General features: G+C 61.1%; 70 protein-coding genes, 1 tRNA gene and 1 pseudogene. 48 read left to right on the top strand and 24 right to left on the bottom strand.

Going from position 1 to position 91,652, the window contains the following annotated elements; genetic code table 11:
- Positions 1 to 241: 241 nt before the first annotated feature.
- From DXA43_RS06130 to DXA43_RS06090, 9 genes are all read left to right on the top strand, one after another.
- Entirely contained in the window at positions 242 to 1,090 is an 849-nt protein-coding gene (locus tag DXA43_RS06130; protein WP_147344732.1) for a PRD domain-containing protein, read from the top strand.
- A 145-nt stretch (positions 1,091 to 1,235) separates the two neighbouring features.
- On the top strand, positions 1,236 to 2,597 hold the full coding sequence (locus tag DXA43_RS06125) for a PTS transporter subunit EIIC (protein ID WP_117806567.1): 1,362 nt from the start codon (positions 1,236 to 1,238) through the stop codon (positions 2,595 to 2,597).
- A 140-nt stretch (positions 2,598 to 2,737) separates the two neighbouring features.
- Positions 2,738 to 4,963 (top strand): beta-glucosidase BglX, encoded by a 2,226-nt coding sequence (bglX, locus tag DXA43_RS06120; protein ID WP_117806566.1) that lies wholly within the window; start codon positions 2,738 to 2,740, stop codon positions 4,961 to 4,963.
- Positions 4,964 to 5,067: 104 nt separating this feature from the next.
- On the top strand, positions 5,068 to 6,522 hold the full coding sequence (locus DXA43_RS06115; RefSeq protein WP_117806565.1) for a family 43 glycosylhydrolase: 1,455 nt from the start codon (positions 5,068 to 5,070) through the stop codon (positions 6,520 to 6,522).
- 122 nt (positions 6,523 to 6,644) lie between these two features.
- On the top strand, positions 6,645 to 8,243 hold the full coding sequence (locus tag DXA43_RS06110) for a beta-galactosidase (RefSeq protein ID WP_117806564.1): 1,599 nt from the start codon (positions 6,645 to 6,647) through the stop codon (positions 8,241 to 8,243).
- 247 nt (positions 8,244 to 8,490) lie between these two features.
- The gene (locus tag DXA43_RS06105; RefSeq protein WP_117806563.1) at positions 8,491 to 9,921 is read left to right on the top strand and encodes a 6-phospho-beta-glucosidase; all 1,431 of its coding nucleotides are present in this window, start codon (positions 8,491 to 8,493) and stop codon (positions 9,919 to 9,921) included.
- A 425-nt stretch (positions 9,922 to 10,346) separates the two neighbouring features.
- Positions 10,347 to 12,146, top strand: coding sequence for a histidine kinase N-terminal 7TM domain-containing protein (locus tag DXA43_RS06100; RefSeq protein WP_158564947.1), 1,800 nt, complete (start codon positions 10,347 to 10,349; stop codon positions 12,144 to 12,146).
- Positions 12,147 to 12,148: 2 nt separating this feature from the next.
- Complete coding sequence (locus DXA43_RS06095; RefSeq protein WP_117806561.1) at positions 12,149 to 13,642, top strand: sensor histidine kinase; 1,494 nt, start codon at positions 12,149 to 12,151, stop codon at positions 13,640 to 13,642.
- Positions 13,639 to 14,259 (top strand): response regulator transcription factor, encoded by a 621-nt coding sequence (locus tag DXA43_RS06090; RefSeq protein ID WP_099432493.1) that lies wholly within the window; start codon positions 13,639 to 13,641, stop codon positions 14,257 to 14,259. The genes DXA43_RS06095 and DXA43_RS06090 overlap by 4 nt, the downstream gene beginning before the upstream one ends.
- Positions 14,260 to 14,369: 110 nt before the next feature.
- Here the strand turns inward: DXA43_RS06090 and DXA43_RS06085 are convergent, their stop codons facing one another.
- From DXA43_RS06085 to DXA43_RS06060, 6 genes are all read right to left on the bottom strand, one after another.
- Entirely contained in the window at positions 14,370 to 15,212 is an 843-nt protein-coding gene (locus DXA43_RS06085) for a hypothetical protein (protein WP_117806560.1), read from the bottom strand.
- Positions 15,213 to 15,292: 80 nt separating this feature from the next.
- On the bottom strand, positions 15,293 to 16,534 hold the full coding sequence (locus DXA43_RS06080) for an SPFH domain-containing protein (protein WP_089573532.1): 1,242 nt from the start codon (positions 16,532 to 16,534) through the stop codon (positions 15,293 to 15,295).
- A 48-nt stretch (positions 16,535 to 16,582) separates the two neighbouring features.
- Positions 16,583 to 17,905: a hypothetical protein gene (locus DXA43_RS06075; protein ID WP_117806559.1), complete on the bottom strand. Its 1,323-nt coding sequence runs from the start codon at positions 17,903 to 17,905 to the stop codon at positions 16,583 to 16,585.
- A gap of 24 nt (positions 17,906 to 17,929) precedes the next feature.
- Positions 17,930 to 18,667 carry a DUF4428 domain-containing protein gene (locus tag DXA43_RS06070; protein WP_022094560.1) on the bottom strand — a complete coding sequence of 246 codons (738 nt, stop codon included), beginning with the start codon at positions 18,665 to 18,667 and terminating at the stop codon, positions 17,930 to 17,932.
- Positions 18,668 to 19,015: 348 nt separating this feature from the next.
- Positions 19,016 to 20,527: a nucleoside hydrolase-like domain-containing protein gene (locus tag DXA43_RS06065; RefSeq protein WP_117806558.1), complete on the bottom strand. Its 1,512-nt coding sequence runs from the start codon at positions 20,525 to 20,527 to the stop codon at positions 19,016 to 19,018.
- A gap of 262 nt (positions 20,528 to 20,789) precedes the next feature.
- Positions 20,790 to 22,127: a prolyl oligopeptidase family serine peptidase gene (locus DXA43_RS06060; RefSeq protein WP_117806557.1), complete on the bottom strand. Its 1,338-nt coding sequence runs from the start codon at positions 22,125 to 22,127 to the stop codon at positions 20,790 to 20,792.
- A 490-nt stretch (positions 22,128 to 22,617) separates the two neighbouring features.
- Between DXA43_RS06060 and DXA43_RS06055 the strand changes: the two genes are divergently transcribed.
- The 7 genes from DXA43_RS06055 to DXA43_RS06025 all read left to right on the top strand — a co-directional run bounded on the left by DXA43_RS06055 (position 22,618) and on the right by DXA43_RS06025 (position 31,162).
- Positions 22,618 to 24,045 (top strand): PTS transporter subunit EIIC, encoded by a 1,428-nt coding sequence (locus DXA43_RS06055; RefSeq protein WP_117736925.1) that lies wholly within the window; start codon positions 22,618 to 22,620, stop codon positions 24,043 to 24,045.
- A gap of 209 nt (positions 24,046 to 24,254) precedes the next feature.
- A complete protein-coding gene (locus DXA43_RS06050) occupies positions 24,255 to 25,568 on the top strand; it encodes a DUF4038 domain-containing protein (RefSeq protein ID WP_117806572.1) in 1,314 nt (437 codons plus the stop codon).
- 338 nt (positions 25,569 to 25,906) lie between these two features.
- A complete protein-coding gene (locus tag DXA43_RS06045; RefSeq protein ID WP_158564946.1) occupies positions 25,907 to 27,451 on the top strand; it encodes a helix-turn-helix transcriptional regulator in 1,545 nt (514 codons plus the stop codon).
- Between the two features lie 145 nt (positions 27,452 to 27,596).
- Entirely contained in the window at positions 27,597 to 28,046 is a 450-nt protein-coding gene (locus DXA43_RS06040) for a hypothetical protein (protein ID WP_117806556.1), read from the top strand.
- A gap of 20 nt (positions 28,047 to 28,066) precedes the next feature.
- The gene (locus DXA43_RS06035; RefSeq protein ID WP_147344730.1) at positions 28,067 to 29,626 is read left to right on the top strand and encodes a zinc ribbon domain-containing protein; all 1,560 of its coding nucleotides are present in this window, start codon (positions 28,067 to 28,069) and stop codon (positions 29,624 to 29,626) included.
- A 76-nt stretch (positions 29,627 to 29,702) separates the two neighbouring features.
- Positions 29,703 to 30,440, top strand: coding sequence for a hypothetical protein (locus tag DXA43_RS06030; protein ID WP_117806554.1), 738 nt, complete (start codon positions 29,703 to 29,705; stop codon positions 30,438 to 30,440).
- Between the two features lie 35 nt (positions 30,441 to 30,475).
- Complete coding sequence (locus DXA43_RS06025; RefSeq protein WP_117806553.1) at positions 30,476 to 31,162, top strand: hypothetical protein; 687 nt, start codon at positions 30,476 to 30,478, stop codon at positions 31,160 to 31,162.
- Between the two features lie 79 nt (positions 31,163 to 31,241).
- Here DXA43_RS06025 and mgtA read toward each other — a convergent pair whose 3' ends face one another.
- Positions 31,242 to 34,010 (bottom strand): magnesium-translocating P-type ATPase, encoded by a 2,769-nt coding sequence (gene mgtA / locus DXA43_RS06020; protein ID WP_117806552.1) that lies wholly within the window; start codon positions 34,008 to 34,010, stop codon positions 31,242 to 31,244.
- A gap of 436 nt (positions 34,011 to 34,446) precedes the next feature.
- Between mgtA and pyrE the strand changes: the two genes are divergently transcribed.
- Both pyrE and DXA43_RS06010 read left to right on the top strand, forming a co-directional pair.
- The gene (pyrE, locus tag DXA43_RS06015) at positions 34,447 to 35,127 is read left to right on the top strand and encodes an orotate phosphoribosyltransferase (RefSeq protein WP_117806551.1); all 681 of its coding nucleotides are present in this window, start codon (positions 34,447 to 34,449) and stop codon (positions 35,125 to 35,127) included.
- Positions 35,128 to 35,528: 401 nt separating this feature from the next.
- Positions 35,529 to 36,149, top strand: a complete 621-nt coding sequence (locus DXA43_RS06010; protein WP_055250846.1) for a helix-turn-helix domain-containing protein — start codon at positions 35,529 to 35,531, stop codon at positions 36,147 to 36,149.
- Positions 36,150 to 36,292: 143 nt separating this feature from the next.
- Here the strand turns inward: DXA43_RS06010 and DXA43_RS06005 are convergent, their stop codons facing one another.
- Positions 36,293 to 37,147 (bottom strand): MurR/RpiR family transcriptional regulator, encoded by an 855-nt coding sequence (locus DXA43_RS06005; protein WP_089573523.1) that lies wholly within the window; start codon positions 37,145 to 37,147, stop codon positions 36,293 to 36,295.
- Positions 37,148 to 37,313: 166 nt separating this feature from the next.
- The gene (locus DXA43_RS06000) at positions 37,314 to 39,905 is read right to left on the bottom strand and encodes a glycoside hydrolase family 2 (RefSeq protein ID WP_117806550.1); all 2,592 of its coding nucleotides are present in this window, start codon (positions 39,903 to 39,905) and stop codon (positions 37,314 to 37,316) included.
- A 114-nt stretch (positions 39,906 to 40,019) separates the two neighbouring features.
- Between DXA43_RS06000 and DXA43_RS05995 the strand changes: the two genes are divergently transcribed.
- From DXA43_RS05995 to DXA43_RS05980, 4 genes are all read left to right on the top strand, one after another.
- Positions 40,020 to 41,012 (top strand): helix-turn-helix domain-containing protein, encoded by a 993-nt coding sequence (locus tag DXA43_RS05995; RefSeq protein ID WP_117806549.1) that lies wholly within the window; start codon positions 40,020 to 40,022, stop codon positions 41,010 to 41,012.
- 170 nt (positions 41,013 to 41,182) lie between these two features.
- The gene (locus DXA43_RS05990) at positions 41,183 to 42,622 is read left to right on the top strand and encodes a glycoside hydrolase family 1 protein (protein ID WP_117773710.1); all 1,440 of its coding nucleotides are present in this window, start codon (positions 41,183 to 41,185) and stop codon (positions 42,620 to 42,622) included.
- A gap of 140 nt (positions 42,623 to 42,762) precedes the next feature.
- Positions 42,763 to 43,299 (top strand): PTS glucose transporter subunit IIA, encoded by a 537-nt coding sequence (locus DXA43_RS05985; protein WP_117806548.1) that lies wholly within the window; start codon positions 42,763 to 42,765, stop codon positions 43,297 to 43,299.
- Between the two features lie 235 nt (positions 43,300 to 43,534).
- Positions 43,535 to 44,092: a hypothetical protein gene (locus DXA43_RS05980; protein ID WP_117634513.1), complete on the top strand. Its 558-nt coding sequence runs from the start codon at positions 43,535 to 43,537 to the stop codon at positions 44,090 to 44,092.
- Positions 44,093 to 44,593: 501 nt separating this feature from the next.
- Here DXA43_RS05980 and DXA43_RS05975 read toward each other — a convergent pair.
- From DXA43_RS05975 to trxA, 8 genes are all read right to left on the bottom strand, one after another.
- On the bottom strand, positions 44,594 to 45,262 hold the full coding sequence (locus DXA43_RS05975) for an HAD family hydrolase (RefSeq protein WP_117806547.1): 669 nt from the start codon (positions 45,260 to 45,262) through the stop codon (positions 44,594 to 44,596).
- A 105-nt stretch (positions 45,263 to 45,367) separates the two neighbouring features.
- Complete coding sequence (gene hypE / locus DXA43_RS05970; protein WP_117806546.1) at positions 45,368 to 46,402, bottom strand: hydrogenase expression/formation protein HypE; 1,035 nt, start codon at positions 46,400 to 46,402, stop codon at positions 45,368 to 45,370.
- A 48-nt stretch (positions 46,403 to 46,450) separates the two neighbouring features.
- Positions 46,451 to 47,563, bottom strand: coding sequence for a hydrogenase formation protein HypD (gene hypD / locus DXA43_RS05965; protein ID WP_233540031.1), 1,113 nt, complete (start codon positions 47,561 to 47,563; stop codon positions 46,451 to 46,453).
- Positions 47,563 to 47,823 (bottom strand): HypC/HybG/HupF family hydrogenase formation chaperone, encoded by a 261-nt coding sequence (locus tag DXA43_RS05960; protein WP_117806545.1) that lies wholly within the window; start codon positions 47,821 to 47,823, stop codon positions 47,563 to 47,565. The genes hypD and DXA43_RS05960 overlap by 1 nt, the downstream gene beginning before the upstream one ends.
- Positions 47,824 to 47,956: 133 nt before the next feature.
- Entirely contained in the window at positions 47,957 to 50,407 is a 2,451-nt protein-coding gene (gene hypF / locus DXA43_RS05955) for a carbamoyltransferase HypF (protein ID WP_117806544.1), read from the bottom strand.
- Positions 50,408 to 50,524: 117 nt separating this feature from the next.
- Positions 50,525 to 51,034, bottom strand: a complete 510-nt coding sequence (gene nikR / locus DXA43_RS05950; RefSeq protein ID WP_199580536.1) for a nickel-responsive transcriptional regulator NikR — start codon at positions 51,032 to 51,034, stop codon at positions 50,525 to 50,527.
- Between the two features lies 1 nt (position 51,035).
- The gene (locus DXA43_RS05945) at positions 51,036 to 51,284 is read right to left on the bottom strand and encodes a hypothetical protein (protein WP_006235225.1); all 249 of its coding nucleotides are present in this window, start codon (positions 51,282 to 51,284) and stop codon (positions 51,036 to 51,038) included.
- A 231-nt stretch (positions 51,285 to 51,515) separates the two neighbouring features.
- Positions 51,516 to 51,836, bottom strand: a complete 321-nt coding sequence (gene trxA, locus DXA43_RS05940; RefSeq protein WP_117806570.1) for a thioredoxin — start codon at positions 51,834 to 51,836, stop codon at positions 51,516 to 51,518.
- A 136-nt stretch (positions 51,837 to 51,972) separates the two neighbouring features.
- Here trxA and DXA43_RS05935 point away from each other — a divergent pair, with 136 nt between their 5' ends.
- Complete coding sequence (locus DXA43_RS05935) at positions 51,973 to 52,548, top strand: hypothetical protein (RefSeq protein ID WP_117806543.1); 576 nt, start codon at positions 51,973 to 51,975, stop codon at positions 52,546 to 52,548.
- A gap of 18 nt (positions 52,549 to 52,566) precedes the next feature.
- Here the strand turns inward: DXA43_RS05935 and DXA43_RS05930 are convergent, their stop codons facing one another.
- Positions 52,567 to 53,094, bottom strand: a complete 528-nt coding sequence (locus DXA43_RS05930; RefSeq protein ID WP_117797306.1) for a GHKL domain-containing protein — start codon at positions 53,092 to 53,094, stop codon at positions 52,567 to 52,569.
- 187 nt (positions 53,095 to 53,281) lie between these two features.
- On the opposite strand from DXA43_RS05930, the gene DXA43_RS05925 reads away from it, so the two are divergent.
- From DXA43_RS05925 to DXA43_RS05895, 7 genes and pseudogenes are all read left to right on the top strand, one after another.
- On the top strand, positions 53,282 to 54,388 hold the full coding sequence (locus DXA43_RS05925) for a hypothetical protein (RefSeq protein WP_233540030.1): 1,107 nt from the start codon (positions 53,282 to 53,284) through the stop codon (positions 54,386 to 54,388).
- An 82-nt stretch (positions 54,389 to 54,470) separates the two neighbouring features.
- Positions 54,471 to 54,698: pseudogene (locus tag DXA43_RS10455) on the top strand (transposase); the annotation flags it as partial.
- Positions 54,599 to 55,651 carry an IS3 family transposase gene (locus DXA43_RS05920; protein ID WP_158564945.1) on the top strand — a complete coding sequence of 351 codons (1,053 nt, stop codon included), beginning with the start codon at positions 54,599 to 54,601 and terminating at the stop codon, positions 55,649 to 55,651. The pseudogene DXA43_RS10455 and the gene DXA43_RS05920, both read left to right, overlap by 100 nt.
- Positions 55,652 to 56,646: 995 nt before the next feature.
- Positions 56,647 to 57,672: a quinolinate synthase NadA gene (gene nadA / locus DXA43_RS05910; RefSeq protein ID WP_117806540.1), complete on the top strand. Its 1,026-nt coding sequence runs from the start codon at positions 56,647 to 56,649 to the stop codon at positions 57,670 to 57,672.
- A gap of 56 nt (positions 57,673 to 57,728) precedes the next feature.
- On the top strand, positions 57,729 to 59,105 hold the full coding sequence (locus DXA43_RS05905) for an FAD-binding protein (RefSeq protein WP_233540029.1): 1,377 nt from the start codon (positions 57,729 to 57,731) through the stop codon (positions 59,103 to 59,105).
- 3 nt (positions 59,106 to 59,108) lie between these two features.
- Complete coding sequence (gene nadC / locus DXA43_RS05900; RefSeq protein WP_117806539.1) at positions 59,109 to 59,969, top strand: carboxylating nicotinate-nucleotide diphosphorylase; 861 nt, start codon at positions 59,109 to 59,111, stop codon at positions 59,967 to 59,969.
- Positions 59,969 to 60,514: a transcription repressor NadR gene (locus DXA43_RS05895; protein ID WP_117806538.1), complete on the top strand. Its 546-nt coding sequence runs from the start codon at positions 59,969 to 59,971 to the stop codon at positions 60,512 to 60,514. The genes nadC and DXA43_RS05895 overlap by 1 nt, the downstream gene beginning before the upstream one ends.
- Positions 60,515 to 60,752: 238 nt before the next feature.
- On the opposite strand, the gene DXA43_RS05890 is transcribed toward DXA43_RS05895, so the two are convergent.
- Positions 60,753 to 60,938, bottom strand: a complete 186-nt coding sequence (locus DXA43_RS05890) for a DUF362 domain-containing protein (RefSeq protein ID WP_006235216.1) — start codon at positions 60,936 to 60,938, stop codon at positions 60,753 to 60,755.
- A gap of 658 nt (positions 60,939 to 61,596) precedes the next feature.
- On the opposite strand from DXA43_RS05890, the gene dnaK reads away from it, so the two are divergent.
- The 5 genes from dnaK to DXA43_RS05865 all read left to right on the top strand — a co-directional run bounded on the left by dnaK (position 61,597) and on the right by DXA43_RS05865 (position 68,523).
- Entirely contained in the window at positions 61,597 to 63,489 is a 1,893-nt protein-coding gene (gene dnaK, locus DXA43_RS05885) for a molecular chaperone DnaK (protein WP_055250813.1), read from the top strand.
- A 2-nt stretch (positions 63,490 to 63,491) separates the two neighbouring features.
- Positions 63,492 to 64,334, top strand: coding sequence for a nucleotide exchange factor GrpE (locus DXA43_RS05880; RefSeq protein WP_117776389.1), 843 nt, complete (start codon positions 63,492 to 63,494; stop codon positions 64,332 to 64,334).
- Positions 64,335 to 64,441: 107 nt separating this feature from the next.
- On the top strand, positions 64,442 to 65,401 hold the full coding sequence (locus tag DXA43_RS05875; RefSeq protein WP_117806537.1) for a DnaJ C-terminal domain-containing protein: 960 nt from the start codon (positions 64,442 to 64,444) through the stop codon (positions 65,399 to 65,401).
- Positions 65,402 to 65,473: 72 nt separating this feature from the next.
- Positions 65,474 to 65,890 carry a heat shock protein transcriptional repressor HspR gene (locus tag DXA43_RS05870; RefSeq protein ID WP_055250809.1) on the top strand — a complete coding sequence of 139 codons (417 nt, stop codon included), beginning with the start codon at positions 65,474 to 65,476 and terminating at the stop codon, positions 65,888 to 65,890.
- Positions 65,891 to 66,222: 332 nt separating this feature from the next.
- Complete coding sequence (locus DXA43_RS05865) at positions 66,223 to 68,523, top strand: hydratase (RefSeq protein ID WP_117806536.1); 2,301 nt, start codon at positions 66,223 to 66,225, stop codon at positions 68,521 to 68,523.
- Positions 68,524 to 68,794: 271 nt separating this feature from the next.
- Here the strand turns inward: DXA43_RS05865 and DXA43_RS05860 are convergent, their stop codons facing one another.
- The gene (locus DXA43_RS05860) at positions 68,795 to 69,463 is read right to left on the bottom strand and encodes a hypothetical protein (protein WP_117806535.1); all 669 of its coding nucleotides are present in this window, start codon (positions 69,461 to 69,463) and stop codon (positions 68,795 to 68,797) included.
- 234 nt (positions 69,464 to 69,697) lie between these two features.
- On the opposite strand from DXA43_RS05860, the gene DXA43_RS05855 reads away from it, so the two are divergent.
- From DXA43_RS05855 to DXA43_RS05840, 4 genes are all read left to right on the top strand, one after another.
- A complete protein-coding gene (locus tag DXA43_RS05855; protein WP_147344729.1) occupies positions 69,698 to 70,369 on the top strand; it encodes a hypothetical protein in 672 nt (223 codons plus the stop codon).
- A gap of 446 nt (positions 70,370 to 70,815) precedes the next feature.
- Positions 70,816 to 73,443, top strand: coding sequence for an ATP-dependent chaperone ClpB (gene clpB / locus DXA43_RS05850; RefSeq protein WP_117806533.1), 2,628 nt, complete (start codon positions 70,816 to 70,818; stop codon positions 73,441 to 73,443).
- 131 nt (positions 73,444 to 73,574) lie between these two features.
- Complete coding sequence (locus tag DXA43_RS05845) at positions 73,575 to 73,760, top strand: hypothetical protein (protein WP_233502909.1); 186 nt, start codon at positions 73,575 to 73,577, stop codon at positions 73,758 to 73,760.
- 158 nt (positions 73,761 to 73,918) lie between these two features.
- Positions 73,919 to 75,271, top strand: coding sequence for an ATP-binding protein (locus DXA43_RS05840; protein WP_117806532.1), 1,353 nt, complete (start codon positions 73,919 to 73,921; stop codon positions 75,269 to 75,271).
- Positions 75,272 to 75,315: 44 nt separating this feature from the next.
- Here DXA43_RS05840 and DXA43_RS05835 read toward each other — a convergent pair whose 3' ends face one another.
- The 3 genes from DXA43_RS05835 to DXA43_RS05825 form a co-directional block, all read right to left on the bottom strand.
- The gene (locus DXA43_RS05835; RefSeq protein ID WP_117806531.1) at positions 75,316 to 76,818 is read right to left on the bottom strand and encodes a hypothetical protein; all 1,503 of its coding nucleotides are present in this window, start codon (positions 76,816 to 76,818) and stop codon (positions 75,316 to 75,318) included.
- Between the two features lie 237 nt (positions 76,819 to 77,055).
- Complete coding sequence (locus tag DXA43_RS05830; RefSeq protein WP_117806530.1) at positions 77,056 to 78,063, bottom strand: DUF5692 family protein; 1,008 nt, start codon at positions 78,061 to 78,063, stop codon at positions 77,056 to 77,058.
- Positions 78,064 to 78,126: 63 nt separating this feature from the next.
- Positions 78,127 to 78,789, bottom strand: coding sequence for a TetR/AcrR family transcriptional regulator (locus tag DXA43_RS05825; protein ID WP_117806529.1), 663 nt, complete (start codon positions 78,787 to 78,789; stop codon positions 78,127 to 78,129).
- 190 nt (positions 78,790 to 78,979) lie between these two features.
- Between DXA43_RS05825 and DXA43_RS05820 the strand changes: the two genes are divergently transcribed.
- The 7 genes from DXA43_RS05820 to DXA43_RS05790 all read left to right on the top strand — a co-directional run bounded on the left by DXA43_RS05820 (position 78,980) and on the right by DXA43_RS05790 (position 86,323).
- On the top strand, positions 78,980 to 81,757 hold the full coding sequence (locus DXA43_RS05820) for an FAD-dependent oxidoreductase (RefSeq protein ID WP_199580535.1): 2,778 nt from the start codon (positions 78,980 to 78,982) through the stop codon (positions 81,755 to 81,757).
- Positions 81,758 to 81,853: 96 nt separating this feature from the next.
- Positions 81,854 to 82,282, top strand: coding sequence for a hydrogenase maturation nickel metallochaperone HypA (locus DXA43_RS05815; RefSeq protein WP_117637935.1), 429 nt, complete (start codon positions 81,854 to 81,856; stop codon positions 82,280 to 82,282).
- Between the two features lie 377 nt (positions 82,283 to 82,659).
- Positions 82,660 to 83,649, top strand: coding sequence for a PTS sugar transporter subunit IIB (locus DXA43_RS05810; RefSeq protein ID WP_117806528.1), 990 nt, complete (start codon positions 82,660 to 82,662; stop codon positions 83,647 to 83,649).
- A gap of 18 nt (positions 83,650 to 83,667) precedes the next feature.
- On the top strand, positions 83,668 to 84,486 hold the full coding sequence (locus tag DXA43_RS05805) for a PTS mannose/fructose/sorbose transporter subunit IIC (RefSeq protein WP_089573274.1): 819 nt from the start codon (positions 83,668 to 83,670) through the stop codon (positions 84,484 to 84,486).
- Positions 84,487 to 84,502: 16 nt separating this feature from the next.
- Positions 84,503 to 85,423, top strand: a complete 921-nt coding sequence (locus DXA43_RS05800; RefSeq protein WP_117564942.1) for a PTS system mannose/fructose/sorbose family transporter subunit IID — start codon at positions 84,503 to 84,505, stop codon at positions 85,421 to 85,423.
- Between the two features lie 120 nt (positions 85,424 to 85,543).
- Positions 85,544 to 85,942, top strand: coding sequence for a DUF956 family protein (locus DXA43_RS05795; RefSeq protein WP_006235193.1), 399 nt, complete (start codon positions 85,544 to 85,546; stop codon positions 85,940 to 85,942).
- A 305-nt stretch (positions 85,943 to 86,247) separates the two neighbouring features.
- Positions 86,248 to 86,323: transfer RNA gene (locus tag DXA43_RS05790), tRNA-Arg, on the top strand.
- Between the two features lie 445 nt (positions 86,324 to 86,768).
- Here DXA43_RS05790 and DXA43_RS05785 read toward each other — a convergent pair.
- A complete protein-coding gene (locus DXA43_RS05785; protein WP_233505692.1) occupies positions 86,769 to 86,969 on the bottom strand; it encodes a helix-turn-helix domain-containing protein in 201 nt (66 codons plus the stop codon).
- Positions 86,970 to 87,139: 170 nt separating this feature from the next.
- Here DXA43_RS05785 and DXA43_RS05780 point away from each other — a divergent pair, with 170 nt between their 5' ends.
- Positions 87,140 to 90,496: a hypothetical protein gene (locus DXA43_RS05780; protein WP_117806527.1), complete on the top strand. Its 3,357-nt coding sequence runs from the start codon at positions 87,140 to 87,142 to the stop codon at positions 90,494 to 90,496.
- Between the two features lie 65 nt (positions 90,497 to 90,561).
- Positions 90,562 to 91,212 carry a hypothetical protein gene (locus DXA43_RS05775; protein WP_233540028.1) on the top strand — a complete coding sequence of 217 codons (651 nt, stop codon included), beginning with the start codon at positions 90,562 to 90,564 and terminating at the stop codon, positions 91,210 to 91,212.
- Positions 91,213 to 91,652: the final 440 nt, after the last annotated feature.

The raw sequence follows: 91,652 nt of genomic DNA, 5'->3' as shown, positions 1-91,652 counted from the left end.
GCTCGCCATCGAAATTTATCGATGGCCTATTTCAGACTGTAATGGGTCAAGGGATGAACGGTGGAAAAACAGGGGCGAACGGTAACTTCTATAAAATCACTTTAATAACTCAGCAAAACCTCTATACTGGCAACTGCACCGCGTTACTCCTCGGGAGGCGCCACGAGCACATGTCATAGCAACCGCCGACTCGAGAGCCGGTGTGGTGAGATGTCCAAGTGGAGCCCAGGGGAGTTTTTTCATGCTGATAACCAAGGCAATAAACAACAACGTTGTCCTTGCGGAGGACGATGCCGGGCGCGAGCTCGTGTTGTTTGGCAAGGGCCTTGGCTTTCGCGGCGCCCCTTCCTATATTGAGGACGAAAGCTCCATCCAGCGGAGCTTCCGCGATATCAGCCCTGAGATGTACGATGCTGTCGCATCGCTTTCGGACGATGTCATCATTATCGCGTCGGGTATCGTGGATATCGCACGCAACGAGCTCAACTGCACGCTCGATCCCAATCTAGTCTTTACGCTCGCCGACCACCTTCAGTTTGCCATCGACCGCGCCCGCAAGGGAGCTTCGATCAAGAACCCGCTCTACGAGGAAGTCCGCCTCGTCTATCCGCGCGAGGCCGAGGTCGGTCGCCGCGGCGTCAAGCTCGTTATGGCTGTGGCCGAGGACGTTGATTTTCCTGAGACCGAGGCCGCTTCGATTGCGCTGCATATCGTCAACGCCGAGATGGTCGATGACGAGAACGCGGGCGCAAAGGGCAACATGGACTTGGTCGTAAAGAGTACCGAGGTCATCGATGCGGTTACCGGGATTATCGAGCGTACGCTTGGCGAGACCATCGACCGCTGCTCATATAGCTATGCGCGCTTTGTGACCCATATGCGCTTTCTTATCAGCCGCCTTATCAAGGGTGAGGACGAGGAGACGCGCAATAGCGATCTTTTCAAACGAGCGACCAGCGAGTTTTCAGACGCGTACGCCTGTGCACGCGCAATCGACGAATACATGAGGGCAACCTGCGGCTGGCACTGCACGGACGAAGAGCTGCTCTATCTGATGATGCATATCAACCGGCTCTGCCCGGGACATTGATACGGAGGCCGGGCACCCGTCTAACTGCCCAACTGGCCGGCTTTGCGTCGGCAGACATCGCGGCATCGCCGCGCAACCTGCTGTTAAGCTCCAAGGCGCCGGGGCTGCAGATATCTTTGTAACGAGTGAAACAAGGAGGTTTCACATGGCACGCGATTACGAGGCTCTCGCCCGTACCATCGTTGAACTCGTCGGTGGCGAGGACAACGTCAAGTCCGTCACCCACTGCATTACCCGTTTGCGCTTTACCCTCAACGACGAGAAGAAGGCCCAGACCGAGAAGCTCAACCAGACCGAGGGCGTTATCTCCGTTCTAGTGGCCGCCGGTCAGTACCAGATTGTTATCGGCAATCACGTTACCGACGTGTATGACGCCCTGCCCAAGGTTTCCAACATCCAGCTTGGCGGCGAGGTCGAGGACGAGGCCGGTGGCAGCATCGTCAACCGCGCCATCCAGCTCATCAGCGGCATCTTTATGCCGATGCTTCCCGCCATGTCCGCCGCCGGCCTTCTCAAGGCCTTTGTGATCATGGCCAACTCCTTTGGTTGGCTCGCGGCCGAGTCCACCACCTACCAGCTGCTTTACGCCATCGGCGACGGCGTGTTCTACTTCATGCCGGTCTTCCTTGCCCGCACTGCGGCCAAGAAGTTCAAGTGCAACGACTGGACGGCCATGGCCATCGCCGTTGCGCTGTGCTACCCCACGCTCTCCACGCTCTTTAGCGCCGGCGACCCGGTTGACCTCTTTGGCATCCCGGTAACGCTCATCAGCTACACGAGCTCGGTTATCCCCATCATCTTTGCCGTGTACGCGCAGTCCTGGATCGAGAAGGGCCTCAATAAGGTCGTCCCCGATATCCTCAAGGGCTTGATCGTTCCCGTCGTGACCCTCGTCGTGGCCACTGCGCTCACCCTCTACATCATCGGCCCCGTCACCGACTTCATCGGTGGTCTCATCGCTAACGGCCTGGTTTCCCTGCTTGAGGTTGCCCCGCTGCCCGCAGGCTTCCTCATCGGTCTGCTTTGGCCCTGCCTCATCATCTTTGGTATGCACTGGGCCTTTATCCCCATCATCCAGATGAACATCGGTATGCTCGGCTATGACGTCATCCTGCCCATTACCGTCGGCACCAACTTTGCCATGGGTTTCGCGGTCCTTGCCATCTTCCTCAAGACCAAGAACACCGAGCTCAAGGAGCTCGCCGGCGCTGCCGCCATCTCTGCGCTCCTCGCCGGCATCACCGAGCCCGCCATCTACGGCGCCGTCCTCAAGTACAAGCGCCCGTTTGTGATCGCAATCGTCTCTTGCGGCATCTGCGGTGCCATTGCTGCCACTTTTGGCCTGCACCAGCCCGCGCTCATGACCACCTCGCTCATCACCATCCCGGCCATCATCGGCTCGGTGGGTATGGAGGACGTCATCGCGCTCGCCGTCGCCTCCGTCCTCACCTTTGTGGGCACGCTGACCTTCGGCTTCAACGACGACATGATCCTCGAGAACAACTAGTTCTGGGAAACCGGCGTCTTTGGACGCCAGCACACGGGGCGCGGCGCCAGATGCGCCCCGTGTGCCCTTATGGGAGGGCGCTGACCCCTACACGAATCCGGCGTCCTCCCATAAGGGCACACAACAGAAACGAGGTAGCCATGAAGCAATCCGAGCTCGTTGACCTTTTGGGGCGTATGACCCTGCGCGAGAAGATCGGGCAGTTGGTGCAGCTTGACGGTGGGTGCTTTGGCACCGATGCCGTAGCGGTTGGTCCGCGTGCCAAGCTGGGCGTGACGCAAGAAGATGTTGACGTATGCGGCAGCGTGCTCAACGTGTTGGGCGCCGAGGAAGTGCATCGTATCCAAGATGCATATCTTGAGCGCAGCCGTCTTAAGATCCCGCTCGTCTTTATGGCCGATGTGATCTATGGCTATCAAACCTGCTATCCAATCCCCCTGGGCCTGGGAGCCACGTGGGACCCAGAGCTTATCCGCGAGGATTACAACCTTATTGCCGAAGAGGCCGTGGCCGATGGCTGCATGGTGACCTTTAGCCCGCCGGTGGACGTGGTGCGCGATGCCCGTTGGGGTCGCTGCCTGGAGATGCCGGGCGAGGATCCGTACCTAAGCAGCCGCTTCGCTCGCGCGATGGTCGAGGGCTTTAAGGGTGACGGTACGCCGCAGAAGAGCTTGGCCAGCTGCGTCAAACACTTTGCGGGCTATGGTGCGCCCGAGGCGGGTCGCGAGTACAACACAGTGGATATGAGCGAGTGGCGCCTGCGCAACGAGTACCTGCCTCCGTACCGTGCGGCGGTCGAGGCTGGTTGCGATTTGGTGATGACGAGCTTCAACACCATCGATGGCATCCCCGCCACGGCAAACCGCTGGCTCATGCACGACGTGTTGCGCGACGAGTGGGGCTTTGACGGTCCCATCATCACCGATTACGCGGCGATCGACGAGCTCAGGGCACACGGTGTGGCGGCAAACCGTCGCGAGGCGGCCAAGCTCGCCATGAATGCCACCGTGGACATCGACATGAAGACGCCCTGCTACGCACATGAGCTTGAGGCCCTCATCGAAACGGGTGAGGTTTCGCTCGAGCAGATCGATACCGCCTGCATGCGCGTGCTCGAGCTCAAGAACAGACTCGGTCTGTTTGAGGACCCGTATCGTACGTGCTCGCCCGAGCGCCGTACGGAGGTTACGTGCACGCCGGAGCGTCTTGAGAGCGCGCGTAAAACGTGCGACGAGGCCCTCGTGCTCCTTAAAAACGAAGGTGGGCTGCTACCGCTTACGACCGGGGGCAACGCTCCGCGCGTGGCGCTCATCGGTCCCTATGCCAACAGCCGAGACATCATCGGCATGTGGGCGATTCATGCCGATAAAACTCATTCCGTAACGCTTGCCGAGGCATTTGCCGAGGTAATGGGCGACGACGGCTTTGCGTGGGCCCAAGGCTGTCCCACGCTCGACGACTACAGCGAGCTTGGGGAGTTTGGCAAGATTCCCGCGTTCGGTGCGCCGACGGGCGAGGGCGCGGATCTAGAGACGATGGCTGCCGAGGCGCTCGAGCTGGCCGCATCGAGCGACGTGGTGGTCATGGCGCTCGGAGAACACATGCTGCAGAGCGGTGAGGGCGGAGCGCGTACGGACATTACCATACCGGCTCCGCAGAAGCGCCTGCTCAAGCGCGTGCGCGCGCTCGGCAAGCCTGTGGTGCTCGTGCTCTTTAACGGGCGTCCTCTTTCCCTCACTGACGTGATCGATGATTGCGATGCAATCGTAGAGGCGTGGTTCCCCGGTACGGCTGGTGGGCGTTCGGTAGCCGACGTGCTCTTTGGAACGGTCAATCCGAGCGGCAGGCTCACGGTGAGCTTCCCACATAACGTGGGCCAGGAGCCGCTCTACTATGCGCAGTTCTCCACCGGACGTCCCGCTAAGACATCAACGCATAGCGGTCGCTTTGTGAGCCGCTATATGGACTGCCCTAACGATGCGATGTTCCCCTTTGGCTACGGACTCTCGTATCATACGGCGCGCTACGATAACCTGCGCCTGAGTGCGGACGAGCTTACGGCGGACGGTGTCCTCGAGGTCTCAATCGACGTGACCAATGAGGGCGATATTGCTGGTACTGAGGTCGTGCAGCTCTATATCCACGACAAGGTGGCAACGCGCGTGCGCCCCATGCTCGAACTGCGTGACTTTGCGCGTGTTGAGCTTGCGCCGCGTGAGCGCCGCACGGTGACGTTTATCCTGCGCGAGGAGGCTCTGCGTTTTTGGACGCCCGAGCACGGCTGGGCAAGCGAGCCCGGCGCGTTTGAGGTCATGGCGGGGCCTAACAGCCGCGACCTGTTGGTGGGGGAGTTCGAGCTCGTCTAGCTGCATTTGCTTAACGAATGGTGCACGCGGTGCGCGGCAGGCGTTCGGTCTTGTCGCCGGCGTCCGTCCGGTACCGCGCCCGATATCGATAGGAGGGGTCTGACATGGCTCATATCGCAACCAATCCGTATCTGCCGGGATGGGAGTATATCCCCGATGGCGAACCGCATGTCTTTGGTGACCGAGTCTACGTGTATGGAAGCCATGACGCACCCGAGGGCACCGCATACTGCCCGGGTGACTACGTGTGCTGGTCAGCTCCGGTGGACGATCTGGGCTCCTGGACGTTTGAGGGGACCATCTGGCGCAAAGAGGATGACCCGGCCAATGTCGATCGAACCGGGTACGGCGCGCCCGATGTGTGCCGGGGTGCCGACGGGCGGTTCTATCTGTATTACTTCACGCTAAGCATGACGAGCGGTTGCATCATGTCGGTCGCCGTGTGCGATGAGCCGGCGGGACGCTACCGCTATCTGGGCCCTATTGCCAAGCCCGACGGCTCGCCGTTTGCGGGCGAGGAGGGCTGGGGTATGCCCTTTGACCCGGCAGTCCTTCCCTGCGGGGACGGGGGTTGCTGGCTCTACTATGGGTTTGGCGCCAAGAAGCCGAGCTCGCGCATGCCCGCATGTTCCATGGAGGGCGGCTACGTGGTGCGGCTCGGCGCCGATATGCGCACGATGGCTGCGGCACCCAAGCATCTGGCTCCGGCAGTGACGCAGGCGGCGGACACGGGTTTTGAAGGGCATGCCTTCTTTGAGGCCTCGAGCATCCGCGTGCTCGACGGGCGCTACTACTTTGTCTACTCGAGCGAAAACGGACATGAGCTCTGCTGGGCCACGATGCCAACGCCGGAAGGTCCGGTAACCTACGGCGGCGTGCTCGTTTCCAACGGCGATGTGGGCCTGCCCGGGCACGAGGCCGAGGACGCCGCTGTGATGGACCTGGGCAACAACCATGGCGGCATGGCGCGCATTGCCGGGCGCGACTACATCTTCTATCACCGTCATACGCACGGTGCGCAGCACGCGCGCCAGGGGTGCGCTGAGCCCATCGAGATTGCTTCCGATGGACATATCGAACAAGTAGAGATAACGAGCTGTGGGCTCAATGGCGGAGCGCTTCCTTGCGGGCGCGCGTACCCGGCGAGTATTTGCTGCTACTTGGTGGGGCCGGCCGGCGCGGTTCACTATTCCGGCAATCTGGAAATCGCCGATAACCATCCGGTGATTACCCAGGAAGTCGATGCGGGCTGTGTGACTTCGGCACGTACCCATGTGGCCAACCTCTGCGATGGAGCGGGCGTGGGCTACAAATACCTGGCGTTTTCCGGTGCGGAGCGCACGGTGGAGCTCGAGGTGCGCGGGGATCTTGCCGGTGTGGTGAGTGTACGCTTGGACGCGCCGGATGGCGCTGAGTTGACGCGCGTCGAGCTCGTGCCAGGCGAGGGCTGGTGCACGGTGGTCGCATCCCTGACGAAGACCGTTGCCGGTGACCATGCACTCTACCTGGCTATCGAGGGCGTCGGTTCGGTCGATCTCGCCTCGTTTGCCGTCCTTTAACCCATCTCCCATCGGAGGGGCGGGCTCGCACGGACGACAGGTAGGCCCTGGTCGCGCGTCCGGTGCTCTCAACACGGCTCGGCCCTCAGGGGGTTGAAACAAAACGGAAGAATGGAGTTGCCATGGCGGAGATTCCGCAGTTGTACACCTGTGCTGGCGGCGGGCAACGCCTGATGGTGGACGGCCGGCCCTATACGCTGTTTGCGGGCGAGTGCCATAACTCCGCCTCGGGTGGGCGCCGCGCTTTTGCGGATGCTCTCGATCGCGCGCGGGCGCTCGGTATGAATACCGTGCTCGCCCCGGTTACCTGGGAGCTTTTGGAGCCCGCAGAGGGCGAGTTTGACTTTGGCCAAGTGGACATGATGCTCGAGCTTGCCCGCGAGCGCGGGCTGCACCTGGGCGTGCTGTGGTTTGGCGCGTACAAAAATGCGCAGTGCTACTATGCGCCCGCGTGGGTCAAACGCGATATCGAGCGTTTTCGCCGTGCGCAGATGGTGCCCGGGCAGAACAAGGTTCGCTATGCCGAGTTCCATAACTTTGAGATCACGGCGCTTTCGCTCTATTGCGAGGAGGCGCGCGCGGCGGATGCCGGCGCCTACGCGGCTTTGATGGCGCACCTGCGCGAGGTGGATGCGCAAGATCATACGGTGATACTCGTGCAGGTAGAAAACGAGTGCGGCCAGATGGTCGCGGCACGTGAGCACTCGCCTTGGGCGGATGCCGCCTTTGCGGAGAGCGTGCCTACGGAGCTGATCGAGGCGCTTGCGGCCGATCCTACCTCCCTGGCGTCTGAGCTTGCGGAAGCCCTTGAAGCGGGCGCCGGCTCTGGTTCGTGGGAACAGGTTTTTGGCGAGCATGCCGAGGAGATGTTTACCACCTACCACATGGCTCGCTACGTGGAGACGGTCGCCGCAGCGGGCCGCGCCGAGCATCCGCTGCCCACGGCCTGCAATTGCTGGCTCGACAAGGGTCACAAGCCTGGGCGCTTTCCCACGGGCGGTCCCAACCTGCGCGTGATGGGCGTGTGGAAGCATGCCGCCCCGAGCATCGACATACTGGGCCCCGATATCTACATCCCGGCGTTTTGCAAGGTCTGCGACGGATATGCGTGCGAGGACAACCCGCTCTTTATCCCCGAGACCGCGACGCACGCCTACGCCGCCGCGCGCCAGGTCTGGGCGGTGGCCCATCACCATGCCCTGTGCTTCGCTCCTTTTGGCTACGAGGAGATGGGCGAGCCCTTTGGCGATTCGGCGGGTATTCTCTTTGGCATGGATACGAGCGACCCCGCTTTGCTCACGCCTCAGGACCGGGAGGAATATGCGGAGGTCACGCGTGGGCTGGCTCAGTTATTTGAACTTGCCGAGGACGATGCCGCGTACGCGACGCTCGATGCCGTGACGAGTGAGGTGGCAGCCGAGGGCCTGCTCGATATGGGTTCCATAGCAATTAAGGTGAGCTTTGATGAGGGTGCCCTGCCCGGTGCGTGTGCGGCCCTTCGCGCCGCCGACGGCGCCGTGTACCTGCTTGCGCTTCGTTGCGGCTTGGCGCTCGAGTCGCACGCGGCGGGTGAGCCGCATGTGGATGTGGCGTCGCTCGAGACGGGGACCGTTGAGAACGGCGCGTGGGTGCGCGACTGCCGTCTCAACGGCGACGAGGTCGCCATTATGCGCTATAGCTCTCCCGTGCTTCTTCGTTTGGAGGCCATCACGTACGCTTAGCCGCAGTCATTGCCGCCCGGCCCCTCACTTCCTTTCCTTCCCGGGGACGGGTTCCTGTGGAGGAAAAACTTCGAGAGGCGAACCTGTTGCCAGGGGAGGAAGCGAGGTATCAGGAAGTGTCAGTCGCTGCGGGCGGATGAGGCCGTTGGGGCGAAAAGAAGTGTCGGCCTGCGTCGTTGCCGTTGAGTAGCGCGCTGCTTACGGGGATACTGAAACCACGACAAACAGCGTGTGAAAGGATTGATGCATGGCTTTCCGTAAAGACTTCCTGTGGGGCGGCGCGACGGCTGCCAACCAGTGCGAGGGCGCCTACAACGTGGATGGCCGCGGCCTGGCCAACGTGGACGTGGCCCCGCACGGCCCCGAGCGCTATGCGGTGGTCTCCGGCCAGCGCAAGATGCTCGACTTTGAGGACGGCTATTACTATCCCGCGCAGACCGGCATCGATTTCTACCACCACTACAAGGAGGACATCGCCCTCTTTGCCGAGATGGGCTTTAAGACCTTCCGCATGAGCCTGGCCTGGACCCGTATCTTCCCCAACGGTGACGAGACCGAGCCCAACGAGGCCGGCCTGGCTTTTTACGAGGATGTGTTCCGCGAGTGTCAGGCGCACGGCATCGAGCCGCTCGTGACCATCACGCACTTCGACTGCCCGATTCACCTTATCAAGGAGTACGGCGGCTGGCGCAACCGCAAGCTCATCGACTTCTACAAGAACCTCGCGACCACGATCTTCACCCGCTACAAGGGCCTGGTGAAGTACTGGCTTACCTTCAACGAGATCAATATGATCTTGCACCTGCCGTTTATGGGTGCCGGTCTGGTCTTTGAGGAGGGCGAGAACAGGGAGGCCGTCGAGTACCTGGCCGCCCACAACGAGCTCGTCGCCAGCGCTTGGGCAACCAAGATCGCCCACGAGATCGACCCCGAGGTCAAGATCGGTTGCATGCTTGCCGCAGGTAGCTACTACCCCTACAGCTGCCGTCCGGGCGATGTGCGCCAGGCGCAGCTCGACAACCAGGATAACTACTTCTTCGTCGACGTCCAGAGCCGCGGCTACTACCCGGCCTATGCCGTCAAGAAGCTCGAGCGTCTGGGCATCGATGTGGACATGACGGATGAGGACCGCGAGATCATGGCCGCCAACACCGTCGACTTCATCAGCTTTAGCTATTACAGTACCCGTTGCTCCGCCGGTGCCGATAACCCCGATGTCGAGCGCACCCAGGGTAACGCCTTCGCCGGCGCCAAGAACCCCTACCTGCAGGAGAGCCAGTGGGGCTGGGCCATCGATCCGCTGGGTTTCCGCATCACCCTCAACGACCTGTACGATCGTTATCAGAAGCCGCTGTTTGTAGTCGAGAACGGTCTGGGCGCCAAGGATGTTGTCGAGGAGGACGGCTCCATCAACGACGACTACCGTATCGACTACCTGCGTCAGCACATTCAGACCATGCGCGACGCGGTGACCGAGGACGGCGTTAACCTGCTGGGCTACACCACCTGGGGTCCGATCGACCTGGTGTCTGCCGGCACGGGCGAGATGTCCAAGCGCTACGGCTTTATCTACGTCGACCGCGACGACGCCGGCAACGGCACCCTCAAGCGCTCCAAAAAGAAGAGCTTCGACTGGTACAAACACGTCATCGAGACGAATGGCGAGGACCTGGCCTAAGCTTTCCCAACAACTATAGCCTCCTAACCAAGGCGCCCGGCGAGCAGTTAATGCCCGCCAGGCGTTTTGTTAAAAGAAGTGAAAGCACTCATTGGGGACGTACTTAAATGAGTGCCCGCAGAATGAGAGTGGATAATCTCCCGTTTTTAGCCTGTTTGTGGGCTCAAAGTGGGAGATTATCCACTCTCGCCATTTGGGCGTCCAAAAATCCTCGCTCGTTTTGTCTTAGTCATTGGGGACGTTCTTAAACGACTAGTCGCTGGCGATGTCCCTCGCCGTCGGCGGATTTTGGGACATGTGGCCCGCTTTTTGAGCCTGCCTGTCGGTACACTAAAAGCACTATGGGTACCCGCGAGCGACATATCGGCCACGCGGCCGCCCGATCCGCGCCCGTAGCGGATCCTAGGGGCGGCAGGCTCTTCGCCATGCCGCGATTCCTGGTTGGTATAACACATCAGGTGTACCGTCACCGCGTCTTTGCTATCGCCGGCGCCATCACCGCGCTGTTCCTCATGCTTTTGGCAGTCTTGCCGGCGCTGTTTGCCTCCGACCCCAAGCTTTCCAACGCCGTGCCCGCCTATAGCGAGGTGTCCGAAGAGGTCGTGGATGCGCTCGTCCACTCGAGCTCTCTCCCGCTGCTTGTCGCCGCAATTATATTTTCGATCTGGGGCGTATCGGTTTATCTGCGCTGTTTGGACTATGTGTTGCGCCGCCGCCTTGTTGTCATCGCCACTATCTGCGCCCTCTGGATGATCGAGGTCATCCTCAAATACAAGTCGTTCACGCCGTTCTATGCCACCGTGCTGTGGTACCTGTACTACGTGCCCATGACGCTCATTCCGCTGCTCTACCAGCTGTGCGGCCTGCGCCTTGCGGGGCTGGAACAACACCGTGCGGGCCGTCGCTATCGCAGCATCCTGTGGGTCGTGGCCATCCTACTTATCGGTTTTGTGCTCACCAACGATTTCCACCGGCAGGTATTCCACTTTGACCGTGCTAGCGACACCTGGAGCAACGATTACACGTACGGCTGGGGTTATTTCGCTGTCCTCGTGTGGACGGCCTTTAACTTCGCGGCCTTTTTTATCCTGGTTGGTCGGTCCTCGTCCTTTCGCATCCAGCGTTTCTCGGGCACGGCGGCGCTCATACTGCTGGGTGGCGCATTCTTTGCCATCTCGTATGCTCTGCGCGTGCCCTGGGCATGGAGGCTCAACTTCTCGCTCGTCTATTGCGTCTTGTGCGTGGTGGCGATGGAAATCTGTCTCGATTGCGGTGTCATTCCGTCATATCACGACATCGCCGGCATCTTCGATACTTTGCCGCTCGACCTCAAAGTTCTAACGCGCGACCTGCAGGAAGTCTATGCCACGCCGGTGTCGAAGCCAATGCCGGCGGGCGTGTGCGAAGAGCTTCGGGCCCAGGAACACGGGCATGCCCATGCCTTTGCCGTGGCGTCCGATCCCGATGTAATGTATCGCGCCTTTCCACTGCTGGGCGGATCGGCCCTGCTTGCCCAAGACGTGTCGGAGCTCAACGAGCTTAACCGTGAACTGGCACATCGTCGCATGGAGCTGCAGCGCCAAAATGAGCTGCTCACGGCCGACTACGATCTTAAGACGCATCTGGCAGATCAAGAGGCCGAGACCTTGCTAGTCCAAGACGTGGACCAGGCGCTTGCCCGTGCGTTCGAAGAGATGTACGACCTGCTGAGCTCGCTGCCACCGTTGACCGACGAGGCGTCTTCGCACGTGCGTTACCGCATGCTGCAGCGCGCCAAGATGCTTGTCGCCTATTGCAAGCGCAAAGGGTCGCTCACGTTGGCACAGCACGGTGAGAGCGGTTTTGATCGCGACCGCATTCAGCTCATTGCCAACGAGCTCGCAAGCGACCTGCGCACCATCGATATCGATTGCGCCTCGATTATCGCCATACGGCGCCCGATGCACGCCAGTACGGTAAGCGCCCTGTACGACTGCGTGTATGACTTTGCGTTTTTTGCCTACACCACCGACCATCCGGCGCTTATGTATCACTTGGGCGACCATGACCGATGCAGTGTCGAGCTGCGCGCCACGCTTTTTTCCAACGATGATGAAGATCTTTCTCAGACGCCCGCTGCGCAAGAGCTCGAGAGCGCGCTGCAAGGGCGTAACGTGGCGTACCGTCTTGAGGGCGAACCCGGTCAGCTGCGCATGATCGTCTTGATGCCGCAGGCGGGTGAGTGACGATGCAGATTTCGTTCATCCTTCCCCAAATCGTTGCGCTCGATGTTGTCTTTGCCCTGGCTGCGTGTCTGCAGACGATCCACGTCCCGCTCATCGCATCGCGCCGCTCGTCCTATAACCGTAAGGTGATTTGTGCCTACGAGACGAGCCTTGTGCTTCACCTGATGATTTCGGCGCTCATCTTATTCGCGTCGTCTGGCTCGTATCTGGTGGCGCCGCTTGACGTTTGCGCCAGGGCAATGGGCGGAGTGCTGTGGCTCAATGCCGCGATCTTTGCCTATGGCGTGGTCCTTATGGTGCGCTATCGTCGCCCTGTCATGCTGGCCGAGCTGCTGCTTGTTGGCGCCGTGACACCGCCGGTGGTTTTTGCCATGGGCTCGGTGTGGGCCGTTGTCCTTATCGCAGAGGGAGCGTTTTTCCTGTTCCGTTCCGTCGCGGCGCTCTTGATGGACGTCCGTAACCGCCAAGAGGATATCACCGCGTTCTCGACGATCGAAACCATCAACGTGATTCCCGTGGGCATCCTGTATCTGGACTCGAGGGGCCGTCCACTGCTCATGAACCGCTGCATGCGCAAAAAACTGGTGGAGCTTCATATGCCCACCGACCTAGGCGATATGAGCGGTACATGGAACGACCTGCGCAAGCTCAGCATGCAAATGCCCGAAAGCAGCCAGAGCCGCGTGCGCATCAATTTGGACCGCTTTGGTGAGGCGCGCGTTGTGGTCGAGGTTTCTCCCGCCGAGATTCGCCTGTTTGTGTGCGATGACGTTATGGTCTCGGGCCGTTCGTTCGAGCGCATAATCGGTCTGGACGTGACAGAGTACGCGCATGCTCACGATCGTTTGGCGCAAGCCAACCACCTGCTTGAGCTCGCGGGTCAAGAGCTCCAGGCCCAGATCGAGGAAGTCAAAAAAGTTGCCGACAATGCGGCCTATCTGCGTATGCGCGCTCGCGTGCACGACGTGATCGGGCAGCGCCTGTCCATCCTCCATCGCTATCTGGAGGAGGGGCGCCTGGATGACGAGTCACTCGAGCAGATCGACCCGCTGCTGCGCTCAATCGCTGCCGATCTGCGCAGCGGGGGCGACACCGAACCGGCAGAGCAACTGGGCGATATCGTCCATGCCTTTGGCCTGGTGAGCGTGCAGATCGATGTGGAGGGCGAGCTGCCAAGCGACGTGCGTGTCGCGGCAGCCTTTTTGCAGATTATCCGCGAAGCCTCGACCAATGCCACCAAGCATGCGCAGGCGCATCGGGTCCATGTGCGCTTGTGGCAGGAGGGGACGGATGCTGACGCCGTCGCGCACATGACGATTTCTAACGACGGGTCCCCGGCCCCCGTATCGTATCGCGAGGGAACGGGTATCCCAGGTATGAGGCATGTCGCGCAAGATCTGGGTGGCAGCCTAGAGGTCCACGCCACCCCGCCCTTTACGCTTACGGTATCCATTCCGCTTAACGCCAACGACACGTCCCAAAGGAGAAACTCATGATCCGCGTGTTAATTGTCGAAGATCAGGCCATCCTGCGCGAGAGCCTGGCGCGCTCCGTTGGCGACCAGCCCGATATGACCGTCGTTGCCGCGATCGCCGATGCCTCCGAGGCCTTGGGTGTCGCGCTCAAGGAGCGCCCGGACATGATACTGATGGACGTGTGCACCGAACACGATTCAAACGGCATCGTGGCGGCGGCACGCATCAAGGAGCAGCTGCCCGAGTGTCGCATCATTATCATGACAGGCATGCCCGAGATCACCTTTGTCGATCAGGCCCGCGAGGCGGGCGTCGATAGCTTTGTGTACAAGAACGTCGGTATCGACGAGCTGTTCGCCGTGATGCGCTCCACGCTGGCGGGTTACTGCACGTTTCCCAAGCCGCCCGAGAGCATCTTCTCGGGCACGGCGGCCCTCGACGATGTCGAGCTGTCGATCTTGCGCCTTGCCTGCGAGGGTAAAAGCCGCCGCGAGATTGCGGCCGAGCTGTTTATGAGCGAGGGCACCATCAAGCGCCGCATCTCGGAGATCCTGAGCAAGACCGGCTACGACAACATCATGCGTCTGGCCGTACATGCGGTGACCGAGGGCAGCATCGTTCCCAACATGGAGCGCTAACGATCGTTACGTATCGGCATACAAGCGACGGGGCCGCAGGATCATTTCCTGCGGCCCCGCCTGGTACCCGCGGATATGTCCGCCAATCCGCGGCTGTCGATGTCTGTCACCTACGCGATAGTTACGCTGTAGGAGGCGACGTCCTCGTAGGAATCGGTCAGATAGGCGTCGATGCCGATGGTCGTGTTGACCAGGTCGTCAAGGCTGTCGAGCTCGCCGCTCGAGAACGTGAATTCCTCGGTGGCGTTGGTGCCGGGCATCAGGTGAGCCGAGAACCAAGGTTCCTTCATGGTACCGTTGACGTTGGTCTTGCCGCTGGGGGCGTAGAAGGTCAGGTCCTTGTCGCTCTTGTTGGTGATGTTGACGACAAAGCCGATGTCGCCCCACTCGTCCTTGAACTTCTCGGTGACGGTGATGGTGCACAGGTCGTCATCGGCGACGGTGACGGCGGGGGAGATTTCAATGTTCTCGGTATCGTCGTCTTCGACGGCCTCATCGATCTCCTCTTCCTTCTCGGCGGCCTCGCGATCCTTCTTCACCGTGCCGGAGAGATCCTTATCGGACTTGGTAAAGATGAGCTTGTCCTCGCCTTCCTCAAGGATGAGCTTGCCGTCCTCGAGCTTCACGTCAGTCGTGTCCTTGCCAACGGTGATGCTTGCGGTGGTGGCGTCCTTGGCTTCCCACTTGAGGTCGTCGACTTCGGAGAACAAATCGAGGCTGCCCGTGCCGTCTTCGTTGAGGACCAGGATGATGTTGACGCCCCATTCCTTGAACATCTCCATGTACTCCTCGGTCAGCTCCTCGCCCTCCGAGGTTCCACCCGAGAGCTCCCAGCTGCCGACAAAGTTGGCCTTGGGGTCTTTGCCGCCGCCGCTGCAGCCCGTCAGGGCAAAGGCGAGCGCAAGGACGCATGTCAGAAATGCGAGTACGGACTTTTTGAACGTTGTCTTCATGGTGTCCTCCTTTATCGAACGAAACCCATAGAAGCAAATGCGGGGGTGGCGGATCCCCCGCCAATTACCAGATAGAGGGGCTAGGGCCTGGGCGTTCCGCAGTTGCTGCAGAACTTGCCGCCGTTTTCGCTGCCGCAGTTGGGGCAGAACCACTTGGCCGGTGCCGGGGCGGGTGCGGGACTGCCGCACTCGGAGCAGAACTTGCCGGTGTTGGTGGCGCCGCAGCTGCAGGTCCATGTGCCGGCCGCGGGAGCAGCGGCAGGAGCCGGTGCGGGAGCGGGTGCCGGAGCCGGCTGCGGGGCGGCCTGCTGCTGTGCCTGGCCGGCGGCGAACAGCTGGCTGGCGTTCATGCCGCCCATGCCACCTGCCATGCCCATGCCCATAAAGCCTGCCATCGCGCCGTTGGGATTGGCGGCTGCCGCGCGCATTGCGTCGCTCTGGGCGCTGGCAATGTTGGCTGCCGCCATGGTGGGATCGCGCATGACGGCGGCCTTCTGCAGGTCCTTGATCATCTGCTCGTCTTCTTGCGAGGCTGCGATGGAGTTGACGCCAAAACTCACGATCTCGACACCACGCAGGTCGCGCCAGTCGGCAGAGAGGACCTCGTTGAGCGCACGAGCGAGCTCGGTGGTGTGGCCGGGGATGGCGCTGTAGCGGATGCCCATCTCCGAGATCTTGGCGAAGGCGGGCTGCAGGGCGGTGAGCAGCTCGGACTTAAGCTGGCTGTCGATCTTGTCGCGCGTGTAGCTATCGGTCACGTTGCCGCATACGTTGGTGTAGAACAGCAGCGGGTTGGTGATGCGGTACGAATACTCGCCGTTGCAGCGCACGGAGATGTCGACGTCCAGGCCAATGTTGTTGTCGACCACGCGGAAGGGCACGGGCGAGGCGGTGCCGTACTTGTTGCCGATGATCTCCTTGGTGTTGATGAAGTAGACACGCTGGTCCTTGCCCGCGTCGCCGCCAAAGGTAAAGCGGCTGCCGATATTGGCGAAGGTCTCCTTGATGGAATCGCCCAGGTTGCCGCTAAAGACGCTCGGCTCGCTGCCGGTATCGAAGACGAACTCACCAGGCTCCAGCGCGACTTCGATGATCTTGCCGTTTTGCACCACGAGCATGCCCTGGCCGTCGTTGACGGCGATGACGGAGCCGTTGGAGATGACGTTGTCCTCGCCGCGCGTGTTGGAGCTGCGGCCACCGGTACGTTTGCTGCCCTTGCAGGCCAAGACGTCAGCAGGCATCGATTCGCAGTAGATAAATTCCTTCCACTGGTCGGCCATGACGCCGCCGGCAGCTCCCAATCCAGCTTTCAAGAGTCCCATGGTGATCTTCCTTTCTCGTCAAAGGCCGGGTGGTATTGGTTGGATTGCTTAGTCGTCCTTGTCGTCTTTCATGACAACGGTGGTCTCGGTGTGGCTGAAGGTGTCGTGCTTCTCGGTCAGGTCGAGCTCGCCGCAGTACTCGTCGGCGTGGGTGGCCTCGTTGGCCGTCTTGAGCTGGCCTACCAGTAGCACGTCTCCGATAATCACGATGATCAGCGGCGCGACGATGTTGATGAGGATGCCCTCGATATCAAAGGCGAGGTAATCCGGATCGAAGGCGTTCTCACCCATAAAGAGAATCTGGGAGAGGATAAATCCGATCACAAAGAACAGCACCGAGGCAATAGCGAGCTTGGGCTTGGAGCAGGGGAGCTCGCCGACCAAGCGGCCGGTCTGGCCGTTCATGGCAAACAGGTAGCTCTTGCCGTTCCACGAGGTGGAGAGCATCCAGACGGGGAACAGGGCGTAGTCGCTGTCTTCCCAGGTGTAGTCGAGCTGCTTGCTTTCGACCGTGGCATCGTCGTATTCGTCGACGACAGTCTCGCGCAGGGCCGAGATCGCGCTTTCTTCCATACGGCGCTCGGCGCGCGCCTTGCAGGTCTCGCAGTCCTCGTCGTAACGGTTGGCGATGTAGCCGGGCATATATGCGACCGAGAACGGACGCAGCGCGTCGTAGTCAAACGGCTCGATGGCGTCCATGTGGCCGTCGGGCATCTTGGACGATCCGTCGACGGGCACGCGCCTAAACGAGATATTGCCCTTGCGATAGGCATCGTAGTGGTCGGTGGTCGTGACGGTGCGGTCGGATTCCTCGGTCACGGTCTCGTTGGTCGCGTCAAAGTACACTTCGCCGTCAACGCGGGCACCGTAGAGCCAAAACGGCACGTAGACACCTTGGACCTCGTCGATGTGGTTGCCGGTGACAAAGCTCTTGGGCAGCAAGATTTTGTCCTTGTAGTGTTCCTTGAGTGCGGCCGTGACGTCGTCGCGCCCGAGCTTAAATGGAATCACCAGGTTGGGCGAGAAGTCGCCAGAGAGCTGGCCAGGCGCCACGGCGGAGTTGCCGCAGTACGGGCAGGTGGTGACGGCGACGGTGCCGTCGGACACGAGCTCGGCGCCGCACGACGAGCAGATGTAACCGGCGTTTTGGGCGAGCTCCTGCACGGCATCGTCGGCAGCAGGTTTGGGAGCTGCGGCTGCGGCATCGGCTTTGGCATCTGCCTTGTCCTGGCGCTCGCGATAGAGAGCCTCGACTTCTTCGACTTCAAAACGCGAATCGCAGTAGTCGCAGACGAGTTTTTGCTCGGCGCTTGCAAAATGCAGGGGGCCACCGCAGGCAGGGCACTGATAGTTGACGCTCTCGAAGGCCATGATCGGTCCTTTCCGTGCCGGAGGCTATGCGCCGATGGCGCCGCCGCAGTATTCGCAGCGCCCACTGGCATCGGGAATGGTGGTGGCTCCGCAGAAGGGGCAGGTCACCGCGGTCTTGGGGGCCTTGGCGGCCACGACGCTGTCGCGCGTCTCCTGGCGCAGCTGCACCAGCGCGTCGCGGACCTCGGTTGCCTGGCGCTTGGCCTCGCGGTATTCGATGGAGCCGCGCTGATCGATGGTGGAGTCGTTTACGCGCAGGTTGATCTCGGTAAAGTACGGCGTGTTGACGTGAATGGTCAGATTAAAGTCGTAATCCAGGTCGTAGCGCGGCGGGTTGTAGCTCTCGCGCTCGCCGTCCTTGGTCTCGCGATAGATTTCGGTGCGATGCTCGTCGATATCCATATCGCAGCCGAGTACCTGCGAGAACTCGATGATGTCGGGATTGGCGTCGCGCCAGCGGCTCTGCGAGGTGATGATCAGCAGGCCCGCGTCCTCATCGAGCATGATGTTGGTGCGCCCGGCAGAAAGCGTGCGCGTGGGGTTGAACGACGCCAGGCGCTCGGCATTGGCCTCGCGGTAGGCGAGCTGCTCGCGGATATCGTCCGCGGTGCTGGAGCGATAGCCGTGAAAGTAGGGGGAGAGCTTGCCGGCGCACTCTTTGCACAGGTAGCCTTCATTGATTTTTGTCTTACCTAGAAGTCCCAGCTCGGTACCGCAAATCGCGCACTCTTTCTTCTCGAACATCTTGTCAAAGAAGCCCATGGCTGCCTCCCATCAACTGGTAGCGTGTGTCACTTTTGATGATGGGGGAGTGCGCAGCCTTTCACGATACCCAGACGGCTCAACGAGTCTCCACAACTGGGACACATGGCCCATTTTTCCTACTCATTGGGGACGTACTTAAATGAGTGAAACTACTCATTTAAGTACGTCCCCAATGAGTGCTCGCAGAACGAGAGTGGATAATCTCCCATTTTTGGCCTGTGTGCAGGCTCAAAGTGGGAGATTGTCCACTCTCGTCATTTGGGTGTCCAAAAATCCCCGCTCGTTTGGCGCCTGGGGACACTCTTTGTCGAATGCGGCGGCTGCCGAATGTGGGCGCCGTTCTTGCTATGCCACGGTCACGGCGATCTGGGCGTAGCGGGTGCAGGGGCGCTCGGCGCGCGTCTGCACGGTAAGCGTGAGTACGAAGCGGTCACCGGGCTGCGCGTCGGCGGGCACGATGAAAGCGGTGTCCACCGTGCATTCTTGCCACATCGACAGATCCTGGACGCCTGCATAGCTCGATGGGTCTACGGCCACATCCCAATGTGCATCGAAGCCCTTGTCGTCGGGGTCGACGATGGTTGCCGCAAGGGCGACGCGCTCGCCGGCTGCGGCGCTGCGGTCGGCCGTGACCTCGACAACATGTGCCGGATGCGAGCAGATGGCCGGATCATGGGCGCACCATTGCGCGCGGGCGGCAAAGTTTTCCTGATAGGCACGCAGATAGGGATTGAGATTGTCGTCTGCGGGCGTGCCGATGGAGGCAAAACCGGCGGGCGCGCTCGCATCGGGGTGTCCATCAAGAAACATGCGGCCCAGCAGCGTATCGAAGTCGCGGTCGTCGATGCCGCGCAGGCCAAACGGCAGCAGTGGAATATAGGTCATGCTGTCGCCTTCGGCCATAAAGTCGCCGCGCTCAAACTGCACCGCGGGCATGCCTTCCAGGCCCCAATCCAGGCGGGCATGCTTGCCAAACTGAAAGCGCTCGGGTTCGTTTTCGTAGACCTTACCATCGCCATAGAGCATATAGCGTGCCATGAGGGGGCCGTTGCCCTGCGTGAGATTCTGCTCGGGCCAGGGAGCCTTAAACAGCGGCAGCGTATCGGGCTGAGCTGTTTTGGCGTCGAAATAGTTGCCATACATATAGGGCGTACGCCAAAAGATGAGCTCGGGAAAGAGCTCGCGCCCATGGTCGAGCCACGAGTTGTCCTGTCCCACGCCATCGGCAACGCCCATCACGCGCACCTTCTGATAGACCTGCTGCTGCACGGCGGGCCACTCGGGCGTGTCGTGATAACGCTCGGCAATACTCATGAGGGCGCGAACGATCGTATTCATACCACCCCAGCTGAGCAACCATAACGTACGCGGATCATCATCCAGAATCGCCTGCGCAATTACGCGAGACCCCTCAGTTTCCTCAGTCACATCACCCTCAAAGGCAACATTTCCCACAAACGTACGCTCGATCATCTGGGCAGGCGTGGGAAACGGCGGTTCACCGGCGGCGTCCGCATTTGCCTGCAACTGCGGCCAAGCCTGGGCATATTCATTACTCCAGAGACTCTCAATCCAATGCTCGGGAAACGGCCGATACTCACGAAGCTCGCCGGCTAGCGGATCGGGCTCATGAGGCACAACAGCCCACTCATAAGAGCGCCGCCCTTTGGTCCGCCAATGCGAATTCACCTCGCCGAGCGTATGAACCCCATCCCCAAGAAAGTGATACTGCGAAGCCGTATACACCACAGCCTGAACATCAAGCAAGTTGAGATACAGAGCCAAATGAACAAGCGAGTTCATATCGTCGACTTCCATATCGGTAGTAACAATCACCCGAGTCAACTTCTGGGACATAGGAACAGCTCCAATCAAAATCAATTCAGCCAGTTACGCGCAAGGCAAGACGGGACCCATGCCCCCATCGCCACCGACCCGGCGGCCCGCTAGAAGCGGCCGGCCAGGGTCACGGCAACGTCAACGCAGCGGGGACCGGGGTTTAGTCTTGCAAACATTCCGCAGGGGGCATGGGCAGGCGCAGCGCGAAGCGCAAAGCGCCAGCCCATGCATGCCCGAGGACGTTTGCAAGACTAAACCCCGGTCCCCGCGATGGGAGGGCTTAGCGGTCGACCCTGGCCGACCACTCCCAGCAGCCCACCGGCTCGCCGTCGATGAGTACGTTGCCCCCGTCGAAGTCTTGATAACACAGGTCGTTGAATTGGTGGATCCACACGCCGTGGTTGAACGTCTTCTTGGCCGAGCCGTCGGCCTCGCGATACACGCCGGTCAGGTCCTCGACATGGCTAAAGTAGGTGAGGTGCACGTTGGCGCCGGCATCGCGCAGGCGCGCCGTGAGCGGCAGCACGGTCTGTTGCGGTGACACAAGCTCGTCGCCCTTGGAGTGCGTAAACCACAGCGGCGTCTTGGCGAGCGCGGCTACGTCCTCGTCCGTGGCGTTGTACCACGGGGCGCAGCAGGGAAGGCCCGCGGCGAAGAAATCGGGGTAGTCGGCGCACAGGCGCAGGGTCATAAAGCCGCCGTTGGAAAGACCGGCGACCACGATGCGGTCGGTGTCGATGCGGTCGGCATGCTCGGCGACAAACTCATCGATAAGTGCCTTGAGCACGGGGGAGTAGATGCTCTGGTTGGAGTGACCAAGCTGCTCGACGCCGTTGTCCATCCAAAACGTGGGCGACTGCGGTACGAGCACCCAGGCAAAGCCGCCAAAGTAGCGCTGGATCTGCGCCTGGCTGATGGCCGTCACGCGGTTGCCGATATAGGCGCGCGTGGCGCCTTCGCCCTGCGTGGCGCCCTTGCCCTCGCCGGCGCCGTGCAGATACACCACGAGCGGTGCCTTTTGGGGCACGACCGTGGCCTCGGGCGCAAAGGGGTTGAAGCATGCCGAGTCCTCGGCCTTAAAGCTGGGCTCAAAGAAGCCGTATTCGAGCGCGATACCGTCGACGGCGGTCTTTTGCGTGTCGTTGCTCCAGCCTTTGAGCGCAGGGCAGATATCGCCACGGCAGGTGTCGAAGACCAGGCCGCAGGTGGGATCGTCGCCGTCGTTGCCGGGAAGAGCCGCGAGCTGCGTGATGTGCAACTGGTCATCGAGCATGCGCGAGCCCATGACGCCGCCTTCGATCTTTTTGGTCAGGCGCTGCTCGGCGACCTCGAGCGCCACATGGGTGCCCACGGCGAGCTTACGTCCGTTCTCGTCGCACGGATATGCGGCGAGAATGTCGATGTAACCCACGGAGGGCGCGGCATGGTCGGCGCCGCGTTCCTTGCGCATCAGAACATCGCCCGAGCGCTCGTGACGCTCTACATATATATGGAAGGTGTTCGCGTCGATGTCGTTGGCGCGCACGGTGCAGGGCAGGTCGAGTACGACCTTGCTGATCCAGGGGCCAAAGTCGCCCAAGGTGGTGACGGTTGCGTAGGTACACAATTTGAGTTCCATGAGCTGCCTCCCTTGCGCCGCGAATGCCTGGCATCTGCGGCAATACAAACTAAACATGTTTAGTGTAATCTAGAATTGAAGAATAACCAGATGAACTCGGTAAACGGCAAAATTGAACACGTCGTGAACTACTAAACGTATGTTTACTAGCTTCTAGCAGGGATTCTGTTGATGAGTTAACAGATCAGTGAGGTGTTCATCAAAATAAAATCCCACGTAAATGGCTATATATCAATAGAGGGTCAAAGAGACCATCTCCCGCCATTCAAATACGTTCACCCCCGATTTCCTACCGTTCACCGGACTGTAGACGGCAAAATTGCCATAAATTCGGCGCTCCGTGTAAACTAAAGCCCGTAAACGTTCAGTAAACACCTTGTTTACAAAAGCGTATCCAAGGGTCCGGCAACCGTAAGGGGTTATAGTCGCCGGGCCAAAGGCGTGCCTAAGCCCAAGGGGGCTGGCACACGAAGATATGGGGAGGGGTCCCATGGCAGTAGATAACAAGCAGATTGCCACCGATGTCCTCGAGCTCGTGGGCGGTGCGGAGAATGTTTCCGTTGCCACCAACTGCATGACGCGCCTGCGTCTGACGCTCAAGGATAACAGCAAGGCCGACGTGGAGAAGATCAAGAAGGTCAAGGGTGTTCTGGGTTGCCAGTTTGCCGGCAGCCAGCTCCAGGTCATCATCGGCCAGAACGTGCCCAAGGTGCTCGCCGAGTTCGTCGCCATCTCCGGTGTCAAGCAGGGTGAGGCCGTCAACGAGAACCTCGATGCTCCCAAGGAGAAGTTCGAGCTCAAGAACCTGCCCAATATCATCCTCGACTATCTGTCGGGCTCCATGACCCAGCTCATCCCGCTGCTCATGGCCGGCGGTCTGTTCCGTACCATCGCGGCCGTCCTCGGCCCCACCATGCTCGGTGTGCTCTCGGCCGACGACCCGACCTATACGTTCCTCTACACCACGCTGTACGAGGCCACGTTCACCTTTATCCCCATCTACCTGGGTTATGCCGCGGCTAAGAAGCTCGGCGCCAGCCCGGTGCTCGGCATGCTGCTCGGTGGCGCCCTCATGGCTCCTTCCGTGGTGAGCGTCGCCACCCAGGAGGGCGGCGGCATCATCTCCGTCTACGGCATCCAGATCGCTGCTGCCAACTATCAGCAGTCCGTCCTGCCGATCATCCTTTCGGTGCCTGTCCTCTACTTCGTCGAGAAGTTCTTTAAGAAGGTCATGCCCGACGTGCTCTCCACGGTCTTCACGCCGTTCTGCACCATGATCGTCACGATCCCCATTGCCTTCATCGTCCTCGCTCCGATCGGCAACGAGATCGGTACGCTGATCGCCAACGCCCTCTTCGGCCTTGCTGACCTTGGCGGCATCGGCATCCTGATCGTCATGGCCGTCCTCGGCGCCTTCTGGCAGCTCTTCGTGGTCTGCGGCATGCACATGCCCGTCATCCTGCTCGCCCAGGTTCAGATCATCGCTGCCGGTTACGATCCCTTCGTCTTCGTTTCCACCAACTGCGCTATGGCCGCTGTCTGGGGCTGCGCCTTCGGTGCCTTCCTCAAGATGAAGAACCCCGACGAGAAGTCTCTCGCCATCGGTTACGTCATCTCCGCCATCGCCGGCGGCGTCACCGAGCCCGCGCTCTTCGGCATCCTCATGCGCTTCCGTCGCACCATGTTTGGCATGTTCATCGGCGGTGCCATCGGCGCTGTGTTCTCCGGCCTCATGGGGGTTACCTACTACCTCGCAGGCGGTGCCTCCAACTTCCTGGTCTTCACCAACTACCTGCAGGGTGGCCAGATGAACACCGTCTGGGCTATCGTTGGTATGGCAATCTCCTTTGTCATCGCCGCTGCCGTCGTCTTTGTCTCCGGCTTCTCCAAGGAGGAGCTCGCCGAGATGGAGGCCTAAGGCCAAACCGTTCGGTCGCATAAGACCTCACCTACACGACAGGGCCCCGTCAGGCGTAAGCCCGGCGGGGCCCTTCTTGCAAGGTAGACTGATGGAGGCGGGTGAGATTCGCCCGCGAGGGTTTGCCAAGCGCCGGGGGCTTTCGCGCGGGGTTATCGCGAAAGCCCCCGGCGGTTCGCAAATCCTTTATCAAACGAAAGGACATGCAGATGAGTTTGGGAAAGCTGACCGCCAACGGTCGCCAGGACGGCTTTTTGTGCGAGGGCAAACCGTTCTTCTGGTTTGCCGATACGTGCTGGAGCGCATTTACGAGCATCGCCGAGAACGACTGGGATTACTACCTGACCCGCCGTGCCGAGCAGGGCATGAACGTGCTGCAGATCAACACGTTGCCGCAGTGGGATCGCTGCTGTCCCGACCTGGGCATTTGGCCCTATGCCAGCGAGGATGGCGTGCACTTTGATTGGTCCTGCCCCAACCAGGCGTATTGGGATCGTGCCGCCGCCATGTGCCGCGCGGCCGTCGAGCACGGCATTCGTCCGGCGCTCGTGCTCATGTGGTGCAACTACGTGCCCGGTACCTGGGGTGCCAAGATCGCCGAGCGTTGCGGTGCCGAGATTATGCCGCGTGAGGAGGTTCGCGCCCACGTTGCCCGCGTCGTCGAGAACCTGGGCGAGTTCGACCCCGTCTACGTGGTGGCGGGCGATACCGACTTTGCCGGCGACGAGGCGATCGCCTATTACGAGGACGCCCTCGACGAGGTCGTCAAGCGCGCGCCCGAGGCACTGCGCACCATGCATATCAACCGCGGTAACCGCACCATTCCGGCGCAGTATCTGGACCGTCTGGACTTTTATATGTTCCAGCCCGGCCACAACTACGAGGGCCAGCCCGAGGCATGGCGTCTGTCGCAGGACTTTATCGCCAACTATCCCAAAAAGCCGATGGTCAACTCCGAGCCTTGCTACGAGCAGATGGGTGCGTCGCGCAACGTCTACTGGCGTTTTACCGCGCAGGATTGCCGCGCGAGCGTATGGTCGTCGATTCTTGCCGGCGCCAGTGCCGGCGTGACCTATGGCGCACACGGCGTGTGGAACTGGCAAACATCGCGCAGCCAGGGTTCGGTCCTGGGCGAGGGCTTTGACATGCCCTTCCGCTGGCAAGAGTGCCTGCAGTTTGCGGGTGTGTGGGACTTTGGCGCGATCGAGCACGTGCTTGCCGCCCTAGGCGCTACGGCTGCCGACGATGCACTTGCCGTGGTTCCGGCGCAGGAGCTCCTCGACGACGCGCGCGAGTCCATCCGTGTGGCGCGCGTTGGCGATCGCATCGTCGCGTACCTGCCGCGCACCACGGCGCTCAAGTTTAAGCTCGACGGCGCGCGCGGCTGGACGGCGACGGCCCTCGACATGGAGGACAAGCACATCGCCAAGCTGCCTGTTCGCGACAACGGTAACGGCACCGTGCGTGTGGCTCAGCATCCCTTTGAGCACGACGCGCTGGTGATCCTGGCCCCCGGGCGCTAACGGCTCTTCTCCAACATTTACAACCCAGTCCCTTTCATTAGGCTGCGACGGAATGGTTCCTGCATGACGGCTTCAAGCTGCCAAGGGGAGCCATTCCGTCGCACCCTTTGCTTACTCATTGGGTACTCATTGGGGACGTACTTAAATGAGTGGCAGTTGGGGGATACTCCTTGCCGAGTTGGAGCTTGCGCGCGCCCCTTCTGGGTCATGCGGCTCAAAATCGCGGCGTCATGCGGACGGCTGGGGTCGAATTTGCAACATTTCGAACTTGGCTTCGATATTGAGATTGGTTCTTTATTAAAATGGTGTTCCGGACAACAAAGCGGGTGGGGGTTACCATGAGGGACCTGGGAGACACAACCGCATATTTGCGCCGGGGCATGCGGGAGATTCTGTGCCTAGCGCTGTTCTTCTTCACGTTTTTGGCGTGCGAGTATTTCTTTGATGCGCGCATGGCCGAGTTCGTGCCATCGAGTGAGGTCGTCATCTACGAGAGCATCGTTGTCGGCGCGAGCGTGATTGGCTTTTTCGTGCGCCCATTTCTGTACTATCGCCGTCCCCAGACGATCGATGCGACGAGCGATATTACGGGCGTGCTGTTGGTATCGGCGTTGCTGCTGATGATTATGGCAATGCGGTTTGAGGTAGTAATTGCCGGCGGCCTGGTGGCGTGCTGCGCCCTGGGCTATTGCGGATCGACCGCCCATGCCAATCTTGCGCGGCGTTTTGCGCAGACGCCCTGCCTGGCGCGCACCGTGGCGGTTTCCTATGCTGTGGGCATTTTGGTGCAGGTGCTCAACCATATGGTGATGCCTGCGGGCATTCCCCAGCAGTCTGTTCTCATTGCCTGTGCGATTGCGCTGGTGGGGCTGCTTCACGGTGTCCGCCGCGCTAAATTGCGTGATGAGCCTGCGCCCGAGTTCGAGGTCGAGATTGCCGAGCTATCGGTCGATGCGTCGGAGCGTGGCGCCAGGTGGCACGATGACCCCGAGGCAAAGGCGGCCTTTCAGGGTGCCGTGGTGCGTCTGACGGTGGCGACCGCTTGCCTCACCGGCGTGTTCGCGGCCCTCAATGCCGGCCTTACGACCTCGCATGCCGCTGGCGCTATCGATCTGGGCGACTGGCCGCGCTTGCTGCTGGTTGTGAGCGCCCTTGCCGCCGGCGTCCTGTATGACCTGCGTGGGCGTTCGTATATGAATATCATCATGACGTGCGCCGCCATGCTGTCCACGCTCTCGTTCTTTGTACTTATCACCGATGGCAACGGTGGCAACACGCTTGCCGCCACGATTATCTTTTACCTTGGCACGGGCTTTTTCGTGGTGTTCTTCACCGCGAAGTTCGCCGCGATTTCGATGTATGCCCGCTGGGCGTATCTGTGGCCGTGCATGGGCCGTGTTATCAACAACGTTTGCTCGATGCTCGTGACGGCTCCGGCAGTGGCGATTATCTCGAGTCAAAACGTGCTGGCGGCAGTGAGCGTCGTGCTCGTGCTGTTTGTCGGCATCGCGATTTCGCTGTTGGGACAGTTTGGACAAGACGGTGAGGGCGAGGCGACGCGCGGCAGGCTGGCGCTTGCCACCGACGATCTTGGCGTGAGCTGTGAGCCCGGCCAGGCCGACACGGTGCCCCTGGAGGCGCCGGAGCTTTCGTTTGACGATCGGCTCGATGGCTTCGTTGCCGCCTTTGGGCTCACCAAGCGCGAGCGCGATGTTCTGGAGGCACTGGTCGTTTCGGACGACAGCGTGCAGGACGTGGCGGCGGCACTCTTCCTTTCGCGTTCCACGCTCTATCGCCACATCGCTTCGATTAACAAAAAGACAGGTGCCTCCTCGCGCGTAGCCCTCATCAACTTCTTCTGGTCCTGGACACCCCAAGACTAGCTAACCACCACAAAGGGGACAGGCACCTTTGTGGTGGTTTTTTACCTGCAAAAATATGAATATGAGACATTTGTCACCTGCCGTTTTGGTGCTCAAAGGCATATGAATGTGATGCTGAGCAGAGCAGAACGGAGGGGGTGCACCTATGGCGTCTCGGGGTTGCGCGTCTAATAAAATTGCGGGCGCGCTTATCGCCGTGGTGGTCTTTGCCGCGGCGGTGACACTCATGCGAGTTTACGTTGCCGGCGACCATGGCGCTCAGGGAAAGACTGCCGCGCAAGTGTCGCTCAACGATTGCGCTGCCGTTCCGGTGGCGGTCAAGCTTATCGAGGACGGGGAGGCGCGGACGGCCTATGAGACCGACGATGCCGAACTGGTCGCATCGACTTTTGCCGCGCTCGATGGCTGCACCGTGGGGGATGCGGTGGATGAGCGGACGAGCGATGCCGGCCGAACGCTCGTCTTTGTCTATACGGATGGCTCGGAGCAATCGGTAGAACTTGAGGGCAAAAACATCGTGCTCGATAAGACGGCGTATCGACTTAACGGTGCCGATGAGTTATGGCGGCAGCTTGCCGCAATCAAAAACAGCTAACGAAATTAGGGATGTACGGGATGAGTGACTTGAGATTCTGCCCGGCGTGCGGGGCGCAGCTGCCTCGGGTCGCCGGCGTGCCGGTGCGATTTTGCCCGGGGTGCGGCGTCCGACTTGAGGGCGTTGTGGGCTACTCGGGCGCCGTGGGGGCTACAGATGGGGCGACTGCCGATGACGATGCGGACGAAGGCGGCGACCCGAGTGTGGACGCGCCGGCCGATGCGCCGGTGGAGACTGCCGGCGTCGCGTCGTCTCGTGACGCAGCCACGACGGATGCGCCTCACATCGGTGACCTTGAGCTTCATGCCGCATGCGATACCTCTGGCGGCCAGGCACTCGCGCAGGTGGTGCTGCCGCGGGGCTGGCATATCGAAGAAGCGCATCTTGAGCGCAGCGGCAGTTTCGACTGCCCGATTTCGGTTGGCGTGACGGCGGCGGGTCCGATGGGTGAGCGGATTATGTACCGCTCCGAGCTCTGCTACGTGGATGCGGGCGCCGTTGCCAAGCGTATCCCCACGCAAACCGAACGCAAGGTGTTTGTGCACGTGGAGGCAGCTTGCGACGAGCTGGCTCAGGCCTGTGCAGCACGGCTGGGCGCGCGGGCAGAGGTTGTTGCCGAGCAACCGTACCCATCGAGCGCGGCGGTCGATATCGAGCGCGAGCGTGCCCGCGTAAAGCGCGAGGCGGCAAACGACTTTGCAATCCAGGGCTTTTCGATGGAACCGAGTGATGTGGTCTATGAGTGCCGCATGCGTCGATATCGGCTCACGGGCGCTCCGGTGCCCACCGAGCTCGCAGTGGCGGCCAAAGTCGAGGGCTATATGTTTTCAATCGGAGGCGTCGCGGGTTCTATGGGCAAAGGTGTTGCCGCTGGGGCCGAGGCGCTGCTGGGCGCGAGCCTTTCGAGTGGGCTGATCGGCGGTGTTTTGGGCAAGCGCCTGCGCGAGCGCAAGGCGGCGGCAGCGGCGGGACAGGGCGTCGCGCAAGAACAGCCCACGGGTCGAGGCGGTTGCCCGGACGGAGCGTCGTTCGAGCTGGGTGCGGCCGACCTGCTGCAGTGGCGTATCAGGGACAGCTTCTGTTTGGCTGCGCCAGAAGGTCGCCTGGACGAGGCGGCCTCCACGGCGCTTGCATCAATGGCGTCGACTCTGCGGCTCAATCCAGCGATTGCACGCGAAGCGTCAGCTCAAAAGCAACAGATGGTGCTTGAGCAGCGCCAACGCACGCAGATGAACATTGCCCAGCAGCAACAGCAGTTTGCAGCCTGGCAACAGATGCATGCCTCGCAACAGGCGGCGTTCGACAGCTACCAGCAGGCGTGGTTCGATCGCAGCGACCGTCAGCACGCCGCGAATATGGCTGCCAGCGCCGCCAATTTTTCCAGCGCGGGCGTGGGGACGGGCACCGCTTCGTATTCCGATGCCATTCGCGGGGTCAACCATTACACCAGACCCGACGGCACCGATGTCGAGGTCTCGGTGATGGCCGACCAGGCCTGGGTCAACGGTTCGGGCGATGTGATCGGTACACGCGATGGTTTTGAACCCGGTTTTGGCTGGACGGAACTGCCTCGTCAATAGCGTGGGGTGGCTTATGTGTGAATCGATGCCGGGTGTGTTTCTCGGCATTGTGCTAAAGAACGGGAAAGGAACAATGATGAGGGAGACGGTACTTTCGCGCACGGCATTTGTCGCGGCGGCGGGAACGGCGCTGCTGACGCTTGTGGGGTGCGGCGGACAGCGGACGCAGGATGCGACGGGTTTTAACGACGACCGCCCGGTAAAGGACAAGATGGACGCGGGTGCGACGTCGGGCGATTCCGGCGACGCGGACAGCGGCTCGGCGGATGCGTTCGATACGTGGTCGGATGATTGCTGGGATGCGCACCGCAACATCAGCATCGCGGCGCTCCTCGAGCTTAAGGGCTGGCAGTTGCAGGAGTTTGCCTCGCAGCAGGGCTATACCTGGCAAGACGCGCTCGAGATGTACGAGGACGAGGCGGGACACGTGCTCAGCGTCTGCAATATCAGCAAGGACGGCGCGACCGAATGGCTCGGCGAGGACGAAATCGGAAAGCTCGACAAGGGCGGCACCGGAAGCACCGTGATGTTCACGCTACAACTTTCGGGCTATTCGAGCTGCGAGGATGTTATCGCGGGCTTTTCTGTGCCGGTCGAGGACCGGGCGCAGATTACTTCGGGCTCATGGATCGCGTGCGTATACGGTTCCAACATGGCGCGGCACGTCGCCATGACGAGCCCGATGGAAAACGGTGACTACCGCTTGGATCTCATTACCGAGGAGGCTATCAAGACCGGTAGGTTTACCCAGGGCGGCGGTGCTCCGACGATAGACGAATTTTGGCAGGAAAAGACTGGACGCGCGCTCGGCTAGGTGCGACGTGGCCAATACCATAGCGAGGAACGAACATGATGAATGAAGTGACGATGAACCGTGCGGCCTTTGTGGCAGGCGCGGGTGCGCTGGCTTGTGCGCTGGCTGGCTGCTCGGGCGGATTGGGCGGCGCGGGCGGTGCCAAGAAGGCGACCACGGCGGACGCCGCCTGTGTAGACGACAACGCCAACGTGACGGTCTATGCTGCGATCAACTTGGACGGCGTCGACCTGGTGCGCCTGCTCAAGCATCAAAACTATGAGTGGCAAGGCGAGAGCGTGGGCTACGGTGCCGCCGATGACGCGGGACTTTTCGCTTTTACCTTTTCTAAGATTTCGGATGACGTGGACGAACTTGCGAACAGCGCGATACCGCTTTCGGAGTCCGAGTACGAGGAACTTGAGCCGGGCGGCGGAGACGATAGCGTGGCGATTTTGCTCTCGGTGGGCGGCTATACGACGGGCAATCGTGCGCTCACCGGCGCAATCGGCGATGCGGCGATAGTGCAGGAGAAGTGCACAATCGACGATTCCGTGTATTGGCTGGTCAAGGCGCTCGACGGCAGCCGTTACGTGATTTCGGCCTACGACACCGAAGATGATGGCGACAGCGCGCATGACATCTATATCTATAGTGAGTCTTTTATTCACACCGGTTATCTGAGCGGCGGCGACCAAATCGATATTGACGAACTCTGGAGCCGCCTGACCAATGCCTCGTAGCGCACCAAAACCACCACAAAGGGGACAGTGAGGCGGGACTTTTTGACCGCCTGATGGGTCGAGCGTAACAACTCGTGCGTTACAGCAGCTCGCCGTGGCGGGCGATGTAGCGGCGCTTGGCCAGTTGGGTGAGCGCGATGTAGGCGGCGACAATGCCGATGAGCAGCGCGAAGAAGATTGGCGGCAGCGGCATGAGACCCAGCGCATCGGCGATGGGGCTTGCCGGCAGCCAGGTGACGAGTACCAGGCCCAGCACGGTGAGGAGGCACAGCGCGGGCGCGGCGTGGTCGCGCGGGCGTGGCAGGCGCGGGGAGCGCAGCATGTGGACCACGAGCGTCTGCGACCACATGGACTCGACAAACCAACCGCTCTGGAAGAGCGCCGTAAAGGCCGCCATGCCTGCGACGTCGCCTATAGCGGCAAGCTCTGCCCAGCTTGCGCCCACGGCGGCGGGGCACACCACAAAGAAGAGCGCGGCGAAAGTCACGATATCAAACAGTGAGCTCACGGGACCCAACTCGAGCATAAAGCCCTTAATGGACGCGGCATCCCAGGCGCGCGGACGGGCAGTCCAGGCGTCATCGACGGTGTCCCACGGCAGCGCGATGCACACGATCTCGTAGACCAGCGACAGCAGCACCAACTGCAGAGCGCTCATGGGCAAGAATGGCAAGAACAGGCTCGCGACGGTCACGGATAGCACGTTGCCAAAGTTGGAGCTCACCGTGGTCTTGAGGTACTTGAGCAGGTTGCCGTAGGTGCGGCGGCCTTCGATGATGCCGCGCTCGAGCACGCCCAGGTCTTTCTGGAGCAAGATGATGTCGGCGGATTCCTTGGCGATGTCGACGGCCGAATCGACCGAGATGCCGCAGTCGCTCGCACGCATGGCGGCGGCGTCGTTGATGCCGTCGCCCATAAAGCCCACAGTGTGGTCGAGCAGCTCGCGCATGACGCGCACCAGGCGCGCCTTCTGCAGTGGCGAGAGCTTGGCGAAGAGGTGGGTGTGCTCGGCGCGCTCGGCAAGCTCGGCATCGTCGAGCGCATCGATCTCGGAGCCCAGCAAGACGTTGCTCGCGTCGATACCGATCTGCTCGCAGATGGTGGCGGCGACACGGTCGTTATCGCCGGTCAGGACCTTAACGGCGACGCCCTTGGCCTCGAGGGTGGCGACGGCGCCCGTGGCACTTGCTTTGGGCGGATCGAGGAAGGCCAAAAAGCCCATCAGCACCATGTCGCACTCGTCGGCGATGCCAAATTCGCCCACGCAGCGCGGATTGGTCTTCTGCGCCACGGCAATCACGCGCAGGCCCTCGGCGTTGAGCCCGGCGACCTGCTTGCGAATCTGGGCGAGCTTATCTTCGGTGAACGGCTGGACGACGCCGTCGACCTCGACAAAGGAGCAGATCTCGAGCATTTCCTCGGCAGCCCCCTTGGTGACCATCTGGGTTTTGCCCTGGGCGTCGGCGACGACTACGCTCAGGCGACGGCGCGAGAAATCGAAGGGCACCTCGTCGACCTTGGTATAGCGGTCGCGCAGGCTCTGGCCCAGCATAGAATCGGGCACGACGGTCGAGGGCGTCACATCGGCACGGTCGATGACGGCCAGGTCGATAAGGTTTTTGAGGCCGGTCTGGAAGAAGCTGTTCAAAAACGCATGGCGCAGCACGCGCGCATCCTCGTTGCCGTCGGTGTTGAGGTAGCGCTCGAGCACGATACGGTCTTCGGTGAGGGTGCCGGTCTTGTCGCAGCACAGGACGTCCATCGCGCCGAGGTTTTGGATCGCCGGCAGCTCCTTGACGATAACCTGGCGGCGGGCGAGGTCCTTGGCGCCCTGCGACAGGCTCGTGGTCACGATGACGGGAAGCATCTGCGGCGTGATACCCACGGCCACGCTCGTGGCGAACAACAGCGCATCGATGACGTTGCCCTTGGTGGCGGCGTTGATGGCAAAGACCGCCGGCGCCATAACGAGCATGAGGCGCACGAGCAGCATGGAGACGCTCGAGACGCCGCGGTCAAACGCGCTCTTCTCGCCGCGCCCGTTGAGCATCTTGGCGATGCCGCCCAGGTGGGTGTCCGAGCCGGTGGCAACGACAAGCGCCATGGCGGTGCCGTTTTGCACGGAGGTGCCGGTAAAGACGATGTTCTTGCAGGCAGAGAGTGGTAGCGCGGAGCCGTCGGCACCCTCGACGACGGTGATGGCAGCGGTCTTCTCGACGGCCTCGCTCTCGCCGGTGAGTGCGGACTCGATCACAAACAGGTCGCGCGCGGTGATGATGCGGGCATCTGCCGGCACCATGTCGCCGGCAGAGAGGCGGATTACATCGCCGGGGACGAGCTCGTCGAAGGGGATCTCGACGCGCTCGCCGTCGCGCAGGGCACAGCAGGTGTTGGAGACCAGGTCCTTGAGGGCCTCGGCCGCATTGCCGCTGCGGGCTTCCTGGATAAACTTCATGCCGCCCGATACCAGCAGCATGATGCCGATGACGATGACCGTGGAGGGGTCGCGCTGCGGCTCGGGCACGGCGAGCACGTCGATATAGAGCGAGACCAGTGCGAGCGCGGCGAGGATGCCGGCGAAGGGATCGATGAATGCGTCGGCGATGCGGCGGGCGAGCGTCTTGGTCGGCGCCTCGATGGTGTTGGGGCCGACCGCGCTCAGGCGCTCGGCGGCGTGCTCGGCGGTGAGTCCGCCAGCCGTGGCGTCGAGCAGCACGAGGGCGTCCTCGGCGCTATGGGTGGCGGCGAATATGGTGTTCTTGGACAGGCCGGCGTGAGCGGCAGGGCGCGCCGTGCGGCGGCGCTTGGAGATAGCTTCGAGTACCGTGGCGGTTTTGAGCATCAGCATAGGGTCCTCCTTGTTGAAGGGAGTTAGCGTACGTGTCGTATGTGCTTCAAAAAACCTAGATGTCGCTCACGTCATGCTCGCGAGCTACCACAAAGGGGACGGGCACCTTTGTGGTGGTTTTGACGGTCGGCTGTTGGCGCTTATGCGTGTGCGGAATCCTCGCGGCGTGCCGAGGGCGACATGCAGGTTTTTCGACTATGACTGCCTTCCATGGCACACCTCCTTAAGGCCGGGCGCGATGCGCTTCAGGTATCACGTACCCGTTACAATCCGCCCGTATTCTTGATGAGGGGGTTTGTCGTGTCAACCCCTTTGTTTGGAAAACCATTGCCCCTGACAAAGCCTTTACAGAATGCCGAGGCCCCAAAGCGCGCCCGCAACGCGCCCTGCCTGCGCTAAACTGGAAGGCACGTACGCGATTACGAGAGGAGCCCGCATGGAGGCTTACAAGCAAGAGTTCATCAAGTTTATGGTTGAGTCCGACGTCCTTAAGTTCGGCAGCTTTACGCTCAAGAGCGGCCGTCAGTCCCCGTTCTTTATGAACGCCGGCGCTTACGTGACGGGCTATCAGCTCAAGAAGCTGGGCGAGTATTACGCCCAGGCCATTCACGATAACTTTGGCGACGACTTTGACGTGCTGTTTGGGCCGGCCTACAAGGGCATTCCCCTGGCCGTCGTGACCGCCATTGCCTACCACGAGCTGTACGGCAAGGAGGTCAAGTACTGCTGCGACCGCAAGGAGGCCAAGGATCACGGCGCCGACAAGGGCAACCTGCTGGGCTATGAGCCCCAGGACGGCGACCGCGTGATCATGGTCGAGGACGTCACCACCAGCGGCAAGTCCATCGACGAGACCTATCCCAAGGTCAAGGCGGCTGCCGATGTCGAGATCAAGGGCCTGATCGTGTCCCTCAATCGCATGGAGGTCGGCAAGGGCGGCGTGACCACCGCGCAGAAGGAGATCGAGGCCAAGTACGGTTTCCCCGTCGCGAGCATCGTCTCCATGGCTGAGGTTGTTGAGACCCTCTACAACCACGAGATCGACGGCAAGGTTGTCATCGACGACGAGCTCAAGACCGCCATCGACGCCTATTACGAGCAGTACGGCGTTCGTTAGTTACGGCGTTTTACCAAACGCCGTAACTGCTCGACGCTGCGCGCTGCCCAGGGCGACAATTTGTCATTCAAAAGGCAAGGCATGACCAGAAGGTCTATGCCTTGCCTTTTTCATGCCAACTTGTTCGCCCTGGGCGGCGCTCGCTGTCCGTCCTCTGCCTGCGGCGTCATCTTGCTCCGGATGTGGCACTTGGGGACGTTCCTTTTCTGCCGGCACCTGGGGACACTCCTGATGTGGTCGTTGGGGACGTTCTTAAATGACTACTCAGGATGAGCGTCCAAAAATCCGCGCTCGTTCGATTGGCGCATGTCTACGCAGCGTAGGTTGTCGAGCCTGGCCTTCAAATGGATACTGACTGTCGAACCGGTTCACTCCATTTCTTCAATTTGATTGGACAGCCCATGAACCAGACACGGCAAACCAATGCCTCCCATACTTTTTTGGCAGCGCATGCCATCAAGCAGCTGCGCGAAGAGCGCGGCCTCACCCAGCGCGCCCTGGCGGAAAGCCTTGGCGTGACCGATAAAGCCGTCAGCAAGTGGGAATCCGGCCGCGGCCTTCCCGACATTTCCCTCGTTGAGCCTTTGGCCCAGAGACTCGGCATAAGCGTGGCCGAGCTTTTGGCTGGTGACATTCGGGCCAACGCCAACCGTGCAGGCAATATGCTCAAAGGCGTCTTTTACGTTTGCCCTATCTGCGGAAACGTTGTGCACGCGCTCGGAGAAGGCAGCTTTAGCTGCTGTGGCTCCACGATGTTTCCCCAGGAGGCCGAAGAGCCGGACGCGGACCACGCCTTTTCCATCGAGCGCATCGAGGACGATTGGTACGTCACGCTCGATCATCCCATGACCAAGGATCACTACATTAGCTTTGTGGCATATGCGACTATGGACGGCATCTGCTTTAAGAAGCTCTATCCAGAGCAATCGGTGCAGCCGCGCTTCCATATTACCGGGCGCGGCAGGATATATCTTTACTGCAACCAACACGGACTCTTTACGTCGCTGACGCCTCGCAAATAACGGCTGTCTATCCGCCCTCCTCATGCGTTCCCGGGGGACCCAAAATGAGCGTGGATAATCTCCCGTTTTTGGGCCGCATGCAGGCTCAAAGTGGGAGATTATCCACGCTCGTTATCTGAGTGTCCAAAAATCCACGCTCGTCGCTACTTGAGTCCGGGCAGGCGGGTGTAGGGGAACGAGCGCTCTAAGAACTCGGAGCAGCGGGCGTAATCTTTGGCAAAGTAGCTGCTATAGAGCGAATCGAGTACGTATTGCACGGCGATATGGCTGGCGAACTGCGTGATGCGGTGCGTCATGCTCTCGTGGTCGCTTACCGTGAGATAGGCGGCAAAGCCGGGGTGAATGCGGGCACAGTACGGCGTGCCGATGACGATGACCGGGACATGTCGACTGCTAAGGATCGGCAAGATCTCCTTGAGGTTGGGGGCAAGGCCGCTGTAGGAGATGATGATTGCCACATGGTCGGGACCCGAGGCGAGCGCCGTGCGCACCTGCGCCTCGACGCTGTCGTGGCACGTCGCGCTTTTGCCGGCGGAAAGCAGGCGATCGCGGAACATTCCCGCTGGATATAGGTTATGCGAGCCCGTGTAGATGTCCACGGTGCCGGCGCGCATGATGAGCTTGGCGGCGTGGTCGAGCTGTGCAGGGTCGAGCAGCTCCTGCGTTTCGGCCAAGGTGGTCTGGTAGAGCCCCTCCATGCGCTCCATCACCTGCGCAGGGGTGGAAGTGGCATCGAAGGGAAAGTTGATGTCCACGTCGCGCCGGTTGCCCGCCTCGGTCGCCTGGCGGATGAGCTCGACCTTGAGGTCTTTGAATCCCTCGAGGCCGAGCTTTTTGCAAAAGCGGTGCACGCTCGCGACCGAAACGTTGGCGCACGCGGCAAATTCCTTAATGGAAAGCCCGCGCACATCCTCGCCCATGGCGAGGGCCGTTCGCCCAAGTTGTTGCTCGGTGGGGGTGAGGCTTTTGCCCTGCGTGATCTTTCGCCTGATATCCATATGGCTCCTATGCGTTTGCGTCGCGATAAACCAATCATAGCGATAAATAAAACGTTCGGCTTGGCTGGGAGTTTTGGTCCGCCGGTCTATGAACGACGGACCGCTCGACGCTGCGCGGGCTCAACATAGGGGCGCTGTCCTTGTTGGGCCGTTTGCGCCCGGGGCGTTACCCGAGCACGCGTACGGGCCCCAAGAGGCCGCTGGGATCGGAGGGCTCGGTCATGCCGAACATGTCGGGGACGGCGTGGTCGAGGGTGTTGATGATATCGATCGTAAGCGCGTGCTCGCCGGCTAAAAGTGCGGCGGCCTCAAAGCGGTAAGGCGGACAGATGCGGGTGCCGAGGGATTTGCCGTCGAGGGTGACGGTTGCGGTCTCAAAGACCTCGCCAAGGTCGATGACGGTGCGGGTGGCCGCTTCGCCCAGGACAAAGGAGGCCCGGTAGCGGAATGTGCCGGCCTTGCCGGGGAACTCGGCCGAGGAAAGGTCGTGCAGGTCTGCAAGCTCAACAGGCTCGCCAAAGGCATCGGTGCCAGGGGCAGAGAAGGCAACCGCCCAGGGCCCGTCGACGCATGTGGCTTCGTCTCCAGCAGTTGCCGCGCCGGCGGAACCTGTAGCCCCAAGGACCACGATGCAGCTCTCGTAGGGAGCCAGCTCGAGCGTGCCGTCAAAGGCGGCGGGATCGGTGCCGTTGAGCAGGTCGAGGCGCGCGCCTGCAACGGGTGTGCCGTCGGCAAGCGCAATCTGAGTGGAGATACCCTGCTTGGGATGCTCGTTGACGAGCATCAGATAGGTCTCGCCCGCCCGCTCGTAGCGCAGTGCGCGCAGCCAGGGCTGGGACTCGGCACAAACCACGGTCTGCATACCGGCGTCGGCAAGCGTGCCTGCGAGCTCGGCGGTTGCCAGGAGCTTGATGCCGGCGACCGCGGCTGCATCCACGGAGGCAAAGCCCTCGCGGGCTGCAATATCACCGTCGTAGCGCTTGCTCGGCAACTCATCCAGCGCGTACACGGCAACACCTGCGGCTGCGGCGCGCGCGGCAAAGTCGAGCACGGCTCCGCCGACAAACTCGGCTCCGGGCATCACCAGACAGCGGTATGCCTGGCCGTTCACGCTAAAGCCGCTACCGTCTGCGGCAATTTCAACGGCATAGCGCCCTGCGTCCTCAAATGCCTCTGCCGGCACGATGTCAAAGTCGACCTGCGCGCGCAAAAGCTCGGAGGCGGCATGCTGCATAAAGTTCGCCTCGCCTGCCCACTCGGCGTCCGCATGGTAGAGAAGCGCCACCGGGGTCGTTGCGCGCCCGCCGCTCAGCAGGCTCGCCGTACGGTTCATGTAGCTCATGAGCTGCCCAAAGTGTGCAAACTGGGGGTTTTGGCCATGCGCATAGAAATGCGGCGGGCAGTCCCAGTCGGGGAAGGCGGCCATGCTAAAGGCATGCGGCACAAACCAATTGACGCCGCGCACCAAAAAATGATCGGCGATCCACTTCATCTCGCGTAGGCCTTCGTGCCATCCAAATGCGCCAAAGACCTCGGCCATGCAGCGCCCCTGCTTTTTGGGATCGAGGTGTGCTGCCGAGGAGCCCAGCTTGGGCAGCACGTAGTTATAGAACTCGAGGTCCCACACGCCGCGTCCGTAGCTGTGAAGGCCGCGGTCCATGCCGGGTACCAGCTGGTTGATCACGATGTCGACGCCCGCCATGTCCTGACCGCCCACGGCGCGGAAGTAGTGCCCGGCGCCCACGCCCAGGCGCGCGTGGCAGTCCTTGTCCTCGATAACGTGGCCGATGTACTGCACGCCGCGCGCGCGGCACCAGTCTCCGAGCTGGTCGCAGAAGCACTCCTTATAGAGGGTGCTCGCGATGTCCATATAGACGTGGCGTACGTGCGCGCCGGCCGGCTCGCGGTCCCACAGGTGCGGGAGCTCGGCCAGGTAGCGCTCGCCCAGTGCCGCGCGTAGGCGACGCTCAAGCTCGGCCGACCAGGGTAGGGGCGCGGTGGCCTTGCCGATGAGCGTGTCCGAGATGCCATCGGGGCCCGTGGTGCCCTTCTCGTTGGCAAATCCGGGCTCATCGGAGAAAAAGCCCAGGATCGTCTTGCCAAACTCATCGCCCAGATGCTCAAAATGCGGCTCGTAGACAGCATCGATGAGCTGCGCCACCGAGGCGCGGTCGACCATATTGATGTAGTCCTCGTTGTAGGAGGTCTTGCCGCTCGTGAACATCACGCATGCCTGCGTGAGGCCCGCAGGTGCATCGAAGACCAGGCGGCTGGGGTTGCCGTCTGCATCGTCGATTACTCGGTAAGCGACGTCGATGGGGCTGCCGTCCTGCATAAATGTCACGCCGTGGAAGCGCTCCGTTTTGTCGAGCATGTTGGCGAGCGCGATGCTCGCGGCGGACGTGGGGCCCACGATGTCGAACGTGCGGTGCGTGAGCACGATCTTGCGGAGCTCGGGCACGGCCTCCTTGACGGCGCCGTTGGCAAAGCCCGTGGGGAAGTGCGCGTCGTCCAAGATCCAGAGCTTAAGGCCCAGCTGCCTGCACTCGTCAATGACAAAGCGCAAGTCGCGCCACCAGCCCTCGCCGCAAAAATCGGGGTGTGGGCGGCTTTCGAGACAGACCTCGTGGATGTCGGCGCCGGCGATCTTTTCCAGATACTCGGCAATGGTCTTATGGCTCTCGCCCTTCATCCACAAAAACGGAAGCATGTGGTTGTCGTATGTGCCCTCGAGCACCTGCTGATAGTACGCGGTCATGGATCCTCCTTGGCTCGATCGATCTGCTGCATAGCACAGATTATGGACGCGTCGGCGCGTTCTGCTAATATCTGAATCACGACGAATTATGACCAAATCAACGATTGGCAAGCCATGGAGATCGACGAGCTCGAGCGTAGGCTCAGCGAACTGAGCACCAGTGAGATCGCTTATAAAGACGGCATGGCATTTGATTGGTCGATTATGACCGAGCATGTCGAAATCGACGGATGCCCAGTGCGCAAGATTGGCCAGCCAGGGTTTGCCTATGCCCAGCCCGGCATGCCGCGTGGCCTGACGATAAGGAAAAACTCGCGCTTTAATGCAGTTCCCGAGCACGTGCATGATTACGTGGAGCTGAGCTATGTGTATCGCGGACGCTGCCCGCAGACGGTGGCGGGGGAGAGGCTCGAGCTGGGCCGCAACGAGGTGCTTTTGCTCGACGCCCTCTGCCCGCATGCCGTGGCGGCGCTTGGTGAGGACGACATCATGCTGAGCATGACCGTTTCACGCTCTTTTTTGTGCCGGAGTCTCGAGTCGAGCCTCTCGCGCGAGAGCGCGGTCTCGCGGTTTTTGTTCAACGCGCTCAACAGCGAGACGGACCATCGGGGCCATGTCCGTTTTCATTGCGGCGAGAGCCGTCGGATTCGGCGCTACATGCAGGAGATGCTCTGCGAGCTGTACGACCCGAGCCCCAACGGTCCCGAGATCGTCTTGCGTCTGTTTCAGCTGTTTTTGGCCGAGCTCATGGATTGCTACGAGCGCGAGCTGGTGCGCGGCGCGGCGGACGGCGCAGCGGGGCCCACTGCCCTGGTGACGGGAATGCTTGGCTATATCGATCGCGAATTCGCTGCATGCTCCCTCGAGGGGATGGCGGCGGAGTTTGGCTTGAGCCCTAATTATGCGACGGCGCTCCTCAAGCGGCATGTGGGCAAGACCTTTAGGCAGCTTGTGCAGGAGCGACGCCTGGTACGTGCGGCCGAGCTTCTGCGCGGCGGCGCCACGGCCGGGGCGGCTGCGCATGCGGTGGGCTATGAAAACATGAGCTTCTTCTACCGTAAGTTTCACGACAAGTATGGCTGCACCCCCGCGGCATACCGCCGGTAAGCGCGGGGCGGATTGTCTTCGCTCCTTCGGTGTCAAAAAGTTTCAGCTGCAGCGCTGTTGCAGCGCGCGTCTGCGAAAAGAAGTGTCCAAATCGGCGCCTTCGCCCTGGCCTGGAGCGACTCGGCGGCATACTCGTTTCATCAGCAACACGCATGAGCGAGGAGGCACTTATGGGATTCCCCGAGGGTTTCTATTGGGGCGGCGCCACGGCCGCCAATCAGTTTGAGGGCGCTTGGAACGTTGACGGCCGCGGTCCGTCGGTCGACGACCACTTCTTGGGTGGCAGCTACAAGGAGCCGCGCCAGATTACGATCGACATCGACCCTAACCGCTTCTACCCCAACCATGACGGCATCGATTTCTACCATCACTACGAGGAGGACATCGCGCTGTTCGCCGAGATGGGCTTCAACATGTTCCGCATGTCCATCTCTTGGAGCCGCATCTTCCCCAACGGCGACGACGCCGAGCCCAACGAGGCCGGCCTCGCCTTTTACGACCGCGTCTTCGACTGCCTGCGCGCTCACAATATCGAGCCGCTCGTGACCCTGTCGCACTACGAGATGCCTTATCACCTGGTCGAGAAATACAACGGCTGGGCGAGCCGCGAGCTCATCGGCTTCTTTGAGAAGTACTGCCAGACCGTCTTCGACCGCTATCAGGACAAGGTCAAGTTCTGGCTCACCTTCAACGAGATCAACTGCGGCACCCAGGACATGGGCAACCTCTTTGGGACCAGCATGATCCAGGGCTTTGAGGGCCCGGCTTCGGCGGTCCACACCACGCCGCAGGCCCGTATGCAGGCCCTGCATCACCAGTTTGTCGCCAGCGGCCGCGTCGTGCGCTATGCCCACGAGCACTATCCGCAGTTTAAGATGGGCAACATGGACTGCTTCATCCTCTCCTATGCCGCCACGTGCGATCCGGCCGACGTGTTCGCCACGCAGCAGGAGATGAATACCATGAACTGGTACTGCTCCGACGTGCAGGTGCGCGGCAAGTATCCGTTCTATGCCAAGCGCTTCTGGGCCGAGAACGATGTCGAGCTTGTGATGGAGGACGGTGACCTGCAGGATATCGCCGACGGCAAGGTCGATTTCTACACCTTTAGCTACTACATGTCCGGCACCGTGGGCACCCACAAGGATCACGAGATGACCGAGGGCAACATGACCTTTGGCGGCAAGAATCCCTATCTGGAGTCCACCGACTGGGGCTGGCAGATCGATCCGCTGGGTCTGCGCATCGCCCTCAACGAGATTTACGCCCGCTACGAGATTCCGCTGATGGTGGTCGAGAATGGCATGGGCGCCTACGATGAGGTCGAGGAGGACGGCTCCATCCACGACCCGTATCGTATCGCCTACTTGCAGAGCCACGTCAAGGCCATGGGCGAGGCCATTGCCGACGGCGTCGACCTGATCGCCTACACCTGGTGGGGCCCCATCGACCTGGTTTCCGCCGGCACCGGCGAGATGCGCAAGCGCTACGGCTTTATCCACGTCGATAAGTACGACGACGGCACCGGTACCTACGAGCGACGCCGCAAGGACAGCTTCTACGCCTACCAGAAGATCATCAAGTCCAACGGTGCCGAGGGCCTGGATTAATCGACAATATGAGTGCCACCGGGGAAAAGCGTTGGGATGGGCTCGCGATTCGAGTCCCCACCTTAGCATTTGAACCATTTGGCACTATAATCACCATAGGCATGCGCACAACGTTGCGCTTAATCAAGAGGAGAAAACGTATGGGTCTGTTTGACATGTTCAAGAAGAAGGCTGAGCCCGCGACTGCCGCTGCTCCGTCCTCCATCTCTGCTTCTGCCGGCGCCGACGTGCTGTGCTCGCCCGTCAAGGGCAAGGTCATCAAGATGGCCGACGTGCCCGATCCCGTCTTTGGTGGCGAGGTTCTGGGCAAGGGCTGCGCCGTGTGGCCCGAGGACGACCTGGTCTACGCTCCCTGCGACGGCAAGGTGACCGTCACCATGGGTCACGCCGTGGGCCTGCAGTCCGATAGCGGCATCGAGGTTCTGGTGCACGTTGGCGTCGATACCGTCAACATGAACGGCGATGGCTTCGAGGGCTTCGTCAAGGCCGATGACGTCGTAAAGGCTGGCCAGCCCATGCTCAAGATCGACCGCGCCAAGATCGCCGCTGCCGGCTACAAGGACTGCGTCGTCGTGGCCGTGTCCAACACCGCCGAGTTTGCCGATGTCGAACTCGCCGTCGAGGCCGACTCCGCTGTCGCCGCCGGTGACGCCATCGTTAAGGTCGTCCGCAAGTAAACTGCGACATCCAAAGGATGTGCAAAGGTGGTCGGGTTATCCGGCCGCCCTTTTTTATTACAATGCGGCGGAACGTTTTATTGCGCGTTGGGCGGACCGGTAAACCGTTCGGACGTTAAATCGAGCCGATTGCGCCTTTGCTTTGCCGGGGGTGTTCGTTATCGGCTAGTATGGCCTTATTGTTACGACGTGCACCGCGTCGGGAAGCGCGGTGCCGCTTGTTGGGAGGAATGTCATGAAGAAGAAGCTGCTGCTTGCGCCCCTGATGGCTGTTCTGGTCGCGTGCGTGGTTGTGCTTTCCGGCTGCGGAGGTCCTTCGGTTGAGGAGCTCATTACCGAGGATCTTACGACGCAGTTTGACGAGGTCAAGAACGGCGGCGACGACTTCCTCGCCGGCCTGGAAGAGGCCTCGGGCGACGAGTTCGAGCAGCTGGGCATCGATCCCAAGGAGTACGCCAAGAGCTATCTCGAGGGCTTTGACTACAAGATCGGCGACGTGACGGTCGACGAGGACAAGGGCACCGCAACTGCCGAGGTCACCATTACCTGCAAGTCCATGAACCAGATCGTTGAGGATTTTGCCACCCAGTACCAGGAGAAGGTCGCCGCGCTCGATTCGATGCCTTCCGATGACGAGCTGTACAAGATGGCCGGTCAGGTTATGGTCGATGTGACCAAGGCTGCTAAGACCAAGGACACCAAGGTCACCTTCAAGTATTCCTGCAATGACGACGGCGAGTGGTCTGCCGACGATTCCGCAACCAACGAGATGATGAATGCCATGATGAGCTAGGGGAGTTACACGGTAGTTCGTTACGGCGTTTTACCAAACGCCGTAACTGCCCGACGCTGCGCGGGCACCAGAGCGACAACTTGTCATTCAAAGAGGACGGCATGACCAGAAGGTCTATGCCGTCCTCTTTTCATGCCAATTTGTTCGCTCTGGTGCCCGCTCGCTGTCCGTCCTCTACCTGCGACGTTGCCATTGCTGGAGTAGTCATTGGGAAGGCGGCACTTGGGGACGTTCCTTTTCTGCCGGCAGTTGGGGACACCCCTTGTATCAACGCCGCATCAAATGCTCGGGAAAATGCGACCCGGTTTTTGGCCGAATTCCGGGTCGCGGTTTCCGGATGGGGTGGGTTGCGGAAACCGCGACCCGGAATATTGCTCTGAAACGGGATGCGGTTTTCCCGACGCGCCTCAAACGGAAAGCGCATCCCATTTCGGAGCCCCAAAACGGGATGCACTTTCCGCGTGGAAGAATTGTCGCAGCTGCGTTAAGCAGTGTCGCTCGTTACTCGCCCAGAATCAGCGCCGCGAGCTCGTCCTGGGTGTCCACCACGTAGTCGGCGCCGGCGGCTTCCAGCTCTGCGCGGCCGCGGAAGCCCCAGGTGACACCGGCGCTCTTGAGGCCGGCATTGTGACCGGTCAGGACGTCGACATTGGAATCGCCCACATAGAGCGTGGTTGCCGGGTCGGCGCCTAGCTCTTCCATCACATGCAGCGTAACAGGCGCCTCGGGCTTGGGAGGAAACGCATCGACGCGGCCCTGCACCAGCGCAAAGCGCTCGGAACCAAAGTATTTTTCGATAAGCGGAGCGGCCGAAACATGGTCCTTGTTGGTGAGCACGGCAAGCTGCACGCCCGCGGTGCGCAGGCGGTCGAGCATCTCGATCGTACCGGCGTACGGTGCGGTGTGGTCCTCCTTGTGCTCGCCGTAGTAAGCCCTAAACTCGGCAAGCGTCTGCTCAAACATGCGGCCGTCGCCCGCATACTCGGCGGGCATAAAGCGCTCGACCAGCTTGAGCATGCCGTTTCCCACCTTGTAGCGGTACTCGTCTACGGCAAACGTGGGCCAGCCGTGCATCTCGCAGGTATGGTTGCTGGCGGCCGCCAGGTCCTCGAGCGTGTTGAGAATGGTGCCGTCCAGGTCAAAGATCACATGGGAAAAAGCTGCTGCCATGGGTGCTCCTGCCGCTTGAGTTGTAAAACGCACCCCATGATACTGGGCATGCGTGCCGGGCATGTTTGGAATCTGAATATCTTTAATAGCCCTGAGCCTTTGTCGTTAGCAAATTCTCGGCAGCTGTTCTCCCACGAGCATGTCGAGAATGCGGGTCGAGCCCCAGCCGGTGCGCACGCGCACGGCGGGATGGGCGCCCTCGGCAAGTGGCAGCACGCGACCGATGATGGCGGCATTCTCGCCGTAGCGGGCGGCGCGCATGGCGCTCAGCGCGGCATCGGCTTGCTCGGCCGGCACGACGGCAACCATCTTGCCCTCGTTTGCCACCTGCAGCACATCGTAGCCGAGCATCTCACAGGCGGCCTGTACGTCGGGACGCACAGGCACGGCATCCTCGTTGACCTCGATGGCAACACCGCTGGCCTGGGCAAACTCGTTGAGTGTGGACGCCAGGCCACCGCGCGTGGGGTCGCGAAAGCAACGCGTGTTGGGCGCTGCGGCCAGAACGTCGGCAATCAGGTGGTTGAGCGGCGCGGCGTCGCTTTCGATCGTGCTCGAAAACGCCAAGCCCTCGCGTTGGCTCATGATGGCGATGCCGTGGTCGCCGAGTGTACCCGACACCAGGATGATATCGCCGGGCCGGCAGTTGGCGCCGCTGAGCGCCACGCCCGCGGGCACCTCGCCCACGCCGGCGGTATTGATGTAGACGCCGTCGGCCCCGCCGCGCTCGACCACCTTGGTGTCGCCCGTGATTATGGACACGCCCGCCTCGCGCGCCGTCTCGGCCATCGTCTGCACGATTTGACGCAGCTTGTCCATGGGATAGCCCTCTTCGAGGATAAAGCCGCACGATAGGTAGCGCACGTTGGCGCCCGAGGTCGCGACGTCGTTGACGGTTCCGCACACGGCGAGGCGGCCGATGTTGCCACCGGGGAAGAACTGCGGCGAGACTACAAAGCTGTCGGTCGACATGGCGATGCGCCCGCTCGCGGGCAGCGCGGCGACGCCGGCATCGTTGCCCTCGAGCAGCTCGGGCGACCCAAAGGCATCCAAAAAGACCTCGTCGATGATGCGTTTCATCATCTGGCCGCCGGAGCCGTGACCCAGCAGGACGGTGCTATCGGTAACGCTATGGGACATATCGAAAACTCCAATCGTGGGTGGTGCCAGTGTGCGGGTGCGTCCGGGCTAGTTACGGTATCTAAAGTACGCCGCGCAGCTGCCCTCCGAGCTCACCATGCAGGGGCCGACGGGGTGTTCGGGCGTACATGCGTGGCCGAACAGCGGACAGTCGCTCGGCGTGATGGCACCGCGCAGCACGTCGCCGCAGCGGCACCCACGCGGCTCGACCGTCGCCTCAACGGGCACGTCAAAGCGAGCGCGGGCATCAAAGCGCGAGAGCTCGGGGCGGATGGAAAGGCCCGAGTTGGCAATCGGCCCCAGCCCGCGCCACGTGGTGTCGCATGGCTCAAACACCTGCTCGACCAGCTGGCGCGCCACGGGGTTACCGTCTGCGTTGACGCCACGGCGGTAGGCGTTGTCGATCGCCGGCTTGTTCTCGACAACCATCTGGACCAGCATAAAGATGCCCTGCAAGATGTCGACCGGTTCAAATCCCGTTACCACGCCTGGGGTCTTAAACTCGTCGACCAAAAAGCCAAAGGGCGTCAAGCCCGTGATGGTGGCGACGTGCCCCGGAAGGATAAAGCCGTCGATAGTGGTCTCGGGATCGTTGGCGATGGCGCGCAGCGCCGGCGGCGTGGTCTTATGGGCGCAGTAGACCGAGAAGTTCTGCAGCCCGCGCGCGTCTGCCTCCAGGATGGCGGCGGCGATGGTGGGCGTTGTGGTCTCAAAGCCCACACCCATAAAGATGACCGGACGATTGGGGTTTTGCTCGGCGATATCGAGCGCGTCGAGCGGGGAGTAGACGATGCGAATGTCGCACCCTGCCGCCTTTTGCGCGGCGAGTGAGGTGGACGATCCAGGCACGCGCATCATGTCGCCAAAGGTGGTGATGATGGCGCCGTCTATGTTGGCGAGCGCGATTGCATGGTCGATATCGCGGTTGGCGGTAACGCAGACGGGGCAACCTGGGCCGCTCAGCAGCTTGAGTCCCGCCGGCATAATGGAGCGAAAGCCATAGCGACCGATGCTCACGGTGTGCGTGCCGCAGACTTCCATAAGGTTGATGGTGCGGTCGCCGACGAGTTCACGGATGCGTTCGATGAGCTCGCGGGCCAGCTTGGAATCGCGAAATGCCGAAAAGTCGATACCGGAGCGAGCCGGCTGTCCGGCCACCACTAGTACGCCTCGGCCGGGTTGCTGGCCAGTTGGTCTTCTTCGACCAGTTCGGTCATGGTGTTGACCAGATCGAGCGTATCCTGCGCCTCCTGCTCGTCGACGATCTGGATGCCAAATCCAGCGTGCACCAGAATATAGTCGCCTACCTGTGCCGTCGGCACGAGGCGCAGCGAAACGGGGCGCTCGATGCCCATCATGTCGACGGTCGCCTTAAGGTCGTCGTCGCGTTTGACCACTTTACCGGGAACGGCAAGGCACATAATGTTCCCCTTTTATACGCTTTGCGCTGGATAGGCGCTTGATAATCCATTGCTTGATGGTAGCGCTCGCGGGGTTCGCGGGCAAACGCGTTACGCCCGTGAGACAGTTGGCGCGGCGACGAGCGAGATCGGTCTACTGCGATGCGATCTGCGCGAGGTGGGCGCGCGCAATCGCCGCCTGACCGTAGGCGATGCAGCCGTCGTTGACGGGCACGGAGTGGGGAATCAAGACAGTAAGACCCATGCTGTTAAGCTCGCGGGTGAGGAGCTGGAGCAAAAGTCGGTTCATGAACACGCCGCCCGAGAGCACGACGGTGTCGAGGCCTTCACGGGCGCAGATCTCGTTTGCGATGCGGGCCGATGCGCGTGCGACGGCGACATGGAAGTCGAGCGCGAGCCTGCCGGCGGGCACGCCGGCCCCGATTCCCTCCAAAAGCGCCTCAAAAAGCGGTCTGGAGTTCAGAACATGGCAGTCGTCCGGACGGGACGATTCGGTTACGGAAAAGCTGGCCATATTGCCGGCGGGGCAGATACTTTCGCTGCCGAGCGCGCGCCAGGCGGCGGCCTCAAGCTCGATGGCAGGTTCACCCTCGTAGGTCGCCTGGCCGCAAATGCCCAGGATCGCGGCTGCGGCATCAAACAAGCGACCCATGCTGCTGGTGCGCGGGCTGTTGATGCCGCGCTCGATCATCGTTGCCGTCACGCTACGCGTTTGCTCGTCTAGGCCGCCCAAGAGCCGCTCAGCCCCCGGGTGTTCGAGCAGGCCGAGCTCACTGAGCAGAGCAAAGGCGTTGCGACGGGCGTCACGCACGGAGGCCGCCCCGCCGGGGAGCGCCCAGGTGCGCAAATGCGCGGCGCGCTCAAAGTCGCCAAGGCTGGCAACAAGAAACTCGCCGCCCCAAATGGTCCCATCGGTACCGGCGCCGGTGCCGTCAAAGGCGATGCCAAGGACGCGCGCGTCGGTTGTAAGCTGGCCCGCGGCGATAGCCTCGGCCATTACGCTCGCGATATGCGCATGATGGTGCTGCACCTCGACGAGCGGCAGATTGCATTTCCGCGCCTGCTCGCGCGCCCACTGGCTCGATAGATAGCTGGGGTGTACATCGCAGGCTAAGGCGGCGGGCGCCAAGTCAAAGAGATCTTCCAAGCGTGTGCGCGCGGCGTTCCAGGCATCGAAGGTCCCGCCGTTTTCAACATCGCCGATATGCTGTGACACAAAACAGGTTGCCTCGCCGTTCGTCCCTTCACGCGTGAGCGCAATCGTGGCCTTTTGTTGTGGCCCGCAGGCGAGCACGCAGGACGGAGCGCCGTCGAGCGCCGGCAACGGCAGCGGCTGGGGTGCATATCCGCGAGCGCGGCGAACGGGCATGACGGTGCCGTCGACCACGCGTACCACGGAGTCGTCGTAGCGCGACAGAATTGCGCGGTCGTTACCGAGCAGCGCGTCGGCGATGCCGACGGCAACGAGGTGTTCCCAGGCAAGGTCGTCGTCGGTCTCGATGGGTTCTTCGCTCAGGTTTCCGCTGGTCATGACGAGCGCGTGCATACCGCGGGCTACTGCCGCGGCAAGCAACAGATGCTGAAGCGGGGTGTAGGGGAGCATAACACCGAGCTCGGGAAGGTCGTGTGCGACGGACGGCGCGAGCGCGAGGGCGTTGGGGGAACCGCCGCTCTCGCAAACGGCACGTCGGCGCAGCAGCACAATGGGGCGAATGCTGCCGGCCAGCAAGCCGCGTTCAACGTCGTTGACATGGCACAGGCGTTCAGCGTCGGCAAGGTCACGTGCCATAACGGCAAGCGGTTTGTTGCTGCGGCGTTTGCGGCGGCGAAGCTCGGCTACCGCCTGCTCGTTGGAGGCGTCGCATGCCAAGTGAAATCCGCCCAGACCCTTGATGGCGACGATACTGCCACAGGCCAGCAGCTCAACACAGCGGTCGATAATGGCGTCGCTGGTCTCGCGCGTGGTGCCGACGGCCGGCGACGCGGCGTCTTCGCCCGCCTCGCGCCACGTAATATGCGGCCCGCAATCAAAGCAGGCATCGGGCTGCGCGTGAAAACGCCGGTCGAGTGGGTCGGCATACTCCGCGGCGCACTCGGGGCACATGGGAAAACAATTCATCGACGTGGCCGCTCGGTCATAAGGCAACGATCGGATGATGGTAAAGCGTGGGCCGCAGTTAGTGCAGTTGATAAAGGGGTAGTGATAGCGTCGGTCGGCGGGATCGAACAACTCGCGCAGGCAATCGTCGCAGGTGGCGATATCGGGCGAGACGAGCGTCGTGTGCGCGGTCTGGTCCTGCGATGCTACGATGCGAAAACCCTCTTCATTGACGGCATCCCAACCGTTGGCTGCCAGGTCCGCAACCTCGACATACTCTACGCGGGCTGCCGCGGGCGCATGCTCAGAAAGCGCGGCAACAAAAGCATCGAGCGCATCGGCCAGAGCATGCGCCTCGATGTGCACGCCGTCGCCCGCATTGAGCACCCAGCCGCAAATGCCATGCGCCATGGCCTCGCGATACACAAACGGTCGCATGCCAACGCCCTGCACAATGCCCGTTACATGAATATGCACATGCCGCATGCGACACCCCTCATCAAAGCCGACCAAAAAGGGACAGGTTTGTTTTGGTAGGTAAAACTTCTAAACCTGCCAAAACAAACCTGTCCCTTTTTGGCAGGTGCGCTGCGGGAAATCCCGCTATAGCCCCAGGCTTTGCCTGGTGGCGGCGCAGGTGAGCTCGCCGTGCTTAACGCCGCGCAGGCCCAGCAGTCGGTCGGCCAGTTCGTAAACGCGCTCGCCGCGACCCTTGAGCGCCAGAATCTCCAGACAGTTGTGGTGATCAAGATGTACGTGCATGGTCGATACGATCTCGTCGGTGTAGTCGTGCTGCACCTCGTCCAGGCGGCGCGTCAGATCGCCGGTGTGATGGTCGTAGATCATGGTGAGCGACCCGATAACGTGCTCATCGGGCGTGCGCATCTGCTCTTTGGCGATCGAGGCGCGAATCAAATCGCGCACTGCCTCGGAGCGGTTGGCCACGTCGCCACGGCGCGCGATCTGCTCGTCAAAGCGGCGCAGTAGGTCATCGGGCGCGGTGACCGAAAAACGGACCAGCTCGGAGCCGCCGCCGCAGCGGCAGCTCGTCTCATCGCCCGTGCCGTTATGGTGGTCGTGCCCGCAGCCGTGCTCGTGTTCGTGTTCGGACACCCTACACCAGCTTTACGGAGCCGACGGAGTTGTGGTCGGCCTCGATGGCTTCCTCGTAGCCCTCGAGCGCGTCATGCGCCTCGTGCAGTGCGGCCATGGCAGCTTCGAGCTTGGCGCCAATGCGCTCCATGTCAAAATTCTCGGTCGCATGCAGCAGCTGATGGCTCCACTCGTGGGCAAGCTCGATGGTGTCGTCGACCTGCTTGACGCTCATGGCAAGCTGGCTCATGTTCATTCCGACGTCATGCATGGGAAATCTCCTTATGCTCGGGGCAATCCAGTGGCTCAGATTCTACTACGCCCGCGCGGGGCGCTACCGCATAAGAAAACGGGTGCGAGTCTGTGTGACCCGCACCCGTTCACTGGGGGCTGTTTGTATTTACCATACTATCCGTGGTCGCACGCGGTGCACCCAGAAGTCCGGCGAGCGGTGCAAAAGCGCTCATGGACGGCGGCAGGACGCCAAAATGTAACCAGCGTATTACAGGTGCTTCTCCAGCAATGCCTGCAGCCTTGCCTTGGGCAGCGCGCCGACCGAGCGGTCGACCTCCTCGCCGTTCTTAAAGACAACCAGCGTGGGGATGCTCATGACGCCAAACTTCATGGCCAGGTCCTGATTGTCATCGACGTTGCACTTGGCAACGGCAAGCTTGCCGGCCAGCTCGTCGGCTACTTCGTCCACGATGGGCGAGAGCGATCGGCAGGGCCCGCACCACGGTGCCCAAAAATCAACCAGCACGGGAAGGCTGCCGTTAACGACGGAATCAAAGTTCTCGGGGGTAATCTGCTTAATGTCAGCCATGGTGACCTCCATAATGCGACGCGGCTCGGCCGCGTAAAACTCAGTACGACCGTGCTTATACCCAACGGCCCGCAAAGCAACCACTCGTGGGCGGCTCTTTTATATAATGGTGGGCACGCAAACGATTGGGGAGCACATGTCCACGTCACAAAGCCAGAAAAAAGAAGCCATCGCCCAGGCCGCCGAGCAGGAGCTCGCATCGCTTGTGGGCCGTGGCGTGCGCATCGCGGGCAACGCGTGCTCGCCGATCGTGCTGGTCAAAGGTGATTTGGATGATGCCGAGCGCTCGGGCGGCGAACTTGCCGCCGGCGCGGATGGTGCCGCATTGCGCAAGGCGCTCGGTGCCATCGGATATGCCCCCGAGGATTTTTGTGTGCTGGCAAGCGTCGCCGGCGCGGGCGACGGAGCGGTCGCGGCGGGCGAGGCCCTGACGTGCGACCTGTTCCGCGAGGCGCTGGAGACCTTGGACCCCGAGGCGGTGCTGCTGCTGGACAACAGTGCGGCCGATGTCATGCGCGAGACCTATGCCGATATGCTTGTGGCAATTGATGACTTTGACACCGCCATGCTCAAGCCCGGCCTGGTCGCCCATGTGCAGGGGCGCCGCGTGCTGGCGCTCGACGGTTTTGAGGCGGCGCTCACCGACAAGGCCGCCAAGCAGCGCATGTGGGCCTACATTAAGCAGCTGACCCCGGCGGCTGCACCGCTGTAGCGAGGTTGGCGGCAGCCCCTACATCACGGCGCGCAGCTCAAACCGGTCGCCGTTAATGCGGAACTGGCAGTTGCCGTTCATGCGCTCGACGGCAAGCATAATGCTCTTGGTGCCAAAGCCGTGCCCAGTGTGCTGAGTCACGGGCATGCCGTCGACCATGTGCGGCGCACGGCCAAACGTGTTGGAAACCAGCAATAGAAGCTGACCGTCTTCGTAGCGAAGGTCCAGGTCGACAAACCGCTTGCCTTCGGGGGCGGCGCTCGCCGCGGCGATGGCATTGTCCAGGGCGTTCGATACCACACTGAATAGATCGACATCGCCCACGTGGACGGTTTCGGGCACGGCGGCGTGCAGGTCGGCGGTGATGCCGTGCGCGTTGATGTCCGCGGAAAGCGACGAGAGCGCAATGTTGACCGTTTCGTTGGCGCAGTAGCGGCGCACGGCGGTGCGGTCGTTGGTCTCGCAGAGCGCGTCGATGCGCTCGAGTGCCTCATCGGTGTGACCCTCTTCGATCAGGGCCGCTAGACCGCGCAGGTAGTGGCGCATGTCGTATCACATTGAGACCAAGTCAAGAAGAATCGCTTCGGTCGAATCGCGTCTTTTGGGTGAGTTCTCAACGTCCGCTGCCGCTGGTTTCCACCGTATGCCGAAAACACCCGGACGATGCCGTGCAGATCGCTTCGCTCTGCTATAGTCTCCCAAATTCACGTTTTCTATTGGGATGGTGGTTAATATGGGCGACATACTCGAATCGTTCCTGCGCGTGGCGATGGTGGTGTTCATCGTCGGTCCGCTCACTGCATGGGTCGCCCGTCGCGGCGCGCGTGAGCGCAGTGAGGCGACGGACAGCCTCGATCGCTTCACGGTGCGCATGCCCGCTGCCATCCGCACGATCATCGCCTGCTGCGCGGTCGCGTTCGAGCTGCTCATGTTGGGTGTTTACGTCTGGCAGGGCGTTTCGCTGGGCGAGTGGGGCCACGAGCTTGTGTGGTTCGGCCACGCCATGGCACTTGCGGGCATGGCCATCTGGGCCCTGCTGAGCATCCCGCGCATCGACGTGGACGGTGAACGAATTCTCTCGCGTAACGCCTTCGGCATCCGCAAGGAGACGACGTTCGGCAACATCACCCATGCAACGCTTCACACGCAGATGATGAGGATCGACCTGTTCGAGGGCGATCGAAAGTTCTGCTCGATAAGCCTCGAGGGGGTGTGCTCGCTCAACCTCCTCGCCCGTCTGGAGGAAGAGGGCATCGAAGTCTCGGACGCCGTCGACGGTCCCATGACCAAGGCGGGCCTGTGTTGGTCTGCCGTCAAGCCGTTGACGATTGTTTTCAACGGCATGGCGCTCGTCTTCTCGCTCGTGATCGCCTTCATGGCTGTTTTCACCGATGCCGGAGCCCGCTTGCTCTTGCTCGTTCCGTTCCTCTTCCTGTTCATAGGGGGACTCCTGCCCCTGCTTATGCTCAGCATGCCCGCCCGTGGTATCTACGAGATCGGCAGGCAGGAGCGCGAACTCGGTTTCTCCTTCGCCGAGGAGATGGCAAGTCGAGGTGCCACGGGCACTTCGCTTGTCGACGACGATTGGTTCATCGAGATCAGCAATGCCCGCGTCGTGGCGTTCCGCCGCGATTACCTCAAGAAGGTCACGGCGCACGAGGACAGCGAGAGCGGCGACCGCTGCACGGTGACTACGAAGGGCGGTCGAAAAATCAAGGTGTATGCAGCGGGCAGCACGCTCGAGGACCTGCGCACGTGGTTCAAACAGGGTGCCAAGGCCAGAAGCACGCTCGACCGTGCAGAGGACGCGCTCGAGACGACGTCTGATTGGGTTGTCTGACCTGTATCGTCTTTTCGGACACGCATGCTAGAGGCCCAATCCTTTAGAATGCATTCATCGACGACCGAGAGGACGGTATGCTATGTCCAACCCAGCCGCCAAGTACACCGACGAGTTCAGGCGCGAGACCGCCGACTACATCATCTCGACGGGCAGGCCGATAACGGAATGCTGCGCAGAACTGGGCCTGAATTCCAAGACCGTGAACAAGTGGGTGCAGAACCGCCGGCGCGAGCTTGCCGGCGGGCCCGACCCCAAGGCCGAGGACCGCGAGCTTCGCGAGGCGAAAAGGCGCATACGCGAGCTCGAGATGGAGAACGCCTTCTTGAAAAAAGCCGCGGCCTTCTTCGCCAAAAGCCAGGCGTAGCCGCATGCTACCGGATGATGTTGGCGGAGAAGGCCGAATTCCCGGTGAAAATGATGGCCCGCGTGCTCGGCGTGAGCCGATCGGGCTTCTACTCGTGGCTCTCCAACGGCTGCCCGCGAGAAAACTGGTCGGCCGAGCGCGAGGCGGTCCGGCGCGTGTGGCTGGAGTCGGACCGCAGGTTCGGCTTCCGGTTCGTGAAATGCTTCCTGCCCGGCGAGTTCTCCGGATTGACCCTGTACAGGGTGCGCAAGCTGATGCACGAGCTGGGAATACGCGGCTGCACGCCCAACGCCAGGAAGCGCACCACCATCCCCGACCCGAAGGCCAGGCCCCGGCCCGACCTGGTGAGCCGCGACTTCACCAGTCCCGTTCCAACCTACAAGCTCGTGGGCGACATCACCTACCTGCGCACCGGCGAGGGATGGCTGTACCTGTCGACGGTCATCGACCTCAACACCCGCATGGTGGTGGGCTGGTCGCTCTCCGAGCGCATGACCGCCGACATCGTGGTTTCGGCGCTGGCGTCGGCCAAATCGCGCGGCTACGTGGCCGGCAACGCGATATTCCACGCCGACCGCGGCGCCCAGTACACCAGCAGGCTTCTGGCCGAATGGGCGCGCGACAACGACGTGCGGCTGTCCTGCAGCCGCACCGGCAACTGCCACGACAACGCGGTGGCCGAGTCGTTCCTCGCCACGCTGAAGAACGAGATGTACTACAGGCGCAGCTTCCCGACCAGGGATTCCGCCAAGCACGCGGTGGTCGAGTTCATCGAGGCGTACTACAACCGCCGAAGGCCCCGCTCGACGATCGGCTACAAGGTGCCGGCCGAGGCCATGGCGGCCTTCTTCGAGAGAACCGAGCCCAAGCCCGAGGCCATGCCTATGGCCGCTTGATTCCTCGAGCTTGCGTGTCCGAAATCTTGACACAGGTCAGAAGGCCTCGATGCCAGCGCTGCGCCGATATGGGGCAGCGGCCCCCCCGTTGGCCGCCATGGCCCTGACTTCCGAGCGTATGCTGGCGCCGCTCGTCTTAAGACGTCGACCTCCATCCGGAGCCTGCGGTTCTCGCGCTCGGGCTCCAGGATCCGGTTCTACTCGGGCGTGCGGTTGTCGGCGGCGCGCGGCGAGCCGGTCTCGTTTATCGACTTGACCCGCCTCTCCACGGTGCTCTTGTCGAGGTCGCACTCGTCCATGGCCTCGCGCCTGGGCTTTCCGGCGTTGTGGAGATCGACTATCTTCCTCTTGAACTCGTCGGTGAAATGCCTCGGTCTGGGGCCGGTCGAGGCCGAGCCCCCGGTCCGGCTGGGGTAGCATGTCGCTGCGGACCACTGTCTTTCCTCTCGTTGAATATCTAGGCGCTGACGATTCTAGGCGATGGCCCTCTCTTGCTTCTTACACCTCGATTGTGCTCGCTACCCCCAGCGGGTCCGGATCGAGCGATCCGGACCCGCTTTTGGGGTTTGCCGGAAACCCGGTGGTCAAAAAAGGCCAAATATGAGTACTGTTACCAGTTTGGTGGCAGCCAAATGGCCTCAAAAATCGGTGCCAGAGGCCAAAAGTGCATCGATTTTCGTTCTTCAGAGTCGCGATCGGGCTCCAAACAAGGCGATTTTGCTGCTCTGGACCGGAAAATCGATGCTACTAATTTGGTGACAGTACTCATATTTGGCCCTTTTTGACCACTGCCCCTTGGTCCAGGACAAAACGGGCTGCCCGAATCATGGGGCGGGTCCATTTTCGGCTGTCCTCAGCTTGCCAGTTCGAAAATGGACCTGCCGCATGATTGAATCTTTATTTCAACTTTACACCTAGGTTTACAGCTGTCTTGTCAGCTGTAAACCTAGGTGTCATACTAAAGCCCCAAGATTCGCCAAAAGAGAGGGGCCTTGATGGCACAGAGCGCGAACATGGATGCATCGGAGCTTGCACGCGATATCGCGGCCGGCCTAGCATCGGCAACGACGGCAACGGAGCGCGCGGCACTGGTGCCCGCAGAGCTCGTCGAGGCCATTCAGCAACTAAAAGCCCAACGTGACGCGGTAATCCTGGCGCACTACTATGTGGCGCCCGAGGTCCAAGCCGTTGCCGATTACGTCGGCGACAGTTTCTACCTGGCAAAACTCGCCAAGAGCCTGCCGCAGCAGACTATCGTGCTGTGCGGCGTGGAGTTTATGGGCGAGAGTGCCAAGCTGCTCAACCCCACCAAGACCGTGCTGCTGCCCGAGCCGGGCGCGGACTGCCCCATGGCTCACATGGTCAAGCGCGAGACGGTCGACGCGGCGCGCGCCGAGTACGGTGACGACCTTGCCGTGGTCTGCTACGTCAACTCCACGGTCGAGATCAAGAGCTGGAGCGACGTGTGCGTCACCAGCTCCAACGCCGTCAAGATCGTGTCCGAGCTGCCGCAGCAGCACGTCCTGTTCATCCCCGACCAAAACCTGGGCCGCTTCGTAGCCGAGCAGGTGCCGCAAAAGCACGTCATCCTCAACAACGGCTACTGCCCGCGCCATCACATCATCACCGTCGAGCAGATCGTCGACGCGACGGAGGCCCACCCCGACGCGCTCGTGCTGGCGCATCCTGAGTGCAAGGCCGACGTCCTGGCCGAGGCCGACTACATCGGCTCCACCGCCGGCATCATCAAGTATGCCGAGGAGTCCGACGCCAGCGAGTTCATTATCGTGACGGTCCGCGGCGTGCTCTACGAGCTCGAGCGCCGCTGCCAGGGCACCGGCAAGAAGTTCCACTTCCCCGCGGTGCAGCCCACCTGCGTCAACATGGACCTCATCACGCTCGAAAAGCTCGTGCGCTGCCTGGAGACGGGCGAGGGCGAGGTGCAGATCGGCGTCTCGGACGAGGCGGCAGACCAGGCCAAGCTCACGCTCGACCGTATGCTCGAGTACGCAGCGCGCTAGAACAATGTGACATGAGGGACAGTCCCGCATGTCACATTACAAGGGAGAGGATTCCTGTGGAAACCAAACAATACCCCGACATGGAGTGCGACGTCGTCATTGCCGGCTGTGGCGTGGCGGGCCTGTACGCGGCCCTCAATCTGCCGACGAGCACGCGCGTGATCATGCTCTCCAAGGGCGCTGTCGACGAGTGCGATTCGATGCTCGCGCAGGGCGGTATCTGCGTACTGCCCGAGGGCTCGGACTACGATGCCTTCTTTGAGGACACCATGCACGCCGGCCACTACGAGAATCGCCGCGAGAGCGTCGACATCATGATCCGTTCGAGCCGTTCGGTCATCAACGACCTGCTAGCGATGGGCGTGGATTTTGAGCGCAAGGCCGACGGCAGCCTCAACTTTACCCGCGAGGGCGCGCACAGCCGTCCGCGTATTGCCTTCCATGCCGACATTACGGGCAAGGAGATCACGACCAAGCTGCTCCAGGCCGTTCGCAAGCTGGATAACGTGCAGATTTTGGAGCACGTGGCCATGACCGACATCCTGACGGGCGAGCGTGACGGCGTCACGGTGTGTGTCGGTGTCGTCGCCGTTTCCGTGGACGAGGACAACTCGGTTCGTCCCGCCGACGAGCTGGCAAATGCCGCCGAGGGCGTGCATGCTGGCGAGCCGTTTAAGATTCATGCCCGCCGCACGCTGTGGGCGACAGGCGGTATCGGCGGCGTGTACGACCATTCGACTAACTACCCGCAGCTCACGGGCGATGCATGCTACATCGCTCAGGAGCATGGCATTAAGATGGAGCACCTGGACTACGTGCAGATTCACCCCACGGGGCTGTTCTCGCCGCAGCCGGGTCGCACCTTCCTGATCAGCGAGAGCTGCCGCGGCGAGGGCGCGATTTTGCTCAACGCCGCCGGCGAGCGCTTTACCGACGAGCTTCAGCCGCGCGATGTGGTCGCTGCCGCTATTCGCGAGCAGATGAAGCAGGACGGTACCGAGCACGAGTGGCTGAGTTTTGCCCCCGTCGAGCGCGATGTGGTGACCGGGCACTTTGCCAACATTCGCGCGCGCTGCCTGGAGGACGGCCGCGACATCTTGGACGAGCCCATCCCCGTTACGCCCACGCAGCACTACTTTATGGGTGGCGTATGGGTCGATAAGGACGGCCGCACCTCGATGCCCGAGCTCTACGCCGCGGGCGAGACGGCCTGCAACGGCGTTCACGGCAAGAATCGCCTGGCTTCCAACAGCCTGCTCGAGTCCCTGGTTTGGGGCCGCCGTGCCGCCTGGTGCATGCGCACCGGCGAGTCGCTCGCCGTGGAGCAGGCGGGCGAGCCCGCGCTTGACGGGCGTCATCGCGCCCTGGGCGCCGAGACCCTTGCAATCGATGATTTGGCCCGTGCGGCCGGCACGCAGGCCGTGGAGGAGTAGACCATGAATCCCATTACCATGAAGCTCGTCGTCGATGATCTGATTTTGCAGGCTCTGCGCGAGGACATCACGTTTGAGGACGTGAGTACGGCGAGCGTGTGCCCTACGGCGCGCCCCGCTACCGTTGAGCTCATCGCCAAGGCCGATGGCATCATCGCCGGCTTGGATGTGTTCGCTCGCACTTTTGAGCTGCTGGATCCGCAGAGCTCCGTGTTGTTCGATGTCGCGGACGGCGACGAGGTGCACGCCGGTGACCACGTGGGCCAGGTGCGCGGCGATGCGCGCGTATTGCTTTCGGGCGAGCGCGTGGCGCTCAACTACCTGCAGCGCATGAGCGGCATCGCTACTTACACGCATCGGATGGCGGCCGCGCTCGAGGGCACCAAGACCGTGCTTGTCGACACGCGCAAGACCACGCCGGGCATGCGCGTCTTCGAGAAGGCAGCAGTCGAGATCGGCGGTGGCAGCAACCATCGCTACAACCTGTCGACGGCCGTCATGCTCAAGGACAACCATATTGACGCCGCCGGTGGTGTGACGCGTGCGATTGAGATGGCACGCGCCCACGCATCGTTTACCACGACGGTCGAGATTGAGTGCGAGAACCTGGACATGGTACGCGAGGCCGTGGAGGCCGGTGCCGATATCATCATGCTCGACAACATGACCCACGACGACATGGCTGCAGCGATTGAGCTTATCGCCGGTCGTGCTAAGACCGAGTGCTCGGGCAACGTAGACGCCGACAACATTCGTGCCCTGGCCGACCTGGGTGTTGACTTTATCAGTTCGGGGGCGTTGACGCACTCTGCGCCGATTCTCGACCTCTCGCTCAAGCACCTGCGTCTGCTGGACGGTAAATAATGGACGCCCGCGAGCGTCGCCGTGCCATCATGGCCGTGCTCGAGGGGGCCAAAGATCCTGTCTCGGGCAGTGCGCTTGCCCGCGAGGTGGGCGTGAGCCGTCAGGTCGTGGTGCAGGACATCGCCCTGCTGCGCGCTGACGGGCACGATATCGTCGCCACCAATCGCGGCTATGTACTACAGGAGGCCCCCAGCAGCCCCGCCGTGCCCACGCGCTTGGTCAAGGTTCGCCACAGCGTGGAGCAGGCAGGCGATGAGCTCACGAGTATCGTCGACGCCGGTGGCGCCGTGCTCAACGTGATCGTCAATCACCGCGTGTACGGTAAGATCACGGCCGACTTGGACATTCGCAATCGTCGCGATGTTGAGCGCTACCTGCACGATATCGAGAGCGGCAAGAGCTTTCCACTACTAACGGTGACGAGCGGCTACCACTTCCATCGCATTGCGGCGGAGGACGAACAGACCCTCGACGAGATCGAGGCCATGCTCAAGGAGAAAGGCTATTTGGCAGACCTGATGCCCTACGAGGACGATCTGTCGTAGCCGATGCTGCAAACGTCCCTAAGCGGCAATCTGACGTTCAATCGTCGGTCGCGTACCAAAGTACGCTTCCCTCCTCTTTCACGTCACCTTGCTCGCTTAGGGACGTTTTCGCTGACGTGAGCTCAACCTGCGATGGTGCCTAATTGGTTATCCGCACAAAAAAGGAGGCCTCCGCGGCGATGCGGAGGCCTCCTTTTTTGTGCACGGTGTACTTTTGAGTGTGCAAGTGCGGGAGTTGTTACTCCTCGACGATCTCGGTGATCGCGCCAGCGGGGCAAGCGTCCTGGCAAGCGCCACAGGCGACGCAGGAGTCCTCGTCAGCGACGGTGGCGACGTCCTGGAGCTCCAGAACGCCAGCGGGGCAGGAGTCGACGCAAACGCCACAAGCGATGCACTCGTCGGCATCAATTACGGGATGAGCCATGGTAGTTTCCTCTCTGTTGACCGACGCTACAGGCGATGCGCGTCGGTTTGATTCGGGCAAAAACATACCACGGGAGCGACCGTTTGCAATACCCTCTGGCCGGCATCTTCATACCGTTCGCCGAGTATGCCAAGGTTTACTAAAAAACGCGCAGGTGGGGCCGTTGAGCTGCGAAAATGTTAGCTAAAGGTGACTTGAAATATTGAGCTATTGAGCGCGCCTGCGGAAAGGGCATCCCGTTATTTGGCCGAAAACCGGGGCGCAGTTTCCGGATGGACCGCCCGGCGGAAACTGCATCCCGGAATTTTCGCTCAGATTGGGATGTATTTTCCCGAAGGCTCTGGTTGCGGAAACTGCGACCCGGAATCCACGCTCAAACCGGGATGAGCTTGCCGCAAGACGGCCCCCAGGCACCCCCGGACGCAAACCTCAGCCATCTCTACATAGATCTCAATAGATTTGCCGAGAACTCATTCAGCGCATCTACCTGCGCATTTAAGAACCTAAACTCTCAACAATAAGAAATCTTATATGAATTGACTTAGATTTTGTATATTCCGGCCCATAAGGGGATACACTACATCCTGAAAGACAAGCCGAAGCGCCGCGCGACAGATCGTCGAGGCGGCGCGAACGCAAAAGAGAGAGGGAATTTCTAATGAGTAAGATTCTTGGTATCGACCTTGGTACTACTAACTCCGCAATGGCCGTCCTCGAGGGCGGTTCTCCGACCATTATCGTGAACGCCGAGGGCGACCGCACCACCCCGTCTGTCGTGGGCTTCCGTGCTGACGGCGACCGCGTCGTGGGTAAGGCCGCTAAGAACCAGGCGGTCACCAACCCCAAGAACACCGTGTTCTCCATCAAGCGCTTCATGGGCCGCAAGTACTCCGAGTGCACCTCCGAGATCAAGACCGTGCCGTATGAGGTCAAGGAGGGCCAGGGTGGCCGTGCCGTCGTCGATATCGAGGGCAAGGATTATACCGCCGAGCAGGTGAGCGCCATGACGCTCGCAAAGATGAAGGCCGACGCCGAGAAGTATCTGGGCGAGACCGTCACCGACGCCGTCATCACCGTCCCGGCCTACTTCAACGACGCCCAGCGTCAGGCCACCAAGGACGCCGGTAAGATTGCCGGCCTCAACGTCAAGCGTATCGTCAACGAGCCGACCGCTGCTGCTCTGGCCTATGGCCTGGACAAGCAGGGCACCGACCAGCGCATTCTGGTCTTCGACCTGGGCGGCGGCACCTTCGACGTCTCCATCCTCGACCTCGCCGACGGCGTGTTTGAGGTTCTGTCCACCTCGGGCGACAACCACCTGGGCGGCGACGACTGGGATCAGCGCGTCATCGACTGGATGGCCGACAAGTTCCAGCAGGAGAACGGCGTCGACCTGCGTCAGGACCCCATGGCCCTGCAGCGTCTGAAGGAGGCCGCCGAGAACGCCAAGAAGGAGCTCTCCGCCGCCCAGCAGACCACCATCAACCTGCCGTTCATTACCATGAACCAGTCCGGCCCGCTGCACCTCAACTACACGCTGACCCGCGCCGAGTTCGAGAAGATCACCCGCGACCTGCTCGAGCGCTGCAAGCAGCCTGTCACCAACGCCCTGCGTGACGCCAAGCTTAAGCTCTCCGATTTGACCGAGGTCATCCTCGTCGGCGGCTCCACCCGTATGCCCGCCGTCCAGGAGCTCGTCAAGACCATGACCGGCAAGCAGCCCAACATGTCCGTGAACCCCGACGAGGTCGTTGCCGACGGCGCTGCCGTCCAGGGCGGCGTGCTCACCGGCGACGTCGAGGGCATCCTGCTGCTCGACGTTACCCCGCTGTCGCTGGGCGTCGAGACCATGGGCGGCATCATGACCAAGATGATCGACCGCAACACCACGATCCCGACCTCCAAGACCGAGGTCTACTCCACCGCTGCCGACAACCAGACCAGCGTCGAGATCAACGTGCTCCAGGGCGAGCGCGAGCTTGCTCGCGACAACAAGTCGCTCGGTAAGTTCCAGCTGACCGGCATCCCGGCTGCCCGCCGCGGCGTGCCGCAGATCGAGGTCACCTTCGACATCGACGCCAACGGCATCGTCAAGGTCTCTGCTAAGGACAAGGGCACCGGCAAGGAGCAGCAGATCACCATCTCCGGCTCCACCGCTCTGTCCGACGACGAAGTCGATCGCATGGTCAAGGACGCCGAGGCCCATGCCGAGGAGGACAAGAAGCAGAAGGAGGAGGTCGAGGTCCGCAACCAGACCGATAGCCTGTGCTACTCCACCGAGCAGACCCTCAACGAGCTGGGCGACAAGGTTTCCGCCGATGTGAAGTCCAAGGCCGAGACCGCTATCGCCGACGCCAAGAAGGCGCTCGAGGGCTCTGACGTCGAGGCCATCAAGGCCGCTGGCGAGTCCCTGCAGTCCGTGGCCTACGAGCTGGCCCAGGTTGTCTACGCCGACGCTCAGCAGCAGACCGACGGTGCCGCCGGCGCCCAGCCTGCCGACGATGACGTGGTCGACGCCGACTACGAGGTTGTGGACGACGAGGACAAGTAATCATGTCCGCCCGTAAAGCTCGCACGGAGGCGGCTGCCGCTGGCGCCGCCCCCGTTGACTCTGAGGAGAAGGACGTGAAGATTCCCGTAGAGGCCGTCGACGATACCGAGGCCAACGAGGCCGAGGCCGCCGAGGCTGCCGAGAACCAGGTAGAGGATTCCAACAAGGAGGCGACGATGACCGAGGACGAGATGGTGGAAGCCGCTATCCGCGCCGGTGAGGAAGCCGCCGACAACGACTTTAAGCTCAAGTTCGAGCAGGCCCAAAAGGAGCTTGCCGACGTGCGCAGCGAGCTCGATGCTGCGGCAGAGGCTCAGAAGGCTGCCGAGGACAAGGCGAAGGACGCCACCGAGCGCACCGCCCGTTTGCAGGCCGACTGGGAGAACTTCCGTCGCCGCACCGCCAACGAGCGCATCGCCGAGCGCGACCGCGCGACTGAGAAGCTTGTCACCGCGCTGTTGCCGGTAATCGACGATATCGAGCGCGCGATCGACCATGCCCGCAGCCAAGAGCTTGCCGACGACTTTAAGCAGTTCGTCGATGGCGTTGATGCGGTGCATGCCAAGCTGCTCGATGTGTTTGCGCACGAGGGCGTTGAGCCCATCGACCCCAAGGGCGAGGCGTTCGATCCGCTCGAGCACCAGGCTGTGGGTCGCGTCGAGGACGCATCGCAGTACGACGAGACCGTCAACGACGTGTACCAGAAGGGCTACCGCATGGCGGATCGCATCCTGCGTTCCGCGATGGTGACGGTGACCTACGGTGGCGAGAAGCGCCCCGCACCGGAGCCCGAAGCGGCGCCCGAGGATGCTTCGGCCGATACGGCCGAGAGCACCGAGGAGTAATTGAGAAGGGCCCCGGGGCAACACCCGGGGCCCTTTCTGGCCTAGTGCCATATGAAAGCATGAGCCGCCGCCCGCTGGGCGGCGGATGAAACAGGAGAGGAGCTACGATGGCTGCAGGCAAAACCTTCTATGACATCCTGGGCGTATCCAAGAGCGCCTCCGACAAAGAGATCAAGAGCGCGTTTCGCAAGCTCGCGCAAAAATATCACCCCGATGCCGGCGGCGACGAGGCCAAGTTCAAGGAGATCAGCGAGGCCTACGAGACGCTTTCGGACGAGAAGAAGCGCAAAGAGTACGACCAGATGCTCATGTTTGGCGGCATGCCGGGCGCAGGCGGCGCGTATGGCGGCGGCTACGGTGCCGGCGCGGGCGCCAGCGGCTGGGGCGACATCTTCGACAGCATCTTTAGCGGCAACGGCGCCTGGGGCAGCGATTGGGGCTCGGGCTTTGCCGGGGCCGCGGGTAATGCCGGCGCGGGACGCAGCCGTGCTCGCAAGGGCAGCGACCTGTCGCTGACCGTCGATGTGACGGCTGAGGACGCGTTTCGCGGCGTGACGCACAAGGTTACCTACCGCATTCCCTCGACGGGCGAGCAGCAGACCATTACGGTCTCAGTGCCCGCGGGCGCGGTCGACGGCGGCAAGCTGCGCTACAAGCGTCGCGGAGAGTACGGCGTTGCCGGCGGCGAGCGCGGCGACCTGGTCGTGACCACGCACGTGGAGGAGCACCCGCTGTTTAAGCGCAAAGGCGCCGACGTGACCATGGAGGTACCGGTCTCGGTCTACGAGGCGGCGCTCGGCTGCACGGTGGACGTGCCCACGCCCGGCGGTGCAACGGTCCGTTTGAAAGTGCCCGCGGGCACCCAGACGGGCAAGAAGTTCCGCTTTAAGGAAATGGGGGCGCCCGACGTTAAGCACCGTGGCCGCACGGGCGCGCTGCTCGTCGAGATCAAGGTGCAGGTCCCCACAAACCTGTCTGATGACGAACGCGATGCCATGACCAAGCTGCGCGAGGTCGACACGCGCGACTATCGCGAGAAGGTCAACCGTTACAAGGCGACGTACTAGGGCGGTCGCGGCGCACGCCCACGCCCGCAGGCTTATGATGGACGATAACGAGACGGAAAGGGGTCAGGTAGCATGGCCGAGGACAATAGGAACAAACCGCTGTACATGATCAGCGTGGCGGCCGAGCTGACCGGCATGCATCCGCAGACTCTGCGCGTCTACGAGTCCAAGGGCCTGGTGAACCCCCAGCGCTCGGGCGGCAACACGCGCCTGTATTCGCGTGCCGATATCGAGCGCCTGGAGCTCATCAACCAACTGACCGACGAGGGTATCAACCTTGCCGGCGTGGTGCGCATCCTCGATATGAAGGAGCGTGCCGAGGAGCGCGAGCGCGAGAATGAAAAGCTCCGTGCTCGCGTGCGCCAGCTCGAGGACGAGCTGCACGAGTACAAGATGCAAAAGAAGATCACCGCCCTGGCCCCGCGCGACGGCTCGGTCAACCCCGAGCAAGTTATGCGCAAACTGCTAGGTACGGGTGGCGACCTATAGCTCCGCCGACGCTGCCGGGCACTCATTGGGGACAGACTTAAATGAGTGCCCACAGAATGAGAGTGGATAATTTCCCGTTTTTGGCCTATGTGCAGGCTCAAAGTGGGAGATTATCCACTCTCGTCATTTCGGCACTTGGGGACGTTCCTTTTGTGCCGGCACTTGGGGACACTCCTTGCGCCAAACCGGTCTTCCCGCCCCCGGCTCGCCTTATGCTTTACTGAGATAAAGTGAACGCAGAGATTCGTAACCCACTCGCAACCGTTCTATGGCACGATATTGAACGAATGTATGCTATGCGCCCAAATCTTTTGGGCAGAGTGGGAGACAGTATGGTCAAGCTGTACGAGGACGGCATCTACCTGCGCGGCGGCAGCGAGGTTGTGCCTGCGGCCGAGGCTGCCGAGCGCGGTATTACGCAGACACCCGAGGATGCCAAGCGCGGCACCATCGCGTATTCGATCCTCCAGGCACACAATACGTCGGGCGACCCCGAGGCACTCAAGATTCGCTTCGATGCCATGGCGAGCCACGACATCACCTTTGTCGGCATCATCCAGACGGCGTGCGCTTCGGGCATGGAGCAGTTCCCGCTGCCTTACGTGCTCACCAACTGCCATAACTCGCTGTGCGCCGTGGGCGGCACCATCAATGAGGACGACCACGTCTTTGGCCTTTCCGCAGCCAAGAAGTACGGCGGCATCTTCGTTCCGCCGCACATCGCCGTCATCCACTCCTTTATGCGCGAGAACTTCGCCGGTTGCGGCAAGATGATCCTGGGTTCCGACTCGCACACCCGCTATGGTGCCCTGGGTACCATAGCCGTGGGCGAGGGCGGCGGCGAGTTGGCAAAGCAGCTGCTGCGCGACACCTACGATGTCGCCTATCCCGGCGTCGTGGCCATCTACCTCACGGGCGCCCCGCGCCCCGGCGTCGGCCCGCACGACGTGGCGCTCGCCATCATTCGCGCCGTCTTTGCCAAGGGCTACGTCAAGAACAATGTCATGGAGTTTGTGGGCCCGGGCATCGCGAGCATGACGACCGACTACCGCAACGGCGTTGACGTCATGACCACCGAGACCACCTGCCTGTCGAGCATCTGGGCCACCGACGAGGACACGCACGCGTTTTTGACCATGCACGGCCGCGGCGACGACTATCGCGAGCTCAAGCCCGCCGATGTCGCCTACTACGACGGTTGCGTCGAGGTCGACCTGTCGAGCATCAAGCCCATGATCGCACTGCCGTTCCATCCTTCCAACGGCTTTGAGATCGACGAGCTCAACGAGAACCTCGAGGACATCCTGCACGAGGTGGAGCTCGAGGCCGCCAAGATCGGCGAGGGCAAGACGCACTTTAGCCTGCTCGACAAGATCGTCGACGGCAAGCTGCACGTGCAGCAGGGCGTTATCGCCGGCTGCTCGGGCGGCAACTATGACTCCGTGGTCCAGGCTGCCCGCGTGCTCAAGGGCGCCAATACCGGCTGCGGCGAGTTCTCGCTGTCGGTCTATCCCACGAGCCAGCCCGTGGCGCTCGAACTTACACGCCGCGGCTACATCTACGACCTCATGGAGGCCGGCGCAATCGTGCGCACGGCATTCTGCGGCCCGTGCTTCGGCGCCGGCGACACGCCCGCCAACAACGGCCTTTCGATCCGTCACACCACGCGCAACTTCCCCAACCGCGAGGGTTCCAAGCCGGGTAATGGCCAGCTGAGCGCCGTGGCCCTGATGGACGCCCGCTCCATTGCGGCAACGGCTGCCAACGGCGGCGTCCTGACGCCGGCGACCGACCTGCCCGAGGACACTTGGGACGAGGCCTGCGAGTACACCTTTGACGACGCGCCGTACAAGAAGCGCGTGTACTGGGGCTTTGGCAAGGCGGAGCCTGCCGACGAGCTGGTCGAAGGCCCCAACATCAAGCCGTGGCCCGCGATGGAGCCGCTCGGCGACGACATCCTGCTCAAGGTTTGCTCCAAGATCATGGACCCGGTCACCACGACCGACGAGCTCATTCCCTCGGGCGAGACGAGCTCCTTCCGCTCCAACCCGCTGGGCCTGGCTGAGTTTACGCTGAGCCGCCGCGACCCGGCCTACGTGGGTCGCTCCAAGGAGGTCGACGCTGTGGAGAAGCGTCGCGTTGCCGGCGAGTCCGCGGGCGACCTGGCGGCGTTCGATGCCGAGCTTGCCGGTGTGTTTGAGGCGCTGGCCGGCGCGGGTGTCGCGGCCGATGCCAAGGCGACCGAGTTCGGTTCCATGATTTACGCCAAGAAGCCTGGTGACGGCAGCGCCCGCGAGCAGGCCGCGAGCTGCCAGCGCGTAATTGGCGGCCTGGCCAACATCGTCCACGAGTACGCCACCAAGCGCTATCGCTCCAACGTGATGAATTGGGGCATGGTGCCCTTCCAGATGGAGGCCGAGCCCAACTTTGAGGTGGGCGATTACGTCTTTGTGCCGGGTATCCGTGCCGCGCTCGATGGCGACCTGAAGGACATCGCCGCCTACGTGGTGCACGCCGATGGTGCGGTCGAGCAGATTGAGCTCTACATTGCCGATATGACGGCCGAGGAGCGTGCCATCGTCAAGGCCGGCTGCCTGATCAACTACAACAAGTTCAAGGCCGCTGCCGAGTAACGCACTTAATTGTCCGCCCGGGGCTTACCCTTTCCCGCTCGCTCACGCGCTTCGCGAGGGTCGCGTTCGGGAAAGGGTAAGCCCCGGGCTACATTTCTGCGTTCTCGTTGGGTCTTGAGGGACGCCAAAAATAGACTTGCTTGATGCCGCCCCTGTTATCGGGGCGGCCTCTTTTTGTCGAAAACCACCACAAAGGTGCCTGTCCCCTTTGTGGGGGTGGGGACGAGCTCGATGTTGTTGTGATCGTTGAGCGGCATGTTAATGGGCGTCCCTACAGGATTTCATCCAAGCCGGGAGTCTTGGTTGTTTTGGGGATGCCGAGTTTGGATGACGCGAAATCGTCAACATTGTCCTTAATTCCGTCTTTGGTGTAGACAGTGACTATATAGGTGCTGTGCCCAAATTCGCTCTTGTCGCGTATCGCCCAGGCCTGCCAGTAGGCAGCTCCGCCTCGCTCTCTGATTTTTCCAATGCGGCGGAGTTCTGTTCGCTTTAATTTCTGGTCGCTGTCGACGGTTCGGCCGACCTCATCGGTGAGCCCGCACTGTTCAAGCAGTTTGTCGAGGACTTGGTTCATGTGCCGCTCATCGGTGTTTGGAGCATAGTCGTAAGCGAGGGTGATGGAGTCGAGTGGCTGGTCGTCGATCAAATAATTCATCGTCTGAGGTTCAAGGCTGAAATGGGGGAAGCATCCGTCAATCGTTCCGAGCAGCGGTAACATTGACCGCCAAATTCCGGTGGGAATTCCATCTTCGTAGAACACGCCGCGACAGATAAAGGAGAGCGAGGTGGCACGCGAGCCGGCGTCGACCATTCCGCATAAATCGAAGGGCGAGGCGATGCCAAGGGAAAAGGGCGTGGCGACGATAAGGAAGAGCATCACGATGGGTATGGCGAGAATGGCGATGACGTTGCGACCGGTGGAATGAGACGGCTTCATATGCGCTCCTCGAGACAAAGATCTGTTGAGGATAGGCAGAAATGGATATGTTCAGAGAACAATTCAAGTTTAATCTCATGGCGCGAGATGGTCGACCGTTAGCGTCGAAAACCACCACAAAGGTGCCTGTCCCCTTTGTGGTGGTGAGGAGCGCGCGGCTTCTTTTGGTAATAATGCTGGCTGGCGATATCATTAGTGCAGGTAGCGAAGGTTTGCGTTGTGGGGTGTTTTGCCGTGAGCCGTTCTGCCCGTATTGGATTGATTGTCTTGGCGCTTGCGATCGCTGTGGTTGGCGCGGGCGCTGTCGGTATGGCATTTCTACCTGCTGCGGTGACGGAGCCGGTGGTCAAGCCTGTGACTCAATCTGTCGAACTTCTGACCGGCGACGACAAGCCCGAGACCATTGCCGTTGATTTTGATGAGCAGCCGGCTGTGCTGGGTATTAGCAATTATCCGCGTATTCAGCTTGGGGCCATGCGCTATACCACGGATACAAGCCTGATCGATAGGGCGTCCGAGCTACTCAAGGGCAAAACATTTAAGCGTTGGTACGGATATGCGTCCTATCGGGCAAAAGCGAACGACATGGTTGGCGGATGCCACTCTTCCATCGAGCTGGACACTGCAAACGGCGCAAAGTTATGTGATGTCTCGTACGATCCGGGCTACGAGGGCAATGAGGGTCCGGGCATCTACATCATGGACGGCGATGTCGCCTATGTCATGGAGGGCGACCAGACCGAGCTCAACGATTTTATGGGTCAGTGTATCCAAGATGCCTATAAACAGACCTGCTTGCCTGACCCGCAGACTGCACGCGATAGTGGGTCTGCCCGTACATGGCTGTTCGAGGATGAGATGCCCTGGACCGTCGAATCGGGAAGTACGGGTTCGGCGAAGGAGTAGAAACCGCGACCACCACAAAGGTGCCTGTCCTCTTTGTGGTGGTTTTCGGTCTGTCTCGATCTGTAACATCTTGGCCGCTAAAAGTGGGCCTGGTGTTACAGATTTAGATTTTTGATCTGGGTGTTTTCTGTTCGTCTCGATTTGTAACAGATAGAGCTCTATTTGCTGACTAGATGTTACAGATTTAGATAAACGGGTGCGCTGGTCATTTCATCTCGATCTGTAACATCTAGAGCCATAAACAGCCGCTAGATGTTACAGATTGAGATAGTAAGGGGACGAGGCCGTAGCGGGTGAGCGCACCTGCTCCCTATCCATCAATCACTCAGAAAATCTTATATATAGAGACTTAGATTTGTGTATAAGATCGCGTAAAGCTGGCAACAATACTTCTCGAACAACGTGAAGCCGCCCCGTAGGGCGGCCGCCCCAAGAGAGGTGATTCCATGAGAATCGATAAGCTAGCAATGACGTCGCGCGAGGCGCTGCAGACCGCCATGAGCACGGCTGCCGATGCACAGGCCGGCGCGGTGGAGCCGATCCACCTGCTGTCTGCCCTGCTCGGTGCCGGCGAGCGCAATATCTCCGTGATCATCGAGCGCATCGGTGCCGACCCGGCTCAGCTCGCACGCTCCACACAAGATGCCATCGACCATGCGCCCAAGGTGTCGGGCGAGGGTCAGCAGATGGGCCTGTCCAACGAGCTCGTTCGCGTGATCGAGAAGGCCGAGAAAAAGGCCACCAAGATGGGCGACAGCTTTGTGGTGACCGAGCATCTGCTGATGGCACTTGCCGAGGACAAGGGTGAGGCGGGTCGCGTGCTGCGTGACGCCGGCGTGACCAAGGAGCGCATCGAGCAAGTCTACGAGGAACTGCGCGGCGATGACCGCGTGACGTCTGCCGAGGACAAGACGCAGTTTGAGGCGTTGGAGCAGTACGGTCGCAACATCTGCGATCTGGCTCGCGCCGGCAAGCTCGACCCGGTCATCGGCCGTACCGACGAGATCCGTCGTACTATTCAGGTTCTGTCCCGCCGCACCAAGAACAACCCCGTGCTTATCGGCGAGCCGGGCGTCGGCAAGACGGCCATCGTCGAGGGCATTGCTCAGCGAATCGTGGCCGGCGACGTACCGAGCACCCTGCGCGACCGCGACCTCATCGAGCTCGACATGAGCGCGCTGGTCGCCGGCGCCAAGTACCGCGGTGAGTTCGAGGACCGCTTGAAGGCCGTGCTCAAGGAGGTACAGAAGTCCGAGGGCAAGGTCATCCTGTTCATCGATGAGCTCCACACCATCGTGGGCGCGGGTGCCACCGAGGGCTCCATGGACGCCGGCAACATCCTGAAGCCGGCGCTCGCTCGTGGCGACCTGCATGCGATCGGCGCGACTACGCTTGACGAATACCGCAAGTACATCGAGAAGGACGCGGCGCTCGCCCGTCGTTTCCAGACCGTGATGGTCTCCGAGCCTACCGTCGAGGACACCATCTCGATCCTGCGTGGCCTCAAGGAGAAGTACGAGATCTTCCACGGCGTGCATATCACCGATAGTGCGCTCGTGGCAGCTGCCGACCTCTCCGATCGCTACATCGCCGACCGCTTCCTGCCCGACAAGGCCATCGACCTGGTCGACGAGGCCGCAAGCCGCCTGCGCATGGAGCTCGACAGCATGCCGGTCGAGATCGACGCCACCACGCGTCAGCTTACCCAGCTGCAGATCGAGGAGCAGGCGCTCATGAAGGAGACCGATGACGCCTCCAAGGAGCGCCTGGAGGCCCTGCGCCAAGAGATCGCCGAGGTCCAGGAAAAGCTCAACGTGCAAAAGGCCGGCTGGCTCAACCAAAAGAACGCCATCGACCACGTGCAGGAGCTTAAGGGCCAGCTTGACGAGGCCAAGAGCGAAGAGGAGCGCGCGACTCGCAACGGCGACCTGGGCCGTGCGTCCGAGCTGCGCTACTCCGTGATTCCGGGCCTGCAACAGCAGATTCAGGATTCCGAGGCTGCGCTCGAGGCGCAAAAGCAGCAGGACGGCGAGGGTCTCAACGAGCAGGTGACTTCCGATGAGATCGCCGAGGTCGTGAGTGCCTGGACCGGCGTGCCCGTGTCCAAGATGATGCAGGGCGAGCTCGACAAGCTGAAGGGCTTGGAGGGCGAGCTGCATAAGCGCGTCATCGGCCAGGACGAGGCCGTCTCCGCTGTCGCCGCAGCCGTGCGCCGCAGCCGTGCGGGCCTCTCCGATCCGGACAAGCCCATCGGCAGCTTTTTCTTCCTGGGCCCCACCGGCGTAGGCAAGACCGAGCTCGCCAAGGCGCTGGCCGAGTGCCTGTTCGATGATGAGCGCGCGCTCGTGCGTATCGACATGTCCGAGTATATGGAGAAGTTCAGCGTTCAGCGTCTGATCGGTGCGCCTCCGGGATACGTGGGCTACGACGAGGGCGGCCAGCTCACCGAGGCCGTGCGCCGTCGTCCGTACTCCGTAATCTTGCTCGACGAGATGGAGAAGGCTCATCCGGATGTCTTCAACGTGCTGTTGCAGGTGCTTGATGACGGCCGTCTGACCGATGGCCAGGGTCGCCAGGTGTCCTTCAAGAACACGATTATCATCATGACGTCCAACGTGGGCTCCAAGCCCATCGCCGATCTGTCCGGTAAGGACGAGGAGGAGATGCGCCATCAGGTCGACGCCGCCATGGCTCAGACCTTCCGCCCCGAGTTCCTCAACCGTATCGACGATATCGTGGTGTTCCATCCGCTCGGCATGGCGCAGATCGAAAAGATCGTTGATATTCAGCTCGCCGACGTCCGCGCACGTCTGGCCAAGGAGCGCATGACGCTTGCCATCACCCCGGCGGCCAAGCAGATGCTCGCCGTGGGTGGCTTGGACCCCGTGTTCGGTGCCCGTCCGCTCAAGCGCCTGGTCCAGCGCGAGGTCGTGGACGCCATCGCCGCCGCCATCATCGACGGCACGGTGCGCGAGGGAGATCAGGTGACGGTCGATGTCGACAAGGACGGTGCTTTTACCGTCGTGTGCGACAACACGCCGGCGGCCACTTACGAGGTCCCCGACGCCGAGTAGGCTTTTGGGCATGCCTTAAAATCTACCAGCCGTCTCTAAACGCCAAGGGCGGCGGATCCAATGGGGTCCGCCGCCCTTTTTCGTGCGACAATCGATGATGCTGAACGGATGCGATGCAAGGAGCTATGCAGATGAAAGACGAGATCAAGACAAGCGCGCCGGCGACCGATGCCGCACCCAAGCCTGCGCCTAAGCCGGCACCCAAGCCGCGCGATCCCTACATCCGCGCCGAGAACGAGGACGACGACGGCTACGATCCCTACAGCGATCGCCGCCCCGAGCGCGAGCCAATGTTCGAAGCTGACCCCTGGCGTTAAGTAGCTAATTTGGGTGTCGCGGGCTGCTAGTCTTGGACCTTGATGCTCGGTAACAGCAAAACTTGATTTTCTATTAATCAAGTTGCACGTAATCTTGCTCTCTAGCTAATCAAGAATCGGTATAATTTTGATTAGCTAGAGAGCAAGATTGGAGAATCATGGCATTCAACGACTTGATCGCCCAGAAAATAAAGGACTTTGAACAGCAGGGGGTTCCACAGGTCTTTGAGCGAGACCTTGATCTGGGAAACCCACAGGAGCCAAAGCGCGACAACATCGTAAATGTGGTTGTGGGGGCCCGCCGTTGTGGAAAGACGTATCGCCTGTATCAGGAGATGCAGCGGCTTCGGGGCCGGGGCGTCGAGCTTGACCGGATGCTTTACTTTAATTTTGAGGACGAGCGCTTGCGCCCGTATGAGCCATCGCTGCTGGCGGACGTGCTCGACACGTTCTATGCGCTGCATCCTGCTGCTCGAACCGAGGGCGCTTACATTTTCTTTGACGAGATCCAGGAAATTCCCGAATGGGGTGCGTTTCTGCGGCGTGTAGTCGATACGGAGAAAGCGACCGTCTATGTGACGGGATCTTCTTCTAAGATGCTGTCCTCAGAACTTAAGAGCGAGTTCAGGGGTCGTTCTCTTATACGAGAGCTTTTTCCGTTGAGTTTTTCGGAATACGTTCGATATAAGACGGGGAGCGTTTTCGAGCCAGATGCGACCTTTTCCCCAAGCGATGCAGCGCTGCTTCGACATCATCTGATCGGATATCTTGAACGAGGGGGATTCATCGCGACGCTTGAGCAGACGCCCGCAGACGCGATTCAGCTGCTACAGGAATATGCTTCGCGAACGGTCGCTATGGACGTCGTTGAGCGTTACGACGTCAAGAACCCTCGCCTGGCATCGCTGTTCCTAACGCGGTGTATGGCATCTTCGGGACGAGAGCTGTCGGTGAACAAAGTGTACAACGAGTTCAAGAGCAGGCAGATACCCGTCAGTCGTAATTCGCTCAGCGACTTACTTGAGTATTATGAGGATGCCTACCTGCTGTTCTCCGTGCCGGAGTTCACGCGTTCACTGGCAAATAACATGCGGTCTGCGTCTAAGGTCTACGCTGTCGATCCCGCGATGTTTGGAGCATTCTCTCCCGCATCGGCATTGGACCAGGGCCAGAGGCTCGAGACCGCAGTGTTCAACGCGCTAAGAAGAAGGACTCCCGCGGTGAGGATCGGATCGGTCTGCCGCCTGCTGATCAAAGAGAAGAGCAAGAGCCATGAGGTGGACTTTGTGGCTGGGGATGCACTGCTCATGCAGGCTTACGGCCTGATTCAGGTAAGTGTGGATATGACAAGCGAGAAAACGCGCGAGCGCGAAATTGCCGCGCTCGATGCCGCGATGGCCCAGTTTGATCTTGGCGAGTCGGCAATCGTTACCATGGATGAGCAGGCCGATATTCCATGCAAACACGGCGTGGTACATGCTGTGCCCGCATGGAAGTGGCTCCTTTCCTAATCGTCTATGGATTTGCGAGGCCAGGACTCAGGTGTCATGGTCCGCTAGTCCTGGGCTTTGATGCTCGGCATCAGAATCTGGGCGAGGTAGTCGGTCTCGAGTTTGGTCGCGGCGTCGGCTTTGCCCTCTTTGCCGACCAGTACGTTCTTGATCTGGCTATAGGTGTAGCGGTTGCCGGTCGTAAGCTCGACAAGCTCAATGGCCGTGTCCATGGGGTAGGTTGACACGGGATTCTGCGTCCGTCCGTTGATGGTCTGGGGCACCACGTACGGATAGACGGGGCCGCTGGCGTAGACGGTATAACCGTTGCCTAGGTTGGCCGCACCCAAAACCGTATCGCCCTCATCGGGCGTAAAGCTCTCGCCCTCGCGCACCGCGACGAGCGTCACAATCGGCGTGTTCGTGTCGCCGGCAAGATAGATGCACAGCGTGCTGCCATTTTGCCAAGTCTCGACCTTGCCGTACCATTCGACGGGGATATCGAGCTGGTAGAGGTCGGTTGCCTTGTGACGGGCGTCGGCATCACGGGCGGACTGTGCCTCGCTTGCGCTTACGGCGTTGGCGGCGGCATCGCGGCGCGTAATTGCCGCCTGCTGGAGTATCTTTGCCGCGGCGGCAGAGCTCGCGCCGCCTTCTTCGGCATACTTGGCGGCGGCATCGATCTGGTCGTCAGTCACCGTGTCGGCCGAAGGCACCTTGAGCTTAAAGGTGGCCTGGGCACTCAAATCCTGCCCATCGCTCTTGATCGTGACCTGCGCCTTGGTGGTCGGCACGGTATAGACGGTACCGTCGGACGTGATGGGGGAGGCGGCGATGGAGAGCGTGTAGTCACCGGGTAGCAGTTTGATGCCACGGCCGTGCTCGTCAACATAGAGTGTTTCGCTCACGGAGGATCCGTCAGAATCCTGGCCACTCACTTGTACGGGAATCTTGGAGCCGGCGGAACAGTCGAGTCCCGCGGCATGTATGCCAATCTGCACCGACATCATCGTGTGGGCATTGGCGGCGGTGATGGCAGCCTGCTCTTGCCGGTATCCGTTCCAGGCTGCGTAGCCTGCGCCGCCGGCGACGAGCGCGACGGCCACAACGCCGGCAACCATCAGGTTGCGGCGCTTGGGCGACATCTTGCGATGACGAACCTCGGCTTCGCGTGCCGAAGGAACGGACGGTAGGGGAATATCGCCCATGGCGATGGTCTCGTCCACGACAGGAGCAGAACCTAGGCCGGGGAGCTCGCGGGTCAGCGAATCCTCGGTCGGTAAGCTGTCGAGCAAGATGGTTTCCTCGCTCGTATCGGATTCGGTCTGGTCGTCGGCCTCACATTCGGATTCCTCGTGCCCCGCCTCGTCTTCGGTGGGCGCGGCGCCATCGTCTTTTGCATCCTGATCATCGGGCTGCGCCTCGATTTCCGGCTCATCCTGCACATCAATGCTCGAATCGTCAAATGCAATCTCGGCCAGCGCGATCTGGTCTAGGCTCTCCAGGGCCTCGGCACACGCTTCTGCATCTTGGGCCGCGTCCTCTTGGCCTGTCGTCTCATCTTTCATATATCCCCCAAGCTCAATATCGGGACAACACTGTACCCAAAAACGGGACCCCATAGAGCCGCCGCATGATTTGAAATCCGATTTTATATATGCGCATGTTTTTGAATAGATGAATAGGGACGCAACGACAAAAGCCCCCGAAAAGCGAGCGAAACGCTTTCCGGGGGCTCTGCGAGACATTGGATTGAAAATCCTGGCGGGCGGGCCTATGCCCAAGCGCCAACAGCGACCAACATGTTACTCGGCGTGCGCGTAATCCACCTTGGCGCGGCGGGCGGTGGCCTTCTCCCAATCGCTGGTGCCCTCAAAGACATCCTGCTTGTAGGGATTGCGGCCGAGCTTCTTGGCGCGGTAGGCGATGTAGATGATCGCGGCGACGTTGGCGACCAGTGCGGCGATCGAGACCGCGGTAGCGGCGCCGGGGTCGAGCGTGGAGTGGGTCACAAAGATGGACTCCTCCTGGAAGTAGGGGAACACCTGGGCAAACATGCACCAAATGGCAAGCGTAAAGGCGCGATTCTGGATCCAGCCGCCCTTGTTCCAGATAAAGGCGGCGACGGTGGGCGCCAGCAGCAGCGCAAAGCCGCAGAACCAGGAGTGGGTGGGCAGGCAGTTGTAGGTGTAGCAGAAGTTCCAGATATCGTAGGCGATGATGTAGACCCAGGTCATGTCGGGCCACAGCATGTCGGTCTTGTCCTCGGAGGCGTAGACGCTCCACCAACCGGTCATGCAGAAGATGTTGATGATACCGGCGATGCCGTTGAACACGTTGTTCCAGCCGGCAAGCTGCGTAGCACCTTCGGAGGTGACCCAAGTGGACTGGCCCAGGACAAAGAAGTGATAGGCGCTCTCAAAGTCGGACACGACGGCGATCATGATGTTGATGGCGACGATCACAAACGGCCACGCGCGGAACCAGTGTGCCTTGCCGATCTTGCCCCACTGATACTTAATGGCGATGAAGCCCCAGCAACCGGCCAACGCCGCGTAGACCTTGGCGTAGTGGAACCAGCTGTTCTGGTACACATGGGTGGGGTTGGTGAGCGCCCACTCGGCGCCCTGCGAAACGCCGATGGCGATGGCGACGCAGTAGATGGTCATGGCCAGCGGAGCCACGCCAAAGATGATGGCCGCGCCCAGCTTGGTGCGGCGGCCGACCTCGTTGAGCACGATCAGGCCAATAAAGACCATGGCCCAGCCGGCCCAGTGGATAAGGGTATCGCTACCCCAAACATCGAACAGCATGCTGCTCTCCTTTCACACGCCCGCGGCCCCTCTTCCGATCGCGGGCAGTTTGGACAAATGTCGTCAGTTCTGGGGCTTGCGCTCCGGATACTTGGCGGTATAGCCCTCGATGTGGAGTGTCGAGGCGATGATTTCCTTGACCGTCTCGTCGGGCACATCGGGGTGCGTGCGGATATACATCAACAGTCCCATGATGAGGGTGTAGAACGTCTCGTAGACATGGTCGATGCGTAGCTCATGATGGGCGACAAAATCCACCACGGTGGTATCGCAGATATACTGCGCCACGCGCTGGACCACGTTGTGCAAAAAGCCGCCGTAGAGCGCGCCGCTGCTCGAGGTGAGCGTGCTCGGCAGCTCGTGGCCGCTGGCGACCAGGCGTTTAAAGAGCGGGGCGACGGTGTCGAGCGCGCCCTCGATATCACCAACGGTGCGGCCGGCATTCCACTGCTCGAGCTCGGAGATAAAACCGTCGATTGCCTCGTCCATGACGGCGGTGACGGCGGCGTCCATATCGGCAAAGTAGTGGTAGAACAATGAACGCGTGCAGCCGGCTCGCTTGGTCACGGCCGATACCGATAAGTGGGACACGCCCAGCTCGGAGCTTACGGTGCGCACGGCATCGAGGATCTCGCGACGGCGTTCGTCGCCCGTCAAGCGCTTTGCCGCGCTGTCGGGCGCGGGGACGGCGTCGGCCACAGAGGTATCTGCTGTGTTGTTGCCCATGTTTTGCCGCCTTTCGTCCGTTTGAGCCCGACCGTTCACCTAACAGTCTTGAATATTGTTGACGGTTCGTCAATACTGTTTTTGACACAATGTCAACAATGGCGGGTGAACGGCATGGGGGGCATGCCCGGCCTGCAAAAAAAGAGGGGCGCTGCGGCCTCGTCGGGCTGCGGCAAGAGAAGGGACAACCATGATTCTCAACGGACCGGGGATTAGCTACACCGAGCCCGATATCGGCGCGGAGTTCGTGCCGCCGCTGCCGGAGCATCCGCGCGAGGCCATTGTCAAGCTGTGTGAGCACTGCACCAACCGCCTGCTGCATCGCGACGAGCTGCTGGGCTACGAGTACTGGTCGTTTGCCGAGGCCGCAACCGACGAGCAGGCCGAAGTGCTCTGCAAGATGAAGATGCGCCGTCCCTATACGCTGCCCGAGATGGTCAAGCTCACCGGCATGCCCGAGGCCGATATCGAGAAGATGCTCGACGACATGAGCTACACGGGTCTGCTCGAGTACAACTGGGGAAATCCCGAGCGCGCCAAGCAGTGGGTGCTGCCCATGCTGGTGCCGGGTTCCGCCGAGTTCCTCAACATGCGCGTGAGCCAGCTCGAGGAGCACCCGGTCTATGCCAAGTTCTTTGAGCAGGCGTCCAAGGGACCGCTGTCCAAGGCCACGCCGATGGTGCCGCCCGGTGGTGCCGGCATCGGCATGCATGTCATTCCGGTTGAGAAGGCCATCGATGCCGCGAGCACGTCGGTGCCGATCGAGCATATCGAGCATTGGCTCGACAAATACGAGGGTAAGTATGCCGCCAGCACCTGCAGCTGCCGCGCGAGCCGTCGTGTGATGGGCGAGGGCTGCGCCGACGACCCCGCCGACTGGTGCATTGCCGTGGGCGATATGGCCGACTATGTGGTCGAGACCGACCGCGGCCACTATGTGACGCGCGAGGAGGTCTACGACATCTTGCGCCAGGCCGAGGACAACGGCTTTGTGCACCAGATCACCAACATCGACGGCGAGAACAAGATCTTCGCCATCTGTAACTGCAACGTCAACGTGTGCTACGCCCTGCGCACCTCGCAGCTGTTCAACACGCCCAACCTGTCGCGCTCGGCCTATGTCGCCAAGGTCGAGAAGGACAAGTGCGTAGCCTGCGGTCGCTGCGTTGAGGTGTGCCCGGCCGGTGCCGCCAAGCTCGGCCAGAAGCTCTGCAGCAAAAAGGCCGGCGGCAAGGTGCCCGAGTATCCGCGCCAGGAGCTGCCCGATGCCACCAAGTGGGACCACACCAAGTGGTCGCCCAACTACCGCAACGACAACCGCATCGAGACGCATGAGTCCGGCACGGCGCCCTGCAAGACGGCCTGCCCCGCGCACGTTGCCGTTCAGGGCTATCTGAAGCTCGCGGCGCAGGGCCGCTATGACGAGGCACTGGCACTCATCAAGCGCGAGAACCCGCTGCCCGCTATCTGCGGCCGTGTGTGCAACCGCCGCTGTGAGGATGCCTGCACCCGCGGTCGTGTGGACGCCGCCGTGGCTATCGACGAAGTCAAGAAGTTTATCGCCCAGCGCGATCTGGACGCTGCGACCCGCTACGTCCCGCCCGTGGTGACGCCGACGCGCGCTGGCGGCTTCGACCAGAAGATTGCCATCATCGGTGCCGGCCCGGCCGGTCTGTCCTGCGCTTTCTATCTTGCCGAGAAGGGCTACAAGCCCGTCGTGTTCGAGAAAAACGAGCGCCCGGGTGGCATGCTAACCTACGGCATTCCCAGCTTTAAGCTGCAGAAGGATGTTATCGAGGCCGAGGTCGAGATCATTCGCCTGATGGGTGCCGAGTTCCGCTATGGCGTGGAAGTCGGCCGTGACGTGACGCTCGATGAGCTGCGCACGCAGGGTTTTAAGGCCTTCTACGTGGCTATTGGCTGCCAGGGCGGCCGCCTTGCCGACATTCCGGGCGAGGACGCCGAGGGTGTGACCGTGGCCGTCGACTTTTTGCGCGAGGTCAACAGCGGCAAGATTGACGCGCTGCCCGGCCGCACCATCGTGGTGGGCGGCGGCAACGTGGCCATCGACGTTGCCCGCAACGCCTGCCGTCTGGGTTCCGAGCACGTTGAGATGTTCTGCCTGGAGAGCGAGGCACAGATGCCCGCCAGCGAGGAAGAGCGTCGCGAGGCCATCGAGGACGGCGCGCACATCAGCTGCGGTTGGGGTCCCAAGGAGGTCCACCTGGACGAGGCCGGTCGTGTGTGCGGTATCACCTTCAAGCGCTGCACGCGTGTCTTTGACGACGAAGGCCGTTTTGCGCCCGAGTACGACGAGAACGATCTACGCCGTGTCGATGCTGACCGTGTCGTCATGTCCATCGGCCAGTCCATCGTGTGGGGCGACCTGCTGGCTGGCTCCAAGGTGGAGCTTGGCCGTGGTCAGGGTGCCCTTGCCGATCCCCAGACCTACCAGACCGCCGAACCCGACATCTTTGTGGGTGGTGACGTCTACACCGGTCCCAGCTTCGCCATCGACGCTATCGCCGCCGGTCACGAGGCTGCGGTGTCCATCCACCGCTTTGTGCAGCCGGGCTCCACGCTCACCATCGGCCGCAACCAGCGCCGCTACGCCGCGCTCGACCGCGACGATGTCGTGATCGAGAGCTATGACAACGCGAGCCGTGAGGTTGCCCACGTGGACCACGAGCGCGAGAAGGCCGCGCCCTTCAGCGAGTACGTCGAGACCTTTACCGAAGAGCAGGTGCGCGCCGAGACCGCCCGTTGCCTTGGCTGCGGTGCCTCAATCGTCGACCCCAACAAGTGCATCGGCTGCGGCCTGTGCACCACCAAGTGCGCGTTCGATGCCATCCATCTGGATCGCGATCGCCCCGAGTGCTCCACGATGGTCAAATACGAGCAAAAGCTCCCGAGCCTTGGCAAGTATGCTTTAAAGCGTGCAATCAAAATCAAGTTCGGTCGTAAATAGGTAACCATGGCGGGTAAGGGGACGGCGCAGACTAGATTTCGCCGTCCCCTTGCTTTGAGTTTGCATCGCATCAACCGTTGTTGAAAGGTTTCTACCTTGCATGAATTGGGAATCGTTTATCACATTATTCGCGATGTTGAGAACGTGGCGCGCGCCAATGGCGTGCGTCGCGTTTCGAGCGTCACGCTGCTGCTGGGCGAGGTCTCGGGCGTCGTTCCCGACTTGCTGCTCGACGCTTGGCGCTGGGCGGCAGATAAAAAGTCCATCACGCAGGGCGCGGAGCTTATCGTGGAGCCCGTCGAGGCCGTGACGCATTGCGAGGCGTGCGGCCGCGACTATGCGACAGTCGAGCACGGCAAGACCTGCCCCCATTGCGGCAGTGGCGATACCTATTTGCTCCAGGGCCAAGAGGTCATGATCAAGCAGATCGAGACCCCCGACGAGGACCCGGCAGACGCTGCCCCCGACGGCCCCTCTGACGCCCCCGACGCCGTCGACGCCGCTAACCCTCTCCACATCGTCTAGCCCCTAGTCGTTGGGGACGTTCTTGTTTGACTAGTCGTTTAAGAACGTCCCCAACGACTACTTGCGCTAGAGCATAAGTTATACAATTAGTCAAGTTATGTCTGTTTAAACAAAATAGCGGCACGCAGGCGCATTGGGATTAACCTAAAAGCGGCGTTAATGAACAGCGTGTCTGTATATATCTGTGGAAGTAATTGGGAAATCACGTTTTAGTAGGCAATGAGCTGTAAATCAGCAACGTAATCAATTTGTAACAAACTTAGACGTTTAAACAAATAATGCAACCGTTTGCGAATTTAGCTATAAATCCACAAGGCGAACAGGTATACTCCATTATTGTCGTGTAGGAAATACGTAGACAAAAAGGAGGTTATGTGATGGTAAGTATTGTTCTTGCTAGCCATGGTGACTTGGCGGCTGGAATCAAGCAGACGGGCTCGATGGTCTTTGGCGATCAGCCGTCTGTAGCCGTGGTCTCGCTCGAGCCGAGCATGGGCCCCGACGACTTCCGTGCCAAGGTCGAGGAAGCAGTCGCTTCCTTCGAGGACCAGGAGCAGGTGCTCTTCCTCGTTGATCTGTGGGGCGGCACGCCCTTCAACCAGATCAGCGGTCTCATCGAGGGCCATGATTCCTGGGCTATCGTCACCGGTGTCAACCTGCCTATGCTCATCGAGGCATATTCGCAGCGCTTTGACGCAAAGAACACTGCACATGCGATCGCAAAACATCTCGTGACTGAGGCTAAGGCCGGCGTGCGCGTCAAGCCCGAGTCTCTGGAGCCCGAGGAGAAGAAGCCGGCTGCGGCCGCCGCTGCTCCTGCAGGCGCCATCCCTCCGGGAACGGTCATCGGCGACGGGCACATCAAGATCGCCCACGTCCGTATCGACACCCGTCTGCTTCATGGTCAGGTGGCCACCACGTGGACCAAGCAGATCAACCCCAACCGCATCATCGTGGTTTCCGACGGCGTTGCTCACGACGAGCTCCGCAAGACCATGATCGAGCAGGCTGCCCCTCCGGGAGTTCATGCCAACGTCGTGCCCATCAAGAAGATGGCCGAGGTCGTCAAGGACACGCGCTTTGGTGACACCAAGGCGCTGCTGCTGTTTGAGAACCCGCAGGATCTGCTCAGGGCCATCGAGGCCGGCGTCGACATCAAGGAAGCCAACATCGGTTCCATGGCCCACTCCAAGGGCAAGGTCGTCGTCACCAACGCTGTCGCTATGGGCGATGACGATGTCAAGACCATCGAGGCTCTCAAGGCCAAGGGCGTCAAGTTCGAGGTCCGCAAGGTTCCTTCGGATTCCTCCGAGGATCTCGACGCCATGTTGAAGAAAGCAAAGGCCGAACTGGCCGCTCAAGCATAGTAAAGGAGGGTCCGATACATGTCTGCAATCACTATTCTGCTTGTTGCGATTGTCGCGTTGCTTGCCGGTATGGAAGGCATTCTGGATGAGTTCCAGTTCCATCAGCCGCTCGTGGCATGCACGCTTATCGGTCTCGTAACCGGTCACCTTCAGGAGGGCATCCTCCTGGGCGGTTCGCTCCAGATGATGGCCCTTGGCTGGGCTAACGTCGGCGCCGCCGTCGCGCCTGACGCCGCTCTGGCCTCGGTCGCTTCTTCGATCATCATGGTGCTCGCCCTCAACGGTGGCGCCACCGATTCGGCCAAGGCCGTTACCGCCGCCATCGCCGTCGCCGTCCCGCTGTCGGTCGCTGGTCTGTTCCTGACCATGATCTGCCGTACCCTGGCTACCGCTATGGTTCACGGCATGGACGCCTGCGCCGAGAAGGGCGACTTCGCCGGCATCGAGCGTTGGCAGTACGCCGGCATCCTCATGCAGGGTGTTCGTATCGCCATCCCGGCAGTACTTCTGTGCATCATCCCGGCCGAGGCTGTTACCAACGCGCTTAACGCTATGCCCGATTGGCTGTCCGGCGGCATGGCTGTCGGCGGCGGCATGGTCGCTTCCGTCGGTTACGCCATGGTCATCAACATGATGGCCACCAAGGAGACCTGGCCGTTCTTCATCCTCGGCTTTGTCCTTGCTGCCATCCCTCAGCTCACGCTGATCGCCCTTGGCCTCATCGGCATCTCCCTTGCCCTCATCTACCTTGGCCTTAAGGATCTGGCCAAGCAGGGTGGCGGCATGGGCGGTGGCTCCGGTGACCCGCTCGGCGACATTCTGAACGATTACGAGTAGGAGGGGAGTGATACATATGGCAGAGAACAAGATTCAGCTCACCAAGGCTGACCGTAAGAAGGTTTGCTTCCGTCATCAGTTCCTTCAGGGCTCGTGGAACTACGAGCGTATGCAGAACGGCGGCTGGTGCTTCGCAATGATCCCTGCGATCAAGAAGCTCTACACCAGCAAGGATGACCAGATTGCCGCTCTTAAGCGCCACCTGGAGTTCTATAACACCCACCCCTATGTTTCCGCCCCCGTCATTGGCGTTACCCTCGCCCTCGAGGAGGAGCGCGCCAACGGTGCTCCGATTGACGACGTCGCCATTCAGGGCGTCAAGGTCGGTATGATGGGCCCGCTCGCCGGCGTCGGCGACCCCGCCTTCTGGTTCACCCTTCGCCCGATTCTGGGTGCACTGGGCGCTTCCCTGGCCCTGTCCGGCAGCATCGCCGGTCCGCTGCTGTTCTTCTTCGCGTGGAACATCATCCGTTACGCCTTCCTGTGGTACACGCAGGAGTTTGGCTACAAGGTCGGCTCCTCCATCGCCAAGGACCTCTCCGGCGGTCTGATGGGCAAGGTCACCGAGGGTGCTTCCATCCTGGGTATGTTCATCATCGGCGCCCTGGTCGAGCGCTGGGTGTCCATCTCCTTCACCCCGGTCGTCTCCAAGGTCACGCAGTCCGCTGGCGCCTATATCGACTGGGCCAACCTGCCCGCCGGTTCTGAGGGCATCAAGCAGGCATTGACGATGTACAGCTCTGTCGGTGCCAACGCACTCGACCCGGTGAAGGTCACCACGCTTCAGGCCAACCTCGATCAGCTCATCCCCGGCCTTGCCGCCGTGTGCCTGACCCTTCTGGTCTGCAAGCTCCTCAAGAAGAAGGTCAGCCCGATCGTCATCATCCTGGCTCTCTTCGCCGTCGGCATCATCGGTCGCGTCTGCGGCTTCATGTAAGCACGCTTCGGCTTAAGACCGAGAGTTGCTAGGCAAGGGCTTTTGAGCCATTGAAACGGACCGCACCCGGTGGGTACACTGGATGCGGTCCGATTGTTTTTATTGGAGGGCGAGGCGCGTATGGCGCAATCTCAGAACAGCACGGTCGATCTGGCAACGCCGGCAACCTGCCTGATGGGGCTTACCAGTCACGGTAACGTGATGGTGGGCAATAAGGCGTTTGAGTACTATAACGAGCGTAATCCCGAGGATTATATCCAAATCCCGTGGGACGAGGTCGACTATATTGCCGCCGAGGTTTTGCGCGGCACCAAGAAGATTACGCGTTTTGCCATCTTCACCAAGGACAACGGTCACTTTACGTTTTCGACGCGCGACGACAAAGAGACGTTGCGCGCGGTCCGCAAGTACGTCGACGAGGATAAGCTCGTGCGTTCGCCTGACTTTATCGATGTGACGGCTAAGGGCGCCAAGAGCATCCCCTCCGTTATCAAAAACCTCTTCCACAAAGGCAACTAGCCATTAAAGAGCGCCCCCCTAAAGTGGGACGCGGTTTCCCATGAGGCTCGATCGGGAAAGTGCATCCCGGTTCGAGTGCCGATTGCGGGATGTAGTTTCCGGAACGGGCCCGTTTGGGAAACCGTGTCCCGTTTCGAGTCGAAATTCTGGGACACAGTTTCCCAGCGAGGTCCCATGGGGAAAGTCTGACCCAGAATTTGCCTGGATAGTGGGACGCACTTTCCGGAGGGCTGTTCCACCGCAACTTCGAAGAGTGGGTATACGCTGCATTACAGCGGCGTAAATCTGCTACACTAATACAACATGCCTCCGTAGCTCAGGGGATAGAGCACCGCTCTCCTAAAGCGGGTGTCGACGGTTCGAATCCGCCCGGGGGCACCAGAAAAATCGCAGGTCAGGAGTTAATTTTGCTTCTGACCTGTTCTGGTTTTAGGGTTAAGAACTGCTTTTGTTTGTAAATCTGGTAAGTAAATAATTTAACTTACCGAGTTTTCCACTGAAAACAGGAAATCACCATTTTGGGGATAAAAAGTTTTCAACAGCCGTTAGTCGGTTCCATTTTGGTGAAGCGCTTCCTCAATTTGGGTAAAAAATTTCACCATTTTGATGATTCGGCTGCTTTGAGTTTTTGATAAAAACGCCTGTTCAGAAGCTTGCGCAATACCCATTTTGGTGAAACCAATTAATAGAGAAATATACTATAAAGATATAGGGACGGCGATGCCGTCCTCTTCGCTCGCGAAGCTCGCTGCGCGGCCACGTACCGTGTCCTTGCCGCCGGCTACGCCGCCGATTTATTCGCTCACTTCGTTCGCTGATTGATGGACTAATCCGATTTATCACTGACACCAGTCATAAGTGCAGCAATTGATATGTTGAATCCATTGGCAATTTTAGAGAGGTTAGAAAGACTGACATTTCTTCGTCCGACCTCAATGCTCGCGTAGTAGGAACGATCCATCTCAATCAAATTGGCGAACTGCTCCTGGCTGTACCCGAGTCCAGCGCGGAGCTCTTTGCATCTCATGCCGAATGATTTCTGAAGCGTCTTCGTATCCATGACAAAAAGAGTCATGGATTGTTGTATTTATGCCAACGGACTATATACAACAATCCCTGTTAAGGCGCATAATTACCTTTATTGGAAAGAGTTCTGATGCCTAGTCGGACATGGCATGGAAAAGGAATGGAATAGCAATGACTCAGGGAAAGCACTTTGCTGCCGGTGGCGATCACTTCGCCGCACTGCCAAGCAAAAAGATTCATACTCCGAAGGGGATCGCGCGTCTGACCGTCACCGCGGCGACCATGGCCGCCATGACCGGATCGAGCCTCATCTCACCGTTCACGGCATTCGCCCAGACCGGTGACGGGGGCACGCAGCACCCAGCCGTGATGTCGCCGATTGCCGCTCACGCCGGCGCGGCATCCGGTACCGGCGCGAAATCCGCCGCACAGACCATCGCGGACCTGCAGAAGGCAGTCGACGAGGCGAAGGCGAAGGAGGACGCCGCCAGGGCATCCTACGATGAGGCCGCCGGTCCCTACAACGAGGCGGCTTCCGCCCGCGACCAGGCCAAGGCATCCTACGATTCGGCAGTCAGCGCCGGCACGGCAGCCGACCGAGCGGCAATGGACGAGTACGCCCGTCAGGTCGCAGAGGGCAAGGACGCCGCCGATGCCGCCGGCAAGGACCTCGAGCAGGCGAAGGCGGGTCTCGCAGACGCCAAGGCGGATGCGTCCGAGAAGGACGAAGCGTACCAGTCCGCCATCAAGGCGGCCCAGGACGCTCAGGACGCCCTCGATAAAGCCAAGGCCGATGCCGTAGGCGCCACCCCGGAGGCTATCCGTGCCGCCGAGCAGGCCGTGCACGACGCCACGGATGCCGTGAGCAGGGCACAGGCCGAACTCGACAACGCCAACGCGACGCTTGCCGATGCCCAGTCCAAGCTGGTTGCGGCCCAGTCTGCAAAGGATTCCGCCGATTCCGTCCTCGCCGCAGCCCAGCAGAACAAGGACACGGCGGATGCGAAGGCCGCAGCCGCCAGCGCCGCCTACGAGAAGGCGAAAGCAGACCTCGCCGCAGCGGAGGCAGGCGCCAGCGGTCCGGAGTACGATGCCGCGAAGCAGAAGGTCGCAGACGCAGAGGCAGCCCTCGCCGCCGCACGAGAGGCACAGTCCCAGTGCGAGTCCGAGCTCGAGCAGGCGCAGTCCGCTGCGGCAACGGCGCAGACTGACCTGAATGATGCCCAGGTGTCCCTCTCCGTAAAGCAGCAGGCCGCAGCCGATGCCGAATCCGGTGTGAACGCCGCCCAGTCCGCTCTCGATGCCGCGAACGCCGACCTCGATGCGGCCAAGCAGGCGAATGCCGACGCCGTCGCCAAGCTGGACGCCGCGAAGCAGGCTGTCAAGGACGCCGAGTCCGCCAAGGCAGCCGCCGACGTAGAGCTCGCGAACGCCAAGGCCGCAAAGGATACCGCAGACGCCGCCGTGACCGCCGCGCAGCAGAAGGTCGACGAGGCACAGGCGAAACTCGATTCCGCCGACGCGCAGCTCAAGCAGGGAGCCATCGGCTTTTTCCGTGCCATGGGTGCCGAAGATGCAGCCAACATCATCCTGAACGCCAAATATGCCGGAAAGACCGAAGTCGGCAACTCCAAGGACGCCACGTCTCTTGACAATATGCTCAATGCGATCAGGTGGATGAAGTCCGTCAACGACTACCGCAAGTCGGTCGGCCTGTCCGAGCTCCATGTCACCTACAAGCTCATCGCCGGTGCGATCGCAGATGCCAACTACAGCGACACCGTGCTCGATCATGCCCGTCAATATGATTTTGCCGAAAACCTGGCATGGAATTACGGAATCGATCCGAGTGGGCAGTGGATCGAGCAGGAGAAGGGCTTTTTCGACAAGGCAACGGAGGCCCTTTATGGAGTCACCGGTCTTGTCGGCAAGGATGCCTATGATTTCTATGCAAAGAACGGTGTCGCAATCAACCATTGGATTGCAGACAACTGCCACTGGGAGAACGGCAGTAGCGGCACCGTCGGCCATTACATGAACATCATCAATCCCGAACTCGCCGTTATGGGAATGGCAACCTGCACCAAGGGCACCATGTCCGGGCTTCAGACGCAGTGCTACACCGCAGAGATCTCCGGCTGGTCCGGCTCCGGTTGGAACATGAATCCCATGTCCGTCGACGAGTACGAGCAGAAGCTGACCTCCTATATCAACGGCCTCAAGAACGCCAAGAGCGCACTCGACGCAGCCAAGACCAATCTCGCATCCAAGAAGCAGGCAGCCGCCGGCGCCGCCGCAACCGTTCAGCAGAAGCAGGTCGCAGCGGATTCCGCACAGGCAGACGTCGATGCCGCGAAGCAGGGCGTCGCGGATGCCCAGCGTGCCGTCGATGCCGCCAATGCTGATGTCGCCGCCAAGCAACAGGGCGTCACGGATGTCCAGACCGAGCTTGATGCGGCGAAATCGGACCTCGATGCCGCCAACGCGGCAGTCGATACGGCAAAGTCGACCGTCCAGCAGAAGCAGGTCGACTTTGATGCTGCCAACGCAGCCGTAACGACCGCACAGACCAAGCTGGATTCCGCCAAGGCGAACACCGTATCCAAGCAGCAGGGCGTCACGGATGCGAACGCCGATCTCGCGAAGTTCTTCCAGGACGTCGCCGATGCCAAGAAGGTGCTCGATACCGCAAAGAGCGCCCATGACGCGGCGGCAGCCGACCAGGCCGAGAAGGCGGCGGTCCTCGCAGCCGCCAAGCAAAAGGCGGATACCACCGCAAGCGCCCTCGCGGATGCCCAGCGTGCCGTCGATGCCGCAAAGGCCGACACCGGCGTTGCCGCCGACAGGCTTACCGGCTCCCAGACTGATCTCGAGGACGCACAGTCGAACCTCGACATCCTCACCGGCCTTGCCGCGAAGCTCGCAGAGGCACAGCAGCGCGAGCAGGATGCAGTAAAGGCCGTCAATGACACCAAGGCCGCGCTCGATGCCGCGAAGGCGGATGCCATCGCCGCCGAGTCCCTGGTCTCCGCCGCCGAACAGGCAAAGGCGCAGGCAGACGCCAAGCTGTCGAAGCTGAACTCCATCGATGCCGGCGCGGCGATCGCTTCCGGCCATGATGTGAACGCGGATGACGCCCTCAACGCGCTTTTCGCCGCAGCAGTCGAGGCACGTGCCAAGGTCGCGCCCGCAAAGGCAATCCTGGACGAGAAGCAGGCCGCGGTGGACGGGCTCCAGTCCGGCTATGATACGGCACTCGCCGCCTACGAGCAGGCGAAGTCCGACCGCATCGCGGCGGAGCAGAAGCTTTCCGATGAGATCGCACGACAGGAGGCAGAGGAGGCGGCAAAGCAGCAGGCGGCATACACCCCGAAGCACCTCGCCGGCACGGATACCGCCCAGCCCGGCAGCCTCGCCCAGACCGGTGACCGCGCGGGACTCATCGGCGAGACGTTCGCCATCGGCGGTACCGTCCTCGTGGCAGCCGGCGTCTTCCTCGACCGGAAGAAGCGCCGCGAGCAGATGTAAAAGCGAGTCGGGCGTTGGATATCGGCTGGTGTCCAACGCCCGGTTTCATGGGCAGGGAGATCGGTGTGAGAACAAGGTCTATTATCGTTGCGCTTCTGGTGTGCCTTTCGGCACCTCAACTTGGATGTGCCAGCGTTGCAAAGCAAGGAAGCGGCTCTACGGAAAGGGCCGCCACAGCGGTAAAGAATAAAGACAAAAAGAAGCCAAGCGAAGAAAAGGCGACGCAAACCTCTGGAGCCAAGACCGAGGAGAAGAAAGAATCCGACGACAAGGACCAGAAGTCCGATGACTCCAAGAAGGAGGATAACAAGTCTTCCGATTCCTCGAAGTCGGACAACAAGGGCGATTCCTCCCAGTCCAAGCAGAATTCCGGCAATTCGCAGAGTTCCGGCAGCAACAATTCCTCTTCCAACGGCGGCAGCCAGAAGAAGTGGGTTGCCGAGCAGGGCCACTGGGAGACAGATTACAGCCAGGTCTGGGTGCCGAATGTGGTTTATACGCGCCATGAACGTTGGATCTGCAGTGCATGCCACGCAGCATTTGGATCTGCAGCCGAAATGGACGCTCACGCTCACGCTACTTTTGGCGATGCGCAGCATCCTAACGGCGGTTCTGCAATCAATGATTCGTATACCACCTCTGAGGACCAAGGACATTATGAACAGCAGGCTACGGGACAACATTGGGTTGTCGACGTCGCCGGTCACTGGGAGTAATGTACATCGTTCCTCTCCTCTTACATTTGGTAAATGTTTATTTATTTGTGGGCGGCCGGTTCGGCCGCCTTTTTTAGACGCCCAGTCTGGGAGCAAACGATAGGAAAGCAATCAAACGAGAGACCGTTCCAAAAGAATCCGGCGGTGCCGGATGCTTCGGGCAAAACCTTCCGCAAATCGGTAAGGTCTTCCATCAACTTGCTCCAGCCCTCGCCCGGATTCCGCTGCGCGGTAATGCAAACACTCGGCATCCCTCGCATTCGCATTACCGCTCCGCTCTCGCTACAGCGAATCTCTAACACTCAGCATCCTTCGCGTTAAAAATTCGCTTCCGCTCACGGTCTTCGCTGACACTACGACACCGCGAAGCCTTTCGCTCGAAACGAGGCCTCTCATTTCGTGTCTACGCTACGCTCCGCCCAATCGCCGTAGCAGGCGAT

The organism is Collinsella sp. OF02-10 (assembly GCF_003463445.1).
In the GTDB taxonomy this organism is placed as follows: Bacteria; Actinomycetota; Coriobacteriia; order Coriobacteriales; family Coriobacteriaceae; genus Collinsella.
This window is presented reverse-complemented; position numbering and strand designations above follow the sequence as displayed.

What these genes read in the sequence shown, in the direction of transcription:
- DXA43_RS06125 (WP_117806567.1), top strand. Translation starts at nt 1,236, where the DNA reads ATGGCACGCGATTACGAGGCTCTCGCCCGTACCATCGTTGAACTCGTC.
- mgtA (WP_117806552.1), bottom strand. Translation starts at nt 34,010, where the DNA reads ATGCTGATGCTCAAAACCGCCACGGTACTCGAAGCTATCTCCAAGCGC.
- DXA43_RS06115 (WP_117806565.1), top strand. Translation starts at nt 5,068, where the DNA reads ATGGCTCATATCGCAACCAATCCGTATCTGCCGGGATGGGAGTATATC.
- DXA43_RS06060 (WP_117806557.1), bottom strand. Translation starts at nt 22,127, where the DNA reads ATGGAACTCAAATTGTGTACCTACGCAACCGTCACCACCTTGGGCGAC.
- DXA43_RS06080 (WP_089573532.1), bottom strand. Translation starts at nt 16,534, where the DNA reads ATGGGACTCTTGAAAGCTGGATTGGGAGCTGCCGGCGGCGTCATGGCC.
- DXA43_RS05945 (WP_006235225.1), bottom strand. Translation starts at nt 51,284, where the DNA reads ATGCATGACGTCGGAATGAACATGAGCCAGCTTGCCATGAGCGTCAAG.
- DXA43_RS06085 (WP_117806560.1), bottom strand. Translation starts at nt 15,212, where the DNA reads ATGAAGACAACGTTCAAAAAGTCCGTACTCGCATTTCTGACATGCGTC.
- trxA (WP_117806570.1), bottom strand. Translation starts at nt 51,836, where the DNA reads ATGGCTGACATTAAGCAGATTACCCCCGAGAACTTTGATTCCGTCGTT.
- DXA43_RS06040 (WP_117806556.1), top strand. Translation starts at nt 27,597, where the DNA reads ATGGCGTCTCGGGGTTGCGCGTCTAATAAAATTGCGGGCGCGCTTATC.
- DXA43_RS05870 (WP_055250809.1), top strand. Translation starts at nt 65,474, where the DNA reads ATGGCCGAGGACAATAGGAACAAACCGCTGTACATGATCAGCGTGGCG.
- clpB (WP_117806533.1), top strand. Translation starts at nt 70,816, where the DNA reads ATGAGAATCGATAAGCTAGCAATGACGTCGCGCGAGGCGCTGCAGACC.
- DXA43_RS05820 (WP_199580535.1), top strand. Translation starts at nt 78,980, where the DNA reads ATGATTCTCAACGGACCGGGGATTAGCTACACCGAGCCCGATATCGGC.
- DXA43_RS06070 (WP_022094560.1), bottom strand. Translation starts at nt 18,667, where the DNA reads ATGGGCTTCTTTGACAAGATGTTCGAGAAGAAAGAGTGCGCGATTTGC.
- DXA43_RS05985 (WP_117806548.1), top strand. Translation starts at nt 42,763, where the DNA reads ATGGGTCTGTTTGACATGTTCAAGAAGAAGGCTGAGCCCGCGACTGCC.
- DXA43_RS05975 (WP_117806547.1), bottom strand. Translation starts at nt 45,262, where the DNA reads ATGGCAGCAGCTTTTTCCCATGTGATCTTTGACCTGGACGGCACCATT.
- DXA43_RS05805 (WP_089573274.1), top strand. Translation starts at nt 83,668, where the DNA reads ATGTCTGCAATCACTATTCTGCTTGTTGCGATTGTCGCGTTGCTTGCC.
- DXA43_RS06025 (WP_117806553.1), top strand. Translation starts at nt 30,476, where the DNA reads ATGATGAATGAAGTGACGATGAACCGTGCGGCCTTTGTGGCAGGCGCG.
- DXA43_RS05830 (WP_117806530.1), bottom strand. Translation starts at nt 78,063, where the DNA reads ATGCTGTTCGATGTTTGGGGTAGCGATACCCTTATCCACTGGGCCGGC.
- dnaK (WP_055250813.1), top strand. Translation starts at nt 61,597, where the DNA reads ATGAGTAAGATTCTTGGTATCGACCTTGGTACTACTAACTCCGCAATG.
- DXA43_RS06105 (WP_117806563.1), top strand. Translation starts at nt 8,491, where the DNA reads ATGGCTTTCCGTAAAGACTTCCTGTGGGGCGGCGCGACGGCTGCCAAC.
- DXA43_RS05865 (WP_117806536.1), top strand. Translation starts at nt 66,223, where the DNA reads ATGGTCAAGCTGTACGAGGACGGCATCTACCTGCGCGGCGGCAGCGAG.
- DXA43_RS06030 (WP_117806554.1), top strand. Translation starts at nt 29,703, where the DNA reads ATGAGGGAGACGGTACTTTCGCGCACGGCATTTGTCGCGGCGGCGGGA.
- DXA43_RS06075 (WP_117806559.1), bottom strand. Translation starts at nt 17,905, where the DNA reads ATGGCCTTCGAGAGCGTCAACTATCAGTGCCCTGCCTGCGGTGGCCCC.
- DXA43_RS06130 (WP_147344732.1), top strand. Translation starts at nt 242, where the DNA reads ATGCTGATAACCAAGGCAATAAACAACAACGTTGTCCTTGCGGAGGAC.
- DXA43_RS05990 (WP_117773710.1), top strand. Translation starts at nt 41,183, where the DNA reads ATGGGATTCCCCGAGGGTTTCTATTGGGGCGGCGCCACGGCCGCCAAT.
- DXA43_RS06110 (WP_117806564.1), top strand. Translation starts at nt 6,645, where the DNA reads ATGGCGGAGATTCCGCAGTTGTACACCTGTGCTGGCGGCGGGCAACGC.
- DXA43_RS06035 (WP_147344730.1), top strand. Translation starts at nt 28,067, where the DNA reads ATGAGTGACTTGAGATTCTGCCCGGCGTGCGGGGCGCAGCTGCCTCGG.
- DXA43_RS05810 (WP_117806528.1), top strand. Translation starts at nt 82,660, where the DNA reads ATGGTAAGTATTGTTCTTGCTAGCCATGGTGACTTGGCGGCTGGAATC.
- DXA43_RS06000 (WP_117806550.1), bottom strand. Translation starts at nt 39,905, where the DNA reads ATGACCGCGTACTATCAGCAGGTGCTCGAGGGCACATACGACAACCAC.
- DXA43_RS05860 (WP_117806535.1), bottom strand. Translation starts at nt 69,463, where the DNA reads ATGAAGCCGTCTCATTCCACCGGTCGCAACGTCATCGCCATTCTCGCC.
- DXA43_RS05825 (WP_117806529.1), bottom strand. Translation starts at nt 78,789, where the DNA reads ATGGGCAACAACACAGCAGATACCTCTGTGGCCGACGCCGTCCCCGCG.
- DXA43_RS05780 (WP_117806527.1), top strand. Translation starts at nt 87,140, where the DNA reads ATGACTCAGGGAAAGCACTTTGCTGCCGGTGGCGATCACTTCGCCGCA.
- DXA43_RS05880 (WP_117776389.1), top strand. Translation starts at nt 63,492, where the DNA reads ATGTCCGCCCGTAAAGCTCGCACGGAGGCGGCTGCCGCTGGCGCCGCC.
- DXA43_RS05800 (WP_117564942.1), top strand. Translation starts at nt 84,503, where the DNA reads ATGGCAGAGAACAAGATTCAGCTCACCAAGGCTGACCGTAAGAAGGTT.
- DXA43_RS05925 (WP_233540030.1), top strand. Translation starts at nt 53,282, where the DNA reads ATGGGCGACATACTCGAATCGTTCCTGCGCGTGGCGATGGTGGTGTTC.
- DXA43_RS05935 (WP_117806543.1), top strand. Translation starts at nt 51,973, where the DNA reads ATGTCCACGTCACAAAGCCAGAAAAAAGAAGCCATCGCCCAGGCCGCC.
- DXA43_RS06050 (WP_117806572.1), top strand. Translation starts at nt 24,255, where the DNA reads ATGAGTTTGGGAAAGCTGACCGCCAACGGTCGCCAGGACGGCTTTTTG.
- nadC (WP_117806539.1), top strand. Translation starts at nt 59,109, where the DNA reads ATGAATCCCATTACCATGAAGCTCGTCGTCGATGATCTGATTTTGCAG.
- DXA43_RS05835 (WP_117806531.1), bottom strand. Translation starts at nt 76,818, where the DNA reads ATGAAAGATGAGACGACAGGCCAAGAGGACGCGGCCCAAGATGCAGAA.
- bglX (WP_117806566.1), top strand. Translation starts at nt 2,738, where the DNA reads ATGAAGCAATCCGAGCTCGTTGACCTTTTGGGGCGTATGACCCTGCGC.
- DXA43_RS06065 (WP_117806558.1), bottom strand. Translation starts at nt 20,527, where the DNA reads ATGTCCCAGAAGTTGACTCGGGTGATTGTTACTACCGATATGGAAGTC.
- DXA43_RS05995 (WP_117806549.1), top strand. Translation starts at nt 40,020, where the DNA reads ATGGAGATCGACGAGCTCGAGCGTAGGCTCAGCGAACTGAGCACCAGT.
- DXA43_RS06095 (WP_117806561.1), top strand. Translation starts at nt 12,149, where the DNA reads ATGCAGATTTCGTTCATCCTTCCCCAAATCGTTGCGCTCGATGTTGTC.
- DXA43_RS05960 (WP_117806545.1), bottom strand. Translation starts at nt 47,823, where the DNA reads ATGTGCCTTGCCGTTCCCGGTAAAGTGGTCAAACGCGACGACGACCTT.
- DXA43_RS06010 (WP_055250846.1), top strand. Translation starts at nt 35,529, where the DNA reads ATGAACCAGACACGGCAAACCAATGCCTCCCATACTTTTTTGGCAGCG.
- hypF (WP_117806544.1), bottom strand. Translation starts at nt 50,407, where the DNA reads ATGCGGCATGTGCATATTCATGTAACGGGCATTGTGCAGGGCGTTGGC.
- DXA43_RS05980 (WP_117634513.1), top strand. Translation starts at nt 43,535, where the DNA reads ATGAAGAAGAAGCTGCTGCTTGCGCCCCTGATGGCTGTTCTGGTCGCG.
- pyrE (WP_117806551.1), top strand. Translation starts at nt 34,447, where the DNA reads ATGGAGGCTTACAAGCAAGAGTTCATCAAGTTTATGGTTGAGTCCGAC.
- DXA43_RS06055 (WP_117736925.1), top strand. Translation starts at nt 22,618, where the DNA reads ATGGCAGTAGATAACAAGCAGATTGCCACCGATGTCCTCGAGCTCGTG.
- DXA43_RS05785 (WP_233505692.1), bottom strand. Translation starts at nt 86,969, where the DNA reads ATGAGATGCAAAGAGCTCCGCGCTGGACTCGGGTACAGCCAGGAGCAG.
- hypE (WP_117806546.1), bottom strand. Translation starts at nt 46,402, where the DNA reads ATGTCCCATAGCGTTACCGATAGCACCGTCCTGCTGGGTCACGGCTCC.
- DXA43_RS05840 (WP_117806532.1), top strand. Translation starts at nt 73,919, where the DNA reads ATGGCATTCAACGACTTGATCGCCCAGAAAATAAAGGACTTTGAACAG.
- DXA43_RS05930 (WP_117797306.1), bottom strand. Translation starts at nt 53,094, where the DNA reads ATGCGCCACTACCTGCGCGGTCTAGCGGCCCTGATCGAAGAGGGTCAC.
- DXA43_RS06045 (WP_158564946.1), top strand. Translation starts at nt 25,907, where the DNA reads ATGAGGGACCTGGGAGACACAACCGCATATTTGCGCCGGGGCATGCGG.
- DXA43_RS05795 (WP_006235193.1), top strand. Translation starts at nt 85,544, where the DNA reads ATGGCGCAATCTCAGAACAGCACGGTCGATCTGGCAACGCCGGCAACC.
- DXA43_RS05845 (WP_233502909.1), top strand. Translation starts at nt 73,575, where the DNA reads ATGAAAGACGAGATCAAGACAAGCGCGCCGGCGACCGATGCCGCACCC.
- DXA43_RS06100 (WP_158564947.1), top strand. Translation starts at nt 10,347, where the DNA reads ATGCCGCGATTCCTGGTTGGTATAACACATCAGGTGTACCGTCACCGC.
- DXA43_RS05890 (WP_006235216.1), bottom strand. Translation starts at nt 60,938, where the DNA reads ATGGCTCATCCCGTAATTGATGCCGACGAGTGCATCGCTTGTGGCGTT.
- DXA43_RS06005 (WP_089573523.1), bottom strand. Translation starts at nt 37,147, where the DNA reads ATGGATATCAGGCGAAAGATCACGCAGGGCAAAAGCCTCACCCCCACC.
- nadA (WP_117806540.1), top strand. Translation starts at nt 56,647, where the DNA reads ATGGCACAGAGCGCGAACATGGATGCATCGGAGCTTGCACGCGATATC.
- DXA43_RS06090 (WP_099432493.1), top strand. Translation starts at nt 13,639, where the DNA reads ATGATCCGCGTGTTAATTGTCGAAGATCAGGCCATCCTGCGCGAGAGC.
- DXA43_RS05875 (WP_117806537.1), top strand. Translation starts at nt 64,442, where the DNA reads ATGGCTGCAGGCAAAACCTTCTATGACATCCTGGGCGTATCCAAGAGC.
- DXA43_RS05895 (WP_117806538.1), top strand. Translation starts at nt 59,969, where the DNA reads ATGGACGCCCGCGAGCGTCGCCGTGCCATCATGGCCGTGCTCGAGGGG.